Consider the following 115,343-nt stretch of genomic DNA (forward strand, 5'->3'; position numbering starts at 1 on the left):
CAAGGCCATCGATAAGTGACAGCAAAGCCGTCTTTCCAAACACCACCATGAGGTGGTGTTTCCTATGCGGTATTAGCACCCGTTTCCGGATGTTGTCCCCCGCTTATCGGTAGGTTCCTTACGTGTTACTCACCCGTCCGCCGCTAACGTCAGAAGTGCAAGCACTTCGTCGGTTCGCTCGACTTGCATGTATTAGGCACGCCGCCAGCGTTCGTCCTGAGCCAGGATCAAACTCTCATGAAAGAATCATGAGCGTTGATAGCTCATTTGTTTGCTGACTAGTTATAGTCTGGTCTAGACTTATTGTTTGAATTGTTGGTTCATCAACAAAATGTTGATGCCCTACACATTTGGTTCGTCTTCTTTGTTCAGTTTTCAAAGGTCTATAATTTATAACCGCTGTCCTTTTGACAACTATTATATATTATCACATGATGATGTTGATGTCAACATGTTTTTTTAAAAATATTTTTTGAAGCGCTTGGCTTACAAATAATATTCGCGCTGCCTCTTAAAAGAAACAACTCAATTAGTATATCTTGTTTCCATCGGGATGTCAACAAGTTTTTTTATCTTTTTTGCCTTCGCCCTAGAAGTTGTATTCCCTGGAAGAAAGGCACGAGTAAAATATTATCACAGCTTATGAGCTTTGACAAGAGCTTTTTTAATCTTTTATATAATGATTTCGCATGCCCTGGTATTCTCCTTGGATCCGCTGCTTTTGATTGGCTTGGTACCAGAGGCGCATCTGCTCCCCATAAAGGTGAATTTGTTGGGCAACTGGAGAACTTTTGCGGTCGCTTAGAAATTGTAAGACGACCTGCTTGCCCTTTTCTAAAGGATATGAAAAGCGAGTAAAGAGGGCATTGGCGATCACATTATTGACATTATCCTGCCAATGGTCAACAGGTCTCGCTTCATCACTAATATGTAAGAAACCCAAGGCCAGGCCAGCAAGTAAATAGTAGTCCAAGTCATTATCTAAAGTATCTGTTTGGCCCAGACAGAGATTAAAGAAAGTAACAAGTTCACCATTTAAGTGGTTGAGCTGGGCCAGTTCTTCCTGAGATAACTGATAGGACCAGCTTAAGCCAGTCTTATCTCCCTGATAGGACTGGACAAAGGAAGGAAAGTGACGTTTGAAGACCGGGTCCTCGATCGGATAATCTGCGTTAGCTGGAATAGGACGTACCCTCTCATAGCTATCATTGTAGACAAAATGAGGCGGGGTGGTCTTGGTAGAGAACTGCATGTCGGCTCCCAGAGGATAACGGTAAATAAAAGCAATGGCAGGCTCAAGGGCTAGGACTTGTTCATAGCTGACTAGTTTGGCCTGGGAATGCTTAAGAGAAGTGGTGGTATCTGCCTGGCTTAAAAAACGCCAGCCGCTATCATTTGTTAATGCGGGGGCTTCTCGCCAGGCCCACAACAGCGGGGCCTTTCTTTGAAAGAAATTGGTGGACACCAGCGATAGCTTGCCTTCTGGTAGCCATTCATTCATATCACATTCGCTCCTTGTACTCTTTATGCCTAAGCTCATTCCTGCATCCATTAAAAAACATTTTCCCTAGCCCGTCAATAGGCAGTCCGCAACGAAGTCTCCCTCTATATAGTAAGAACCGGCCAAAAAGCCGGTTTCCCCCTCAATTCATTCGCAAATAACTAGGACAGGTACATCGGGATCGTCGCAATAAAGTTATTGATAAAGTGAACCGTCATTGCAGCTTCGATCCGCCCGGTCCGGTAATAAGTCCAGGCCAGCGCCATCCCCATGGCATAGTAACCCAGCCAATGAATCCAAAGATTTGACGCATGGAGGGTAGCAAAGAAAGCGGCCGCTAAAACCATCCCCAAGAAGGGGTGCTTAGGCACAAAGTAGCGCATGATTAGGCCCCGGGTCAGAATCTCTTCACTAATCGCCGGTAGGATGCAGAAACAAAGGAAGATCTTCCAATTGGGCATCTGGTTAGCCGAGTTCATCAGAATGGTCTGGTTCACTGAATCAACCTGTTCAGGATAGAGCCATTGAGTTAAGCCTCCAATCAACCATTGAAAGGCAAAGATTAAGACCACTCCAATTAAGACGTCAAAGAAAAACTTACTGGTCACTTTCTGCCGGCTAAAGAACTTGAGCCCACAAGCACTCAATCCCCATATAAAGAGAGCAATCCAGATGATATCTAAGATAATATAGATTGTGGGATAGGAATTTAACAAGAGCAGGACATCCATAGCTGAGTCAATATTTTGCTCGGAGCCTAGAAAGAATAAGGTTAGGCCCTGGATGATGGTTTCACCAACAAAATAAGCGATAATACTAAAAATAACCAACCATTTACGGGACTTTCCTGGGTAGGGGTCTTGATACCAAGTCTCATTCATCATAACCATCCTTTACTTGGCCACGGGGCCGTTTTTTGATTGTTTTTTTTACTACATGCTTATTTTATCAAGGTCTAAGAGGCTTGGCTATCTGGGACCCTTATAACCAAACTTATTTGTCTTTATTTAACAAAGCACCTATAATAAGTTTATCTTAACATAAGATAACAAATTACCAAGGAGGAAAAAATATGAGTCAATTGTTAGATACACTCTATGAAAAACTAGAGGAAAAGAATGACCGTATGATTGAAATTCGTCGTGAACTTCACGAACATGCGGAAAAATCTTTTGAAGAGGAATGGACTTCAGATTATATTGCTGACTTCTATAAAGATCTAGATTGTCAGGTTGAACGTAATGTCGGTAATGGTTATGGAATCGTGGTAACAATTGATTCAGGCAAGGAAGGCAAGACCGTGGCCCTACGCGCCGACTTCGACGCCCTACCTATTAAAGAAGATACTGGCCTTGACTTCGCTTCAAAAACCGATGCCATGCATGCCTGTGGACATGACGGTCATACGGCTTACTTATTGATCCTCGCTGAGACCTTTATCGAATTAAAAGACCTCTGGCAAGGTAAGATTGTCATCCTACACCAAAACGCTGAAGAAGAAGGCCCTGGTGGTGCGAAATCCATGGTGGAAGCTGGCTGTTTAGACGGGGTAGATAATGTCTTCGGTATGCACGTGATGAGTAACATGCCAGTAGGTGGTATCTACTATAAAGAAGGTAATGCCCAAACTGGTCGCGATAACTTCTTCCTTACCATTAAAGGGGAAGGTGGACACGCTTCCTCACCACATACTTCTAACGATGCTATCGTTGCCGGTGCTTATTTCGTTACCCAAGTACAAAGTATCGTCTCCCGCCGTCTCAATCCTTTCGATGTGGGGTCCATTACCATCGGAAACTTCGACGCTGCCGGTGCCGCTAATGCCATCAACGGCCAAGTCAAAATCTCTGGCGACGTCCGTTCCATGTCACCAGAAGTCGGCGAAACCATTGAAAAAGAAATCAAGGCTAAGGTTAAAGGCTTAGAAGCTAGCTTTGGTGTCACTGTCGAACTCGAATACCTCAAAGGTTATCCAGTACTCTACAATGACCCTGAAGTGACTGAATTTGCTGTGAAAGCCCTAGAAGATAACAAGTATCCTGAATTGAAGAAAGTGGAATCTACCCAACCACAACCACCTTCCGAAGACTTTGCCTTCTATGCGAAAGAGGTCCCAAGTGCCTTCTTATGGGTTGGCTGTGCCAGTGATGACCAAGACGCTCACCCCGCTTACCCTCACCACCATCCAAAATTCTTTATGGATGAAGGCGCGCTTATCGTTGCTGCCAAAGGGATGGCCACCATTGTTTCCAGCTATATTGAAAACGACGGCATAAAAGCCTAACCAAAATCAATCCATAATAAAAAGGTCAGCTAAGGCCCTGAAGAGGTCTCGAGCTGGCCTTTTTTGTGTTTGAATCATTTACTTAAATTTCATCCGGCGGTTACGGCGAATAAATTTAGGTAGGCGTTGGTTAAAGATGATAGATACCAGGGTATCAGTAGTAAAAACCGCTAAGGCAATGGCAAGGGCGATAAAGAGAGTGGTCGATAATTCCGACAGCCCCCGAGACATATCCCCTTGGAAGAGGAAGAAGGCGGTCCGGTACATGCCACCCCCAGGCACCAAGGTAAAGAAACCCGGGATAAAGAAGACCGTCACCGGTTCACGGAAGAGCCGGGCAAACCAGTGAGACATCCCAGCAATCAAAAGGCCGGCAATATAGGTAGCTAAAACCGTCCCTACATTGAAGAAGTCCAGGCACAATAAATACAAGGCCCAGCCAGCGGTATCAATAATTGAGGTTTTTAAAATCATCTTACGGGGCTCTTCGACAGAAATGGAGCAAGAAATACCAACAAAATAAGCAGCAATCAGTTGGATAAGATAATTAGACATGTGATAAACCCCCTAAAATCGCTAAGCCGACCACGGAACCAATAGCAATCATCAAGGCTTCAAAGAAAGCCTCCATGGCCCGGGCCGACCCCGCAATATAGTCTTCCCGGAAAATATCCCGCAAGGAGTTCGTAATCGCCGTCCCCGGCACCATGGGCATAAGGGTAGCCACAATAACGGTGGCCACATTCATTTCTGGGAAAAGATGGAAGAGCATTAAATAAGCCGCCAAAGTGACTACCAAGGACTGGATCACATTGGAGAGGGCGTGGTTGATGTAATACTTATCAGTTAGGATGGTCATCAAGGAGAGGATCACTCCATTTATTCCGGAAGCAATAAATTCTACCAGCCCACCTTCAAATAAAATCGAAAAACTTAAAGCTAAGCCAATAATTCCCAAGGAAGATACCCAGGTTGAATATTGATTGGAGGCTTGGCGGATGATCGTGAGCTCTTGGTAGGCTTCATCCATGCTGATCTTGCCACCAAGCAAGGCCCGGGAAACGGTATTCACCTTGGAGATCTTATTGAGGTTATTGGACCGGGAAGTAATCCGCTTGATTCCAGCAAAGCCCCCGCTGGCATAATTAGGGTCATCTAGAATGGCATAAATACTGGTAGAGAATGAGACCGCCACGGCATAGGAGGCCTTGGAATAGGTCAAGATCCGGTTCATGGTATCCTCCACCCGGTAAGACTCTGCATTACTCTCGCACATGATCTGTCCGGCTAAGAGAGCAGTTTCTAGAATCTTCTTTTGCATCGTTGGCGTTTGCTTAGTGGTTCTTTCTTGCAATTCAGCACCCCTTTTCTAACTTTTCCCATCGATTGTAACATATCTAGGAAAAGATAGGAGAAATTAGCCCCCGAAATCTCCACCCACTCGCCAAACTAGCGGCTAGTGAAGACCAATGCAGTAAAAAGAGGCCATGACCCCCAGTCATAGCCTCGGTAATACTTCTGATATTATACTTTTTTATTAGGACACTTTTTCTAAAGCTAGAGAATAAATTTTTTAACTGTAACAAGGTATGTTTGATTAATTATTTTCATAATACTATGTAACGCCTAGTAGCGAGATACGGCCTTAATTGGCATTTGGATCACCTTAACCTTTCTGTTGAGAAATGATTGGGCTTAATTCCAAATCCTTCACTCCCTTCCGAGAACAAAGAAAAAACGAGCTCAATCAGATCAAGCTCGTTAAAATCTCTTTATTCATTGGTGTTAAAAAAGGCAATAGCTCTCCTAGCAATCCTGGCGCGCATTTGAAAGTATTATGCTTAAAGACCACCATGATCGTCACCTCTTCATCGGCTACACTTTGGAGAGTTACTGTAATTTCATTATAGCCAGACTCCCAAGATTTGTAAAAGAATAAGCTGACTAAATCAATTCATCCTCACCCGAGCGCTTGCCATCAATAAGTACCTTGGCAATCCGCCAGCTATCCCGGAAAGGATGGTAGTGGGTGGTCCGGTTCTCTTCATAGACCGTTTCAATGGTCTCTTCTAAGTAGGGAAGTTCCCGCTTCGCCATCACGATCAACATATTCATTTCATACTCGAACTTAGACCCAGGTAAATCGATCAACCAAAGCAATTCTTTGGCGTTAATTCCCCGTAAACCGGTTTGAGTATCGGTAATCCAGTAACCAAAGAGCCAGTCAAAGAAGCGGGTTGTGGTTTTATTGCCCAAGCGGCTCAAAAAAGGGACCTGGTCTTGGTCAAAATCCCGCTTGCCCAAGACAAAGGACACATCCGGGTGGTCTACTAGCGTTTTTCCAATGTTTAAGACATCTTTGACAGTGTGTTGGCCATCCGCATCCGCAGTGACAAAGCCCTTATAGTCTTGGCCATGTTTCAATTCAAAATCAAAGGCGGTCTTTAAGGCAGTTCCCTTCCCACGATTAATAAGATGGGTCAAAACGTCTACCCGGTCCCGTTCAGCGAGTTGGTCGAAGATGGCTTGGCAGTCTTCTGGGCTCCCATCATTAACGACCACTACTTGCGGGACGCCGGCTTGGAGCAATTGGTCGACATAGGGGACCAAGTCTTGGGTAGGTTTATAGGCTGGAATGATAACCGCAAATTCTTGCATACTTTAGACTCCTTATGGCAAAATTCTTAACTTCTATTATGGCACAGTTCCCCCTAAAAGTGAATTTTCAAAGCGGATCTTAAGGAAAATTCAGCATTTATTGCATTATTTTAGTTCTAAAGCTTATAATGCTAAGTGGAAAAACAACGAAAGGATGCGATCCCATGAAAAAGACACAAAAACTCGCTGAAAAGCTGTTCTTTTCCTGTTTACTGACCATGTCCAGCGGGGGACAAACAGCTTATTCTTATCTCAACCATAAGGGGGTTTTTGCTGGTTTTCAAAGTGGGAACCTCATCCGCATGGCAGTCAACTTGGGACAGGGACATTTTGCTGACCTACCACCCTATTTCGTCTCGATTATTTTCTTTATGATCGGCACTGTCCTGACCCGCATCCTTCATTTTCACTATGATGATCCCTCTCACGAGATCAGGCGCAATGCCCTGGTCTTGATTATTTCCTTTTTAGCCATGGCTGTCGTGGCTTGGATTAGTCAAACTGGCCATCACCTGCTCGCTACAGCTTTCTTGACTATTTCAACTGCCGCCCAATTTGAGGAATTTCGCTCTCTGGAAGGGACTAACTACACCCCGACCATGATGTCGGGTAACTTTAAACGGCTCACCGAAAACCTCTTTGACTACTTCCTCTACCCTAACGCTACCGTCAAAGCTAGCGCCAAAAGTAATATTTTTTATTTCATCGCTATTATTCTCTCCTACTTTACCGGCGTCTTAGCCATCAGTCTGGGACAAAATTGGCTAGGCATCTGGACCATATTCATTCCCATGACACTCACAGCTCTAGGCATCGGCCTTCTCTTCCTCCAGGCCTACGCCAACCACAGCCAGGCCTAAGCAGTTTTATAGGAGAAAAGCGATTCACTTAGGAGCTTAAGTCTCCACTTGTTTGCGGTCCAGCAGGGCCTTGGCTCTCACCAGTTAGGTAATCAATGGTAATTCCGGGTTGGCGATTTGGAATAAAGATATGGAAGTGGACTTGCCCCTGGTCTTCAATGGAGTAGCCTTCCATATAAACCCCAGAAGCTAATTGGTTAAACTGGTTAAAGACTGGCGTCACCCGGTATCTGACATGGTGGTTGGTCTCTTCAATATAGGCCGCCACATAGTTTTCAATCGGCAGCATGCCTTCAGTATTAAACCAACGCGTTCCTGTCATCAAATTCTTAGAATTGGCGTTCTCACCGGTTAACTGGTAGCCGATCAAATGGCAGCGGTTATAGAGCCAGCCACCCGGGACATTGACGTAGGACTTTTGCCGCCAACCGGTAGGCGTCACACTGGTCAGGGGCTCGCGAGCATCATCGGGCATGAGTTCCACCCCCAAGAGACCTTCAGCTCCAGTCACCCGCTGCAAGAAATCCAAATCCCCGTAGTTAGCATAGGCAGTCGTCAACTCCAATTCACTGCTAGTGAAGAGAGGGACATTATTATTGACCACCAGAAAAGCCTGTCCCTCTGGCACCTGGGGAATGCTGTGGTGGATTTCTTCGCGTAGGGCTTGGACTTCTTCATCACTGGGTCGGGCGTTAGGATTAGCCTGACTTTCTTTGGGAAAAGGGTTATCCGCTTGGCCCGGCGCTTTATCTTCCTGACTTGAAGAAGAGGTCTGAGACTGGCTCACTTCTCCGCCCGGGTCATTAGTCTGACTAGGCTCCACATACAGGGCCAGAGCCACTAATCCCAAAACAAAGAGTCCAGAAATAATTTTTTGTTCTTTTTTGGATAGTTTTTTCTTGAATAAGTTTTTAGGTAGCACAAAGGCGGACAATACTAGTAAAACGACCACCATAATGGCTAGCAACCAAGACATCTTATCACTCTCCCTTAAAAAAGCATAAGCGATGATTACTTAAAAGGCAATTATTCTTCTTTTCGGGCGAAAACTGTCCCAATCTATTACTTTCTGGTTACAAAAATGACTTGCTAGCCTCACAATACAAAGGCATGCTTTATAATAAGGAAAAGCATTTGCAAAAAGTACCTTTTAGGGAGGATTACAATGAAGAGAGCCTTAATTAACGTCGACTATACCAATGATTTTGTGGCGAGTGATGGTAGTCTCACTTGCGGAGAACCTGCCCAAGCTATTGAGGGAGCAATCAGTCAGCTCAGTGAAGAATTTATCCAAGCGGGAGACTTCCTAGTCTTCGCCATAGACGCCCACCATAAGGGTGATCCATACCATCCAGAGACCAAACTTTTCCCACCCCATAATATTGTGGGAAGCCACGGCCAAGCCCTCTATGGGCAATTAGCTCAGGTTTATGAGGACAACAAGGACAATAGCCAGGTCTATTTCATGCCTAAGACCCGCTATTCAGCCTTTGCGGGAACTGATTTATTGATCAAATTACGAGAACGCCATATTGAAGAGTTGCATATTGTGGGAGTCTGCACCGATATTTGTGTCCTCCATACCGCCATTGATGCATATAATTTAGGCTTCAAGATCGTTATTCATAAGGACTGTGTGGCCAGCTTCAACCCCCAAGGGCATGAGTGGGCCTTGAACCATTTTCAAAGCTGCTTAAATGCCGAAGTGATTTAAAATATTGAAATATAAAAACTGAGCATTTTCCTTAAGTGAGAAGGGAAAAGTGCTCAGTTTTTTTGAATGAGCTTTAAAAAGGAATTATTTCAAATACTCTGATAAATTAGCCCAATAATTAAGAAAGTAAAATTATTTGTAAATATATTTGACAATTATTTTAATTGTCCCTATAATAATCTCAAATTAATCATAGAATCGATGAAGCAAAGAGTACCGCTAGAGGATTTGTGCAGTGAGGAACGTTAGTGGAAAGTTCCCAAATACCTAGCGGGAAACGCATTGCTGAGATGACTTAGTGAATCCTTAGCTAAGTCCGCCACCCAGGCGTTACCATGTCAAGCATTGCAAGTATTTTGCGATATTAGAGTGGTACCGTGGATAAGTCCGCCTCTTATTAGAGGCGGGCTTTTTTCATTTTATCCCTCAATAAAGATTCGATGAGAGTTTTGGTCCTAGCCGGCTAAAGGGCTCCATAACAAGAGAAATTTTAGAAATTTAAGGAGGATTTTCCATGAAAGCAAACGTTAAAAAAGTGTTACTCGCCTATTCCGGAGGCTTAGATACCTCAGTCACCATCACTTGGTTAAAAGAAAATTATGATAACTGTGAAGTCATCGCCATGACTGCCAATGTCGGCCAAGAGGATGATTTTGACTTTATCCATGACAAGGCCCTCCAATGTGGGGCTTCCAAGATTTATATTGAAGACCTCCGCCAAGAACTCATTACCGACTACATCTACCCGGCAGTCCGTGCGGGGGGCAAGTACGAAAACAAATATCTCTTAGGGACTGCCCTCGCCCGTCCTTTGATTGCTAAACGGATGGTAGAAATCGCCCACCAAGAGGGTTGCGATGCTATCGCCCACGGTTGCACCGGTAAAGGCAATGACCAAGTCCGTTTTGAATTAGGGATCCGGGAATTCGACCCAGATATGACCATCATTGCTCCATGGCGGGAATGGGAAATTTCTTCTCGAGAAGAAGCCTTTGACTACGCTGAAGCCCACAATATTCCCCTCCCCATCACCCGGGAAACCAACTATTCCAAGGATGAAAACCTCTGGCATCTCTCCCATGAAGGCCTAGACTTGGAAGACCCTAGCCAAAAACCTGACTATGAAGCCATTTTAGAGTTGGGTGTAAGTCCCAAACAAGCGCCCGACCAAGCTACTCCGATTACCATCGACTTTGAAGCAGGTAACCCGGTGGCGGTTAACGGGAAGAAGTTAGATCCGATTGCCTTAATCCAAACCCTCAACCAATTAGGCGGGGCTAATGGGATCGGTATCCTCGACCTGGTGGAAAACCGTTTGGTAGGGATGAAATCCAGAGGCGTTTATGAAACCCCAGGAGGCGCCATCCTCTTCCATGCCCATGAGAAGCTCGAAGAACTGACTCTGGACCGGGATACCCTACACTTTAAGCAAATCTTGGCCTTAAAGTACAGCGAACTCATCTATAACGGGCTTTGGTTCTCCCCACTCCGTCAAGCCATGCAAGCCTTCGTTGACCATACCCAAAGTCATGTCAACGGCCAAGTCAAACTGGAACTCTACAAGGGCAATATCATTGATGCTGGGGTAACTAGTCCTGATAGCCTCTACCGGGAAGAACTGGCTACCTTTAATGAAGATTCCATTTATAACCAAAATGATGCAGAAGGCTTTATCAAGCTCTTCGGTCTGCCTCAAAGTGCCCGGGTGAAGAAGTAAAACTGGGTCTTGTAGGAATTTCGCTTTAATTCAGTAAAAATATAATTTATAAATTTTAAATTTTAGCTTGACTCCGTTAGCTAAACTGGCTATGATATTAGCAAGATTTAACAAGGAGGTCACATCATGAAGAACGCATTCCAAAGCTGGCAAAAATGGCATAGGAAGTGAGCGAACTTTTATCGGTTTAGACTCACTTTATTTACCTTGAATGTAAAGGAGTCTATGCCGAGTGTGACCCAATCATTCACGACCGCATAGAAAGTCTATGCGGTTTTTTTGTCGTCTCATAGGGCCTTAGACTCCAAGTAAGCACAGTTTAAAAATAAGATTTGGAGGAAATCGAGATGACAGAAATTAATAACGGTTTTTATGGTGAATTTGGTGGCTGCTATGTCCCTGAAGTGGTGAAGGAAGAATTGGATCGAATTGCTGACTTCTATGAAGACATCAAAGACGACCCCGACTTCAAACAAGAACTCGCCCTCTACCTACGGGACTATGTCGGTCGGGAGAACCCACTCTACTATGCTGAAAACTTCAGTAAACATTTAGGGGGACCTAAGATTTACCTAAAGCGTGAAGACCTCAACCACTTAGGCGCCCACAAGGTCAATAACACCATCGGCCAAGTCCTGATCGCTAAACGCATGGGCAAGAAACGGCTCATTGCTGAAACCGGCGCTGGCCAACACGGGGTCGCCACCGCAGCCGTAGCGGCTAAATTTGGCATGGAGTGTACGGTTTACATGGGGCAAAAGGACGTGGAACGGCAGAAATTAAATGTCTTCCGAATGGAACTGATGGGAACCAAGGTCGTTGGTGTCAAACGTGGGGCCCAATCTCTGAAAGAAGCCGTGGACGCCGCCTTTGAAGACCTGATTGATAATTACCAAGACACCTATTACTTAGTCGGATCAGCGGTGGGTCCTCATCCCTACCCCAGCATGGTCAAACACTTCCAAAGTGTGATTAGCCAGGAAAGTAAGGCTCAAATCCTGGAACGTGAAGGTCGCTTACCTGACGCGGTAGTTGCCTGCATCGGAGGCGGGTCTAACGCCATCGGATCCTTCGCCCATTACTTAGACGAACCTAGCGTTAAACTTTATGGAGCTGAAGGGGGCGGTAAGGGCCTAGACAGCGATCAGACGGCAGCTACCTTGAATCTAGGCTCCATCAAGATCGAGCACGGGATGAATACCTACTGCCTAGTCGATGAAGAAGGCAATACCAAGCCAAGCTATTCCATCTCAGCCGGACTCGACTATGTGGCTGTAGGACCGGAACACGCCTATCTCAAAGACAGTCACCGGGCTGAATATATCGCCATCACTGACGATGAAGCCCTGGCTGCCTTCCAACTCCTTTCCCGCACAGAAGGGATCATCCCGGCCCTAGAGTCTTCCCATGCCCTAGCCCTAGCCGCTAAACTAGCACCCCAATACACAGCCGATCAAATCCTCCTCGTCACCCTATCCGGACGCGGCGATAAGGATGTCGACCAAGTTCTCAGAATACTCGAAAGCTAGGAAAGAGAGCGCTCCAAGCTCACCTCGCGCTTGGAGCACGTTTAGAAAGGATGTGAGAACGCCGTCAGAGACTTGAATCGCTGGAAGAAAATACCATAAGCACAGATAAAAGGATGTGAGGAAGGATCAGGGAGGGAGATTCCTTGGAAGAAAAGATGATAAGATCAGCTTGCTGATCGTTCAACTTTTCTGAAAGGACATCCCCTCACCCTTCCGAACTCAACTAGAACTGTGCGTTGGAATTTTCTGAAGCGACTTCAAGGCTGGCGTCCGAACTCAACTAGAGAGTGCGACACTCACAACAAAGACGAAACAATTTATAACTAATTATTCTTAAATCAATAAGACATTTTCTTCCTCATTAAAAACGAAGCCAAGAAAAATACCCTAGCCCCATAGGAGAGTGAGAGCAGGGTAAGCAGGGCTTCGTTTTTTTATTATCAAAGAAATTATATAATAGCCTTAGTGACCTGGTCACTTACTTTTAGCTAGGTTGGGTCTGATTGACTATCTTCAACTTATCACCTATCTTTGATATAAGGAGGATTTCAATGGCAAAATTAAAAAGAAAAACCTATGAAGAAAATTCAGAAGCAGAAGACATCGTGGTCAAGATCGGTCCCCTGCGTTTATATTTTCAGAATGTCTATACCATTATTTCATTAATTAATGATATTTTTACCGGTAGTCTATATTTTATTGGCTCGATTTGTAACTTCTTTGGCGCACCCGCTATTTATGGCAATACCCTCTTTCTAATTGGAGGCTTCTCTTTTGTCATGCGGCCGATTATTAAACTCATCCATAATATTCATATCTATAAGCAGGATAAGGTTAAACGTCAACGTGATGAAGCACGAATGAACCCTGAAAAGGTCTTCCAAGTTCACCACAGCCAAGCTAGTCCTGATCAAGAAGGCGACTATTTGGGCGATGCCTACAACCATGAATACTATGAGGACGATGATTATCAATCCCATTAAAAAAGCCCCTGTCGCATGGGGAGGGTTGCAACAGAAGCGGTATAAGATAACCTTTTCTCAAACATTAAATAATTTGCCAATCATTTAAAGAAGGACACTTGAGAAAATAGAGGTCGAATAATCTTACACTCTTACTTTAGCATTCGATTGTAAATTTATAGTAAATATTAGATGTTGTTTATGTAAATAAATAGACAAAAATACATTTTTTATTAGAAAAGGTCCATTAGCAACTCAAATTTTCTAGACCCGCTACAGGCAGGGTCTTTTTTAGATAGAAAGAGCTAGCCAAAAAGAGTAATGATAGCGAATCACTATCCAAGCCTTACTCTAATGGGCTAGCTGTATTCGAATGACCTCGATTATATAAACGATTTAGTAAAAAGTCCTACATCAGACTTTGATAGAGTTCAATCACTTCATCTAATTGGGCTGGGCGTGGGTTACCTGGGGTGCAGACATCAGCCATAGCATCCTTAGCCACTAAAGGAATGTCCTCAGCCTTGACGCCCAAGTCACTTAACTTAGCAATCATACCGACATCTTTGGCAATGGATAAGGTGGCTTGACAAGCAGCATCACGAGCTTCTTCAATACTCATTGTATCTGTTTCCTCTACACCTAGAGCTTTGGCAATGTCGCGGAATTTTTCTCCGGTATAGTCTTTGTTATAGCGCATCACGACCGGCAGAAGGATCGCATTGGCTTGACCATGAGGAATGCCGTACCAAGCACTTAGTGGGTGGGACATCCCGTGAACCAGGCCTAAACCGACATTAGAATAACCCATGGCTGCAATGTATTGAGCGCTTGCCATGTCTTCTTTGGCTTTCGGATCTCCTTCAACTGCCTTGCGGATGGACCGGCCGATCATTTCAATGGCCTTGATATGGACCATGTCACTCATTTCCCAGGCCCCCGGGGTAATGTAACCTTCAATAGCGTGGGTCAAAGCATCCATCCCGGTAGCAGCCGTTAACTTCTTAGGCATGGACATCATCATTTCACTGTCCACAAAAGCGATATCAGGAATATCGTTAGGGTCAACACAGACGAATTTCCGTTTCTTATCGGTGTCGGTAATTACGTAGTTGATAGTGACTTCCGCCCCAGTTCCTGCTGTGGTTGGTACCGCAAAGGTCATCATGGCCTTATTCTTAGTCGGTGCGGTCCCTTCTAATGAAACCACATCAGCAAATTCTGGGTTTTCAATAATGATACCGACCGCCTTAGAAGTATCCATGGAGGAGCCCCCACCAATAGCAATAATGCAGTCCGCCCCACTTTCTTTGACAAAGTCGACGCCAGCCTTCACCGTATTGACACTTGGGTTGGCTTCCACTTGGTCAAAAACATCATAGGGAATATCATTTTCATCTAATAAGTCAGTAACTTTTCTTACCACACCTGCATCCACCAGACCCCGGTCAGTAATGACAGCCGCCTTGGTCAAATCCTTGCCGCGAAACTCTTCGGGAATATGTTGAATAGCTCCGGGCCCAAAATAAGAACGTTCATTAAGAATCATACGATAAGTCATGATAAAACTCCTCTCACATTTTCCTTTATGTATCCGTTTTCATTTACTATGTTATAACTTTCACATGTAAAAGTAAAGCAATCTTTTAAAGGACTTAAAGAGCCAAAGCGGGTGAGTTAAGACTATTTCATTCAACTTAAAAGTCGCGTCAAAAACCTATAAATACGAAAAGAGGTAGCCCATTGAAATATCCAAGAAAAAATTTCATCAGATACCAACAAGCTACCCTTATTCGAATGACCACAATGAATATGGTATAGTGACAGCGAACTGTCACCTCTATATGTTACAACTTTCACATATAAAAGTAAAGAAAAATTTTACTTAATATAAGAAAAACTCTTACATTTAAAGATATCTCCATGCTTATTCACCGGTAGGAAAGTGATCTTGCCCCATATTTTGCGCCATGAGATGCAAGCTTAAGCGTTATTATCATCTACCCTTATAAACAAAAACAGCGCGCTAACAAGCTTTTTTATTACTTGTTAACGCGCTCTGTCTTATAAATGGATCCTGAGAGGCTCGAACTCTCGACCCACGGATTAAGAGTCCGTTGCTCTACCAACTGAGCTAAGGATCCGTCGACTACCTTTATAATGTTACTCCTGTTTGACCTAAAATGCAAGACTTTTTTTCATTTTAGGAGGAAAAAGTAGCCATAATTCGCAATTTCCTTATAGGATAGCGGAATTTCAATAAAATTACTTCCCATCAAAGCTCAGTGATTAGACCATTTCTTCATCCCTAAAGCTGACTGAAGAGAATTTATTGAACTCTTTGGTAAAGATCAACTTGACGGTTCCCCGAGCCCCGGCCCGGTTCTTCTCGATGATAACTTCGATAATATTATTCTCATCCTGGTCTTCGCCCTCTTCCCCATCTTCGCGCTCGTAATAGTCTTCGCGGTAGAGGAAGGCCACGATATCGGCATCTTGTTCAATGGATCCCGATTCCCGGATATCACTGAGGACCGGACGCTTATCCTGTCTTTGTTCTACGGACCGCGATAATTGGGATAAGGCAACCACGGGACAAGACAGTTCTTTGGCTAATTTCTTTAATTGCCGGGAAATTTCAGAAACCTCTTGTTGGCGGTTCTCGCTCCGCCGGCTTCCTTCAATCAACTGCAAGTAGTCAATCACAATCAAGTCCAACCTGCCCTTGTCTTGGTAGAGACGGCGGGACTTGGCCCGAATTTCCGCCATCCGGTTCCCAGGTGTATCATCGATATAGATCTCAGAAGACCCCAAGGCCCCCATGGCCACAATTAAATCAGACCACTCTTGTTCCAGCAATTGCCCCGTCCGCAAGCGACCCGCATCAATACTGCCCTCGGCACATAACATCCGGTTAACCAAGGATTCTGCCCCCATTTCCAGGGAGAAGAGGGCTACCACTGCGCCTTGTTTAGTGGCAACATTTTGAGCGATATTTAAGGCGAAAGCGGTCTTCCCTACCCCAGGACGGGCGGCGATAATAATCAATTCGTCTTCATGGAGTCCCGCCGTCATGCGGTCTAAATCAGGATAACCTGTGGCTAACCCCGTAATTGACTTCTTATTCTTGGATAATTCTTCAATAGTATCCAAGGACTGGTTCAAGACCTTACCAATATGGACAAAACCACTGCGGTTTCGACTCTGAGAAACATCTAAAATCGAGCGTTCGGCATGGTCCAAGATGTCCATGACATCCGATTGTTCTTCGTAGCTCTCCCTGGAGATTTCATTGGAGGCATGGATTAATTTCCGTAAGATCGATTTTTGTTCCACGATCTGGGCATAGTATTCAGCGTGGGCGGCGGTTGGGGTATTGGACGCCAGTTCGAAGAGGTAGTCTGCCCCACCGACATTGTCCAGCATAGCTTGACTTAAGAGGCTATCCTGAACCGTAATCACGTCAATTCCCTCTTGGTCTTCGTTCAGCTGCCGCATGCTTTCAAAGATGAGTTGGTGGGCCCGTTTATAGAAGTCTTGGGGTTCGATATATTCGTTGACAGCAGGAAAAACCTCAGGATCCAAGAACACCGACCCTAAGACTGCCTGTTCCGCTTCAATACTTTGAGGCGGAATGCGCTCGATTAAATTATCATCTGCCATCGCTTCAGACCATCCTTTCTCATCCGATCCCTACTATTATACATGAACTTTTGCGAATACCATATACTAATCCTTCTTTGTAAAAAAGACAAGAAAAAGAGCCAGTGGGGTGAAATCCCCCGGTCCTGGCTCTCAAAGACGGCGACTAATTATTCTTCAACAATGTGGACACGGATAGTCGCTTCCACATCCGTATGCAATTTAACCGGCACATTCCGGTAACCGAAAGCCCGGATCGGTTCAGGCAGGTCAATTTTACGCTTATCGACCTTGATATCATATTGTTTCTTCAAGGCCTGGGCGATTTGCTTAGAGGTCACCGAACCGAAGAGACGGCCATCTTCGCCACCCTTGGCTTTGACTTCCACGACGGTGTCTTCATCTTCCAATTTTTTCTTCAATTCCTTAGCTTCTGCGAGTTCTTCAGCAGCTTCCTTAGCTTGGGCTTTCTTCTTCCCTTCTAAGGCAGAAACGGCTGACTTGGTGGCTTCCTTGGCTAAACCTTTCTTGAAGAGAAAGTTTTGCGCATAGCCGGTATTTACCTCTTTGATTTCGCCTTTTTTACCTTGGCCTTTTACATCTTGTAGAAAAATGACTTTCATTGTTAAGCCTCCTTGTATAATTTTCTTTGTCTCATAGCTAACAGGCTTTGGGTATTGGGCCTGTTCACGAATAAACATAATCTTATTCTAATAAAGAATTGACCAGAGCTCAAGCTTTGGCCTTGTCTTCCGCTTACTTATCGGAGGAATGCCGGCGAATCAGAAGGTCGCGGTCGGTAAAGAACTTGCGATAAGTTAATAAGGAAGACACAAAAGTGGTAATCGCCGCTGTCGATAGGGTCATGAACATGACAATACTTTGGTAGAGGACCGCTGTCATAGGGTCAACGCCCGCAAAGAGCAGCCCCATCATCATGCCGGGCAAAGTAACAATCCCTGTAGTCTTGGCTCCATCAATGGTCGGAATCATCCCATCAGCAATGGTTTGCCGGATCAATCCCTGCGAAGCTTGCCGAGGACTTGCGCCCAATGCCAAACGTTCTAGGATGGCCTGCGACTGGTCACTAAAATAGGTCAACAGGTCCGAATAGACCAGACCTACCGCATTCATGGCATTCCCAATAATCATCCCGGAAATGGGAATCACTTGAGAGGGAGTCCATTGCACCGCTCCTGAGCCCACGAAGACAAAGAGCGTCACCCCTTCTGTCACCATCAAGGTCACCAGAGCAATCCAAAAGCGCCCCTTGATCTGCCCACCGCGCTTAGAGGCGTTCCAAGCCGCAATCACTAACATCACCAGTAGTAAAAGGGCAGATAAATAAAAATTATCCTTAGTAAAAATAAACTGAAAAATCAATGCTGCAATCGACAATTGGATAACAATTCTAATCCCCGCCGTCAAGATCGCCTTCTCTAACTTCAATTGGTTAAAATAAGAAATCGCTAGACTAATCAATACTAAAGAAAAAGAAAAGGCTAGGGCTATTGGGGTCATACTTACATTTTCCATGCTATTCCTCCTCCTAATCGCGACTATGGGCGCTTAATTTTAAGCGTTGCCGGCCATCAAAGAAACTCTGATAGGCAAAGTGGGTGGCCACGTAAGAAGCGATGGTTGCCGTTGAGATATGGGTGAACATAATCATCATCTGGTACATAATGGCGGTCTTAGGCTCCACCCCAGCAAAGAGCAAACCATTCATGGTTCCTGGGAAAGTCACAATCCCCACCGCATAGGCCTTGTCCAAGGTCGGCCGCATCCCCTTTTGCATGGCTTGGCGGATAATTCCCATGGAAGCCTGCTTGGGATTGGCTCCTAAGGCTAAGCGCTCTTGGATTTTTTGGCTATCTTGGTCGAAAGTAGTCAGTAAATGCCCATAGGCTAGACCCAGAGCGGTCATGGAATTCCCGGCAATGGTTCCGCCTAAGGCAATCACTTGAGAAGGCGTAAAAGCCAGGGCCCCAGCTAAAACCAATAGAGAAAGCGTCCCGACTACCGTAAAGCTAATGGCTAAGAGCGAGATCCAAAAAACATGGTCAATCCCCTGGCCCCGTTTGGCCGCGTGAAAGGCCGCATTAATAATAATCAGACCAATTAAAGTGGCGGTCAGGAGGGGGTGGTTGATATCAAAAATAAAGGAAAGAACCAGACCTACCAGGTAGAGTTGGACGACCACTCGAAAAGCTGAAGTGACCAGTTCGCCCTCTAAGCCTAAGCGTTGGCGGTAGGAAATGTAGAGGCTAATCACCACCAGACCCGCACTGAGAACTAGGGAAAGGGGGTTAGCTTGGAGCATACTATTCACTCACTTCACCCCCTGCCTTTGCTTGGCTGGCTGATTCTTCTTCATCAGCTGGCGCTTTTTCCGTAGCTGATAAGGTCAAGGTGCGGTCGGTCATCTCGTGCTCGGAATCAATGTGAGAAACCATCAAGTAGGTTACCTGGTGTTTAGCGCGGTAATCTTTTAGCCAGGACCAGACCAGGTCACGGGACTTAGCATCCAGGGCACTGGTAATCTCATCTAATAAGAGCACCTTGGGTTCAAAAAAGAGGTTCCGAATTAAAGCCACCCGCTGCTTCTCCCCGCCAGATAAGGTATCAATTTCCTTATCGATAAAATGCGTATCCAGGGCCATGGCTTCTAAGCCACGCTTGGCCAAGTCTTCATCAAAGTCTTCCCCGCGAATTTCAAAGGGAAAAGCCAGGTTTTCCCTGACGGTATGGCCAAATAATTGTGGCGATTGGAAACAGTAGGAAACTTGTTTACGAATAGTGGTTGGTGGGTAATCCTCGATCGCTTGGCCATTTAATTGGTAGGTGCCAGAAACCTGTAAAGCTGGGTCATATAATTGGGCCAAGTATTTCAATAAGGTACTCTTCCCTGACCCAGAAGGCCCTTTGATCCCGACAAATTCACCCGCTTCAATGGAAAAAGATAAATCCTTGATAATAGCCCCCTGGTCACTAGCAATATTTAAATGGTCAACTTGGATAATATTCTCTTTCATAAATACCTACTTTCCTGATAAAGAAAATAATCAACAAGAGCCTGACTTTCCCAAGTTGATTATCTCCCTTCCTATATAATAAAAGTTAAAAGTCTTCTTTTTTGACAGTCTGCCTGCCTAGTCTTCCTCACTTTGTTTCTTAATCGCATCAACTAAAAGCTCGCGGGCTTGGCTGACACTAACATCAGAAATTTGGGTAGCGGCATTAGACAAGTGACCACCACCACCAAGTTCTTCCATAACGGTTTGAACATTGACATTCCCCATACTACGAGCAGAGATTCCTACCCGCTTGTCTTCCCTTAAGAAGACCACGAAGGAAGCCACAATGCCATTCATGGATAGTAAGGAGTCAGCCGCCTGAGCCGCAGTCACTGTGGAATAGACCGTGTCATCGTCCCCCGCAGCGATCCCATAGTAAGGCGGCATAATGTCGACGCTTTCGATCAATTCATTCCGTTTAATGTATTCGGACAAGTCCTCCTTGAGGAACTCTTGAATCAGGATTGAATCGGCTCCACAGGATTTTAAGTAAGAAGCCGCGTCAAAAGTCCGTGACCCCGTCCTCAAAGTAAAGTTTCTGGAGTCAATAATAATCCCAGCTAACATAGTCGTTGCTTCAATCCGGTTAATGGATTTAGAGGAAGCATTTTGATATTCAAAGAACTCGGTGATCAGCTCACAGGTTGATGAGGCATAGGGTTCAATATACTCTAGGAGGACATTCTCAGGATATTCTTCCCCTTTACGATGGTGGTCGATAACCACTACCCCATTCACCATATCAATCAACTTCGGTGCGGTAGTAATCGAAGGCCGGTGAACATCAACGATAAAGAGTAAGGAATTGTGTTCGATCAGTTCTTCAGCCTCTTGAGGACTAATGATCGCTTCATTAATGACCTCGTCCTTACGCAATTCTACCAGTAACTTCTCAATATCAGAATTGATCCGCGATTCATCAATAATAATATGACACTTGCGATCATTCATCTCGGCAATACGGCGGATCCCAATGCAGGCCCCGATGGCATCCATATCCGGATAATCATGTCCCATGACAAAGATGGATTCGTTTTGTTGCATCATTTGAGCGATGGTGGTGGCTATTTGACGAGAACGAACATGTGTTCTTTTCACCATTGGGTTGGTTTTCCCACCATAGTAACGAGCTTTTTCGCTTTCAATCTTAATCACCACCTGGTCTCCCCCACGACTGAGGGCTAAATCCAAGTTAGATTGGGCAATTTCGTTAATTTTCCCAATATCTGGCGCTTCGTCATCCTCCTCTTGGTAAGAAATCCCCATGGAAATCGTCAAGGGGAAGTTGCCCTTAGAGGTCGTCTCACGAATGGTATCGATGACTGAAAAGCGATCTTCTTCCATTTCCATCAATTCCCCATAAGTCGTGACTAAGAGGAAACGGTCATCATCCAAACGCTTGATAAAAGAACCAAACTTTTTAGCCCAAGCGAATAATTGCTTAGTCATAAAGTTATCCACTGTGGATTTCCGCCGGTCGGAATAGGAAGCGATGGTTTCGTCATAGTTGTCAATTAAGATGTTGGCAATGACTAGACGGTTCTTGTCAGCCACATCTGCAATACGACCATACTCAGTGATATCTAGCATATACATGGCATTTTGGTCTTCCAAAAGTCCCACAGAGAGATAGTGGTCATCCCATGAAATCGGGTGACCAGTGACATCATCTTCATCCGTTTCTTTTAATTGGTGGTAGATATCGGATAAAACGCTATCCACGTCATCAATCTTATTGCCTAAAGTATCACTACTATTAAAGTAATTTTGCATATAGGGATTCATCCAACGTATGGTGTCATCCTCTTCAAACAAAATAATTCCTAGGGGAATCTGTAAAAGAATTTCATTTTCAATGGTTTGAATATCATCAGTGAGGTCATAGACCTGCTTATTCAGTTCCTGTTCAATCAGCCTGAACGCCACATAAACTAGAATAATAGCAAAAATAACCAAAAGAAATGAAATCATGGCAATTAAGGGATTGTTATGCATTAACATCCCTACCGCTAGGAAAACTAAGATGGCAGCAATAACCAAAGGCACAAAAATATTGGATCGATTTAAGATATTGGACAGACGTCCACTATGTTTATTATCTTTCATATTTTTCTCCTTTGTAGTTAACGATAAAGGTATACATACATCCTCTATTTTACCATATTTTTAATAAATTCTAAAGATTTCCTATTCTTGGGCTATATTGCTCGGAAGGTATCGGTACAGGGAAAGCATTAGTGTCATTTAAAGAGCTGTCATCGGAGTATGGTAAGTTTTAAGAGTTCATTCCTAGATTTCATAATCAATACAAGTTATTAAACCTGAACGGTAGAAATATCTTCTATTTTATATAAGAAGATATAAAAGGAAGTCCTGGCTATAAAGGAATGTCTTGATGTTTTCACAGAAATGTTTCACGTGAAACATACTTTCTTATTTCTGAATTTGCAAATAAATGAAAAACGGTATCTAAATAAGGAAATCCAGTCAGTCCTATTTTCTATATAAGCCTAGCTGAAACTTATCAACCAGTTGTATAAAGTTAGGAAGACTTTAACCTTAAGTCTTAAAGGCCTATCAATAATCTAATCTCCTTACATAGGTCTTATCCATAAGCAAATTAGTAGGTACTATAAAGTTATTTACCTTAATCAAGAAACGAGACTAAACAATTATCCTTATCAGAAGTACAGACTAGTTATAAATACAAAAAGGCCCAAGCTACTAATCATACAATTAATTTATAAAGTCTTATACGAATAACCTAGTGCTAAGAGAAATCAATGTAAATATGCAGAAATCTTTTTGCTTTCTATTCTTTATATAGGTTAGTGTTAGTTAATAGATAGTAATAGTAATTTATCAGTTATAGCGACTCTCCTTTAGAATGGATTAGATTAGTTAGCTATTAATATTCGAGTGTAGGGGGAAAATTGCTACATAATGGAATGTTTCACGTGAAACATTCTGAAAATAGACGATTACTTAGCTTTAACTAACAAATGGATCGAGCGTACCTTATATAAGTATATGAGCTTTATAAACTACTTTTTCTAAAAAATCTTGTAAAACTTTGCTCATATTATAATTTATTGAAAATATATTCATTATTTATTCATTGTTTCACGTGAAACAATAGCACTTTAAACGGGTTTATTTTAATTTACAATCTATTTCATTATTCATGCCCTTGTTTCACACTTTTTTATCTGTTCCATAACTTATTTTCTCAACACTAAGGACATACAAGCCTGTATAACAAGAACTATAATGCAAAAAAAGCACCACCAAATGGTTAAACTTAACACTAAAAATATGCCTCTTTATTATAAAGTTATTAGCTCGTTTAAGATCAAGCCACTATATAAAGTAAACAAGCTCTCAAATAACTGATGTTCCACGTGAAACATTTATTTATGAGAATTATCAAACTGTTAAACAAAGAAATTACATGATTCACGTGGAACAATTCTGTAAAACAAATAGATATTGAATTATATTGGAGTATTTATATAGGCCTATTCAATCCTTATAGCAGTCTGATATACCTTTCTAGTAAGAATAGAGGTTGTTGGGCATAAGGTTTCTTACAAAATGCATCCAAATGGTTAAAGTCGTAAGGCAGAAATAAATTAAAAACAAATTAACCAACCCCAAAAAGGACAAAAACAAGCAAGTCAAAGCCAGTTTAATCATTTTATGAAGTAAATAAAGTTTTAAGAACATAATGATAATAACCTTAGGATAGGAAAGAATTTATATAATTAAACAAGAGCAAGGCAAGGAAGACTATACTCTAAATTACAAAGAAGCATTCAAAGTAGAGATGTTTCACGTGAAACATAAGTCAGTTAGTAGTTAGGCAAAGGTACCCTTATTAAACTAAACTACGACTTATTCTTGAAATTATTTTCAATTAACTGCTTTCCTTATAATGTACTAGCTTAATCAAAATATTAATAAAGTCATTAACTCAAGAACAAAAGAAGAAGGTATTCCATAGCCAATAGCAGCTATATTTATTTAATTTAGTAATTACAGATTCATCTTAAATGAAAAAAGAGTAAGTAGTATATAAAGCTAATAAGCATATCCCTAGGCTAATATTATTAATAAAACACACCTTGTACTCAATTAATCATCTCTTATTTACTAAGTGATAAAGAAAGTACTCTACAAATAAGCAAAACAAGTGCTAAAAAGATTATAGCCCAAGTATAAAGAAGTCCCTATCCAGAAAAATAACCATTACATCCATCTAGCCATAGACTAGACGATGAATAGGTTTCGACTTAGACGGATTTCTTTTGAGTCAATCTTATAGCTTATCCACAAGCTTAATAATGAAAATACTATGCACTTTATCCACTGTGAGTAAATGATATCCACTTGTGGATAAGATCATCTAAAAGAGAGTTTCTTCCTAGTAGAACACTTATAAGCCGAACACTTATCCACAATGACAAAGGGCTTAGGAGCAAGGTTTCAAGCTAGAACATTCGTTTTATTAACAGATTTATCCACAAGTGAAACTTTACTGTGTTTCTTTGTTTCACGTGAAACACTTATCCACAAAAAAGCCTAGCGCTGCTCAGGCTAGGCTTCTTCTAATTCTTATTCAATTATTTATCCACAGGTCCTTTTCAAATTAAGAATCCTCATATTTCTTTAATAAATGCATATTCATATAATACATGAAGAGATAAAAAGTAACTGTCGCTACCAAGAGAAAAACAACTTCTCTCAGGCCAAATTGTACAGCGCCTTCCTTAACCTTTTGCCCTAAGCTCTGAAATAGGAAAAGGATAATCCCATAAATAAGGGAATTTTTGACGGATTTCTTTCGAATTCGTTTTTTATTGGCTGGGTAATCAGAGGCATCGATTTCCTTAACTAGAATACCTAATTTCATCGAAAAGATCAGGATATAGACCATAGTCAGAACGATGCCCACTAAGGATCCCCATAAAATGAAATTAAAGGCCATCACTGACTGGTCTACTGGGAAGAAGAGGGCAATTAAGAATAGAATGGCTTCCCAGAACCATAGAAAAATGAAACACTTGTTCCCCATACGCTCACATTGAACAAGCCGATATTCATCCATTTCTTCAACGCCATAAAAGAATTTTAAGAAACGAATATAGAGACTATTCTTCTTTCTCATCATCATCTTCCTCCCAAAATAAAGCATTTAAATCAGTATCTAAGGCTTTGGCTAAGGCAATGCAGAGCTCTAGACTTGGATTATAACGGTCATTTTCAATCATATTCACGGTTTGACGAGCAACGCCAATCTCTTCAGCTAGAGCTTTTTGCGATAATCCCGACCGTGTGCGGTAATATTTTAAGCGATTCATCGTTCACCTCACCCATTTCACAACGATGTCAGTAATATACGACAGTATAATCGAATTTTTTTATTTTGTCAATTATAGTAGACAAATTATCTTTAGTTTTTTGTCCACATGTTGATAAGTTATTTCTGCATTAGAGTCATGCTTGGGCAACTTTCGTCCGCTCAGCAGAAAAGGGCCAAATAAAAAAGACTGCGATAGTAGTTATCACAGCCTCCTTTAACATTTTATTATTCAGCAACGGTAAATGGCAAGAGGGCCATAATCCGTGCGCGTTTGATTGCTGAAGTTAAGGTACGTTGGTGTTTAGCACAGGTACCAGTTACGCGACGTGGTAAGATCTTACCCTTGTCAGAAACGTAACGACTTAGCAAATCGGTATCTTTATAATCAATAAAGTCCATATGGTTAGCGCAGAAGAAACATACTTTTCTACGTCTGCGTCCACCACGGCGACGATTTTGTGCCATGTTCATTATCCTCCTTTGTCCATTCCACTAGAATGGAAGATCATCATCAGCGATATTGATCGATCCGTCATTATCATTTGATGGGAAAGGATTATTGTTTCCACCAGCAAATGGGTCGTTGGATCCACCAAAGCTGTTATCATTCATTGAAGGGGAATCTTGTTGATTATTATAGCCGCCAAAGCTTTGATTAGAGCCAAAAGAGTCATTAGCAAAATTATTGCCATTGTCACTGGCTTGTGGGCGTTGTTCAGTGACACTCTTAGGTTCCAGTAAGCTAAAGTTATTCGCTAAGACTTCAGTCACATAAACACGTTGGCCTTGTTGGTTTTCGTAGTTACGGGTTTGAATATTGCCTTCAATCCCTACCAAAGAACCTTTCCGTGTAAATTTAGCAAAGTTTTCAGCAGCTTTACGCCACATCACACAATTGATGAAATCCGTTTGGGTTTCACCTTGGGCATTGCGGTAGTTACGGTCACAAGCTACAGTAAAGTTGGCTACTGCAGTTCCACTTTGGGTATAACGTAGATCAACTTCCCGAGTTAATCGGCCGACTAAGACGACATTATTAATCATACAATGACCCCTCTCTTAAGACTTACTTCTTATCACTAAGCTTCAACTTTTGTAATCATATGACGTAAAATGTCGTCATTAATCTTGGCAAGACGGTTGAATTCATCAATTCCGGCTGCGTCTTCAGCTTCGCATTCGATCAAGTGGTAAACACCTTCACGGAAATCATTGATTTCATATGCGAAACGCAATTTTTGCCAATCTTCTGATTTAGTGATTGTTGTGCCGTTTGAAGTTAGGATATCGTCAAAACGTTTCACTAAAGCCTCTTTAGCTTCACTGTCAATGTTTGGACGGATAATGTATAACACTTCATATTTTGTTACATTTTCACTCATCAGTTCGCACCTCCTTTTGGTCTATAAGGTTCTTAATTCAATTAAGAACAAGGAGAGTAATTTTCATACTCACAGTTTTTAATCATAGCAAAAACCACTAGGAATAACAAGGATAAAATCTGTAATTCAGTAAATTTTTGCTAAAGTACTTGAATGAGAAGCAGGGACAAAAGTCCTATCCACTTTTCAAAATACGCCCTATCTAATCAAAACCTGTTCCAAAAGTCAGCCCCGACATCCACTTCATACAGGGTGCGAGACTGGGCGCTTAGGCTTGGATGATTGGAACAAATCAGAATAAAAGCAAAGCATTCGCTTGTTTCTGACTTATGAAATCACTCCAAGTCTGCCCAGTCGAGCCCAACTTCGAACGATGTGCGATAGGCTTGCGCCTATCTTCCATAGTTTGTTCCAGTTGCTATAGCTGTTCGAAGCGTCAGCGAGTTACAGATATAGTATGCGTAGCTCTTCAGGGCTCTTTCTGACTTTTGTTACACGCTCTAGGTCTATTCTAGCAGTTATTTCCAAAATCTGCTGGAAGAAAGGTCAGGTCTTAAAAGCACCTGACTAGTCATAAGCTTCCTGCTATTAGAGGAAATTAGTGAATGGGCTGTGCTATAATAAATAGATAAAAAAAGAAAGACGAGGGAGGAATCACTATGTCAGAAATGACATTGGCCCAAGAGCTATCGGCCATGCGCCGGCATTACCACCGTTTTCCTGAGCCGGCTTGGATGGAATACCAAACCAGCATCAGTATCATCAGCCACTTAAAAGCGCTGGGCTATGAGGTCAAGTACGGCAAGTCCATCCACAATCCGGATTGTATGATGGGACAACCCAAAAAAGACCTGGCCCAGGCCTACGCTGCCACGATTAAGGAAGACGTTGATTTTGACGTTCAAGAGATCCTAGCCGGTTATACCGGGGCTGTCTGCGAATTAGATACAAAGCGACCCGGACCAAGTATTGCCATGCGCTTTGATATTGACGGTTTAGCCATTAAGGAGAGTAAGAGTAAGAACCACCTGCCTAATCGCTACGGCTTTGCTTCTAAACGTAAGGGCTACATGCATGCTTGCGGCCATGATGGTCATATTACCGTCGGACTTTATTTGGCAAAATGGCTAAAAGACCACCAAGACCAGTTGACCGGAAAGTACTTATTGATCTTTCAGCCGGCTGAAGAAGGGGTCAAGGGTGGCAAGTCCATGGTCAATACTGGCCTGGTAGATGGTTATGATTACTTCCTTTCCGGGCATATCGGCATGGGAGCTCCCGCTGATAGTGTGACTATTGGTACAGATGGTTTTCTCGCTACTACGAAGACAGACATCCAGTTTTCTGGTTTATCTGCCCATGCGGGTGCCAGCCCAGAAAAGGGCCATAATGCCATTCTGGCTGCCGCTTCCGCCTTATTAAACCTGGAAACCCTGCCCCAATATTCCACTGGGGCGGCCAGAGTCAATGTCGGCAAGATTCAAGGCGGGGCCGGGCGAAATATCATTGCCAATGCCTGCCGCTTAGAAATGGAAACTCGAGGCTCCTCATCAGCCATCAATGACCATTTAAACAAGCGGGTAAAAGAGGTGGTCGCGGGGGCAGCCATGCAATACCAATGCAAGTACCAACTCCAACAAGTAGGGGAGGCGCCGGCCTTAAATTACCGCGACCAAGCCTTCTACCAAGAACTCCATGAAGTCCTGGACCAGGCGGATGTTAATAATTCCATTGGCTTTCATTTTGGAGCCTCAGAAGATGTGGTCTTCTTTATGAACCGGGTGGCTGAACTGGGAGGGAAGGCCTGCTTCTTCCTCTTTGGTAGCCAATTAGCCAAGGAAAACGGCCACCACAATTCTCAATTTGACTTTGAAGAATCCGTCTTAGTGACCATGGTGGAGACCTATACCCACTTATTAATGCATTTTGGACAGCAAGAGAAGGAGGAATCCCATGACTAAATCAGGTTTACGCCGCTTTAAAATGCCCAATTCCCTAGTGGTTTTATTTATCTTATTAGTTGTTATTGCTGGACTGACCTATATCATTCCCTCCGGAGAGTTTGCTACCATGACCCTACCATCAGGACAAGAAGTGGCTAATCCCGAGCAATTTAACTATGTTCCTAGCAACCCGACCAGCTTTACTGACTTTTGGAATGCCATTCCTAAGGGCTTCACTAAGAGTGCCAGCGTGATTGCCTTTACCTTGATTATTGCTGGTACCGTGGAAGTCTTAAAGAAAACTGGACTCATTGATGGCATGGTCACCAATCTTTCAGCCCGCTTTTCCCATAACGGGGTCCTGGTGATTCCGATTTTGATGTTTTTCTTTGCCTTGATTGCAGCTTTTATCGGGACAGCGGAGTTAAGTTTAGTTTACCTACCCATTATCATGCCCCTGATTTTAAGCCTAGGCTTTGATAAATTAACGGCAGCGGGCGTGGTCCTCATTTCCACTACCTGCGTGGGCTTCTCCTCCGGTTTTACCAATCCCTTTACCGTGGGGATTTCCCACCAAATTGCCGGTCTCCCTATGTTCTCTGGAATGGGCTACCGGGTGATGGTCTTTATTGTTTTCTATTTGATTTCTAGTCTCTATCTCATGAGATATGCCAAGAAAATCCAACGTGATCCTGAAATCGTCCTCAAAGAAGCCTACCAAGAGGGCTTAATCGAGTCCCAAGAGCAAAAGATTGGCCAAAATAACCAAGCTGTCCGCCTCACTGGCCAGCAAAAAGTGATCGGTATCGTTTTGATCCTCCTCTTTGCTTATATGATTTACAATGTCCTGGTTAATGGTTGGGGCATGATTGAAATGGCCGGACTCTTTGTCATGATTGCCGTTATCAGCGCCCTGATTGACCGCATGCCAACCAATGACATGATCCAGGCCTTTATGGAAGGCTGTTCCAGTGTCCTATCGGGTGCCATCTTAATTGCGGTAGCCAATGGGGTCTCGGTCTTGATGAATGAGGCTAAAATTCTGGATACCGTAGTCCACCAATTTGGTAACCTGCTCCAAGGACTCCCGGTTTATCTGTCTGCCTTAGCTATTTTTCTCTTTATCACTTTATTCAACTTCTTCGTCACCTCAGGGTCAGGTAAAGCTATTGTTGCGATGCCGATCATCTCACCCCTAGCGCGGATGGTGGGACTCAACCAACAAGTGGCCGTCTTAGCCTACACCCTAGGAGATGGCTTAACCAATGTTTTCTATCCGACTTCGGGTTACTTTATGGCCACCATTGCTAATGCCAAGATTGAGTGGGGCGACTGGGTCAAGTTCTTCCTGCCGCTCTTAGGGATTCTTTTCCTTGCCAGCATGGCCTTAATTACTATTGCCCAAATGATTGGCTATGGGCCTTTCTAGACCATGGTGACGACTAATAGCAAGTAAAAAAGGAGGCAGCAGATGTCAAATAAACGTATTGTGTTAATTAATTTAGGCGGGACCATTACCAGTGTCCATACCCAAGCTGGGGGCTTACAGTCAGGTTCCTTAACCGGGGCTGAATTGCTGAAAGATATGGACCTGTCAAACTTAGCCGTTTACCTCAGGATTAAAGAAGTCAAAAGTATCCCTTCTAACGAAATGAGCTTAGCCGATATGGCAGATATTGCCCAAGCCGTTGAAGGGGAAATCGACCAAGGCGCCCAAGGAATTGTCCTCACCCACGGGACCGATACCATGGAGGAGACCTCTTATTTTGTCGACCTGCTCCTGGATACCCCCGTTCCTGTCGTCTTTACCGGTAGTCAGTTATCCAGCCAAGACTTGGGTTATGATGGCTTTTCCAATATCCGGGATGCCGTCTTGACCGCTGCCAGTGACGATAGCGCCGGCAAGGGGACCCTCCTGGTCTTTAACCAATGTATCTTTACCGTGAATGATGTGGTGAAGAACAACAGTATCGGCCTCCATGCCTTTGAATCAGTCAATGCTGGACCTTTAGGCGTGACCTATGGGGGCCGGGTCCACTATTTCCGCGACTATCATCCAGTTGACAAATTCCCGGTCCACTTAGAGCAAAGCTTCAGCCCCAACGTCTACTTGGTTAAGGCCAGCTTGGACTTCAATCCTAAAATGATTACTGCCTTAGTTGAAGCGGGGGCCGAGGGCTTTGTTTTAGAAGGCTTTGGGGTAGGGTCCTTACCACCAGCCCTCCAAGACATCCTCGCCCAAGTCATCCAAGCAGGGATTCCCGTGGTTTTAGTCGCTAAAGCCAACCGCGGCGGCGTCCATAAGGTCTATGCCAGCAAGGGCGCCGCGATTCAATTAGAGCAGGTTGGCGTCATCTTAGACCATGGCTACCTCAACGGCCAACACGCCCGCTTAAAACTCATCGCCATGCTCAATAGCCCCTTAAAGGACGATATCGCCGGCAATTGGAACAAGTACTAATAGTTAGCTCAACCGCTTGAGAAGGCCTTTAAAAAGCTTCTCAAGCGGTTTTTGATGGGGGACTGAGGGTTAAAAAGCCGCCTAAGATTATCTTTTAGCATCAGGCTTGATTTTTTCCTTTACATTTACCCAAGTTTAGGCATACAATAGTAACATCGCGCAGGCGTGGCGGAACGGCAGACGCGCTGTCTTCAGGCGGCAGTTTCTTTGAAGTGTGGGTTCAAATCCCATCGCCTGCATAAGAGAGTGCGACAAGCGCAAAAAGAGGGGAGACCATTGGAAGAAGTGCGCAGCAAATCCTCACAGAGGATTTGCTGCGCACTTCTGAAATGGAGCTCACCTCGCGCTTGGAGCACGTTTGAATAGAGTGTGACAGTCACAACAAAGGACGAAACCACTGGAGAAAACTGGGATAAGCTCAGCAAAGCTGAGCGTTGCCAGTTTTTGAAGTGGACGTTCGTCCTGTGACTGGAACACGTTTGAATAGAGTGTGACAAGCGCAAGAAAGAGCAAGACCACTGGAAGAAAAAGACGTAAAAATTCTCAGAGAGAATTTGTCGTCATTTTCTGAAGTGGACGCTTGCTCTGCGCTTGGAGCACGTTTGAAAAGAGTGTGAAAAAAAGAGAGGCTTTTAGTTATTTCTAAGAAATCACGTAAATTTCACGTAAATTAAAAAATACATCTATATGCTCTCAAGCTTTATGAAAGAAATAAGCACCTTAGTTAGTCACTAGGTGCTTTTTATTTGCTCTTTATATCGTTTTAAAAAGTATGTACGTCTGTATTTCTGAAGTGACTTCACGTCTGGCGTCCGAACTCAACTTAAGACTAAGACAAAAAGGAGAGACTCTGACGCTTCTCCTTTTTGCCTACCTTAAATATGTTTTTCCAAATAGACGGTATCTAGCCACTGATCAAATTTATAGCCCACCTGGTGCAAGTGACCCACTAATTGGTAACCATTTTTTTGGTGGAAGTTGATACTGACCTGGTTATCCGCAGTTACCAGGGCTAGAATGGTTTTAATCCCTTTGACCTTCAAATCCCGCTCCACCGTCTGATAGAGGGCAGTGCCGAGTCCTTTCTCACTCTTATTGACTTGGCTGTAGATGGAGATCTCAGCGCTATAGCGGTAGGCAGAACGCTCATGGAAGGGATGGGCATAGGCGTAGGCCAAGACCTGCCCTTGGTCATTACAAGCAACATAGTAGGGAAAATCTTGGGCGATTGAATGAATTCGTTCAGCCATTTCCTCACTAGTTGGCGGAACTTCTTCAAAGGTAAAAGTAGTCTCCTCCACATAATAGCGATAAATATCCGCCAAAGCCTGACTATCCTCTCTTCTCACCGGTCTGATTTGCATTGTGGTCCCTCCCTCATTGTTTTTAATCTCTTATAGTGTAACCCTTATAAAATAGAAAAACCATGTAAGTTTTTACCTACATGGTTTTTAGTTTAAGGTTGAGAATTTTTAAACTCTTGTATCTTTAAGAGCTAAGTTCATTTTATAGCGTTCATTTTTTGTTAAACCTAATCAATAAATAATAATGTCTTTGTTAATTAACTATGAGCAGGAGTGACGCTTTGAAATTGGTCGTTAGCCATGAATAGGCAAGCGAAGGGAATTACGTTTAGTAGGCTATGGCCGTACTAAACGTTTGAATCTCGCTAGGTGAGGGACCTTGGCCCGAACCGGTGCCATGGCTTGTCAACGACCAAATTTCAAAAGCAGAACGAATGCTCTGACTTATTAATTAGTTAAGGCCCTGATTATTTAGTATTGACTTGGCGTTCGCTCTTCCAGAGAGAAATGGATTGCTTGAAGGTATCCCAAGGTCCCTTATCACTATAGGCCAAGACATTGCTCTTGTAGAGACTAGTAGCAAAGATAAAGATCAGTACCATGGTTATTAGAGAAACCACAATGGCCATAATGACTCCCGGCCATTCCACTGAATGATCAGCTAAACGGAAAGGCATCACGAAAGGCGTAAAGAAAGGAATCTGTGAGGAGATCCGGTAGAAGGCGGTATCAGTTCCAGCCTGTTGGCCAAAGATCCCAATATAGAAACCGATCAAACCTAACCAGATCACAGGTTGAGACACCTTTTGGGCATCTTCGGTCTTGGTCACCAAGGAGCCTAGGAAAGCAGCCAAGGCGATATAGGTCACAATCCCCATCAAAGCGAGGAGCCCGCTGATCAGTAACATGGTCAAGTTATTGGAGAGGAAGGCTTTGATATCAAAGGCCTGGGTGATTTCCTCCGGTAGGCTAAGAATGCCGAATTGGGTGGATAGGATCCGCCACAGGATAAAGAGGAGGACATAGATCCCAACTTGGGTCAGGATCATTAGTACCACTCCCAAGAGTTTGCCGTAGAAATGAGTCTTAGCAGGAATACTGGAAAGGATGATTTCCATAATCCGTGAGCCTTTTTCGGCAGCTACTTCTTGGATGATGATATTAATAAAGAACATCAGGAAGTAGAAGATGATAAAGGCAGCAATAGAAGCGACTCCATTTCGTCCCATCTCATTCATAGCATCCTTGTTTTCTTCAGCAACGCTGCCGTCCTCTTTGACATTGATGGAGACTTCTTCAATCGGTACTTGGGCAGTCATCAGACTTTGGAGTTGGTCAGGACTAATCCCAGCTTCCTGGGCATTGACCATCATTTGGTACTGGCTCAAGGTTTGTTGCAGGTTCACCTTGGCATTTTGGGCTAGATTGCTCTTCCCGTAATAAGTGGCTTTGAGCTGGCCATCTTCCTGGTTCAATTTCAGCATACCATCGACTTCGCCGTCAGCTAGGGCTTGACGGGCTTGGTCTTGATTTTGGTCAAAGTTGAAGTCCACGTTATGATTATCCATGGTCTTGAGGACTTCGACCATCCCAGGGTCGGCATCAACAACCGCAATTTGGTCTGGTGAACTCGTTTCACTCTGGGAAACAAAGTAGGCTACTGCAGCGATAATCCCGATAAAGATTAGGGGAGAGAGAACCATAAAGATAAAGGATCCTGATTTGACATTCTTACGATAAACTTGGCGAATAACGACCCATAATTTACTCATTGTGTCCACCTGCTTTCATTTTGAAGATTTCTTCCAGTGTTGGTGGTTGTTGGCTGAAGTGGCGGATGTAATTGCCATGGGTCAGCGTTTGGAAAATAGCTGGTCCGTAAGACTCATCAGTCAAGTAGAGGCGGTAGTAGTTATCTTCCTTAACCCCCACATGGTCGACCCCTTCCAAGGCTTGTAATTGTTCCTTGGTCCAATCCGGCGCTTCCACTTCAATCCGGGTCCGGCCGAAGCTTTCCCGGATTTCCCGAATCTTCCCATAGAGGACTTGCTCGCCGTCATGGATCATTAGCATATCATCGCAAATGGCCTCGACATTATTCATATTGTGACTGGAGAAAATAATTGATGACCCCTTATCACGTAGGTAGAGGATCCCTTGTTTCAAGAGGTCGGCGTTGACTGGGTCCAAACCGGAAAAGGGTTCGTCCAGGATAATAAAAGCGGGTTCGTGGATCAAAGTCGCAATTAATTGAACCTTTTGTTGGTTCCCCTTAGACAGGCTATTAATCTTATCGGTCCGCTTACCTTTGACCTCAAAGCGGTCCATCCACTCATCAATACGGTCAAGGACTTCCTGCTTCTCCATACCCCGCAACTGGGCAAAGTACAGGATTTGTTGCTCAATGGTCATCTTCTCATAGAGACCCCGTTCCTCGGGTAGGTAACCAATGGTCTCATAGACCTGGTCACTCATGGGTTTGTCGTTCCATAAGACTTCCCCACCATTCTCTGGGGTTAAAAAGTTTAAAATCAATCGGAAAATAGTAGTCTTTCCTGACCCGTTTCGACCGATCATGCCCAAGATTTTACCTGGTTCAAGATCGAAAGAAACATCGTCAACCGCCACTAAATCGCCAAAAGTCTTACGTAAATGACGTGCTTTTAACATGGGCAATGTTCCCTCCTTAATAATCATTCGATAAAACCGCTTACTTATCCATCACTATTTTATTACAATCGAAAACTAAATACTATTCTTAGCCAAGGCATGGATAAATAGTTAGTATTACGGAACAAATATACTTTATTAGTTAATATTTGTCGTATATATCTGACTAAATTTAGTGTAAAGCACTTAAGAAACAAAGTCAACAAATAATCGGTTATTATTTGTTAAAAGCCACAATCCCCTTGAGATTCATTATCATTGAGCCTTTATCTTCCAACAAGTTGCGACAAAAAAAGAGTGCTCCTAAAGTTGATAAAAAGACAACTTTTAGGAACACCCCAGATTTTATCATCACTCAGCCAAGTGATTGTTATTTAATTAATCTTCATCGGATCTTATTCTGAGTCAGAGTCTAGGTCCGAGTCTTCATTTTCATCGACGAGTTCTTGGGAGAAGTCTTGCATTTTGCTTTGGATGTGGTCTTGGCTGAGACGGGCTGTATCTTGGTCGTCACCTGAATCAATGTCAGGGTCACTTAACCCGGTTTCAGTGGCGTATTGACCTTGTTGGTCTGGATCAGCTTCCACAGTCTCTACCTCTTCCAATGATCTCTCATCATCTTCTGGATCGACAACGGCCATGGTGGACACATGAGCGGATTTATCTAAGCGCATCAGTCGAACTCCTTGGGTTGCCCGACCGGTTTGAGAGATATCAACGGAATGGAAGCGAATCACCACGCCTTCATCAGTCATCAGCATGATATCTTCATCCAAGTCAACGGTAGCTAGGCCAACTAGGGGACCGTTCTTTTCAGTAATGTTGACGGTCTTAACCCCCTTACCGCCCCGGTGTTTGATGCTGTACTCATCGGCAGGGGTCCGTTTACCGTAGCCTTTTTCTGTCACGATCAAGACATCTTGGTCAGGGCCTAAAATCGACGCCCCAACCACATAGTCGTCCTTATCGAGGCGGATACCACGAACACCCGTCGCCGTCCGGCCCATAGAGCGGACATCGTCTTCAGCAAAGGAGACCGCATAGCCTTGTCGGGAGCCGAGAATGATATTATCTTGGCCACTGGTTTGTAAGACAGCGACTAATTCATCGTCATCACGGAGGTTAATAGCGATCAGGCCGTTATTTCGGATATTGAAATATTCCTCAATCGGCGTCCGTTTGACCCGTCCTTGTTTGGTGACAAAGAAGAAGTAATCTTCATTATTAGCCGCCTTGTCACTTGGGTTTACATTAATGACCCCGCGGACTTGTTCATCTTCTTGGAGATTGAGAAGATTGACAATGGGGAGACCCTTGGCTGCTCGGCCGTATTCAGGGATTTCATAGCCCTTAATTTGGAAGACGCGGCCGCGGTCAGTAAAGCAGAGGATGACATCGTGGGTCGAGGTCGACAGCATGGCATCAATATAGTCGCCATCCTGTAAGGCCATGCCCTTCACGCCACGTCCGCCCCGGTTTTGGGTCCGGTATTCAGAGTCTTCTACCCGCTTGATATAGCCCTTACGTGAGAGGGTAATGAGGACATTGCTTTCTTCAATTAAGTCTTCATCTTCTAAATTAGTAATTTCACCCACGCGAATTTCGGTTCGACGTTCGTCACCGAAGCGTTTTTCAATTTCTAAGAGTTCTTGGTAGATAATTTCATAACGTTTTTCTTCGCTGGCTAAGACTTCATTCAAGTAGGCAATTTCTTCCATCAAGTCTTGATGTTCATTATCGATCTTTTCCCGTTCCAAACCAGTCAAGCGAACTAAACGCATGTCGAGGATAGCTTGGGCTTGCTTATCGGAGAGACCATATTGGTCCATAAAGATGGTCTTAGCCTGGTCACCGGTCTTGGATGACCGTAAGATGTTAACGATCTCATCAATGTGGTCTAGGGCGATCTGTAAGCCTTCTAAGATATGGGCTCTAGCTTCAGCCTTTTCCTTTTCAAAGATGGACCGGCGCCGGATAATTTCTTCTTGGTGGTCCAAGTAACGGTTGAGGATTTGTTTGAGACTAAGAGTCCGAGGCACGCCTTGGTCAATGGCCACCATATTAAAGTTAAAGTTGGTTTGCATTTGCGTTTGCTTGAAGAGGTTGTTCAAGATCACACTGGCGCTGGCGTCTTTGCGGCATTCAATCACAATCCGCATGCCTTGACGGCCGGTCTCATCGCGGACCGCGGTAATCCCGTCAATCCGTTTGTCACGAGCCAAGTCGGCAATCCGTTCCACTAACTTGGCCTTGTTGACCATGTAAGGAATTTCGCTGACGATAATGCGTTCCTTACCGCTGGCCATGGTATCAATTTCGGCCCGGGCGCGGACGATAATCCGGCCTTTCCCGGTTTCATAGGCCTTCTTAATCCCAGCCTTACCAATCACAATCCCCGCAGTAGGAAAATCAGGACCAGGAATGGCTTCCATCAGGTCTTGGGTACTTGCCTTGGGGTTCTTCATCAGAATATGGAGGGCCTGGATCACTTCACTTAAATTATGAGGGGGAATATTGGTGGTCATCCCCACCGCAATCCCAGTGGCTCCATTAACTAAGAGGTTAGGAAAACGGGAGGGGAGAACTTCCGGTTCACGTTCTTCCCCGTCATAGTTAGGGATAAAGTCCACGGTTTTCTTATTGATATCGCGGACCATTTCCAAGGCGATCTTACTGAGCCGGGCCTCGGTATAACGCATGGCCGCGGCTTGGTCACCGTCCACTGAACCAAAGTTCCCGTGCCCATCAACTAACATGTAGCGGTAGGAGAAGTCTTGGGCCATCCGCACCATGGATTCATAAATCGCTGAGTCCCCATGGGGGTGGTACTTACCCATAACGTCCCCGACAATCCGGGCTGACTTCTTATAGGGTTTGTCCGGGGTGACCCCAAGTTCATTCATCCCGTAGAGAATCCGGCGGTGGACGGGTTTGAGACCGTCACGCACATCGGGGAGGGCCCGAGCGACGATAACACTCATGGCATAATCCAGGAAGGAGTTACGCATTTCATGTGATATTTCACGTGGCGCGGGTTGTTTATGTTCTTCAACCATTGATTATCAGCCTTCCTTTCTATAAGTCGATGGTGGCATAAGTCGCATTATTCTCGATAAAATCACGCCGTGGTGCGACTAAGTCCCCCATCAGCATGGAGATATTCCGGTCCGCTTCCTGAGCATCATCAACCGTCACTTGCAGCATTTGCCGTTGGGTGGGGTCCATGGTGGTTTCCCATAATTGTTCAGCGTCCATTTCCCCCAGCCCTTTATAGCGTTGGACACTAGGACGAGGACGTTCCGCTAGGGTCTTCATATAATCATTGAGTTCTTGGTCACTGTTGACATAGTGGATGTTCTTGCCTTGGCGGACTTGGTAAAGCGGTGGTACGGCAATGTAGATATAGCCCGCATCGAGTAGGGGACGCATGTAGCGATAAATCAGGGTTAATAAGAGGGTCCGGATATGGGCCCCGTCGACGTCGGCATCGGTCATAATCACCAGTTTATGGTAACGGGCCTTGGTCACATCAAAGTCATTGCCCCAACCGGTTCCCATAGCAGTAAAGAGGGAGCGAATTTCCTCATTGGCCAGGATCCGGTCCATGGAGGCCTTCTCCACATTTAAGATCTTCCCACGAATGGGTAAGATGGCTTGGAAGTGACGGTCCCGGCCTAATTTGGCTGAGCCGCCCGCAGAATTCCCTTCGACGATGAAGAGTTCGCATTCTTCAGGTACCCGGCTAGAACAGTCAGCTAATTTACCCGGCAGGTTAGAGATCTCTAAGCCCGACTTCTTCCGAGTCATTTCCCGGGCCCGTTTAGCCGCTTGCCGAGCCTTAGAAGCCAAAATCCCCTTATCGACAATTTGCCGGGCAATGTTTGGGGTCTCATATAGGAATTGTTCTAAATGGGCTCCAAAGAGACGGTCAGTAATGGTCCGAACTTCCGAGTTCCCCAGTTTCATCTTGGTTTGCCCTTCAAATTGAGGATTAGGGTGGCGGATAGAAACAATCAGGGTTAAGCCTTCACGGACATCCTCCCCGGACAAGTTATCATCTTTTTCCTTGAGCAGGTTCTGACTGCGGGCATAGTCGTTGATGGTCCGAGTGAGGGCGGTCTTAATCCCCGACTCATGAGTCCCACCTTCAAAGGTATGGATATTGTTGGCAAAGGACATGAAATTGCTATGGTAGCCAGCCGTATATTGGAAGGCGACCTCCACTTCAATATCATCCATTTGTCCTTCCAGGTAAACCGGTTCTTCAAAGAGGATTTCCTTATTTTCATTCAGGTATTGGACGTATTCCTTAATCCCACCTTCATATTGGTAGGCGACTTCCTGGGAATCTTCCTCGCGGCGGTCTTCCAGGGTAATATGCAAGCCCTTATTCAGAAAGGCCAGTTCCCGGACCCGTTTATTGAGGGTTTGGAAGTCATAGTCAGTGGTATCGGTAAAGATCTCAGGATCGGCCACAAAATTAACCACGGTACCGGTTTTATCGCTTTCACCAACGACTTTCAAGTCGGAAACGATATGTCCGCGACTGTATTCTTGCTGGTAAATCTTACCATCCCGGTAGACTTCGACCCGGAGCTTGGTTGAGAGCGCGTTAACAACGGACGCCCCCACACCGTGTAAGCCCCCGGAGACCTTATAACCGCCACCACCGAATTTACCCCCGGCATGGAGGACAGTAAAGACAGTTTCCACCGCGGGACGGCCGGTTTTTTCCTGGATATCGACCGGAATTCCCCGCCCATTATCGATCACGGTAATGGAACCATCACTTTCAATCTTGATATCAATCTTGTCCGCATAACCAGCCAAGGCTTCGTCAATGGAATTATCGACGATTTCCCAGACCAGGTGGTGGAGACCAGGAGCCCCGGTCGAGCCGATATACATCCCGGGCCGCTTGCGCACCGCTTCTAAGCCCTCAAGGACTTGGATTTGACTGGCGTTATATTCTCCGGCCTGGTTGGGCTGATTTTTATCTTTGGGATTATGGTTTTGAGGTTGTTCGTGTTCGGAATTATTTGCTTGATTTTCTGCCATCTTGCTTGATTCACTCCTTCAATTCCACCTGACCCGCCTTAATGGTAAAGAGGTCAGGATCATCAATCTTATCTGCCTGGATGCCTTCCATACTGGTTGTAGTCAGGAAGGTTTGGACTTTTTTCTCGATAGTTTTTAGCAGATGGGTTTGACGCTGGTCGTCCAATTCACTTAAGACATCATCTAATAATAATATGGGGTATTCCCCCAGGGTTTCGTGCATGCATTCAATTTCTGCCAACTTCAAACTCAAAACCGTGGTCCGCTGTTGGCCTTGGGACCCGTATTGTTGAACGACTTTATCATTAATCATTAATTTTAAATCATCACGCTGGGGACCAATTTGAGTAGAGCCTACTTCAATTTCACGTTCTTGGATGGACTGAAACTTGTCCATGAGCTCGCTTTTTAGTTGATCCACCGTGGAGGTCTCATCGACAGTCAGGCTGGCTTGGTAGGCCAGGGTCAAGGTCTCCTTATCCATGGATAATTGGGCATGGATAGGCTGGGCATAGGCTTCCAATTTCTGAATGAATTGAAAACGCTGGACCATCATCCGACTAGCAAAGTCCACCAACTGTTCGGTTAAGACATTCAAATACAACTTATCATGGGCTTCCCGCCGCTGCAGCTGCTTCAAATAGGTGTTGCGCTGTTTGAGCAGGTGCTGGTAATTACTGGAGTCATAGAGATAAGTGGGGTTCATTTGACTGAGTTCCCGGTCAATAAAGGTACGGCGCAGTTGCGGAGCGCCCTTGACCAGTTCCAAGTCTTCCGGGGCAAAGAGCACCACATTGAAGGCCCCAATATAGTCACTCAGCCGATCTTGTTGCAGGCGGTTGAGCTTAGCGATCTTACCTTTTTTGGTCATGGTGAGGGATAAAGGAATCTCCCCATTCTTCTTGGCAACCCGGCCTTCAATCCGGGCAAAGTCAGCCCCAAAGCGGATCACTTCCCGCTCTTTAGCCGTCCGATGACTCCGGGCCAAGGACAGCATATAAATAGCTTCGATTAGATTGGTCTTGCCTTGGGCGTTGTCGCCGATAAAGACATTGATTCCCGGATCAAAGTCCATGGTAACCTGGTCGTAATTACGGAAGTCCTTTAAGTAAAGTGACTTAAGGTGCATGGTGATCTGCTAGTGGATCGCTTTCGCTAGCCCCTCGAATGGCGTAAATGGCTCCTTCATGCGGAAATTCAACCACAGAGCCGGGATAAAGTTTCTTGCCCCGTCTTTCTTCCTCCTGACCGTCTAAGAACACTGGGTAATTGGCCAGGTAAATTTTCGCCTGGCCTCCAGTTTGGATATAACCCAGTGCCTTCAATAACTGCCCGAGCGTAATATACTCGGTATCGATGGCGACAATATCTACGTCTGACATCACACACCGCCTCCCTTTACTTTAAACTAAAAAAGCGTACTCCAATTCGGTCTCTTAGAGTACGATTTGTCTCCCTTATTCAAGTAATATTATACCCCAAATCCTCTATATAAGCAAAAAAAGGCCCTAGGTTCCACTAGAGCCTCTTTTAGCCACTTCCTACTAATGCTTTTTAGAAGTCCATTAAAGCCTAAAAATGAAAGTTTAGCATATGAAATGGACTTTAAGTGCGGATAAGTAAAAAAATAAATTGAAACTAGGGCGAGCAGTCTCTCTACTTATGACCTTAGCCGCAAAAAAAAGCCGGGATGTCGTCCCAGCTTCATTTGCTTTCAATTGTCGTTTTTACTCGTCTACTTCAATGACCCGGCCTGGGTTGAGGAGGTTATTGGGGTCCAGGGCTTTTTTAATAGCTTTCATGGTATTTAATTCCGTTTCAGAGAAGAAGATGGGCAAGAATTTCACCCGTTCGAGACCAATTCCATGTTCTCCAGAAGGGAGGCCGCCATTTTCAGCTAAGAAGTCATAAAGGCGGAGGTCATATTGGTGGAGTCGGTCTTCCCATTCTTGGTCACTGAGTTCCTTCTTCATGAGGCAGATATGAATATTACCATCGCCGGCATGACCAAAGAAAGTGGAGGCAATACCTAAGTCATCGGCAATCTCTTTGGATTTATTGATGGCTTGGGTGATCTTATTGACCGGAACGACAGGGTCATCTAAGCGCATGGGGCCTGCCTTATAAATTCCTGAAAGAATATGGTCACGGATGTCCCAGACTCCTTTTTCCACTTCACCACTTAAGAGCTCAGTCGCTAAAGCCCCCGCATTTTGAGCGATTTCTTCCAAGTTTTCCAGATCTTTTTGGATGGCCGCTTCCTGGTTACCGCTGAGGGTGACTAAGAGGAAGGCTTGCCCCGTTTTACTTGGCATTTCCTTACCGAGCAGTTCCTCAGCGTAGGTGATGGCATCGTGTTCAAACATTTCCAGGGCAGTAGGCGCCACAGAGGAATGCAAGATTTCATAAATGACTGGTCCCAGTTCTTCTAAGCGTTCGAAACCGATTAAAAGGGAGTTCTCATATTTAGGTTCTACCCGCAATTTCAATTGTAATTGACTGATAATGCCCAAGGTCCCTTCTGAACCGATGAAGAGGTCCTTCAAGTCGTAGCCTGAGGAATCCTTATTATTCAAGCTCCCCACATTAATCACTTCACCATTGGCTAAAACCACCCGCATGGAACGGATATTGTCCCGGGTCACTCCATATTTAATGGCCCGCATCCCACCAGCATTAGTGGCCGCATTTCCCGCTACGGTAGCCCGTTTTTCACCTGGGTCAGAGGCATAGAAGTAGCCACTACCCGCTAAATAATCACGGACTTGGCTCAAAGTCACGCCCGCTTCCACGGTCAAGGTCAAGGTTTCCTTATCGAGATCGAGGATTTGATTCATTTTTTCTAGGTTTAAGAGGATTTCACCTTGAGGATAGGTGCCACCAGCCAGAGCCGTATGCCCACCAATGGTCACGAGTTTCTTCCCTTCAGCCTGGGCTTTCTTTACGGCTTCAACGATTTCTTCTTCATTTTCAGGATAGATCATCCCTTCCGCATGGCCGGCTTCTGATTCATGGATAAAGGTAGTGAGATATTTGTCGTCAACTTGTCTTTCAATTGTCATTGTTATGCCTCCTTTTGTTAACTTTATAGTAAAGTAATCGGTTTCAGCATGCAATGAAAACGCTTGTCTAAAACTGAGCAAGATAAGCTTTTGAAAGAAAAAAATTCCAGTAAAAAAGACGAGAGTGTGACAAAAGTCAAAAGAGCCCTGAACCACTGGAACAAACTATGGAAGATAGGCGCAAGCCTATCGCACATAGTTCGTGAAGTGGACGTCAGGGCTGACTTTTGGAACACGTTTTGATTAGATAGTTCGTATTTTGAAAAGAGTCTGAGACTTTTGTCCCAGACTCGTCTTTTTATTAATGATTCACTTAATTACCAGGTGTCCGGATTGGGGTGATGAGTTGAACCATGTTAAATTCATCTTCATCTTCACTTGGGGTCAAGATAAAGGAGTGGGTCGGGTTAACGAAACGAATGACCACATCTTGGCCGCCAAAACTCCGCAAAGCTTCCCGTAAGTAGTCAGGGTTAAAGGAAATTTCCAAGTCATCGCCTTCAAAGCTTAAAAGACTGAGTCTTTCCTTAACATAACCAATCTCAGAAGAGTGACCGGAAAGAATGGCTTCTTCTTGGGAGAGGGAAAGTTTAACCACATTATTCTTGCCTTGGTGGCTTAAGATTAAGGCCCGTTCTACCGCATGAACCAGTTCTTGGGCATCGACTTTAATTTTAGTGTTGTAGTCCAAGCTTAACAAGCGGTCGGTATCGGGATAGTTCCCTTCCAATAATCTGGAATAGAGGTAGACGTTATCAATCTTAAAGAGGACTTGGTTATCGGTGACCATCATTTCAATATCTTCATTATCATCCACTAGGCGGGTGAGTTCGGTCAGGGTTTGTCCTGGAATATTGATCTCTAAAGCTTTACCTTGGCTTTCTTCTGGCATGGTCAATGGCACAATCCGTTGACTGAGCCGGTGGGAGTCGGTTGATACCGCTTTCAGTTGCTCATCGGCCAGGATAAAGTGAACCCCGGTAAAGAGTGGGCGGATTTGTTGGTTAGATACCGAAATAATGGTGTGGTTAACCACCCGTTTAAAGAGATGGCCCGGTAAGACATAGGTCGAATCGGCATCAATCTCAGGTAAGGTAGGGTATTCACTACCGGCTGTCCCATTAAGGTTAAAGACGGATTCTCCTGAACGGATAACAGTTTGTAAATTCTCTTGAACTTCCAAGGTCAGTTGGTCTTCAGGTAATTTTTTGACAATGTCACCGAGGAAACGGGAGGGGAGAACAATAGACCCTGTCTCAGCAATCGATAACTGGTTACTTTCATCTTCTTTAGAAATATAAATTTCAATCGAAATGGTTGAATCACTACCAGTAAGGATGATTCCTGAATCCAGAACAGCGATTTTAATTCCGGTTAGTATCGGAATAGTTGTCCGTGAGGAAATCGCTCGTTGGACATTGTTTAAATGATCAACAAAGATGGAACGTTTAATTGTAAATTTCATAAAAAGCTCCTTTGCTGGATGCGTGCTTATTTATATATATTAATAGTATAGTAATAGTAGTAGGCCATGTGGAAGCTGTTGAAAACTTCCTCAAAGAAGTGACCTTAAAACTTTTCCACTTGTGGATAAGTTGTGGGTAGGCTTGTGCCCAACTTAGCTATTTATCCACAGGCCTTATTCTCTTATTAGTTTAGCATAAAAAGCCTACTTTGCCTGCCTTGATGATAGAAGAGTCGGCTTGGAAGCTAACGTTTGAGTAAATTTTGAATACTTTCGACATTTTCCTTAATCTCAGTGGCTGATTTCATGGCTTCTGAGATTTTTTCATGGGCATGGAGGACTGTGGTATGGTCTTTGCCGCCGAATTCTTGGCCAATCTTAGGCAGGGAGGCGTCGGTAATTTCCCGCGAGAGGAACATGGCAATTTGCCGAGGAACGACAATGTCCCGTTTCCGTTTCTTCCCTTTTAAATCGGCCACAGTCAGGTCAAAGTAATCGGCTACGGTTTCTTGAATTTCAGCAATACTTGGCACCTTTTTGGTGTTGGCGTCGCGATAATTGGATAAGGCCCGCGCGGCGACATCCGGACTGAGTTCTTCTTGGTTCATGACCGCATAGGCTTGGACACTGGTGAGGGCTCCCTCTAGCTCGCGAATATTGGTATCAATTTGACCAGCGATATAGGAGAGGGTCTCATCTGGAATATCAATGCCGTTCACCTTGGCTTTGTTGCGCAAAATGGCAATCCGGGTTTCCAAGTCGGGTGGGGTGATATCCGTCGATAAACCTTGTTTAAAGCGGGAAACCAGCCGGTCTTCTAACTCAGGAATTTGACTGGCATCGCGGTCACTGGTGAGGACGATATGCTTATTATTATTGTAGAGAGCGTTAAAGGTATGGAAGAACTCTTCCTGGGTCGACTGCTTGTTACCGATAAATTGAATATCATCGACTAAGAGCATGTCCACATGACGGTAGGCTTGGTGGAAGTCCGGCATGGTATTGGTCCGAATCGCTTCAATAAAGTCGTTGGTAAAGGTCTCACTGGTGACGTATTTGACAATAGCGTCAGGATGAGTCCGTAAGACTTCGTGGCCAATCGCTTGCATGAGATGGGTTTTTCCTAGTCCTACACCCCCATAGAAGAAGAGGGGGTTGTAGTCCCGTCCCGGCCCTTCTGCCACCGCTAAGGCAGCGGCGTGGGCCATTTTATTCCCTTCACCTACCACAAAGTTTTCGAAGGTGTATTTAGGGTTTAAGTCGCTGTGGCGGTTAGCGGTTCGATTGTCTACTTGGGCTTGGCCAGGATTGGCTGCTGGTCCGAAGTCTAAATGATTGCTCCCCGTTTGTTGGTTGTCGAGTGTAATTTCGATCCGAATTTCCCGGCCCAGATAGTCATAAATCACCTGTTGCAACTGCATCATATAATTGGATTCAATGTGTTTTTTGTGCAGTTGGGAAACAGCTTCGATGTATAAGACATCATGATCCATCCGGAGGGGCTTGAGGCCCAGAATCCAGGTATCGAAACTTCCCTTGGTCAAGTGTTCACGAAAATATTCGCTCACCACTTGCCAAAGTTCCTGTAAAGGATCCATCGAAACGACTCCTTTCTATAGAAATAGTCTCTTTTAGTTTACCATGAAGCGGAAAAGTTATCCACATTTATTCGACCTGGGGATAAAAGTTTTCCCAAGTTGTTCATAGACTTATCCACAATCTGTGTATAGTTAGCGGGTTACAGGGGAAAACTTGTTCGACTGTGGATAATACCCTGAGGCAAAAACTTGACTACACACAGATTTAGCAAAAGAATTCACAGCTGTGGATAACTTCTCCCCTTGCTGTGGATTGTGTAGAAGTCTGTTAAAAGCCCTTGGGATAAGTTATAGACAGTAAGCTCTGTCCACTCCCCCTGGGAAAACTTATCCACTTTTGGGGATTTTAAAGAGTGTGACTGGTGCATCAAAAGGCAAGACCGCTGGAGAAAACTGGGATAAGCTCAGCTAGTCTGAGCGTTACCAGTTTTAGTTGGGTTCGACTTGGCAGACTTGGAGTGATTTCACAAGTCAGAAACAAGCGAATGTTTCGCTTTTATTCTGACTTGTTCCAATCATCCAAGCCTAGGCGCCAAGTCTCACACCCTGTGTGAAGCGGACGTTCGTCCTGTGACTGGTGCATCAAAAGGCAAGACCGCTACGCATACTATACCTGTAACTCGCTACGCTTCGAACAGCTATAGCAACTGGAGCTAAAGGTCGAAAAAATTCGTGAAAAGAATTTGTCGACCTTTAGTGAAGTGGACGCTTGCCTTGCACCAGGAACAGGTTTGAAGAGAGTGTGACAAGTGCGTAAAAGAGCAAGACCGCGGGAAGAAATATGCGGAAATCCTTGAAAAGGATTGACAAATATTTCTGAAGCGGACGCTTGCTCTGCACTTGGAACAGGTTTGAAAAGGATGTGAGGAAGGATCAGGGAGGGAGATTCCTTGGAGGAAAAGATGATAAGACCAGAAATAAGGATGTGAGGACGCCGTCAGAGACTTGAATTGCTGGAGGAAAATACCAAAAGCCCAGCACGACTGTGCGTTGGAATTTTCTGAAGCAACTTCAAGGCTGGCGTTCGAACTCAACTTGCTGGTCGTTCAACTTTTTTGAAAGGACATCCCCTCCCCCTTCCGAACTCAACTATAGAGTGTGACAGTCACATAAAAGGACGAAATCGGAGGGTTAGTACTTAAAAATAAGCATAAAAAAAGCCGAGCTTGCGCTCGACTTTGTTAGAAATCTTAGTCTTGACCTTGGTAAGCAAAGACCACGTTACCGTCATATAATTTCAATACTTTTTCAAAGAGAACTTTGCTGAGTAAGGCAACGACTACAGGGATGATTAACCAAGAGAGAATGACTAAAGGAATACTTAGGCCGGCATCGAAGGATGCTAGCGGTCCGACAATACCCACTAAACCGAAACCTGCGGATTGTGGGGTACCGGAAATATTAAAGAGGGCTACTGGAATAGCAGTAATCACTGCGGTAAATAGGGTAGGTACCAAGATGATTGGGTACTTGAATAAGTTGGCCATCATCATCTTCATAGCCCCTAAGGCAATGGCTAGGGTAACCCCGGATTCATTGACTTTCCAAGAATGAACCACTAAAACGACTGTGGTTGCCGCAACCCCCATGGAAGCTGCCCCAGCAGCAATCCCATCGAGTTGGATAGCTAGACCGATCGCCACGGTTGAAATGGGTGAGATAATCAACATCGCGAATGAACAGGAGATCAAGATAGTCATTAGGATCGGTTGTAGATTGGTAAAGCTGTTAATGACACTACCGATGGCGCCAGTGAATTTAGCAATAATAGGTAGTAAGAGGACCCCGATCAAGGCTACTCCACACCCCACTAAGATCGGCATAGCAATCACAGCGGTGGAGCCAAATTTATCTTTGACCCAAAGTAAGACCAGAACCGCGATCGCGGCGGTGATCATGGTATTGATCAAGTCCCCGGTTCCTGCACCGATATAGGCCTTGGCTTCAGGGTTATATTGAATAACTCCCGATCCCACGAAACTGGCTCCAGCGGTCACCATGACTTGCATGGGCTTGAAGCCAAATTGCATGGCGATTAAGGCCCCAATCAAAAGCGGGGTAGCTAATTGGAAAATTACGGCAATTTGAGAAATGGTAACGGCTAGGGGAATGTGGGTAAAATATTTTAAAATCCCGGATAAAACGGCATTAGGAATTAAACCAATAACCACTCCTGTCGCTGTCCCATTCAATACTTTATTAAGAAAGACCTTAGGGGTCATTTGTGTTTCTTCACTCATATTGTCACTCCTTCTTCTCTAGAAATAATTGGTTGACTCTCAGTTAAAGACTGTCGCTAGAGTCTAAGAAGCGCATTAATATATCTCTGTTTCTTGGCTGAATTGAGCTAAATTGTGGACCACATCTTGTAAGAAGCGACCGGCCTCTAAACCGTCGAGGAGACGATGGTCAATGGAGAGACAGAGGTTAACCATGTCGGCCATTTTGAAATTACCGTCATCACTGACAAGAAGGCGCTTCTTAATCGATTCGACTTGAAGAATCGCAGCTTGTGGTGGATTAATGATTCCCATGGATTGGACCGAACCGAAGACCCCCGTATTATTTACGGTAAAGGTCCCGCCTTGCATGTCTTGGCTGGTTGCCTCACCGTTTTTAACGGCTTGGGCGAGGCGGTCAATTTCATGGGCGATTCCATTGATGGATAGACGGTCCGCCTGCTTAATCACTGGTACATAAAGATGGTCTTCGGTAGCTACTGCTATCGATAAGTTAATGTCTTTATGGTAGTGAATCCCATCTTCTTGCCAACTGGCGTTAAGCAGTGGGTGTTGTTTTAGGGCTTGGGTCACTGCTTTCACAAAGAATGGGAAGTAAGAGAGGTGGATCCCTTCATTATCCTGGTAGGAATCTTTCAAATGATTGCGTAAATTAACGATATTGGTCACGTCAGCTTCTACCATCATCCAAGCATGGGGAATCTCTTGGTAGGACTTGGTCATTTGTTTAGCAATGGCCTTACGGATACCATCGGCTGGTGTGACTTGGTCTTGAGATTGACTTGGTTGACTCACAGGAGTTTTGGCTGACTGATCAATTGGGCTGCTGCTTTCAGACTGGCTGGCAGTTTGGTCTGGGCTTGATCCCGACTCAAGTGCCGCTAGGACATCTTTTCGCGTGATGCGCCCTTTAGCACCAGTTCCCACCAACTGAGACAAATCAATATTATGCGTCTGTGCTAATTTTAGCACAGCTGGTGAGTATCGGCTATCAAATTTTGATTTTTCTGAATCATTTGACAATTTAGCTTCATTTACTTTTGTGCTTTGACCGCTACTTTCGCTTTGATCAGCGGCCTTGAGGACATCTTTTTTGGTAATCCGACCATTTTTGCCAGTCCCGGTGACTTGCTTGAGATCGATTCCTTTCTCCTGGGCCAAACGAACGACAGCAGGGGAATAGTTGAGATTTTGAGTTGGCTTGGCTTCCTCTTTTGCCTCATCCGCCCGCTCTTGGTCACTAGTTTCTGTAGAATGGGCTTCGGCTTGGTCGTCTGGGCCATCCCCATCGACAATAATTGACAGGATGGCTTGGCCAATAGGGATTTCTTCATCTTCATCAACCAACAATTCGTCGACCACCCCACTATATTCGGAGGGGACCTCGGTGGTGACCTTGTCAGAGATCACTTCCGCAAGTGGGTCGTATTTTTTAACGGTATCGCCGGCTTTGACTAGCCAGGCGTTAATGGTCGCTTCGTGAACACTTTCGCCTAGGGCCGGCATCTTGATGATTTTTTTAGTCATTAGTTTAAGCTCCCTTCTGCTTGATGACAAGTCTTAGCTATGGTTAGAATTCAGCGAGCTCTTTCATGGCTTGGTAGACCTTGTCCTCATCGACTAAGAATTCACGTTCTAAGTTTAGGGCATAGCCCACAGTAGGCACATCTGGGCCAGCTAAACGGCGGATGGGCGCATCCAAGTCGAAGAGGGCTTCTTCAGCAATAATGGCAGCAATTTCACTCATTATCGCGCCTTCCTTATTGTCTTCAGTAACCAAGAGGACCTTACCGGTTTTCTTAGCCGCTTCCACCAGGGTGTCTTTATCTAGTGGGTAGAGACTTCTCACATCAACGACTTCACATTCAATGCCTTCTTCTTCACTTAAGCGTTCAGCCGCTTTGAGGGCGTATTGGAGGACAATCCCGTAGGCAATCACAGTAATATCGTCCCCTTGGCGGAGGACATTAGCCTTGTCTAAAGGAACGGTATAGTCTTCGCTAGGAATTTCATCTTTTAAGAGCCGGTAGAGGCGTTTGTGTTCATAGAAGAGGACAGGGTCATCGGAGCGGATAGCGGCCTTGATCATGCCCTTAGCGTCATAGACAGTGGAAGGGGTCACAATCCTTAGTCCCGGTTGACCAGCAAAGACCTTGTCGGTGGTTTGGGAATGGTAGAAACCACCGCGGACACCAGCTCCATAAGGGGCGCGAAAGACAATCGGTGTGGTCCAGTCGCCCTTGGTCCGGTAACGCATCCTAGCGGCTTCAGAGTTAATTTGGTTAACAGCTGGAAGGATATAGTCCGCAAATTGGAATTCACCAATGGCCCGGTAGCCTTTAATCCCTAAGCCCACCGTTAAACCAGCGATAGCAATTTCGGTGAGGGGGCTGGAGAAGACCCGGTCATCCCCGTATTTAGCGGCTAGGCCTTTGGAGACCCCGAAAACCCCACCTTTTTCCCCACCAACGTCTTCACCAAAGATGAGGACCTTATCGTCGCGGGCCATTTCTTCATCAATACCTTGGTTTAAGGCCTCTAAGTAAGTTATTTCTGTCATCTTGAGTCATTCCTTTCCTATTATATAAAGAAATTAGTCGGCATAGACTTGTTCATAGAGTGATTCTGGCGTCGGATCAGGGCTGGCTTCCGCTTCATCAGTGGCTTGGTCGACTTCCGCTTGGAGTTCTTGGTAGATTTTTTCGTTTTCTGCTTCAGTCAGATAGCCTTCCTCGATAAGTTGTGCTTTAAATTTCTTAATCGGGTCGTTGGCTTTAACCTCTTCCAGTTCTTCAGGAGACCGGTAGACAGTTTGGTCGTCATCGGAGGAGTGACTGGTTAACCGGGTGACCATGAGTTCAATTAAGTGTGGGCCCCCGCCTTGGCGGACCTTTTCTACAACTTTTTTGAAGGCCTTGTAGGTTTGGGCAAAGTCAAAGCCGTCCACGCGTTCGCCTTCAAAACCATAGCCAGGGCCTCTTAGGGCTAAGGATTCGGCATGATATTGGTGTTTGGCAGGAACGGAGATGGCATAGCCATTATTTTCCACCACAAAAATGACAGGGAGTTGCATAACCCCGCTAATGTTCATGGCTTCAGCACATTCCCCTTGGTTAAAGGAACCTTCACCCGTTGTTGTCAGGGCAATGCTGTCAGACCCATCCAGTTTGTTGGCTAGGGCGACACCCGCAGCCACAGGGTATTGGGTGGACACTGGGGAGGAGTGGCTAACAATATTATGTTCTTTGGAGCCGAAGTGGTTAGGCATCTGCCGGCCGTGAGAGTTGGGATCAGCGTCTTTACCAAAGGTGGCTAGGAGAACATCGGTACAGGACATGCCCCACACCATGCAGGCAGTCATGTCCCGATAATAAGGTAGGAAGAAATCCTTGTCATGGTCAAAGGCTAAAGCCATAGCCACTAGACCGACTTCATGACCTTGACCAGAAATATTAAAGGAAGTCTTACCAATCCGGGTTAATTGCCAGATCCGTTCGTCGAGTAAACGGCTCCGGACCACATGCTTATAAGCCTCGATAATGGCTTCTTTACTTAGACCAGTACTTGCTAATTTTTCCATGATAGTCAACTCACTTTCTACTTACTAATCATGACAAATTAATTTTTATTGGCTACTATATCCTTTGTGACTGTAATTTACTTGTGAATGGCCATTTCCATAGCGTCTAAAGCGGCTTCTTGGAGGGCTTCTGAGAAGCTCGGGTGAGGGTGGACGGTGGTGGCGACTTCCTCATTGGCGGCATTGAGGTAGAGTCCCAGGCTGCCTTCACTGATCATTTCGGAAGCATGGGGACCAAAAATCGTGATGCCCAGTAAGTCGTCGGTGGCTTGGTCGCGGATGACTTCAATAAAACCATCACTGGCTTTCTCGATCAAGGCCTTGCCGTTACCTGCTAGGGGGAAGTGGCCGACCTTGGCTTCAACGTCTTCGGGGAGGTTGTCTTGGTTATAACCTACGCTGGCAATTTCTGGGGAACTATAGACACACCGCGGCAGCATGGTGTAGTTAAGCGGATCACTGCTTTTCTTGACGATGTGATCGACGGCGCACTTGGCTTCAGCCATGGCCACATGGGCCAGTTGCAGGGTATTAATAGCGTCGCCAATGGCATAAATATGGCCTTCCTTGGTTTGGTAGTGCTGGTTGACCTCAATCCCATTCTTATCGTATTTAATGGAGGTATTATGAAGACCAATGTTATCTATGTTAGGTTCGCGACCAACAGCCACCAAAACCTTGTCAAAGACTTCCTGTTCTTGCCCCTGGTTCATGGAGACTAGAACCTGGCCATCTTTGACCTGGGCTTGGTCGACCTGACAACTGAGCTTCAGTGTGATGCCTTGATCTTTAAAGGCCTTGGCCAGGGCTTGGGAGATGTTTTTGCCTTCATTGGCTAAGAGCCGGTCCAGGTATTCGGTAATGGTGACCTGGCTTCCCATCCGGGCCAGGAAAGAGGCAAATTCTACCCCAATGACCCCGCCCCCAATAATGGCAATGGACTTAGGGATTTCTGCAATCTCTAAGAGCCCGGTGGAAGAGAGGATATATTCCTCATCAATCGTAATATTGGGCAGGTTTTTGTTCCGTGACCCAGTAGCTATGATGACATTTTTGGGAACGATAATACTTTCTTCTTCCTCAGGATCATTCGGGCTTACTGCAATGGCGCCAGAATTGGGAGAGAAGATCGAAGGTCCTAGAACGGCTCCGTGACCCTTTAGGAGGTGGACCTTGTTTTTCTTGACCAAGCCTGCCACCCCGGTCACTAATTGTTTAACCACGGCATTTTTATAGGACTGGACTTTTTCCATTTTGACCTGGGACTGGCCCCCACTTTCAATGCCAAAGGCTTGGGCCTGGTCGACCGTGTCTTTCACATGGGCGGCCTGTAAGAGGGCTTTGGTAGGGATACACCCTCGATTCAAACAGGTTCCTCCCACTTTATCCTCTTCGATTAAGTAAACTTCTAAGCCGAGTTTGGCTGCTTGGATAGCGGCCACATAGCCGGCGGGTCCACCGCCGAGTACGACTAAATCTGTATTGATCATCAACCGTCACCTTTCTTTCTATACACCTGACTTGAATAATTAGCTTTATTTACGGTTTATCTACTTGAAGTTAAAAAGAGGCGAAAAGATATGGATTTGTAACAAGTAAGCGCTTTCTTTTTTCACTTTTATTATACTAAGCCTTAGGTCATTTCGCAAAGGTTGGACTTAATTAATAAGAAGAAACTATTAATTGTTTGCCGACTAGAAAGCCTGTTTATAAGACTGCTGAGAAGGCTATATTTTTTAGAAAAAGATGAGTCAGTTGGTGAATTTTTTTTTAGATTTCTATTGATCTTATTTCAGTTGTTCGGTATAATGTGAAAGATTGTTATTAGATATAACCATTCCCATATCATAGGAGGTGTCATTCATGAAGAGAACTTATCAACCAAATAAACGTCGTCGTCAAAAGAAACATGGCTTCCGCAACCGTATGAGTACAAAAAATGGTCGTCACGTTTTAGCGCGTCGTCGTCAAAAAGGCAGAAAACGACTTTCAGCATAAGACCACAAAGCGCTGTGGTCTTTTTTTATTTAGTGTCGAGGAGGGAATACAATGCGCAAGAGCTACCGAGTCAAGTCAGAAAAAGATTTTAGCTTGGTTTTCCACCAAGGAGATAGCAAGGCGAATCGGCAATTTGTAGTCTACTCCATCGAAAAAGAGCAAAAACATTTTCGGGTTGGACTCTCTGTGGGAAAAAAGATCGGCAATGCGGTGACCCGCAACCGGGTGAAACGGTTAATCCGCCAGGCACTGACCGAGTTAAAACCCTATATTAAAAGCAATGTCGATTTTATCATCATTGCCCGTAAGCCAACCAAGGCGATGAGCCAAGACCAGGTCAAGTCCAGTTTGATCCACGTCATGCGCTTACAGGGCCTCTTCCACACTGACCCGTCTAGGCCAGTAGAAAGAAACGAGAGGGCAGAAAGTGAAAATTAAACAAAATAAAAAACACCTGCTAGTTCTGGGGATGCTCTTAGTCGGAGTCCTGGTTCTGAGTGGGTGCGCCAGAGCCGGTGGTATGGAGCCAATTACAGCCGATTCCACGGGCTTTTGGGACCGTTATGTGCTCTACAACCTATCACAAATCATTATTTGGTTATCAGGAGTCTTTGGAAATAGTTACGGGATGGGGATTATTGTCTTCACCATCTTGGCCCGCCTCCTCTTAACCCCGCTCTATAGCTTACAAATGAAGAACACGGAGAAGATGCAAAAGATGCAGCCTGAACTTCGGGCCCTGCAAGAAAAGTATGCTTCCCGTGATGCGGAAACCCAACAAAAACTCCAAGAAGAGACCGCCAAACTGCAAGAGAAGTATGATACCAACCAATTTGCTGGCTGTCTCCCCTTATTAATCCAACTTCCGATTCTGACGGCCCTCTACCAAGCCATTAGTCGGACAGAGGCCTTAACCAATGGGCATTTCTTATGGATGGAATTAGGGAAGCCAGACCCTTACTTCATATTGCCAATTATTGCAGCGGTATCGATTTGGTATTCGACCCACCTCAGTCAGATTGCTTCAGGAATTAAATCAGGGTCGATGACAGCCATGCAATACGTTATGCCTGTCTTTATTTTCTTTGTTATGATGAACTTACCGAGTGCTTTGGCCTTATACATGGCAACTGCCAATGTCTTTACCATTGGCCAAACCCTATTGATCAACAATCCTTATCAAAAACAAAGGGCCCGCCACGAAGAAGAGGCCAAGGAAAGAGATTTGGAACGGCGCTTAGAGAAAGCCCGTCGCAATCCACGAGGTAAAAAGCGTAAGTAATAAGGAGCATCAAATATGAAATTAGAAACTTATCAAGGCGCCAGCGTTGAAGAGGCGATCGCAGCAGCTAAAGAAGGGCTCCAAGTCAGTGACATCCCGATGGAAGATGTCAAAGTCCTCCAAGAGCCTAAAAAAGGTTTCTTTGGTTTTGGTAGCCAACCAGCCATTATTCAAGTCAGCCTAGCTGATGGTGAACCCAGTGTTGATGAGATTGTGGCTGAAGTCGCTGTTGAAGCAGAAACAGTTACTGACCCGGCAGCTGATACAGTGCCGGCCACTACTGAAGTGGTCGAAGAAGCGACTGTGGTTGAAGCGCTCGATGATAGCCAAAGTGCTGCCAGCCAAGCGACTAGTGAATCAAGCAGTGACAGCCAAGTAGCGTATACACTCGATAGTCAAAGCGCTAGCCCAGCTGATGCAAGTGACGGCGCTGAATTAGAGCCAGTGGCAAGTCAAAGTGAGCCAGCTAGCGAATCACTAGCAGCTGACTACTCAACAACTGACAGTCAGTCCCAAGACGCAGACTATGAAGAAGATGAGGAAGAAGAAGCAGAAGAGGCTTCTTATCCTTTCGACTGGGGCGTTGAAGATGTGGCCCACTATCTCATCGATGTCATGGAAGCCTACCTGGTGGATGTGACTATTGATGTTGAAGATATGGATGACTTAATTATCTTCCATATTAATACCGATAAACCGGGCTTAGTGATTGGTAAGCATGGTAAGATTATCAATTCCTTAGAAACCCTGGCTCAGATTCTCACCCATTCCCATGTGCGCAAACGCGTAGCTGTTGAAGTGAATGTGGGCGACTACCGGGAACGTCGTGAGCAAACCTTGGAAAAATTGGCGGAAAGAACCGCTGACCAAGTGACCGTGGAACGTGAAGACGTCACCTTGAGTCCCTTGCCAGCGCGTGAACGGAAGATTATTCACCGCTGCCTATCCAAATACAGTCATATTAAAACCCAGTCCCAAGGCCGCGACCCTCATCGTTATATGGTCGTATCCTATAAGGACTAGTGATATGGTAAGAAGAACTCCAGTGTCTGATGGCGCTGGAGTTTTTTGATTCTTTAATAAATAATGTTAGTGAGCATTCGTTCTGCTTTTGAAATTTAGTCGTTAAAGAGCCGTGGCAACGGCTCGAGCTGAGATCTCTCGCCTAGCGAGCTTCAAACGTTTAGTACGGCTAAAGCCTACTAAACGTAATTCACATCGCTTGCTTATTCACGGCTAACGACTAATTTCAAAGCGCCACTCATGCTCATAGCTTCTTATCAAGAGAAATCTTGCTTAATTAATGCTCACCAACAGCAATAATAAGCTAGAACTTTTATACTAAGTCAGTTAATAATACAAAAATTGTATAAATACGCCTTTTAGAGGAGCGATGAGTCAAAAAATAAGATATTTATTTTTTGGCTTTTTTCTTTATGTTTATTTTTTATCAAGGCTAAGAGAGGGCTTGTGAAATCACTTTACCTGATGATCTTGGCTTAGTGATAGTGCTTTTAATGGCTAGATAAAGAATAACAGCACAAGCATATAACTAATAAAGCGCTTACATTTTAGCTACAATACTTGTGAAGATAATAAATCCAAAGAAAGGAAGTGCTTTTTTATGTCAGAGATCAAAACAATTGGAGTGATTGGAGCCGGCTCAATGGGGGCAGGGATTGCCAACGTGTTTGCTTCCAATGGTTACCAGGTGATCTTAAGAGATATTGAAGACAAGTTTGTCCAAGGGGGGATAGATCGGATTAGTAAATTCCTCGACGGCAGTGTGAAACGGGGGAAATTAGATGAAGCGGACAAGGAAGAAGTTCTTAGCCGCATCACCGGGACTACTGACTTAAAAGATTTCAAAGATGTAGACTTCGTAGTTGAAGCGGTTCTAGAAAAAATGGAGCTCAAACAAGAAGTCTTTAAAGAAGTGGAAGGCATTGTCCGTGATGACATTGTCCTAGCGACCAATACCTCTTCCCTATCCATTACCGAAATTGCTAGTGCCTTAGAAGATCCTAGTCGTTTTGCGGGGATGCACTTCTTCAACCCACCACAAGTGATGAAGTTAGTAGAAATTATCTATGGCTATGAAAGCAGTGATGAGACGGTGGCCGTGGTTAGGGAAGTTGCTGAAAGTATCGGTAAAGAAACCGTGACCGTTCATAAAGACTCCCCAGGTTTCATCGTTAACCGGATCATGATTCCTCAAATGATCGAGGCTATCAAGGTGCTCGAAGAAGGCATTGCTACTCCAGAAGACATTGACAAGGCCATGCGCTATGGCTTAAACCACCCCATGGGGTCATTTGAACTCCAAGACTATGCTGGGGTAGATATTGGTTACTATGTCATGGAATACTTCGAACAAGAGTATGGTGACCCACGCTGGACTCCACCAGTTACCATGAAGAATATGATGCGGGCTGGTCGCTTCGGTAAGAAAGCAGGCAAGGGCTTCTACGACTACGATGAAGATGGCAAGCAGTTACCTTCTGAACAAGCCAAAAACCAAGAAAAGTTACAAGGAAAATAGTGAGATGACCAAACGGCCCAAAAAGCGCTAGTCTTGGGGAGAAATTAATATCCCCAGCGGCTTGGAGGGCATGTGAGCGAATTAAAGGACAAGGAGAACGATTATGGTTAAAGAATCTAGAGCAGACATTGATGCAGTTGAAAAAATGTTTTATTCCGACCTTTATAATTATGCCGAAGACTTAACCGATGGGGAAAGAGAAGTTCTACAAGAGGTTGAAAAGGTTCTCAAAGAAGACATCTACCCCGTCCTCGATGAACACTGGGACAAGGCAACTTTCCCACTGGAAGAAATGCAAAAAATTATTGATATTGACCTTATTCAAAACCCTAAATTATTAGAAGGGCGTGAAGATGGGACCATCAGCCAACTCTTCCGGGGCTTCCGGGCTTATACTCTCGCCAAAACGGACCCGGTGATTGGGACCTTCTATACTTCTAATGGGGGCCTCTTCCACGAATGTGTCAAAATTGGGGGCAGCAAGGAACAGCAAGAAAAACTCATGCCTGGCGTCCTCAGCTGGGAAGGTAAGGGTGTCTTAGCCATGACCGAACCTGAACACGGGTCTGATATTGCCGGTGGGATGGAAGCCACCGCTAAACGGGAAGGCGACACCTGGATCCTGAATGGTCATAAGAAATGGATCGGTGGCGGAACCCTAGCTAAGTGGCACGCTTTCTTTGCTCGTGATGTGGACGATGGCCAAGTGAAGATGTTCTTTGTGGAACGGGAAAGTGAAGGGGTCGAAACCTTCAACACTGAACCTAAAGCCTTCTTCCGGATGATGCCTAATGCGGAAATTATTTATACCGATGTTAAAGTGCCTGAGTCTCAACGGGCGCAAAATGTGAACTCTTGGAAGGACGCAGCGAACATCCTTCGCAACACCCGGTCTGACGTGGCTTGGTTACTGGCAGGTGCGACAGCTGGTGCCTTTGAAGCAGCCTTGAAGTACACCCGGGAACGGGAAGCCTTCGGTAAGACTGTGGCTAGCTTTCAATTGATCCAAGAAAAATTGTCCTGCATGGCAATGAACGCTCAAGCTACCCTAGCGATTGCAGTGAGATTAGCCCAACAACAAGAACGTGGTATCTACAAAGAAGAGAACTCTTCTATGGCCAAGATGCATAACGGCTACCGGGCTCGTGAAAATGCTGCTTTAGCTCGGGAAGTCTGTGGGGGTAACGGCATTCTCTTGGAATACGATGTGCCACGCTTTATGGCGGATATTGAAGGGATGTACACCTATGAAGGGACCCACGAGGTTAACTCCCTCATTATTGGTCGTTACTACACTGGCCAACAAGCCTTTATCTAAAGTTTTCGATAATTAAGCGCTGGGCTAAAACTCAGCCGAATAATATAACAAGACGAAAAAAGTGTCTCTTTCACTGATGAGTGATGGAGGCACTTTTTATTTGTCGATAAATTCCCTTAATAAGCTTGTTATGTCTGATTTTTATTTTCCAGGGCGAGCTTTTGTCGTTTTCTCCTTCGTGCCCCGGGAATCCCCATGGCTTGGCGGTACTTGGCAACAGTCCGGCGGGATAGGTAATAGTTGTGGAGGGCTAAGTGATCACTAATGGCTTGGTCGCTTAGGGGATGGTGGGGGTATTCCTGATCAATGATTTGGCGAATAAATTTTTCTGCTTGTTGTCGGGTTAGGGCTTCGCCATTGACGGAAACTTTATTAGCTAGGAGGTCGTGGAAACTCAATATCCGCTGATTATATTGCAAGTACTTGTCCGTAATGGCCCGGGAAATGGTCGATTCGTCGTAATTCAGTGCCTGGGCCAGTTCTTTTTGTGACAGGGGGCGGAGTTGGTTCTCTTGCTGATTTAAATAGGCGGCTTGGTACTGGACCAAGTATTGGCTAATTTTTAGGAGCAGTTGGTCTCTTTTCTTGAGTGAGAAGACCAGCCAGTCGAATTCTCGCTTTTTGTCTTTGAGATAGGTAAGAGTTTCCTCATCAGGGCTTTTTGCTGTCATGGCTTGGTAGTAATCTTGCTTAAAGCTTATTTGGGGGAGGTAGTCCTTAGAAACTTGAAAGCTTACTTCCCCATTTTTTGCCTTCACAATAATATCGGGCAGGGTGTAGGCAGGGATATCATGAGAAAAATGACGAGCTGGCCGGGGTTCCAGACTTTGAATCTGTATAAAGCCTGCTTCTACCTGGTCTAGAGGGATGCTTTCTTGCTGAGCGATTTTGTCAAAGTTTCCCTGGGCCAGGTCTTCTAAGTGATCATTGATTAATGTCTCCACTAATTGCCCGTCAGGGAGGGCCTTGGCCTGTAAAGCTAGACACTCTTGTAAATTACGGGCGCCGATGCCTTTGGGTTCTAGGCTTTGCAGGATACTTAAATAGGTCTCTAATTCAGCTTGACTCCAAGCAAAGAGTTGGCGGGTGGCCAGGTCTTCCTTGCGGTAGTAGCCGTCTTGGTCCAGTTGACCAATTAAATAAGTCATTTGCCGTTTTTCATGGGCAGATAAAGACATCCCACTGACTTGCTGAATCAGGTAGTCATCCAAGGATACAGCATGGGAATCAGCCAAAGTATCTGTTAAGGAATAGTCACTCGCCTCATGAGTAAAGGTGGATTGGACTTCTTGATTTTCGCTGATCTCGATAAAGGGATTGCTTTCATAGTAGTTGTTCAATTCGCTGATTAAGTCGACTTGGTTCTTTTGTAAGAGTCGGCTGGCATGGACCAATTGAGTTTTGACATAGGGGGATAATTTTTCTTTGATCTTTTGCTGGGTGCGATAATTGATAGCCATAAAAGAACTCCTTAAACACTAATCAGTGATTATAAACACTATAACAATCTTTGTTTATTATTATAACAGGAAAGTTTTGGCATATAAATTGCTATATATAAAGTAAGAGATTGAGAAAGGAGGTCAGTTGATGACCAAGAAAATATTAATTGCTTCTCACGGACACTTGGCATCGGGTGTTAAATCGTCGATTAAGATCCTCACGGGTCTAGAAGACCAAGTCCAAGTGATTGATGCTTATGTCACGGATGAAGATTATAGCAGTCAAATTGACCAATTCTTAGCCGATATTGAGGCCGAAGACCAAGGCATTATCTTTACCGATATTTTTGGAGGTTCGGTTAACCAACGGGTCGTTTCCAAGTGTTTACATAGTGATAAGGCCAAGCAGGTCTATGTGATCAGTAATGCTAACCTAGGCGTTATCCTGAGTGTCTTACTTTCACCTGAAGCCGTGAGTGAAGCCAGCTTACGCACCGCAATCGAAGAAAGTGCTGTTAAATTAGTTCAGTTAGAAGCCGAGGAGTCCGATGATGACTTCTTTGCTTAAGCCAATAGAATGGAGATTTTTACAATGATTACCCAAATTCGTGTTGATGACCGCTTAATCCATGGCCAAGTTGCTGTGGTGTGGACCAAGGAATTGAATACCCCCTTAATTATCGTAGCCAATGATGCGGCAGCTAGTGATGAAATTACCCAAATGACCTTGAAGATGGCGGTGCCAGAAGGCTCTAAATTGTTGATTCGTTCAGTGGCTGACGCCATTAAGGTTTGCCAAGACCCTAGAGCCACTGATCGGAAATTATTCGTGATTGTCAATAAGGTTTCTGACGCTTATCAAATTGCTGAGGCAGTTGAGGATATTGAAGCTGTGAATGTGGCCAATGTCGGCCGTTTTGACCAAACGGATCCTGCTGAAAAGGTTGCTCCTTTTTCCAGTGTGCAATTGAACCCAACTGAATTACAAGCAGCTAAAGATCTTTCTCAACTGAAAGTCGATAGTTTTCACCAAGTCTTACCAAGTAATACCAAGAAAGATCTCGCTGAAGCCTTAGCAAGTCTATAAAAATTTAGAAAGGAATTTAATTATGCTTACTTATGTAATAATTGCCTTTTTCATTGTCTTCTTCTGTTCATCAGTCACTTACTTGACGGGTCAATCCATGATCGAACGGCCCTTAGTGGTTGGTTTGGTGACGGGCTTATGTATGGGAGACATGACGACAGGTATTTTAATCGGGGCTGCCTTAGAAGCCGTCTTTATGGGTAACGTCAATATCGGTGGGGTGATTTCCGCTGAACCGGTTACCGCGACTGCTCTGGCCGTAACCTTTGCTATTATTTCTAATGTTGAACAACAAGCAGCCATTACCTTAGCGATCCCTATTGGTATGTTAGCCGCTTTCGTAGTGATGTTTTTGAAGAACGTCTTTATGAACATCTTTGCTCCCGCCCTGGATAAATTTGCTAGAGAAAATAATCAAAAAGGCATTGTCTTCTTGCATTACTTTAGTTTCGTGGTCTACTTCTTTATCCTAGCTTCCATCACCTTTATCGGGGTTCTTGCCGGAAGTGGTCCGATTGAACAATTAGTGAATAATATCCCTGAAGCCTTAATGAATGGTTTGAAGGCTGCTGGTGGGCTCTTACCTGCTGTTGGTTTTGCCCTCTTAATGAAGCTCTTATGGAATAATAAATTAGCTGTCTTCTACCTACTTGGTTTTATTCTAACTGCCTACTTGAAATTACCAGCTGTTGCTGTTGCGGCTCTTGGTTTTGTGATCTGTCTAGTCAGCGCTCAACGTGACCTAGAACTGAACGAATTAAGAAGTTTACGACAAGCAACGTCACCAAGCAATCATTTTGAAAGCAGCGATCAAGCAGAGGAGGATGACTTTTTCTCATGAAATTATTAGGTCAAAAAAAGGCACAAAGCCCTGAAGAAATTGAAGATAAAAAGATGTTGCGGTCGATGTTTTGGCGGTCTTGGACCATTAATATGAGTCGGACCGGGGCCTACCAATACCACGCCATTGGTTTGATTTATACCCTCTTACCTGCCATTAACCGTTTCTATAAAACCGATAAAGAAAAGGCGGATGCCTTGGTGCGTCATACCACTTGGTACAATGCCACCATGCACTTAAATAACCTGATTACTGGGATTGTTGCCGCTATGGAAAGATCCAATGCTGAGTCCGATGACTTTGACCCTAACTCCATTACCGCGGTAAAAACCTCCTTGATGGGACCAATCTCAGGGATTGGGGATTCCTTCTTCTGGGGGATTTTACGGGTGATTGCCGCAGGGATTGGGATATCCATTGCTTCGACTGGGTCGCCTTTAGGAGCGATTATTTTCCTACTACTGTACAATATTCCAGCCTTCCTAATTCATTACTATATGCTAGATATTGGTTACTCGCTCGGGACCAACTTTATCCGCAAGGTCTATGAATCTGGAGCCATGAAAGTCATTACCAAAGCTTCTTCCATGCTGGGATTGATGATGGTTGGGTCGATGACAGCTTCCCATGTTAAATTTAAAACCACGCTATCAGTTGCCGTTAACGGTGGTGGCGATCCAATTTTAATTCAAGAATACTTGGACCAACTCTTTAAAGGCTTAGTGCCAATGGCCGTGACCCTATTAGCCTTCTACTTAATTCGGAATAAACGCGTGAATGTTAACTGGATTATGCTAGGAATTATTCTCCTTTCAGTCGTTCTGGGTCTTTTAGGGGTTGTATAATAGTAAAATTTATCCTTTAATAGATAGTGTGACAAAAATCACAAAGTAAAAAGCTACGGTTTAAGCGTAGCTTTTTTCTAGAAACGGGGTAGTTATCGTGAAGAAAGACATTCAAAAAGAATTAATGAATATCCTTTTACAGCAGTCCCAGCCCTTAAGTACTAAAGCTTTGAGTGAGGCGATTGGTCGCAGCCGGTCCTTAACCAGTAATTATCTCAATAATTTAGCCAAACTCGGCAAGGTAGACAAGTCCGATTCACGCCCTGTTTATTGGTCTTTAGCTGTTCAAGGTCATCATCTAGAAGAAAGCCAAGAACAGACTGATTATTTTGCTCAATTTATTGGTAGTCAAGGCTCGGTTAAGGAAGAAATTAAACAAATCAAAGCAGCCGTCAATTACCCACCCATTGGTTTGCCGATTTTATTAAATGGAAATTCTGGGGTAGGCAAGTCGTTTTTGGCTCAATTGATTTATAAGCAACTTCATGCCTTGAATAAGTCTTGTTCAGAACGTTTTACCGTCTTTAATTGTGCGGACTATGCCAATAACCCTGAGTTAATGTCGTCGCTTCTATTTGGACATGTCAAGGGGGCCTTTACCGGGGCCGATAGTAAACGGGATGGCCTCTTAAAAACTGCTGACCAGGGACTCTTGTTTTTAGACGAAGTTCACCGCCTCTCTTATGAAAACCAAGAGAAGCTCTTTCAGTTTCTCGATAAGGGTTATTTCCGACCTCTGGGCGAGGAAAATGAGGAAGTTTATTCCAAGGTGCGGTTGGTCCTAGCCACTTCGGAGGACCCTGAAAAGGTCCTTTTGCCCACATTTTATCGGCGGATTCCCTTAACCATTAAGCTTCCCGACTTCCATCAAAGGCCCTATGATGAGCGGATTAAGCTAGTGGAAACCCTCTTTCGCAAGGAGTCCAAGCGCTTGGACTTACCCATTAAAATTGACATTGGCGACTTTGAATTTCTCGTCAATCAAAAATATCCTGGAAATATCGGCTCGCTCTACAATAATATTCAATTATTATGTGCCCAAGCCTTTGAATACCAGGAAAATGCGGATTTTCTCTTGATTTCAAACCAAGATCATATTAACCATGTCTTAACTATAGATGTTAAAGAAGGAACGTCTAAACGCCAAGAAGATATTGAGCAATTGATTATTAAGCCCTTACAGAAGGTCTTTGATCAAGAGTCGATTTATAGTGTCCGCTCGGATTTTATAGGTTTTACCCAAGACCACTTAAATAATATCGAACAGTCTAATTTGGAACCGGTGATTCTCTATCAGACCTTGGTGAAGTCCTGCCAAGACATCTTAGGGAAAAATATTATCGCTGGCCATGTCGAAACTTTTATTCGTTTTTATAGTTCCTACCAATCTTACCTGCAAGAAATTACTTTTCCTAGTCATATAAAAAAGCAAATCCTTGCCGGTTATTCGAGAACCTATTCCTTGGCCAGGGAACTCTGTAAAGGGCTTGATCCCAAGGCTTATAAGAACTTGGTCTGGTATTTAAGCCTCTTGCTCTTGGATGCAGTCAATGAAAATCTTGCCTACCATGCCTTATTAGTGGCTCATGGGGATTCGACGGCTTCCAGCATCCAAAAGGTGGCCAACCAATTAAATGACAATTATATTTTTGATGCCATTAATATGCCTTTTTCCGCTTCAGTTCATGATGTGATCGCTCGGGTCAAGGAGTGGATGGATGACCATCAGACTTTGTCGGGGATCATTATGTTGGTGGATATGGGGTCACTGACCACCCTCTATAAGGGGCTGAAACCGGAAATTCGCGGGGAACTCTTTGTGATTAACCAGCTAAGTACTGCCTTGGCGCTAGAAATTGGTAATTACCTGATCCAAAAACGTTCAATGACCGATTTTATTGAAGAAACCGAGGGTAAGTTTTCACCAAAGGTTCAGTTCTTTGAAGGTTTTGATATTCAAAAGAATATTATTATTTCCAGTATTTCTGGAGAAGAACTGGCTGAGGGAATGGCTGATATTTTGAAAAAGTATTTGAAGCCTAATATTAAAACCATCGTGATGAACTATAATGAGCTCCTTCATTTAATTCACCAGCAGGATATCAATGAAAATTACTTTGATGCCACTTATTTTGTCCTAACCACCACGCCCTTGGATTGCCAGGGTCGGGTCAAAAATGTGAATTTACTGGAACTCTTAGAGAATGATTTTGAAAACTTGAGTATCTATTTTAAAGATATTGTGGCTCTAACCGACCTCCAAGTTTTGTTTAAGGACTTTCTCAAGTTCTTTTCTGTGGAGGGCTTGTCATCCCGTTTGGAATTCTTAAACCCAGAAGTCATTATTACCCAAGTGACCGGCGTCATTGAAAAGATTGAAGACCGTTTTCAAATTGAGCTTCCACCCAAGATTAATTTTACCTTGACCATGCACTTAGCCTTGATGATTGAACGGATTATTTTAGACCCGGTGGATTATGAACTGGCGGTTGATATTCACCAATTGCGTTTAAATAATAAACCTTTTTATAACTACTTAAATACGATTCTCTATCCCTTGAAGCAGTTTTATCGTATAGAAGTTAATGATTGGGAAATTTATAGCATCTATGCCATGCTAAGCAGTTACCAGGAAAGTCAAAAAGAAAGAGGTTATTCTAAGTAAGTCTTGGCAGTATTCTTAAAAGTAAAGAACTAAAAAAGGATCTAGCAGATTTATTCTACTAGATCCTTATTTTTTATTTATTGATTACTTGTTAATAATTTCTCCGCTGCTTGCGTTAACGTCCACGTCATCGACGTTAGTGAGGTCGACTTCATAGTGGATGACGCCGTTGTCATCGACAGAGAGTTCCCAGTTCTTGACTTTTTCGCCTGGGTGTTCAGCGAGGGCCTTTTCCATGGCTTCTTTTGGTGTGATTAAGCTGGTGACTTCGAGTTGTTTGGTTTCGTCATTGGCTTCTTTTTCAGCTTCTACCTTCAAGACTTCACCAGTATCTGGGTCAATGTGCATGTCCCATTCATTTTCCGCGTTGTAACCTTGGATTTGATAGGTATGTTTGCTGAATTCTTCTTCGTAGTCAAATTCAATTTCTTCGATCTTCACGTCTTGGGCGCCGGTTTCTTCGTTAAATTTATTCACGGCATCCTCGATAGAGACGGCATATTCTTTGTTTTCAATGCCTTCTTGGTCCTGACTGGATTGGTTAGATTCAGCTTGATCCTTATTGCCTTCTTTAGACTCTTGCTGGTCTTGGTTTTCTTCTTGAGAAGCCGTTTCTCCCTTGGTTTCTTGAGAAACTTCTTGGCTGCTTTCATTTTGGTCAGTGTTGGCCTTATCTCCCCCATCATTGGCTTGGCCACAGGCAGCTAGGGTAAAGATGCTGGCTAGACTAACTAATGAGATTTTCAATTTCTTATTCATATAATCGTCCTCCTCAAAATGCTTTTATATGATTGACATACTCTAAGCTTAGGAGAAATATTGATAAACCACAAATGGAAACGCTTCATTTTCTAGATTCTTAAAGTCTCCTTAATAAAAAACAGAGAAAAACTTAGAGTTTCTCTCTGTTTCGAAGGGAATGGTTTATCGATTGTCTGCTACAGTCGACTGACTTAATCACTTAAGTTTACTGCGGTGCCGCTGCAGGTGACCATGAGAATGCCATTATTAGCGCCTAGGGTTTCATAGTCCATCTTGACGCCCACCACAGCATCAGCGCCCAGGTCTTTAGCCCGGTCAGCCATTTCTTGGAGGGCTTCTTCGCGCGCTTGGGTCAGTTCGCCTTCGTAACCCTTGGACCGACCGCCAAAGACATTACGGAAACCGGCGCCCATATCTTTGAGCAGGTTGACCCCGGTCACCACTTCGCCAAAGACAATGCCCTGGTAGCTAGTGATGGTCTTGCCTTGGATGTTTGGTGTTGTTGTAATAATCATGATAAGCCTCCTTAATAAATAATGAAAGCGTTTTATCTCTATCACTATTTTATCACTTTGCTTGTCGACATAGTATAGGAAACCGCAAAAAAACCGTCCCCATTTTTATGCTGAGGGAACGGTTTCTTATCAAAGTTGAACTAAATTTCTCTGATCAGTTAGTTTAAGCCTTCTTCATTGGCTAAGGCTTGGATACTGAAGTCATGCTGGCGGGCCAGTTGACTAGGGGCTTTGATTTCTTGGTCGTCAGGAGCTTGGGCTTTGGCCTCTCGGTAGTTGACATCAAATTTAAGGAGACGGTAGCCGGCAGAAGCAATTGGCACCCCGATTAGCATGCCAGCCACGCCCATTAAACCGCCACCGACCGTGACTGCGATCAAGACCCACATGCCAGGCAGTCCCAGGGAATTGCCGACCACTTTGGGATAGATCAAGTTCCCCTCAATTTGTTGGACCACCACAATAAAGACGACAAAGAGCAGGGCTTGGATCGGTGAATGCATGAGGATCAACAGAAAACCTAGCCCTCCAGAGATATAGGCTCCCAAGAGCGGGATAATAGCCGTCACGCCGGTGAGAACTCCGATCATGCTGGCGTAAGGGAAGCCAAAGATCCACATGCCAAAGCCAACCATACAGCCCAGGATAGCAGCTTCGACGACTTCGCCAGCGATAAAGTTATAGAAGGCATCATTGACCATGGCGAGGACATAGTGGAATTGGTTATAACGCTTGTCCTTTAAATAAGCCTTGGTAAGTCGGTGGAATTGTTGACCCAGTCTTTCTTTGGACATCAAAATATAGAAAGTAATGATGATAGCAATAAAGATGGTAACGATCCAGCTGGCGACTGAAGTGACAGCGCCAATGGTTGACCCGATTAAACTCGAGGTGAGTCCCTGGGCAAAGCTGACGGTGCGCCGGACCATGTTTTGCCAGTTGAGGTCCAAGTTCCCCATATAGGAGACAATTTCCGGATAGAGGTCCTCGTAACGCTCTAGGAGTCGATCGAGACTTTGGAAGAGTCGGGGGAGGATCTCCATGAAGTTGGTCACTACAGCCACCAATTGGGGAATAATCAAGCCCAAGGTGAGAGCGATAATGGCTAGAATCGTTAAGAGGGCTAAGATAATGGCGATGGGGCGGCGGATTTTGGCCAGCCAGTCCTTATCGGCATGGGGCCAGAGATACTTCTCATAAAGTGACATTAAAATATTGACCACATAGGCCATCATGGCCCCTAAAGTGATCGGATAGGCAATCGACCAGACTTGGCCCAGCCAGGAGACGATGGTTGACCAGTTGAGGACAATTAGGCAGAGGGCAATGATGCCTAGCCCCAATGATAACCATTGTTTGCGATTAAAATGCACAAAGTTAACCTCCTTTATTGGTTAAAGATTGAATATTTTTTTGGCATAAGTTTACTTTAACAAATTATTGGCTAGAAGTCTTAAGAAAAAAGCAAAGTCAGCGGTCTTTTTGGTCCTTTGGAAATAGTTTGTAAAAATAAGTTTTACCACTTTAGAAAAATTCTAAACTAGTGTATACTAAGCATACGAAAGCAAGATGATTAACAAGGAGGAAGAAAAATGACTGATTTTCAACAGTTCATCGTGACCTTGGTCACTGGAGCAATCGCCCTCTGCCTACAATTTCTCATGGGGCAGGAGACCATGGCCTTTTGGCTGATTGCGATTTGGGGGATTATCATGGCCCTCATTTTGGCTAAGGACATGATTGAAACCCTAAAGGATGGCTACTATGGGGTCGATATCCTGGCCATTACCGCTATCCTAGCCACTCTAGCTGTGGGGGAACACTGGGCCAGTTTAATGATCTTAGTGATGATGACTGGGGGAGAATCCCTGGAAGCCTATGCTACCCAACAAGCCAGTCGAGAACTGGAAGCCTTACTAGAACACTCCCCCCAATTTGCCCACCGGATTAATGCCGACGGTTCGGTAGATTCCGTCCCGGTGGAAGAGATTCAAGTCGGCGACCAAGTCAGGGTCCGTCCTAATGAGTTGGTGCCCGTGGACGGAGTCATTGTCCAAGGCGAGACCTTTGTCGATGAATCGTCCTTGACTGGGGAATCCAAGCCGGTAGAGAAAGGCGTGGGCGACGAACTGATGTCAGGGTCTATTAATGGGGAGGCCAGTCTGACTTTTGAAGTGAAGAAGGCTGCTAAGGATAGCCAGTACCAACGTTTAGTGGCCCTGGTGGAGAATTCTAAGGAAGAGCCCGCTCCCTTTGTCCGCTTAGCTGACCGTTATGCAGTGCCTTTTACCATTATTGCCTATGCCATTGCCTTTATTGCTTGGTTTGTTTCTAAGGACCCCGTTCGTTTTGCCGAAGTCCTGGTGGTGGCTTCCCCTTGTCCTTTGATTATTGCTGCTCCGGTGGCTATTGTGGGTGGGATGAGTAATTCTAGCCGTAATGGGATTGTCATGAAATCAGGAACCAGCTTGGAAAAACTCGATCAGGTCAAAACCGCGGCCTTTGATAAGACTGGGACTATTACCCAGGGGTCTTTAGCTGTTGATGATATCGAAGTCCAAGCGGGCTTTGAGGCGGATCATATTCTCCATTATGCAGCCAGTGCCGAACAATCTTCTACCCACGTTTTGGCCCGGTCCTTAGTGGATGCCGCCCAAAAGCAGGATTTAAAACTCAGTCCCGTTAACCACCTAGAAGAAGTGACCGCTGCTGGGGTCCAAGGTCAAGTGGATGGCAAGGAAGTCAAGGTGGGTAAGGCAGACTTTGTCGGGGCTGAAAAGATCACTGACGGCAAGACCAATGTCTATGTGGCTATTGACGGCGCTTATGCGGGTCGGATTACCTTTAACGACCAAATCCGTTCCGAAGCCCCAGAAACTATCCAGGAATTAGAAAGCTTGGACCTGGACCGGATTATCATGCTGACCGGTGATGATGAAAACATTGCCCAAAGAATTGCCCACAGTGCCGGCATTGAAGAAGTCCATGCTAACTTACTCCCTGAAGATAAGATTAATTTACTTAAAGACCTTGAAGAAGACTCCCGTCCAGTTATGATGGTGGGGGACGGGGTTAATGATGCTCCAGCCCTAACTGTTGCCGATATCGGGATTGCCATGGGCGCTCACGGGTCAACCGCTGCTAGTGAATCGGCCGATGCAGTAATCTTGAAGGATGACCTCTCCAAGGTGGCCCAAGCGGTGAAGATTGCCAAGCACACCTTGAAAGTGGCCAAGCAAGCAGTGGTCTTTGGGATTGTAACCTCAATTATTTTGATGTTAATTGCTTCTACTGGAGTCATCCCAGCCTTACTCGGAGCCATTCTCCAAGAAGTCATGGACCTCATGGCCATCTTCTACGCCCTCCGCGCAAGAATGCAAGTGAAATAGAGTGCGACAGTCACACCAAAGGACGAAATCACTGGAGCTAAAGAGCAAAATTCTTGAAAAGAATTTCTTGCACTTTAGTGAAGTGGACGTTCGTCCTGTGACTGGAGCACGTTTGAATAGAGTGCGACAGTCACAATAAAGAACGAAATCGCTGTAAAAAAGATAAGAAAAAGAGCTAGTCGTTTAGCCTGGCCTCAACTTGGGCCTTGGCAACGAACTAGCTCTTTTTGATTTTAGGTAATAAAAAAGACGCGCTCAGGCGTCTTTTCTTCTAGTCTTTCTATAATGGGAGGAGAAAGATAGAAATAATGTATCTATTTACTACGCTTTTATAGTAAGCCATAATTGTGAAGAACTTGTGAACAAACTGGGAAGAAACTAACAAATCTCTTAATTATTCTTCTTTGTCGTGGTCACTTTCTTCATACTGAGCGGCTTGGCCCACGACCTCATCTTCGGGGAGGCGTTGGGCATCTAACTTGCCGACTCTTTGTTTGTCCTCTTCAACCACTTCAAAGACCCAGGCCCCGACCGCAAAGTGGTCGCCTAGTTCCGGCAGCTTACCTAAGTAGTGGGTGGCAAAACCGTTAATGGTGTGGTAGAGGTTGGCTTCTTTGAGGGGGAGTTGAAGGAGGGGTTGGCTTTTCTCAATGGCACAACCGCCGCTGAAGACATAGTGTTGACCGGCTTCGATGGTTTCAATATCTTGGGTGACCACATCGTCTTCATCCCAAATCTCACCGACTAATTCTTCTAAGACATCTTCCATAGTAACAATCCCAATCATGCCCCCGTGTTCATCGCGGACCACTGCCATATGGATTTGTTTGGCTTGCATTTGTCGTAAGAGGGTGGCAAGTTTCATATTTTGTGGGATGGAAAAGGTATCCAGTAGTAGACTGTTTAAGAGAATCTTCTTCTCGGGATGTTTGAATTTTTCCCGCAAGTAGCGGTTGAAGTCGCGTTCATGGAGGACACCGAGGACATTGTCGATGTCTTCTTCATAGACTAAGAGCCGGGAATAGGGTTGGTTTTCGAAAATGGCTTCAATTTCTTGGTCACTGTCCGAAACATCGATGGCTTCAACATCAATCCGCGGAGTAATGATAGCGGAGACTTCCCGGTCATCAAAACGGATGGCGGCCTTGACTAAGCGTTGTTCGTCATGTTCAATACTGCCACCGACCCGGGCTTCGTCCACCATAGATAGCAATTCTTCTTCACTAATGCCTTCTTGGGCCTCCAAGGGAAAGAAGTGTTGGACCATTTTTTGCCATTGGTTAACTAACCAGACGAGGGGTTTGAAGAGCCACATGATAGCCCGCAGGTAGGGGGTAGAGAACTTGGCAAAGGGTTCAGGGACAATCTTGGCGATCAGTTTGGGGGTGATTTCTGAGAAGAGCAAGAGGGTCACCGTGGTAAAAACCGTGGCAATAGTGGCGCCGTATTCAGGAATCAACTCCATAAAGATCACTGTCGCAATGGAAGAAGCAGCAATATTAACGAAGTTATTACCGATTAAAATCGTCGATAATAAGGAATCAAATTGATTTTGTAGGTCTAAGGCCTGTTTGGCGCGGTCGTCACCCAATTCCGCTTCATTCTGTAAACGAATCGAAGACGCTGAGGTGAAGGCCGTTTCTGATGATGAGAAGTAGGCCGATAAGATTACACAAACAAAAAAGATGATAATGCTGACAAGAAAACTGTCATCCATAGATGAAATTCCTCCTAAATTTTATTACTTCTATCATAGCACAAAGCCTGCCCTTGTCCTATCGATAGCCTAGAAGAATTCTAAAAATTGAACCGATTAGGGGGTCACTTTATTTTAGGGAAACATAAATTTTATTTGTCTTTAGAATCCTTCTAATCTTGTGAAAAATATTGCAAGCCGACTAGATCTGGGGTATAATTTTCGCGTAGCTACAAGATCTTGGGTAAGGCAGTGACTTCGCCGAGCCACATTGCGTAAAGAAAATAAGTTCAGGACTAGTTTCATGAGTGACCATTGCTGGGATGATGACCAGCATCTTTCACAAGGACTTGGGGGTCAAGCCTTTTGCGACTAGTCCGCTTATTTCTGACCTTTTTTCCCATGGGGGTTGTTATTGTTAGGCATTTTAGTGTATCAAAAAGGAGAAATTTTTAATGCATTTATCTAAAAGTCAAGCCCTAAAGTTATTTCTAGCGGCTTTCTTGTTTTTATTAGTGGCCTTTTCTGAACCTGCCCACGCCATGCACATTATGGAGGGTTACTTGCCACTGAAATGGGTAATCATTTGGTTTGCGATTTTCATTCCCTTCTTCTGCTATGGGGTTTACCAAATTAAGGAAAGCGTCAAAAAGGATAGTAAAAATAAGGTCTTATTAGCCCTCAGTGGTGCCTTTATCTTTATCCTATCTTCCTTGAAAATTCCATCCGTGACTGGGTCAATATCCCATCCTACGGGTGTCGGTGTGGGGACCTATTTATTTGGTCCTGGGGTGATTAGCGTGTTAGGGACTATCTGTCTCTTATTCCAAGCCCTCTTCCTAGCTCACGGTGGTTTAACCACACTGGGTGCCAATGCTTTCTCGATGGCGGTTGTGGGACCATTTGTTGGTTACGCCGTTTACCGTTTAGGCGAAAAAATCAACCTACCAAGTAGTGTCAATATTTTCCTCTGTGCAGCCTTAGCTGACTTGGCCACCTATATGACCACCTCCTTCCAATTGGCTCTGGCTCACCCTGACCCTGCCTTAGGGATCTTTGCAGCAGCTATGAAATTTATGGGCGTCTTTATGATTACCCAAATTCCTCTAGCTATTGTTGAAGGGCTACTTTCCGTGGTAATGGTGAATATGATTAACGACACCGTCTTGAAAGAGGTGAAGAAATAGATGAAAAAGAAAAATTTATTACTCATCTTATTAGCCCTATTAATTATGTTTATCCCCTTGTTTACCATTGATGGTGAATACGAAGGTTCCGATGGTGGGGCTGAAGAATTGATTGGGGAATTAGACGAATCCTATACCCCTTGGTTTGAACCCATCTTTGAACCTGCTTCCGGTGAAATTGAAAGTTTACTCTTTACCTTACAAGGAAGCATTGGGACCGGGATTATTTGCGGGATCGTTGGTTACTATCTAGGCAAGAATAAAGGCCTAGACCAAGGTAAGAAATAAATGAGAGTGTGACAAAAGTCAAAAAAGCCCTGAAGAGCTACGCATACTATATCTGTAACTCGCTCTTCGCTTCGAACAGCTATAGCAACTGGAACAAACTATGAAGATAGGCGAAAGCCTATCGCGCATAGTTTGTGAAGTGGACGTCAGGGCTGACTTTTGGAACACATTTTAAAAGAAGCTGAGACAAAGGTACTCAGCTTCTTTTTAACAAGTAATCAATTAGTGAAAAGGTGTGATGTTATGGGGATTGATCGTTATACTTATCAATCCAAGTGGGCGAAGAAGTCTGGCAAGTTTAAGTTTGCTTTCTGGCTCTTAGGGATTCTAGTAGCCTTTTCGGGGTGGAATAGCCTGGAAGTGGTCTATACCCTCCTGATCATGGCTCTTACCCTCTACCTGGTGCCGATTAGGCTAAGGACCTACCTGAATTTATATATTGGTCCGGTTCTGTTTTTGGCCTTTTCTAGCCTGGCCTTGTTGGTGTCTGTCAGCCAAGAGCCCGCCCTTTTCTCCTGGTCCTTGTCACTAGGAGATTATTACCTGGGACTTTTAAGTGGTCAGCTTTCCTATACCTTGACCCTAATTATTAGGGCTTTGACGGCGATCACGGTGACGTTTTTATTTACCCTGACTACGCCACTAAAGCAGATCTTACAATTGATGAAGCAAGCCCACATCCCTTATGTGGTGATTGAATTGGTCCTCTTGATGTACCGTTTTATCTTTGTCCTCTTAGATGATGTGGTGGTGGTCTACCAGGCCCAAAACTTGCGCTATGGCTACTCCCACCCTAGAGTGTCTATCCATTCCCTGGCCTTACTGGCTAAGGTAGTCTTCGAGCGGTCCTTGTATCGCTTTACGGAAATGACCGACACCTTAGATTTGAAACTCTACCAGGATGAATTTTACCTGGATTAGTTTGATTGGCTAAAAAGGGAATGGAAATGGCTAGGGTATAAGGATTTGTAGGCTTACAAATGAATGAGTGAGGATGAAATTATGTTAAGTGTCAACCACCTATCTTTTGCCTACCAAGGGCATACTGTATTTGAAGATATTTCCTATGATTTTTCCAAGGGCCAGGTGATTGGGCTGATGGGGGCCAATGGGACTGGCAAGACGACCTTGATGCGGATTTTAACTGGCCTTATTCCGGTGGAGAAGGGGATGGTGCTCTTCCAAGGCCAACCCCTCTCTTATAAGAAGAAGGACCTCTACCAACTTCGTCAAGCGGTCAATATGGTCTTTCAAGACCCCAACCAACAGCTCTTTTACCCCACGGTTCAAGATGATGTGGCCTTTGCTCTCCATAATTTGAAGCGCGACCCGGCTGAAATTAAAGACCGAGTGGCGAGTGCCCTCAAGGCTTTGGCGATCGATCACTTGGCTAGCCGCCCGATTCAAACTCTTTCCTATGGGCAAAAGAAACGGGTAGCCCTGGCGGGGATCTTAGTGATTCAACCGGCCATGATTCTCTTGGATGAACCTACTGTGGGGCTAGACCCAGCAGGGGTCAAGGACCTGACTAAAATCATTCAAGATTTGGTTAAGGAAGGCCACCGTTTCTTGATCTCAAGCCATGATATGGCCTTTCTCTACCAGCTCTGTGACCAATACTTGGCCATCGCTGACAAGGGTATCGTAGCTCAAGGGGACAGTGAGACGGTCTTTAAGTCCGAAGCCTTTATGGAAAGCATTGGCCTAGAACTCCCTTGGCAAGTCCGTCTGCTAGATGAGTAAGGGTGGCTATCGGAGGCAGAAATTGGACGCTAATAGTTTACTTTTAGGTCCAAAGCCCTTATAATGCTGGTGTAGTTATTAAGACAGTCAAAGTGTCATTTCTGCAAGCAATAACGAGGCAGAAAAGACACTTTTTTATTGAGTTTAAGGACTTTTGAAGAGGGGTAATGTGATGTTTACTGAAGGTTTTGATACGATTGCTGCGATTTCAACGGCACCGGGGGAAGGCGCGATTGGAATTGTGCGCTTGTCAGGGGATCAAGCCCTAGATATTGCCGATACCGTCTACCAAATGGGGACCAAGCAATTGGCCAACCAGGATTCCCATACCATCCACTACGGCCACATTGTTGACCCACAAAGCGAACAAGAATTGGATGAGGTCATGGTCACGGTTCTTCGTGCTCCTAAGACCTATACCCGCGAAGACATTGTCGAAATTAACTGCCACGGGGGTATGGTGGCCACTGACCGGATTTTGCAGTTGGTTCTTAGAGAAGGCGCGCGGATGGCGGAACCGGGCGAATTTACCAAGCGGGCCTTTCTCAATGGCCGGATTGACTTGACCCAAGCCGAAGCGGTCCAAGACATGATCCGTTCCAAGACGGACCGGTCCATGGACCAAGCCATGAAGCAATTAGACGGGAAATTGTCGACCAAGATCTCGACCTTACGGGACAAGATTTCCGATGCCATGGTCCAAGTGGAGGTCAATATTGACTATCCAGAATACGAAGAAGAGGAAATGACCCTGGAACTCTTAGACCAAACCGCTGATGCCATTCAAGCTGAATTACAAGGCTTACTGCAAACCGCTAAACAAGGGAAGATCCTCCGTGAGGGGATCGAAACTGCCATTATTGGCCGACCCAATGTAGGAAAATCCAGCCTCTTGAACCACCTCTTACGTGAAGACAAGGCCATTGTGACCGATATTGAAGGAACCACCCGGGACACCATTGAAGAATATGTCAACTTACGGGGCGTGCCTTTGAAGTTGGTGGACACGGCGGGGATTCGTGATACGGAAGATGTAGTCGAAAAAATTGGGGTAGAACGCAGTCGCAAGGCCATGGAAGAAGCTGACCTGGTGCTCCTAATCCTCAACCAAAGTGAACCCTTACAGGCGATGGACCGGGAACTCTTAACCATGACTAAGGACTCCAATCGGATTATTTTACTGAATAAGACTGACCTGGAACCAGCCTTAAGCTTTGCCGACTTGGCCGACTACGCTGATAAGGAAGAGGCCATCAAAACCTCTATTACTCAAGACCAAGGGGTGGATGACTTGGAAGAAAGAATTTCCCAACTCTTCTTCTCTGGTCAAACAGGCGACCGGGATGCCACTTATGTGTCCAATACCCGCCATATTGACCTCCTCCAAAAGGCCAGCCAAGCCATTGCTGAAGCCAAGGAAGCCATTGGTCTGGGAACCCCCGTTGATTTAATCCAAATCGACTTTAACCGGGCCTTTGAATTCCTCGGCGAAATTACCGGGGAGAATGCGCCTGATGAATTAATCACCAAACTCTTCAGCCAATTCTGCCTCGGGAAATAGTTAGGAGAGTGCGACAGTCACACCAAAGGACGAAACCACTGGAGCAAACTATGGGAAATAGGCGAGAGCCTATTGTACATAGTTTGTGAAGTGGACGTTCGTCCTGTGACTGGAACACGTTTTAAGAGAGTGTGACAAAAGACTAAAGAGGCCTGATTTGGTCCTTGACGACTCAATTTCTAGGAGAAGTTACTTTGATTAAGCCAATCTGATAAAGAAATTTTTATTTGATAATTTAATTAAACCCAGGTCCAAAAGCTTGATTTAACAGCCTTGCAATTCCTGGTTGCGTTAATGATCTGGACTGGTGCTAGCTGCTCCCAGGCAAATCACCTATAATTAAGACAAAGAAAGGGGTAGGCGTCGACCGCTTTCAATAATAAATAATGGATCTTTCATTGAAAGGAAGTGGTTGGCATGATTTTAGCTGACAAGATTTTATATTTGAGAAAACAGGCGGGCTGGTCCCAAGAAGAATTGGCCCAACAATTAAATGTTTCCCGGCAATCGATTTCTAAATGGGAGCGGGCCGAAGCCATTCCCGATTTAGAGAAGATATTAGACTTGGCTCGGATTTTTGGGGTAACTACTGATTACCTGATTAAAGACGAATTAGACCAGGTGGACTATAGTGATGGCGACGATTCCCCGGCGGACGCAGTCGCCCTTCCCAAATTATCGGTTGAGGAAGCCAATGCTTTTATTACGGCCCGTTTTAAAGGGGTCCATAAGTTGGCACTCGGGGTCCTTCTCTGTATCCTAGCCGGGATTCCTATCACCGTTCTGGGTATCTTGAGTGAGGGCCAGGGTTGGTTTCATGCTCAAGGGCAAATTTCCATTCTCGGGGTTTCTTTGACTTTGGCCATTGTCGCCATTGCCGTAGCCCTGTTTGTAAAGAATAGCCAAGTCTTAAAGGCCTACCAATTCATTTGTGAAGGTCAATTCACCCCGGCTTATGGGGTCAGTGGCCTGGCCAGCGAAGGACTTAAACGTTACCAAGCCGCCTACCAGCGGGGCTTAATATTAGGCATTATGTTCTGTATCTTGGCGGCCATCCCGCTCTTATGGGGATCGATTAGGGAAGAAAATACTGCCCTCGCCCTGGGTTTTGGTCTGACTATCCTCATCGTGGCTTTGGGTGTCTATCAGCTGGTCAAGGTGATTAGTCGCAGAAACACCTTCCGCTACCTCTTGCAAGATGAAGCATTGATCGAAAGTACTGGAGACCGGGAAGTGGACGCTAAAATTGACCGCTATATGGAAATTTATTGGCCCTTGGTCCTGGCCCTCTACCTAGGCTATAGTTTCTGGACTGAGGACTGGGGCCGGTCCTGGATCATCTTCCCAGTAGCTGGAATGCTCAGTGTAGTTCTAGAAAACCTATTGGAAATCGTCTTGAAAGATTAAATAAGCTTTAATTTCCCCCTTTGCCTATTTTACAAATCCCGCTTTTCCTGCTATAATCTGTCAGGAAATTAAATAATTAGACAGTCAAAGTGTCTATCCGTCCTGTTTTAGGGGCGGAGTGGACACTTTTTTAGTGCTTATAAAATGACTACTGTCTAGTTAAGGAAAATGGATACCACTAGCAGAAGATAAGAAGAACGACTTGAGTTAGGAAGGAAGAGGATGAATGCAAACTTTTGAAGCGGGAAGTTATGATGTCATTGTGGTCGGCGCGGGCCACGCAGGCTGTGAAGCGGCCTTAGCCAGTGCCCGGATGGGGATGGAAACCCTATTGATGACCATTGATGTGAATATGGTGGCCTTTATGCCATGTAATCCTTCGATCGGAGGGCCAGCCAAGGGGGTTGTGGTCAGAGAAATCGATGCCCTGGGTGGTGAAATGGGCAAGAATATTGATAAGACCTATATCCAAATGCGGATGCTTAATACTGGAAAGGGACCTGCTGTCCGGGCCTTGCGGGCGCAAGCGGATAAGGAAGCCTATGCCCGGGAAATGCGCCGGACCGTGGAAAGACAGGAAGGTTTGACCCTCCGCCAAGGCATTGTCGATGACCTGGTAGTGGAAGATGGGGTCTGCCGGGGTATCATTACCCAAACTGGCGCTCTCTACCGGTCCAAGGCGACGATTCTGACCATGGGAACCAGTGCCCGGGGAGAAATTATTATCGGCGAACTCAAATATTCTGCCGGCCCGAATAACTCTCAACCGGCCCTCCATTTAACCAAAAACCTGGCCGAAAAATACGGCTTCGACATTACCCGCTTTAAGACCGGGACCCCGCCTCGGGTGGATAAGAAGACCATCGACTTCTCTAAGATGGAAGTCCAACCCGGCAGTGAAGAAGCCAACCACTTTAGCTTTATGACTCCGGATGAAGATTATTTACCCGTAGATGAACAAGTGCCTTGCCATTTAACCTTCACTAACAGTAAGACCCATGACTTGATCCGAGCTAACTTGGACCGGGCCCCGATGTTTACCGGGATTGTTGAAGGAGTCGGAGCTCGTTATTGTCCTTCCATTGAAGACAAGATTGTTCGCTTTGCTGATAAGCCCAAACACCAACTTTTCTTGGAACCGGAAGGCCGCGATAATGAGGAAATCTACCTGCAAGGGCTTTCCACCTCCCTGCCTGAAGATGTCCAAATCGAAATGGTCCATTCCATTACTGGCATGGAAAAGGCCCAAATCATCCGCGATGGTTATGCCATTGAGTATGATGTGGTCCGTCCTAGCCAGTTAAAGGCTACCTTTGAAACCAAGAAAATTGAAAACCTCTACACCGCTGGGCAAACCAATGGGACTTCAGGTTATGAAGAAGCGGCCGGTCAAGGCCTCTATGCCGGGATTAACGCCGTTTTAAAAATCCAAGGCAAGGAAGCCTTTATCCTGGGTCGGGATGAAGCTTACATTGGTGTCTTAGTGGATGACCTGGTCACCAAGGGAACGACCGAACCTTACCGCCTCTTGACTTCTCGGGCTGAATACCGGCTCCTGCTCCGCCATGATAATGCTGACTGGCGCCTGACGGAGAAGGGCTATGAAATGGGCTTGGTGACTGAAGACCGCTACCAAGCCTTTAAAGCCCACCAAGCAGCAGTCAATGAAGAATTGGACCGCTTGGAACATACCCGCCTGAAACCGACTGATGAGCTCCAAGCTTATCTAGAATCTAAGGGGTCAGCCCGCTTGAAAGACGGTATCCTGGCTTCTGAACTCTTGCGCCGTCCGGAACTTTCTATTGAAGATATTCTAAAATTTGCGCCGGGGGATAAAGACTTGGGCCATAAGGTTTACGAAGAAGTGGCCATTGCCATTAAGTATGCCGGCTACATTGAAAAGGCTCAAAAACAAGTCAAACGCCTGCGGAAAATGGAAGGCAAGTTGATTCCAGAAGATATTGACTACAGTCAAATTGAAGGCCTGGCTACTGAAGCCAAGGACCGCTTGTCCACCATTGAACCCCGGACCCTAGCCCAAGCTAGCCGGGTATCTGGCGTTAACCCTGCGGATGTGTCAATTCTAGCTGTTTACTTGGAAAGTCATCCTAGCTAATTACAGTTGATGAGCATACGCTCTGCTTTTGAATTTTGGACGTTGAAAAGCCATGGCATCGGTTCGAGCCTTAGTCTCTCACCTAGCGAGCTTCAAATGGCTAGTACGGCTAAAGCCTACTATCCATAATTCACATCGCTTGCTTGTTCATGGCTAACGACCAAATTCAAAGCGCCACTACTGCTCAAATTTATCTACCAAATAAATTTTAAATAATAATTAACTGACCACAGTAAAATATCCCTCTTCCTTAGGCTGATCGGCTTAAGAAAGAGGGATATTTTTTTATTTATACTGCTCAAAACGATTTCATCAAGAAACTCTTATAGTTGACTGAGTTGGCCGGCTTCAATTTGATAGATGCGGGTGCAGAGGATTTTCACCATGGCTAGGTCATGGGAGATAAAGAGCATGGCGAAGTCTTGGTCTTTTTGCAGGTCCTTGAGCAGGTCAATCAGCTCGAGGGCAATCTCCCAGTCTAAGGCAGAGAGAATTTCATCAGCGATGATGACATCGGGTTGGGCCAAAAGAATCCGTAAAATCGCAAAACGTTGTCCTTGTCCGCCTGACAGCTGTTTGGGCGACTTTGCCATGAGGTTCTGGTCAAGTTTAAGCCTTTGGGCCAGTTCTTCGAGTTTGGTCTCAAAGGCTGCTTGCGAGGGGTACTTGGCTTGGATCGAAGGGATCTGATAGATTTCCTTTAAATTCTCCCCCATCCGGTAATGGGAGTCAAAGGCCTGGTAGGGGTTTTGAAAGATCATCTGGATGGCTTGGAAGTCGCTTAGGGACTGGGTCTCTAAGGTTCGACCCTTAAAAATAATCTGACCTTGACTTTGAGGATAGAGGCCGGTGAGTAATTTGGCCAGGCTGGACTTGCCTGATCCTGATTCTCCCACTAAGCCCACAAATTCCCCAGGATAGAGGTCCAAGTTGGCTTCTTGAAGGACCGGCTCCTGGCTTCCGGGATAGCGGAGGCTGAGGTCCTTAGTGGTCAAGATCGGTGCTTGGCCTTTTGGCTCTTGACTCACAAAGTCCTGGCTGGCCGCTTTCCGGTAGTCCACGCTCTCTACTAAACGCTGGGTAGTTGGGGCTTGAGGCTGATTAAAAATGGCCTGGGTGCTGTTGCTTTCAATATCTTGACCCTGGTCAATAATGACCAAACGGCTGCAGAGTTGGCTCACTAATTCTAAGTTATGACTGATAAAGAGCACCGCAATGTTTTCGGCTTGACTCACCGATTTGATCAAGTCGATAAAGCTTTCTTGGTTGACCTGGTCCAAGGCAGTAGTCGGTTCATCCGCTAGAATCAACCGAGGCTTTTGTAAGAGGGCCATAGCAATGACGATCCGCTGCTTCATCCCCCCTGACAGTTGGGCGGGTTTACTGGCTAAGACCTGGTCAGCATGCTTGAGGTTGACTTGCTTTAAGACCCGGTCAAAGACGGCTGGATAGTCGGCTTTTTGGACTTGGGGTTGGAATTGTTTCATCACCAGTTCCAATTGAAAGGTGATGTCGTAGTGGGGGTTAAGGCTGTCGAGGGCCTCTTGCTGGATCACGGCAATCTCCTTGGGCAGAGCTTTTTGCCGGCCTTTAAGGGAAAGATCGACTAGGTCGCCCAAGCCTTGGTAGAGGATTTGGCCCTTGACTTGAACCTGGTCTTGGAAGTTCATGATGGCCTTAACGGTAAGACTCTTACCAGCACCAGAAGGGCCTACCAAGCCCAACCGTTCACCGGGGTAGACGTCAAGGGAGAGGTCCTTGACATAGGTCTGCCCTTGGATGGCTACTTGAAGGTTTTTAATGCTTAATAGGGGTTTTGTATCCATTAGTCATCACCTTTCTAAGACGGCCTGGCGGTCAAACAGGGCTTGGAAGAGTAGGGCCAGGATAAAAATAGCCAGGGTGGGAGCGAGAACCAGGAGAGGGCGCTCAAAGACATAGAGTCGGTAGTCATAGAGCAAGGTCCCCCAGTCGGGTTGGACGATGTCAGTCCCCAGTCCGATAAAGGCCAGGCTGGCGTAGGATAAGACCATCCCACTCAAGCGGTTGGCCAAATTGGTTAAGATATAGGGCTGTAAATTTTTGGCCAGGTGGTTCTTGATCAGGGCATAGTTAGACAGGCCAAGTTTCTTGAGGGTAATAATAAATTCCTCTTCCTTGAGTTCTTCCGTTAAAGCAGAAACCTGGAAGATATAATTGCCCATGGCCCCGATCCCTAGGACAATCCCAGCGCTGATGGGGGTAAGACCGATGAGGGCGGTAATAATTAAGGCCATAATGAAACTAGGTAAAATCAAAAGGGCTTGGGCGGCGAGCAGGATGGTCTTCTTCCAGTAGCCGCCGTAGTAGCCGGCAATAATGCCCAAAGTCGTCCCTAAGATTAAGGAAAGACTCCCACCAACCGCTACTACCGTCAAGGTACGCAAAGCCCCTGCCTGCATCAAGGCCAAGACATCCCGTCCCAAGTGGTCGGTCCCGAGCCAGTGACTTGAGGAGACTGGGGCTAAGATATTAGCCATATCGGTTTGAAAATAGTCCGGCGAAGGAATCAGTAAAAAGACCAGCAAGAAGATCAGGAGGGACCCGGTTAAGATTTTTTGCTTAGCTGACATAGGTCGTCTCCTTTCTTAGATACTTCATGAGGAAGTGGAAGATCACTTGGACCACCAGCATCCATAAGCCCACAATCATAATATAGGACTGGATAATCAGGTAGTCGCGCCGTTGCATGCTGTGGACCAGGTAATTGGAGATCCCAGCCACTCCAAAGGAATATTCCACCACGGCCGTTCCTCCGATGACCCAACTCATTTGGGCCAGGGAAGCAGCCAGTAAGCCATACAAGGACTCCTGCCAGCCGTACTTAGCCAGGGCAGTCCTTAAGGGGTAACCCCGTAAGACTAAGGCCTTGATATAGGTTTCCTTCTGAGTCGTTTCAAAGTGGCGGCAAACGATCCGTGATAGGGGGCCGATTTGGTAGAGGGCCACCACGACTAAGGCAAAGACAATGGCCCAGGGACTTTCCTCGGTGTAGAACTTGAACCATTGGAGTCGGACACTGGTAATTTGGATAAAGACAATAATTAAAATAAAACTGGGGATGGCTTGGGAGAGCAGGGATAAGCCCCGGCTCAACTTGTCCCAGACCCCATTAGAACGAAGCGATGCTAGGAAGCCTAGATAAAAGCTTCCCAGCATCGCTAATAAGAGCCCGCCCAAACCGACTGTTAAAGAAGCCGGCAGGCGGTTGAGTATTTCTTGACGAATGGGTTGACTAGAATAGAAGGAAGTTCCCCAATCGCCAGTAATGAAATGGCTGATCCAATGGAAATATTGGACCAGTAAAGAACGATCTAAACCAAACTCTTCATTCACCAGGCGGATATTCTCGGGGCTAGGGGCGAGCTGCTTAGATTCTAAGTAGAGCGTCGCCGGATCGCCCGGGATTAAGCGCGTGATGAAAAAGGCAAAGAGACTCATTAAAAAGAGCAAGCCCAGAGCCTTGGCCAGCGTTTTTAATTTCATACTTACCTCCTTCAGATTTTGCTTACGTCTTTTTGGCGTGTCATTTTTCTTATTTATTAACGCCTAAGGAAGGGTTAACAATGTAGTAGTCGCCGCAGTAGAGTTGGTAGTCACCTAAGTCAGCGCCAATTCCGGCATGCCATTCGGGGTCGACCAGACGGATAATCGGACGGTCGTTAATGATTTTTTCTTGGATAGACTTAGCGATTTCATCTCTTTTTTCACTGTCAGCTTCTTGGCCTAATTGGTCAAGTTCCCGGTCCACTTCTGGGTTACTATAATCAAAGCGGTTGTCAGAACCGTTTGTTCTAAAGAATTGGTTGAGGAAGTAACTTGGTTCGCCGGTTGGGGCAGTGTGTTGGCTGTAGAGTAAGAGGTCGTAATCTGATCCGGTTCTCACATTTTCAGCACTGTCTAAGGCTTGGACATTGACCTTGATGCCTAAAGGATTAAGTTGGGAAGATAGGATTTGACCAATAGTTACCAGGTCTTGACGGAAGGACAAGGTTGCTACATTAAGCTCTAAGGCTTGGCCGTCCTTTTCCCGTTGACCTTGGTCATTTTTCTTCCAGCCCATTTCATCTAAGAGGGCTTCGGCCTTTTCAGTGTCGTGTTCTAGTGGCACATCGGCGTTAAAGGAGTAAATATCTGCAAAGAGACCACTTGGTAGCCGTCCACCTTTGAGGGCTTTGAGGTAGTCCTCTCGGTTCAAGGCCAAGTCGAGGGCTTCACGCATCTTATCCTCCTTAAACAGAGGTCTTTGGATGTTGACTAGGGCAAAATATTGATAACCCGCGTCATAGGATTGGGTCTTTTGCCCTTCTTTGTCCAGTTGTTCCTTTAAGTTGGGTGAAATCGGTGCAATGAGATCCAATTCTCCCGATTGGAAGGCAGACTTCATGGCTGCTTCATCGTTAAAGGCCGTGATGGTGACATTTTTTCTTTGGTCAGCGTCGGGGTAGTTGGGGTTAGGTTCCAAGTCTAATTTTTCTTCGGATTGTAAGTTCTTGGCTTGGTAAGGACCAGAGTAGATGACTTGGTCGCCGTCGCGTTTGTAGACCACATTGGTCCACTCGCCGAGAACGGAGTCCATGACTTGGGTAGGACGCTCGGTAGTGATGGTGAGTTGATTATCACTATCAGCGGTAAAGGTGATCTTACCAGCCGTGGCGTTGGCTAGCGGGTTCTTTTCTTGGATCTCGTTTAAGCAAGTCGCTAGAGCTGGAGCGTCAACCGTCGACCCATCCGCAAACTTGGCTTCGTTTTTGGTGGTCGCTTGCCAGGTGTTGGCATCGACATGGTTGAGTTCATCGATATAGCGGGAGTAGAGGTTGCCGTCTGGATCTTGTTGGTAAACGTATTCCGCTACCCCGTGACTAGCCAAGGACCAACTGGAACTTAAGGGATCCAGGTCGGAGGCGACCAGGCTTTGGCCGACTTGGTAGCGATCTTTATTGGCTTGGTCCTGATTCTTGCTGTCGCCGCCAGCTTGGCAACCAGCTAGGAAGAGGGTCAGGCTACTGGTACAAAGGATGATGAATTTTAAAAATTTTTTATTCATAGCTATACCTTTCTATATATTATTAAGGGAGGGTTTCCCTGTTTATTTTCCCTATAAATAAAGACGTAAGCAAACAACATATAGGGAATTCCCTTACCGATTTTACAATATGTAGGCAGAGAAAACAAGCTAAATTTGGAAGCGCTTTAAGAACAAATAAAAAGCCTATTTTAGTGTTAATAGGAGCTTTAGGCTCGGCTCAGTGCTACAATAGTGGGGCAATGATAGCTAAAAAAGTGAGGAAAGAAGTGAGACCATGGCAAAAGTGAAGGAATATGGACCAGTGGATGAACGTTTTACCTGGATTAATTTACCGGTGGATGATTTAGACGACCTCCTCGAGATTGGGAATACTTACGGGATCAGTGAAGAAATGTTGGCCTATGCCAGCGACAAGAATGAACGGGCCCGCTTGGAGTACGATGATGATACCGATACCTTGCTGATTATTTTTAATATTGCCAATAAGAAGAAGGTGAACTACCACTATGAAACCCTGCCAATGACCCTTATCATTCGGAACAATGTCCTCTTAACCTTTGCCCATGAGGATAATGATTATGTTATCCAGCTGATGAAGCATTATATCCACCGCCACTCGGATGAAGGGCTGTATAAGTTTCTCTTCTCTAGTCTCTTTTTAATTGTTAAGGAATACTTCCCTTTGGTGGAGGAGATGGACCGGGAGCGCAACCTCTTAACCAAGGAATTACGGACCCGAACCACTCGCAAGAACCTCTTCAACCTGTCAGATTTAGAAACGGGGATTGCCTATTTCCGTACCGGGGCCCGGCAAAATGAAATTCTTTTGGAACAATTCCGCTCACCCTCGCTCTTTAAACGCTTGGATGGGATTGATATTGAAGAGTTGGACGACGCCGTCATTGAAGCCAAGCAGCTCGTGGAAATGACGGAACTGTCCTGGCAAATCCTCGACCGCCTCTCCGACACCTATAACAACGTCTTGAACAATAACTTGAACGAGACCATGCGGATCTTGACCGTCCTCTCCATCCTGCTTACCGTGCCCACCATTGTGACCGGTTTTTATGGGATGAATATGGACCTCCCCTTTGTCCAAAGCCGCTTTTCCTGGGTCTTCGCCCTAATCATCTCCGCCCTCGGCTGGTGGATCCTAGCAAGAATATTAAAACGATTCTTTGATAAACACTAGAGTGCGACAGTCACACTAGAGGACGAAACCACTGGAGAAAACTGGGATAAGCTCAGCAAAGCTGAGCGTTACCAGTTTTTGAAGTGGACGTTCGTCCTGTGACTGGAGCACGTTTGAAAAGAGTGTGACAGTCACAACAAAGGACGAAATCGCTACGCATACTATATCTGTAACTCGCTCTTCGCTTCGAACAGCTATAGCAACTGGAAGAAAAGGACGTAAAAATTCTCAGAGAGAATTTGTCGTCATTTTCTGAAGTGGACGCTTGCTCTGCACTTGGAGCACGTTTTGAAAAGGATGTGAGGACGCCGTCAGAGACTTGAATTGCTGGAAGAAAATACCATAAGCACAGCTCGACTGTGCGTTGGGATTTTCTGAAGCAACTTCAAGGCTGGCATCCGAACTCAACTAGAGTATGACAGTCACAACAAAGGACGAAACCGCTACGCATACTATATCTGTAACTCGCTCCGCTTCGAACAGCTATAGCAACTGGAAAGAAAAGCACCGTAAATTTGAAGCCTTTTTACGGTAGAATAGGGAAAGCTCCTTAATTGAGTGCTTACTCATTAAAAAGTATAAAAGCAATGCTCAACTGACGCTTAGACATGAGAATTGCTGGCTTTTAGGGTATAATAAAGGTATCTAAAAGGCAGGAATAGCCAGTGAAAGGAGCTAGAAGGATGGATTTTAATGGAAAACGTTTATATCGTAAAAAGTATGACCGAACCTTTTTAGGGGTATGTGGTGGTTTGGGAGAGTATTTCAATGTGGATCCCGTTATCTTCCGCATCATCTTTGTTGCCCTTTTCTTAGGAGGGTCAGTCGGTTTTTGGCTGTACTTATTGATGGCCTTGATCATTCCTGAAGAACCTGACTCACAAGAATAAGCCTTACAGTTTTACTAAGTTATAATGGGGTGGTATGTATGAAAAAGAGACAAGTTTTCGGCCTGTTTTTCAGCATGCTGCTTTTTTTGTGGGGCTGTGACCATAACCAAGCCCTCAACTGGGTAGAAGACCAGCTGGTTGATCAAGAAGAAGTGACTAACCAAGTCATAGAAGAAAGTGAAACTAAGCCGGTCGAATCGGCTTCTCAAGAAGAGAGTCAGTCAGCTCCTAGTAAGGACCAGCCAGGGAAGACTTCTCAGCAGAAGGGCCGGCCTCAAGCGCCGTCTAAGCAGGAAGTCATCCAGCAATTTAAAGAGGCCCCCCTGGCTGGCCAGGTTAAGGAAGCCGATTATGCAGACCTCCTGCCAATTGTCCAAAGACAATTAGAGCAGGGGAGCTATCAATTTGTGGTTGACGTGACCGCTCCCCAAGCTAGTGGCTCAGCCCTCTTTGAGCGTTTGCGCCAAGACTTGTATGGGACTTATTACGGGATTGTCCTGGACTATGCTAATGCCTATTCCTACCAGGCCAGTCCCGGTAAGTTGAAGGTCTTATTGACCTTCCGCCTCCACCATGACGCCGCTGCTGACCAGGCCATCCGTGACTATGCCCGTCACTTTGCCAGTCAGATCCAGGGCAAGAGCGACCACGAAAAGGTTCGTCTCATCCATGATGCCATTATTGACAAGGCCCACTACCACCTAGGTAAGGGAAATGATGTCCAAGGTGTCTCGATTTATTCGCCGGCCTGCATCCTCTCCCAAGGCACTGGGGTTTGCCAGGCTTATGCTGGTCTCTTCCAGATTATGTGTGATGAGAGTGGGGTCAAGTCACTGGCCCGGACCGGCATTGCCTATCAACACGCTGACAAGAACCAGCCCATCGACCACGCCTGGAACTTGGTCCAAGTCAATGGTCAGTGGCTGGGGGTCGATACGACTTGGGATGATCCCGTGGACCTCAATAATCCCCAAGCTGAGTTTAAACGTTACGATTACTTCTTAGTGGACTTGTCTGACACCCACTTTGCTGACGATAAGATACGTTAGGCGCTTATTAGGGGCGAGAGAGGGCTTTTCTTGCACGCTCTTGCCCTACTTTTTTGTTAAGATCCTGCATGCGGGCGGCAGGATTTTTTATTGGAAAAGATTGAGAAAGGTTGTGAATTGATGAAAACAGATACAGAACAGCAAGGCTTGCCGTGGCTGCCCTTGATGGTGATGCTGGGCCTAGTTTTATTAGCTATTATTTCGGAATTATTACCTTCCGGCCTCTTAGTGCAAATGGGGGATGACCTGGGAGTTGATTATGGGACGGTGTCTTACTTGGTGGGAGGCTATGCCTTACCCGCTGGGCTCTTAGCGATTCCGATGACCCAGGTGGTGACCAAGTTTAACCGCCGGCCCCTCTTGCTCGTCTTAACCTGCGGCTTTGCCTTGTCGAACTTCCTGGTTTTCTTGGCCCCTAACTTTCCCTTGGCCTTTATGGGACGTTTGATCGGTGGCGCCAGTGCCGGGACATTTTGGTCCATGTTGGGCCCTTATGCTATGGACATGGTGTCCAGTGAAAACCGCGGTAAGGCCGGGACCATTGCTCTGGCGGGGTCACCGATTGGGATTTCTCTCGGTTTGCCCCTGTGGACGCGTTTAGGTCAAGTCGCTGGCTGGCGGATCGCCTTTTTAGCCACTGCACTAGCCTTTCTTGTCTTAGGCTTATTGGCTTGGCGACTTCTTCCCTCGATTCCGGGACAAGCAAGTGACAGCCGGGTCAAACCGACTGATGTCTTGAAGAAACCGGGTTTCCGGATAGCTATCTTAGTAGTCTTCTTGATGGTGATGGCTGAATATAGTGTCTATGTCTATATTCAATTGATTAGTGAGCGCTTGGGGCTAGCCCTGCAAAGTTCTCAAATCTTCTTTGGGGTCGGTGCCCTCCTAGCGGTTTGGATTGTGGCTCGCTTTATTGACAGTCACTTGAAGCATTTAATGCAAGGGGCTCTCTTAGCAGGAGCGCTTGCCATGTTTGTCTTCCTGGCCCTTTCTGGCCATCCGCTTTTAGGTTTAGGCGCCATGGTGCTTTGGGGGATGAGTTTTGGCCCGATTTCCTCACTTTTACAGAATTCGGTGATTCGCCAAGTGGACAAGGGCCATGACGTGGCTATGTCGATTCAAACCACGGTCTTTGACCTCTCTATTATGGGGGCCAGTGTTATGGGGGCTTCCTTCTACCAAGGTTTAGGTCTAGGCGCTAACCTGCTTGTGGCTATGATCCTCTTCCTGGGAGCAGCCCTGGTGGTGACGGTCTTTAGACAATATTATGAATAGTTACTAATTGTAAGCATGAAAAAATCACTCTAGAGCACATTCTAGAGTGATTTTTTTGAAGGGTGCGTATTTTAAAGTAGGGATTAGATACCAAAGAGTGGTGCGATCATGGGGACAACGAAGACGGTCAAGACGCTGACTACGACCATGGCAACGGAAGCCATCGCGCCTTCGGTTTCACCCATTTCTAAACCAACGGCTGCTCCAATGGTGTGTCCGGCTGTCCCTAAGGCAAGGCCACGGGCAACGGGATCTTCGATATGGAGCCATTCGAGTAGGCCTTTACCGACTGCGGAAACGATCACGGCGTTAAAGATCACGGCTGCTGCAGTGATGGAGGAGATCCCGCCTAAGGATTCTGCGATCGGTAGGGCGATAGCGGTGGTGGCTGGTTGAGGTAAGAGGGCGGCAATAATAGAGTTATCCATATGGATTAACTTAGCCATAATCCCTAGTGATACCAAGGAAAGGGCCATCCCGCCGACTAACATAATAGCGATTTGTTTCCAATATTTAACGAGTAGTTTTCTTTGCTTATAGAGTGGGATAGCAAAGGCGATGGTGGCTGGTTCAAGGAAGAACATGATCACCTTTCCACCGGGTTGATAGGCTTCATAAGGAATCCCGGTGACGACCAAGAAACCGATCCCTAAAATCATAGCGACAAAGAGTGGGGTAAAGAGGAAGAAATGGTTAAAGCGGTTGTATAACCAAGTCCCAATCCCAAAGGTAACAAATGAAATAACAATTCCTAAATAAGCTGACATGTGATGAACGCTCCTTCTTCTCTTGACTGCTTACTGATCGAACAACTGCGCCCTAGTGGCTGACATTGTTACTGTATGAGTAAGAACTTTCGCTGCTTTCTTGTGAGCTGGATACTTTCTTACGTACCCATTCAATGCCTTCACCGATGTAACCGATGAATACCATGGCCATGATGGTCCAGAAGATGACCAAGAAAACAATTTGTACCCCGGATGTGGCCATAATCCCGAGAGAATTAATTAAGGAAATTCCGGAGGGGACGAAGAGGAAGGAAAGAATCGAAATCAATTTTTGTGATAAGCTTTCCACTTGTTCCAGTTTGACAATGCCTAGGCAGAGACTGGCGAAAAGTAAGATTAAACCAATCACTGAAGCTGGCATGGGGATGGGGGATAGTTTAGAGAGATAGCCTGAAATCAGCATAATCACTGCGAAGATCCCCGCTTGAGTTAGAAAGTTCGCTTGTTTAACTTCTTGTTTTTCTGTTTGTTTCTTTTCCATTATGAATCGCTCCCTTTGTTTGTTATTTTTGACTCTCCATTTATCTGACAATCATAGTTTAGCCTAATAACAAGGATGGAAGCGGTTTTATTCATAAGATGCGAGGATTGGAACATAACTTACATGGCCCTGGACATTAAATACAGGGTCTCATTTATTCAATGGGCAGGCGGTCTTTGAAATCTTTGAGATAAGACCTAGAAACCGGCACCTTGCTCCCGTTTCTCAAGGTGACTTGGTAGGTCTGGTTGAACCAGGGTTGGATTTCTTGGATCTGGTCGATATTAATTAGGTAGGAGCGGTGGGTTCTTAAAAAGAGGTCCTTAGGTAATTTCTTCTCAATGGCACTCAAACTCCCCGCCATTTCATAGGTCTTGTCATAGCTTTCGATACTGAGGGTGTGACCTTGGACCGAAACCAGGAAAATTTCTTCAGGACGAAGGAGGTAGACCCGGTCATTACTTTGGATAGGGATAGCCTCGTGGCGCTTACTTTCTTGGTCTTGGTCGACTTGGCCACTAGCCCGCTCCAGGCTTTGGTAGTATTTGTCGATTGCCGCATGGATCTTAGACTCTTCAAAGGGTTTTAAGATATAGTCATTGGCATTGGCTTCAAAGGCCTCTAGGGCGTATTGGTCATAGGCTGTGGCAAAGATGAGATAGGGTGGGTTGTGGACGGACTTGAGTTTCTTTGCCAGGTCAAAGCCGGTTTCGCCCTCGAGGTGGATGTCTAGAAAGAGAATATCAGGTTTCTCATCCAGCATCATGGTGATGGCTTGGTCAATGCTGTCGGCGGTTTTCACCTGGCTAACCTGGTCGTGTTGTTTGACCAAGTAAGCCAGCTCTTGGCGCGCCATTTGTTCGTCATCAACAATCAAAACTTTCATCTTTAGTCCTCCTTGTTAGCTAATTCTAAGGGAAATGTCAGGGTAAAGCGAGCGCCACCAGTTGGGCGGTTGGCGGCTTGGAAGCTGCCCTTGTCGCCATAAAGGTTCTCAATCCGTCTTGCTAGGTTTTCTAAAGCTGTCCCAGTTCCTTCCTTGGATTCGACACTTTCTTTACCTAGGCGTTGAAGTTGGTCTTGCTCAATTCCTACACCATTATCTGCAACCACAATTTCCAGCTGGTCGTCCAGCTTCTTGATCTCAATCACCACAGTATTATTGTCCTTCTTATCGGGAAAGGCGTGGCGGATAGCATTTTCCACCAGGACTTGGATACAGAGGGGCGGCAGGAGGTATTGGTTAAGGGCCTCGGGCATGTCGAGTTCAATATGGTAACGGTCAGGGAAACGCGCGTCATTCAAGGACAGGTAGGCATAGAGGTGCTCCAATTCCTTTTCCACTGGGATCTTGGTTTGCCGGCTGGCTTGGAGATTATGGCGGAAGTAGGTGGTTAATTGGAGCAGGAGCTGACGAGCCCGGGCATGGTCAAAGCGCATAACCGCTAGGATTGTATTAATAGTATTAAAGAAAAAGTGGGGGTTGACTTGGGCTTGTAAGGACTTAATCTCAGCATCTTGGAGCAACTTACTTTGTAGTTGGGCTTCCCCAAGCTCCAGCTGCATGGAAAAAATTGCCCCTAGGCCCCGGGCGAGTTGTTCTTCCACATAGGAGAGCTGGCTGGGGTTAGTAAAGTAGAGCTTCATGGAACCGAGAACTTGCTGGTTGGACTTCAAGGGCACCACAATGGCGGCTTCTAGGGGACAATCAGGGTGGGTACAGCCAATTTCGCTCTTACTGTGGGCAATCCGCATCTGTCCCGACTCAATGACCTCCCGGGAGAGTTCAGTAATCACATCGTGGCTGGGAAAATGGTGGTCGATCCCGGCCCCGACATGGGCTAAGATTTTACTTTGGTTGGTCAAAGAGACGGCTGAAACCTTGGTGGAGGCCTTGATCATGGTCGCCAGTTCTTGGGCTTTTTCGCCTTTGAGTCCTTCCAGGCCCGACCGCAAGTAGGGGAGGGTCTGCATGGTCAGGGCGAGGACGTCGTGGGTTTGGACGGCTCGGGCTTGTTCTTCCTGGATCAGGGTATTAACAATCGTTGAGAGGAAGATAAAGGTTCCCACACTGTTTAAGAGAATCATGGGTAGGGCGATTAATTGGACTAGGGGCAAACCTTCTCGGGAGAAGATCCCGATAAAGACGAGTTGAATACATTCTAAGCCCACTGCCACCAGTGACCCCTTGATGGGCTTGATAAAGGGGGCGTAGGCATTACTGGAGGAAGATTTCTTGCCCGCGTAACCGGCCAGAAAACCAATCAGGGGCGAAGACAGCATATAAAAGGCGTTGGACCCATTCCCTTGGAAGAAACGGTGAACCCCAGCGATCAAACCGACCGCACTTCCCACCCAGGGGCCACCGACAAAACCGGACACGCCAATGGCTAGGGACCGGGTGTTGGCAATGGAGGTACTGGGTGAAATCTGGGTCAGTAAGCCCGAATACTTGAGGCCTTCTGAAGTAATCTGAATTCCGACTAGGTTGGAGAGAATGGCAAAAAAGCCAAATAAAATAATCAAAGACAACATCCGCTTGGGCGAATTTCTTTGTACCAGTAATTTTTTAAAATATGAGAAGTGAACTAAGAGGACGGCTAAGAGAACAATCAAACCGACCCTTTCCATCATTAGGATAAAAAGTTCACCGAGATAAGTCAGTCCCATTTTACGGGCTCCTTTCCACGTGCAATTTTACTTTACTATTATAGCTTAGCAGATGAGGAGAGGCTGAGCGCAAGTTTTTTCTTTTAGGAGGGCAAGTTATCTTAGTTTGAAGAAAAAAATGACTCCTTGGCGATGATTTCTAGACCGAGCTTGGCTATGCTATAATGAATGGGATTAAGTCAAAGGAGGATTTGACATGAACCCAGAAGAATTTAATGCAGCCCTGGCCTTGCAGGGGATTGATCTGACTGATTTACAAATGCAACAATTTGAAAGCTACTATCAACTCTTGGTGTCCTGGAATGAAAAGATTAACCTCACCGCCATTACTGACCGCGATGAAGTGTATTTGAAACACTTTTATGATTCCCTGACCCTGGCCTTTAGCTTGGAGACCGATTTGACGGACAAAAAGCTGGTTGACGTGGGATCGGGAGCGGGTTTTCCTAGCATTCCGCTCAAAATTGCCTTTCCTCAATTACAGGTCAGCATTGTTGACAGCTTGAACAAGCGGATTAAATTTATTGAAACTGTGACCGAAGAACTGGGACTAGCAGGCGTTTCGGCCTACCATGACCGGGCGGAAGATTTTGGTCAAAATAAGGCCTTCCGCGGGCAATTTGACCTGGCCACCGCCCGGGCCGTGGCGCGCTTGAGCGTTTTAAGTGAGTATTGCCTGCCCCTAGTGAAAAAAGGCGGCCTCTTTGTGGCCATGAAGGCAGCCAAGGCGGATGAAGAAATTGCTGACGCTAAGAAAGCCATTGCGACACTAGGGGGCAAGTTTAGCCAAGATATGGCCTTAGAACTCCCTGGCCAAGCCGGCGAACGCCACCTCCTAGTCATTGAAAAACGTAAAGAAACTCCTAATAAATACCCCCGCAAGGCCGGTTTGCCTAATAAGAAACCCATCCAATAGAAAAAAGAGTGCGAGGTGACGGAAAAAAGTGAAACGCTGGAAGAAATATGAGGAAATCCTCAAAGAGGATTTCCTCATATTTCTGAAGCGGAGTTCACTTTTGTCACCGAACAGGTTTGGATAGAGTGCGACAGTCACCCTAACAGATAATAATAGAAGCTTTCTTATCTACCTGCTAAGACTGAAGTCATTCAATAAGTCTTAGCAGGCTTTTTGCGTTTATGAACAAGAATTAATAATAAATAAACTTATTTAAAACGTTTTCAATTTTAAATAGTTTTTATGTGGGTAACGTGCTAAAATAAATGTGAAAAAACAGAAATGATTGGAATCATGATGCCTTTTCCTAAGTCAAAAGCGGGAAAGCTTGGGCAAGAATGGTTAGTAATATCCTGGTTTTATTAACCCTTATCTTTTTGCTTAAGACCTTTTGATTGCTTAAAAAATTGATTAAGGAGGGTTGAAAAATGAAGAAGGGATTTACTGCTTTATTATTGGCAATAGCAATGATAATTTTCAGTTTCATGCCGACCCGAGTAGAGGCTAAGGAGCTGGGACCTCCCATTGCTAATCAGGAAGTTATGGCAATAAATGAGGTAAATAGTCAGGACAAGGTCACTCCAAGTTCTGAAGCTCACAAAGAAGTAAATTCAATCGAGAAGAAGGACACAAGGAGTCAAGTTGCTGGTCAAAAGAAAGAAGGAGGCGACCAAGAGCCAGCGACATTAAAGGAAAATACCCAACCAGTCCAAACCAGTTCAGGAGCTAGTGATGACGCACATGCCATCAATAGTCGAGCAACTGAGGAAGAAAGACCTTCCACTAAAACGCTCCAAGCTCAGCTGGTTAAAGAAGAGGAAAGCCCCAAGCCTATCGAAAAGCCTGCGGAAGTCACACTTGCAACAGAAAGGGCTAGAGCAGACAAGCTGCCCGACCATGCTGTCGATGTGGGGCTAAGAAGTGCCCCCACCCACCATGACGATGTGATTAAAGGGGTAAGAGTGACCAAGTCAAATGGTCAGAAAGTCAATAGCGCCTACCAATGGATGACAATTAAGGTTAATATGGACTTTCAACTCCCGGATAATACCATTAAAGCGGGGGATACTACCACGATCCACCTGCCTAAGGAATTGGTCTTTAAAGAAACCCCTAATCGCTTTGGCGTCAGGGATTCTACCGGAGCAGTGGTTGCTAGAGGTTATGTTAATCCACAAAACAAGACCCTTACCCTCTCTTACACCGACTATGTCGAAAAGCATTCCGGGATCAAGGGGACCCTATTTTTCTCCACCCGAGTTGACCATAGCAAGGAGAAGAAAGCCAAGAATATTCCTTTGAACTTTCGCATCGGTAACCAGTTGATCTTTGCTGGGAATATACGCTGGCAAGGGGTAAAACGGGCCAAAGCTTATCCCCTCCAAAAAGATGCCTGGAAAAGCCGACTAGGGGATAATATCATCCAGTATCGGATCTCCATTAACCGCAAGGGACAAGACATTTATAACGGAGCCATTTCCGACAACCTTGTCAGCGAAAAAGTGGAGTACATCAAGAATAGCTTGCGCGTCTATATGGGCAAGTGGCAGTGGAACGATAAGAAAAGTGATTTTGATTTTAACCATGGGGTAAATGTCACTTCTCATGTGAAGATTATATGGGGAGAGAATAATAAAGCTTTCAAGATTCACTTTGGCCGCTTAAGACCTGACCAAGGCTTGATGATTACATATCGGGCCCAAATTGACTACCAAGCCCTTGACGGCGAAGTCATTAAAAATTACGTACGACTGACTGGCGATGGAATTAACAATGAAGAAGGGATTAGTCGTTATCGCTATCTTTCGGCTGGGGGTAAGGCCCAAGGTTATGTTTATCAACTGAAGTTGGTGAAGTTGGACCAGGCCGATCCCAATAAGACCTTAGCAGGCGCTAAATTTAAGCTGATTCGCAACCGCACTGGTGCCCTTATTGGTGAGTATGAAACGAATCGAGCGGGAGAAATCGTGATTAAAAACCTGCTGAGGGATGACTACACCTTGAAGGAAAGCCAAGCACCAGTCGGCTATCAATTGGACCCTAGTCCCATAGCTGTTGGGGCAAAAGACTTTGATAATCCAGAGAAGTTAGCCATTAAATCCATTACTAATAAAAGGGTAGAAGAAAAACTATCAATTCCAGTCACTAAGCTTTGGATAGGGAAGATGTTAAAGGAGGTCACCGTTTTCTTAAAAGCAGACGGTGAAAAGATTCAAGAAGGCAAAATTTCAGTTGATACCTTCTGGATGCATACTTTTGAAAATCTAGCCAAATTCAAGCCAGACGGAAGTTCCATTGAGTATACCGTTGAAGAAGCCCCTGTGGCAGGCTATCGGACGGATATTAGACAAAAAGTAGCTGGTGATGTCAGTCGAGGTTTCGTAATTACCAACACCGAAACCCCAACCTGGACACCGATGACGCCACCAAGTCGAGAAATCAAAGTGACGAAAACTTGGCTGAATCCCCAAGGCGAGTCACTAAGTGCACCAGTTGATAACATTCAAGTAGAACTTTACCGCGACGGGCAAGCGACTGGTAAAAAACTGACCTTGTCAGCGGAAAATCAATGGAGCGGCTCCTTCAGGAACCTGCCAGTTTATGAATCGATTGAAAATCCAACAGTTTATGACTACAGCGTAAAAGAAGTGGGTGAAGACAAGGGTTCAATTCAAGTCGCTGGAAAATGGTTCAAGGTGAGCTATCAAGGGACGATGAAGGATGGCTTTACCATCCTCAACCAAGAGACGCCAACCTGGACACCGATGACGCCACCGACTCGGGAGATTAAAGTGACGAAGACTTGGCTAACTGCCCAAGGCGAGTCATTAAGCGCACCAGTTGATAAGATAGAAGTGGAACTTTACCGCGACGGGCAAGCGACTGGTAAGAAGCTAGCGCTGTCGGCTGACAATCAATGGAGCGGCTCCTTCAAGAACCTACCAGTCTATGAATCGATTGAAAAACCCAAAGCCTCCGAATACAGTATTAAAGAAGTAGGCGAGGCCAAGGGTTCAATTCAAGTCGCTGGAAAATGGTTCAAGGTGAGCTATCAAGGGACGATGAAGGATGGCTTTACAGTAGTCAATCAAGAAAGCCCATCCTGGACGCCAATGAAGCCACCAAGTCGCGAAATTAAAGTGACGAAGACTTGGCTGAATGCCCAAGCTGAGGCACTGAAAGCTCCAATCGATAAAATTGAAGTAGAACTCTACCGCGACGGTCAAGCAACCAGTAAGAAACTGACTTTGTCAGCGGAAAATCACTGGACTGGAACTTTCAAGGACCTGCCAGTTTATGAATCGATTGAAAATCCAACAGCTTATGACTACAGCGTAAAAGAAGTAGGTGAAGATAAGGGTTCAATTCAAGTCGCTGGCAAGTGGTTCAAGGTAACCTACCAAGGAACGATGAAAGATGGTTTCAAAGTAGTTAACCAAGAGACGCCAACCTGGACACCGATGACGCCACCAAGTCGTGAAATCAAAGTGACGAAGACTTGGCTGAATGCCCAAGGCGAGTCACTAAGTGCACCAGTTGATAAGATAGAAGTGGAACTTTACCGTGATGGCAAAGCGACCGGTAAGAAGCTAGCGATGTCGGCTGACAATCAATGGAGCGGCTCCTTCAAGAACCTGCCAGTTTACGAATCGATTGAAAACCCTAAAGCATACGAATATAGCGTAAGAGAAGTAGGCGAATACAAGGGCTCGATACAAATCGCTGGACAGTGTTTCAAAGTGACCTACTTAGGAACGATGAAGGACGGCTTTAAAGTAGTTAACCAAGCCTATCCTCCAGAAAAACCACAAACTCCACCGGATAAACCGAAGAAACCGGAGACACCTCCTGTGACACCACCAGACAAACCGAAGAAACCGGAGACTCCACCTGTGACGCCGCCGGACAAACCAAAGAAACCGGAAACGCCACCTGTGACACCACCGGATAAACCAAAGAAACCAGAAACGCCCCCCGTGACACCACCGGACAAACCGAAGAAACCGGAAACGCCACCCGTGACACCACCGGATAAATCAAAGAAACCGGAAACGCCACCTGTGACGCCACCAGATAAACCAAAGAAGCCAGAGACCCCACCGATGACCTCAACCAAAGTGGCCCACCCTGCCACCAGTTCATCCCAAGCTACTGAAAAATCCCTTCCAGGTCAAAAACAAGTCCATAAAGAGGCGAGCTTACCCAAGACTGGAATGGATAGTGAGACTCAGGATTGGCTGGTTTTAGGATTGGGAGCAGTCTTTGTGGGTTGTCTCTTCGCTTGGTTGGGGAAGAATAACAAATCCAAGCGCTGAGATTTTATCCTGGTATAAGATAAACAAAGGACATATTGTAAGAAAAGAATCATTGTAATAACAAAGGATATGTCGAAGAATCACTCCAAAAGTGCTTAGACCTGTGTATTTAACATGGGTCAAGGCACTTTTTTTCTTTTGAGGTCAAAGCAGACCGATATCATGAGGCCTCATTTTTCTACAATCAAATATATCTATTGTCTGAGTGCGGATTTTTGTTGCACAAAAGGTTTGACAATTTGATATAAACAGTGAAAGATAGCTGTAAAAGCTTATGAGAAAGGAGCTAGACCATGCCTGAAAGTTTAAGCGAGCGTTTTATCCGCTATGCCAAGATTAATACTCGTTCAGATATGCATAGTGACAGTTTTCCCAGTAGTAAAAGCCAGCTGGACTTCTTAGCAACCATTGCTGGGGAACTGGAGGAGCTGGGGCTAAGTGAGGTGGACTTTGACCGCCAACGGGCCTGTGTGACGGCGACCTTAGAAGCCAATACTAACAAAGACTACCCCGTGATTGGCTTTATCGCCCATGTGGATACGGCTGATTTCAATGCAGATAATATCCAACCCCAGGTCCATGAAAATTATGACGGCGAGGATATTGTTTTAAATGAGGCTGAGGGAATTGTCATGGAAGTGGCCGAATTTCCCTTCCTCAAAGACTATGAGGGTCAGACCCTGATTACCAGTGACGGGACCACCCTGCTTGGTGCTGATGACAAGGCCGGTATGGTGGGGATTATTGGGGCTATGGAATACCTCCTGGACCACCCCGAGATTGAACACGGCAAGGTCAGAATTGCTTTTGTGGTCGATGAAGAAATTGGTCTTTTGGGGGCCTACCGCTTTGACGTGGAAGCTTTTGGCGCTGACTTTGCCTATACGCCAGACTCCGGTCGGGTGGGTAAGATTGAAGGAGAGACCTTTAACGCGGCCCAGGTAGAAGTCTGGATCGAGGGCAAGAGTGTCCATCCCGGTTCTTCCAAGGGCAATGCCATTAACCCCTTGCACTTAGGGGCTCAGATCGTCAACGATCTACCTAAAGGCCAAGTGCCTGAGGAGACCGATGGCTATGAGGGTTACTTCATGTTAACCGAACAAAGTGGGGACTTAGGCCAAGTCCACCAAGTCTTTATTATCCGTGACCACGACGCGGACAAGTTCCAGGAACGTAAGGAAATCTTTGCCCAAGTGGTGGATAAGATCAATAGCCAATACAAACGTCCGCGGATCCGCTATGAAATTTCTGACCAGTACAAGAACATTAAAGAAGTCCTCGACCACCATCCTTACGTTATGGAACGGGCGCTGAAGGCTTACCGGGACTGTGGCATTGAACCCGATGTCCAACCCTTCCGTGGCGGCATGGATGGCTGTGTCTTCAACTTTAAGGGCCTCCCTACCGCTAACATCTTTACTGGCGGGGAAAACCTCCACGGCCAATACGAATTCGTTAGCACAGAAGGCCTCCAAGCCCTGCAAGAGGTCATTGTCGCCATTATTAGGGGCTAAGACAATGACTGAGATCAAAATTATGTCGATAAACAATGTCATACCAGTCAAGGTATGGCATTTTTTCTTTGCCTTGAAGTTAAAGAAAGGATCTTCTCTGGGGCCATGGCGGTGGATCTATATACCGATAAGCGCAATCAGGCCTTGAGTTAATAAACATAATTAACCTTACAAAATTGTAAGCTTACCCCTTTGATTTGTAAGTTTAGGTAAAGGCTGGTCCACTTGCTTCAGCCTATAATTAGATATGATCTAAAAAGTATATTGCAAATGATTTTTACTGATAGGAAGAGGCATGACATGACCAATATCATTGAACTGAAAAATTTGAAGAAGAACTTTAATGGCCAGCATTCGGTTGACTTGGATCATCTTACCGTGAAGCAGGGGGAAATCTATGGTTTCTTAGGGCCTAATGGGGCCGGGAAAACCACCACCATGAAGATGATTCTCTCCTTAATCCCCCCCTCATCGGGTCAGATTGAAGTCGGAGGACAATCCATTCTAGCAAATAGGGCTTATTTAAATGACATCGGCTCAATGATTGAAGAGCCCTCCTACTATCCCAATTTAACTGGATATGAAAACCTCCTAGTCTTTCAACAAATGCTGGGTTTTGATAAGGAAAATATTTGGGAAACCCTTGAATTAGTTGGCTTAGCTGAAGAGAAGAATCAGAAAAAACTGGTCAAAGACTATTCTTTAGGGATGAAGCAGCGCTTAGCCCTTGCCTTTGCCTTAGTTAAGCAACCCAAAATCTTACTTCTTGACGAACCGACCAACGGCTTAGATCCTAGCGGTATCCACGAGGTCAGAGAATTGATTATTAATCTAGCCAAGAGTCAGGGTTTGACCGTCTTTATTTCCAGTCATATTTTATCGGAAATTGAACAGATGGCTGATCGGGTGGGCATCATTAACCAGGGGCGCCTGGTCTATGAAGGCGAAATTGACCAAATCAAGGCTAATCATTGGATTGAATTTCGTGGAGAATTTGAAAGCCAGTCCTTGGAAGGGCTGTTAAGTCGCTACTATGGGCCCGATGACTTTGAAGTGGCGGACCATCTCTTGAAAATCAAGACCACGACTGACGACAAAGTCGCCATGCTCGCTAAAGCTTTGGTTGAGATGGATTTTCCGCTTTTTAGGATCGAGTCCAAAAAGGAAAGTCTGGAAGATATTTTTCTACAGTTAACCAAGGAGGTATAGGATGGTGAAAGCTTTACAAATCGAACTTTTAAAGAGTCGCCGAACCCGATCGTTTTCACTTGCAGCCATCCTGATGCTGGTGGCCTTGCTATGGAATCTAGTTAGTTTAGGTAGTGAGTTTTCCAGCCGCCAACTGGATGCGGTAGGGGTCTTGTTTAACAATCAAACCGTTAATAGCCTCTTACTCCCCATAGCCATTAGTATTTTTACCAGTCGAATCGTTAATAATGAAAGAATGGGGCAGACCTTTAAACTGCAAAATGCCAATGGCAGAAGCACACTGAAGATTTTTGATAGTAAATTGCTCCTCACGGCCTTATTTTTCCTGCTCATTGCAATCGTCCAAACCGGGCTTGTGACCCTATATGCCTCTAGCCATGGGGTCCATGTTCCGCTGTCAATCAGTCTCCTGCAAGTGATTGGACAATTTCTGGCCAGTCTCAGCTTAATCTACTGCTATTTATTCCTGGCGTTGGTGATCGAAAAACAAGGGCTTTTGTTATCCTTAGGCTTTATGGGTGGCTTTTTTGGCCTGGTTTTAGCCTCAAAAACCTCGGCGCTTGGGAGTTTTATCCTGCCTTTTTTAGGGGCAGGCTACTTAGCCCCCTATAAATTTAACCTGATTGATGGTAGTTCTTACAACTATATTTTGGATGCTTGTCTGGGATTACGCTTACTGCTTTATTTGCTTTACCTAGCTATCATAGCGGTTGCCGTCCGGGCCATGATTGCCAGAAAGGGGACCTTAGCATGAGAGACTATCTAGCACAAGAATGGTATAAATTGAGAAAAGTCCAATTATTCTGTATCGGCCTGGTCTTTCTGGCCATAGCCAGCTTTATTGGCTTGGGGATCTATTTTGCCAACCAGTCCGTTTTTACTGAAGGGACCCAATACCAAGTCATGTGGGGCCAGCTGACCTTTTATTATAGCCAGGTGTTATCGGCGCCCATGCTGGCCATTTTTATCTCCATGAGCTTAAATCAAGAATTTGAAAGAAAGAATATCGAAATGCTTCGAGCCAATGCCGTGTCGATTAGGAAGCTGCTTTTTAGTAAAATGATAGCAGTTCTTGGAATCGTAGCTCTGGTCCAGGTCATGCTTTTCTTAGTCTATCTGGGGGGAGTATTGGCTGCAGACCTGGCTTTATCGCTGGATACCCTGGTCAATTTAAAATGGATTGTCCTGTCAGTCTTGGCCTCGGCAAGCATTCTTTCTATTCAAAGTTATCTCTTTTCTAAAAGCAGGAATTTTAGCCAGTCAGTGGGCCTTTCTGCCCTAGGTGCTATGGGTGGCTTTGTCCTGCTCTTCATCAATGAAAACTTGGTGCCATTCTATCCATACTCCCAAGTCATGGTGGCCTTACGCAGCCGAGCGCTTGAAGACTTTAGCTTGGCTGAACTGGTTTTATTCCTCTTGGTCAATGTGGGGGTTACGGGCCTATTCTATCAATTATCTTGTCAAGAATTAGCTAAAACAAAATAAGGGTAGGTCCTTTGATGGGCTTTAGATAGGTATAAGATGAAAGCTCAACAAGTATTAGACCGCTCTAAGGGAAGGTTTTGAGCGAGTAACGAGTAAAAAGAAGCTTTAGTCAATAATGGCCACAAGAAAAAGGCGCTGGTGGAGCATGTGTAGCTTCACCAGCGCCTTATTTTTACTATAGCTAGCGGTCAGTCCTACCAGGAAACAATTTTCCCTAGGGCATTTCGCAGTTCGTAGTTGGCCATGAACCATTCGATATTCCCCTTGAAGTTGCGTTTGAATTGGAGGACGCCGTAATCAGGTCCCTCTTCAGAAAAGTCGCTACTGGTCCCATAGAAATTAAAGTAGTTAAAGTCTTTGTCGATGGCCTCTAGGAGCATACGATAGAGGATGGCGTAGGGCCCTTCAAAGCGGGTAAACTTGCTGAAAGCGCCACTGGAGAAGTAAATAAAGTCCTCAGCCGATTGGATGAAACTGGCGCAGGCCAGGTTGACGATATTGCCTTCTTCTGCCTTCAACTTTTGGATCTTTTCAATTTTCTTTTCCCAAATGCCGATATTTTCATTAAGCTCGCGGATTTTATTCTTGGTCTTTTTAGGGTTGACCTTACCCAGGGCGAGTTTTTCTTCCAATTCTTGCCGTTCTTTTTTGAGCTTGGCGATGGTCTCTTTGGTTTGGCTCAGGAAGTAGTCACAATCAATATAGGCCAGGGCCAGGATGAGGTCGTCTTTGAGGATGTTTTTGAGATTTCGGAAGTATTTAGCGTCTCTGAGTTCAAAACCAATCCGCTCTGAGGTCTCTTGGTTGATCTCATCGAGAATTTTACAGTCCGCTTCATCGTAAATATCCAGTGACCGTACTTGCACGCCTTCCTTGATGGTGCGGTTGATGGTGTAGCGGGCAATTTGCGAGACATGCTTCAGGAGATTATCCTTAGTGAGTCCGGTCAAATCCTTGGAAAAGACGCAACGAGTGGCCAGGGTGGGATCATCGAAGAGGTCGTGGTCAGTTTTAATATAGCCTTCCGCCTGCAGGATCCTATCCACGCTGTAGGCTTGGGGATTATCCTCGATAAAGTCGACATCGGAGAAGTAGCGTTCGTTGAGGAAGGGGTTGACCCGGACACAGAGGACCCGCCAATTCTTCTTAAAGTAATTTTTTAAGTGGTGGAAGTAGAAATCGACCAGGTCTTGGTTAGCATAATCCATAATCGGTCCAAATTGGGTGGTCACCTTGTAGAAAAACTTCTTGTAGGGGTAGTAGATGAAGATGGCATAGGCCAGTAGGGACTCCCCTTCGACGACCGCCAGGATTTTGGAAGTGGTCTGGTTGCTTTCGGCCAGGCGTTGGTAGTCAGCTCCCTGGGTAAAGAAGTGACGGTCGGGCTGCTTTTGTTGAAAGTCTTCGAGTTCTTCGGCTGAAATTTCTTTAAAAATCATAATAGTCCTTTGCTAATTGTGTAATTGCTTTTATATTTATTTTACTAATAATAAGCAAAATCTCGTCTAACAGCTCCCATTATAGCAAAAAAACCGCCTAAAGCTCAGGCAATTTTTGCCCTAGAGCGATGGCGCTTAAGGGGCTGACTGAAAGAGCCTAGGGAAGTTGTATTGAATTGATGGCTAAATTTGAGTACAATAAGTAGGATTATGATGTATAAAAAACATGTCAAACAATTCTGGGAGAGTAAAGATGCCAAAAAATGAAAAAGACCTGGAAACCATCGACCAGGAAGCACGCGCAAAAGCCAAATTGAATGAAGGATCGGCCTGGATGTCCATATCCAGTATGGTCTCACGGATCATCGGGGTCCTCTATATTATTCCTTGGATGCGTTGGATTGGAGACCCCCATACGGGAACCCAGGCCAATGCCTTGTATAGTATTGGTTACAATTATTATTTGATTTTCTTATCGGTGGCGATTGCTGGCGTGCCGGCCGCCATTTCTAAGCAGATGACCAATTACATGGCCCGGGGAGAATACGGGACCAGTCGCCGGCTCTTTAAGAGTGGGGCCATTCTAATGACCATCACCGGTCTAGTCTGTGCCCTCCTCCTCTACCTGGCAGCGCCGGCCCTGTCGCAAAACTTACCAGCGGCTCGGGAGGAAGATGTGGTCTTAGTCATCCGCTCTTTGGTGCCGGCCTTGGCCGTGATTCCCCTCTTATCTATTCTTAGAGGGGGCTTTCAAGCCTATCTGGAGATGAAGCAGAGTGCCATCTCCCAGGTGACCGAGCAGATCGCCCGGGTAGCCTATATGCTAGTGGCGGTTTTTGTGATCCGTCAACTCTTGGACGGCTCGGTGGCAGCGGCGGTAGGGCACTCCACCTTTGCGGCCTTTATCGGTGCGGTGGTGGCCATTATTACCTTGGTTTTCTATTATATCCGTGATAAGGACCAGTACCAGCTGCCAGAAGGTTATGTGGATACCAATACGGTGTCTACCAAAAGCCTCTTATTCGAGATTGTCCGGGTGGCCATTCCCTTTGTCATCACCGGATCAATTGTTGAAGTCATCAACTTGATCGATATGAATACCTACATGCCGATGATGCAGCAGGTGAGTGACTTGCCCCATGATCAATTGGTCTACCAATATGGGGTCTTTAACGCTAATGCGCGGCGGGTGATTCAAATCATCCTCTCCTTTGCGACCGCCATTGCTTCGACTTCGGTTCCAGTGGTGACTGATACCTATATCCGGGAATTGACCCACTACCGCCGGGCCAAGTTGACACAAAAGGTCAAGGCCAGCTTCACCAAGACTCGGGAAGTGATCTTACATACCTTGAATCTTTTCAGTCTAATCATGTTACCGGCTTCCTTGGGGATGGCCCTGGTTGCGGGTCCGGTTTACCAACTCCTCTATGGGATTTATGACCCCCTAGGTGAATGGTACTTACAGATCTCTTCAGTGATGGCGATTCCCATGGGACTCTTCTCGGTTTTAGTGATGGTTCTCCAAGCCATGGACGAACAAAAACGGGCCATGGTGGGAATTGCCCTCGGAGTGGTTATGAAGTTGATCGTCCAATACCCACTCTTGGCTGTCTTTGGTAGTGAAGGTGCTATGTATGCCTCCATCCTGGCCTTTGTTTACATGTGTGCTTACTACTTGGTGATTATTCAGTCCCAGGTCCAACTGGGAGTGAAGGCAGTCCTCAACCGCTTATCCGGAGCCTTGAAGGCTAGTGGGCTCATGCTTCTGATTGACGGGTTACTCTTAGTCTTCTTTAAGGTCGTTATCGGCGCGCCAAATCGCTTAGGCGCCTTGGTAGAATTACTGGTCTTAGGTAGCGTGGGTGCCTTTGTCTATGTCTTGTCGATTAGTAAGAGCCGGCAACTGGATGTCATCATCGGCCAAAGACAAGCCGAACGCTTAAGAAACTTCTTTCATATTGGGTGAAAATAAATAAGAATGGCTCTTCAACGATCAAATTCAAAAGCAGAACGAAAGCTCATTAAGATCTTTTACTAAAGAACAAAAATGAAATACTTTAATCAGAGAGCGACTCCTTGTGGGTGGCTCTCTTTTTTGTGGGAGTAAAAAAAGTCTTTCAATTTATATATTTTAGAGTATAATTCTATCCAATTAAGGAGGCTTGCCTGAGGAAAGCTTATGAGAAGAACTAGCCAAGTCCTCTTAAAAACGCAGTTTACGCGGAGGTGAAGTAATTGATTAAAATCGATCATGTGACCAAGTCTTTTGACCACCATAAGGGAATTTTTGATATTAGCCTGGAGGTGGCGGACGGTCAGGTTATGGGCTTTATTGGTCCCAATGGGGCAGGGAAGTCGACGACCATTCGCCATTTGATGGGCTTTTTAAAGGCCGATAAGGGAACTTTGACCATCAATGGCTTGGATTGCTGGCGAGAAGCTGACCAGGTTAAGAAGGGCTTGGGTTATTTACCTGGGGAAATCGTCTTTCCTAGTGGACTATCCGCACATGATTTTCTAGCCATGCAAAGGGAAATCCACCGCCATCAGGATACCCGCCTAGCCGAAGATTTAATTGATCGCTTTCAATTGAATATGGCTATTCCTATTCATAAGATGTCCAAGGGGATGAAGCAGAAACTGGCCCTGGTGGCTTGTTTTATGTGTGATCCGGACATTATTATCCTGGATGAACCCAGCACTGGACTTGATCCGCTCATGCAAGAAGAATTGATCCAGCTTTTAAGGGAAGAAAAGGCCAAGGGCAAAACTATCTTCCTCTCTTCCCATGTCTTGGAAGAAATTGAACGGATCGCCGATGAAATCTGTATTATCAAAGAAGGTCGGATCGTGAAAAAGTTGGATATTGCCCAGCTCCATGCCGAAATGAAAGAATTCCTGCAGGTGACCTTAAAAGATGAGAAACCTCTCAGCTTGACTTTACCGGGGATTGAAGATTTAGGTCAGCAGACCTACCGAATTCCCCTCGAGGGTGATTATAATGCCCTCCTTAGGGAACTGGCCCAACACGATATTGCTGATTTACGTGGCCAAGCGGTGACCTTACGCGAGCTTTTCCAAAAATATTACCGGGAGGGGGATTAACATGCCTGTAAAAGTTATCTGTCAAACCGCCTTAAAAATGAATCGGGCCTTCTTGACCCTAGTGACGCTATCAGTCCTAATTGCGGAAGTGTCCTTGTTAGCAGTCTTTCCTTGGGTGAATAGTAATGCCGGCTATGCCGAGATGCTCCAGGGGCTGCCTGATAATATGCTGGCTGCCTTTGGGATGCAGGGAGATGTGACCAATGTCAATGATTATCTCTATATCAATTTCTATAATTCCCTTGCCATTTATATTTTGATCTTGGTAGTGATTGTCCTGGCCGTCCGCTTGACCGCTAAATTACTGGGCGATACCTCCCTGGTTTATTTTCTCAATGCCTCTGTTTCCAGGAAGCAGTTCTTACTTAGTCAAATCCTGGTCTTTAAATTGGCCCTCGCCTTTCTCGCCTTGGTGGCCTTCTTGGGAGCAGCTGTGGGTCAGGTCTTTCTACCAGACCAGGACTTTCATTTCTTTGACCTGATGAAGATAATTGCGAATTACTGGCCCTTTTTATCTTGATGGGGTCGCTGTGTATTCTGCTAAGTGTGATCTGTGACAATAGTAGCCAGGCCTTGGCCGCTTCGACTTCTCTAGTGATGTGCTTTTATCTGGCCGATGTCTTTCGGAAATTATCGGATCAGCTCGATTGGCTGGACTATTGTACCTTGTTCACTTTTTACGATCCAGATAAGATCTGTAACGATACCCATTACTTTCTCGTCTCTTCCCTAGCCATGGTTTTAGTCAGTCTCTTGATCGATTATGGCTCGGTCATGTATTTTTCCAGACGGGACCTTTACCTCTGAGGGGAGGTTAGAGGCAATCAGCTAATATTTCTTGAGCAAAGTCAAGCTTTTTTTGATACAATAAAAGAGACCGATGCAAATAAGTTTATACGCTCGTGACTGGGGTCTGGAGCGGTTGATTTTAGGCCAATTTCAAAGCTCAGCAATCGCTCAGGCAAACTTATTTGATACGCTAAGGACCGCTTTTCCTGATTGAGGGAAGAGCGCTTAACGGATACAGTAGAAAAGATAGCGAAGAGTTAATGATTAACTTGGAAGAAATGCGGGGATTAAGGAACGCATTCGTTCCTTTTTTCATTGCTAAGTTTTAGGAGGATTATCATGGGGAAGGTCATTGCCATTGCCAATCAAAAAGGCGGCGTCGGTAAAACGACAACAGCAGTCAATTTAGCTGCTGCACTGGCTTATTCAGACAAACAAGTGCTCTTAGTCGATAGTGATGCCCAGGGAAATGCCACCAGTGGTTTAGGCATCTCTAAGGCAGAAGTCGAACGGGATATTTATGATGTTTTAGTCAATGATGTGGACATGGCGACCACCATCCAGCAATCATCGCGGGAAAACCTGGTCCTGGTCCCAGCCACCATCCAATTAGCGGGAGCGGAAGTGGAACTCACCAACCTCCCCCACCGGGAAGCCCGGATGAAGCAGGCCATTGATGGGGTCAAGGAAAATTACGACTATGTCATTATTGACTGCCCCCCATCCCTAGGCCACTTGACCATTAATGCCTTTACTGCAGCGGATGCGATCTTGATCCCGGTACAGAGTGAATACTATGCTCTGGAAGGCTTGAGTCAATTGCTTAATACCATTCAATTGGTTCAAAAACACTTTAACCCCCACTTGAAGATTGAAGGGGTCTTGATGACCATGTTCGACTCGCGGACCAACCTAGCCAATGAAGTGGTGGAAGAAGTTCGCAAATACTTTGGCGACAAGGTCTATAACACCTTGATCCCGCGTAATGTGCGTTTGTCGGAAGCGCCCTCCTATGGCCAATCGATTATTGATTACGATATGAGTTCCAAAGGGGCGCAAGTCTACCTACAACTGGCAAAGGAAGTGCTCGCAAATGACCAGTAAGAAAAACCGGGGTCTGGGTAAGGGGATCGGGGCCCTCTTTCCCGGAGACTCCTTCGATAATGAAGCCACCGACCTGACCCAACAGGCCCAAGCCATCGACCAAGAAGCTGAGGAAGCAGAGGCGAGTGAGAGCGGCCCAGGAGAAAGTCGCAAAGACCAGGTCCAAGAGATTCCCCTTGATGAGATTCGTCCCAACCCCTACCAACCACGGACCGAATTTGACCCCACCGCCCTGCAAGAATTAGCTGATTCCATTGAAGAACAAGGGCTCTTACAACCCATTACCCTGAGAAAGTCAGCCATTAAGGGCTATGAAATTATTGCCGGGGAACGCCGCTTCCGGGCCATGAAACTAGCGGGCTATGATACTATTCCAGCCCTCGTCCGGGACATGACCGACGCTCAAATGATCGAGACCGCCATCATTGAAAACCTGCAACGTGAAGACCTGACTCCTCTGGAAGAGGCTCAGGCCTACCGCAACTTAATGGATGAACTCGACCTGACCCAGGCTGAAGCCGCTAAACGTCTGGGTAAGAGCCGATCCCACCTGGCCAATACCTTGAGACTCTTAGACTTAAATGAAGATGTCAAAGAGCTCCTCCAAAACAAAAAACTTTCCATGGGCCAAGCCCGAACCTTGTTAGGGTTGAAAAACAAGAAAGACCAAAGCCGCTTAGCTAAAAAAGTGGTGGATGAAGGCATAACCGTTCGTCACTTGGAAAAAATGGTCCAAAACCTTAATGAACCGGTCCAACCAGCTCCCAAAGTGGCTAATAATAAGGCCGAAAAGCCAACTTATTTACTCGAGGGGGAAGAGCACCTCATGGATAAGTTCGGTACCAATGTGCAGATTAAACCCAAGGGCCAAGCCGGCAAGATTGAAATTGAATACCTATCCCAAGAAGACCTCACCCGGATCTTGGATATTTTAGACATTCGTTTTGATGATTGAGGTGAAGAAGATGGCTGAAAAGAATTATGATTTAAATGATATCGTGGAAATGAAGAAGCCCCATCCGTGTAAGACCAATGCCTGGAAGTTGATCCGCATGGGGGCTGATATCCGCATGAAATGCCAAGGCTGCGGGCAATCTGTCATGATGCCGCGCCGTGAATTTGAAAAGAAAATGAAAAAAGTCATTGGCCATGATGACCAAGGCAAGTAACCGCCAGTAGTATAGGCGCCAGCTGCTGTAGACGAAAAGCTGGCCCGCAACTAAGAACTGGCTAAGTGAAGATTATGAATTTTAAAGAGAAAGAGTGACCGAAAAACCATGCCTTTAACAGCAGGAATCGTGGGTTTACCTAATGTGGGGAAATCTACCTTATTTAATGCCATTACCAAGTCCCAAGTGGAAGCCGCTAACTACCCATTTGCGACCATTGACCCTAATGTGGGGGTTGTGGAAGTGCCCGACCAACGTTTGTGGAAGTTGAGTGAAATCTACCAACCTAAAAAGACCATCCCAACCACCTTTGAATTTACCGATATTGCTGGGATTGTCAAGGGAGCCTCCAAGGGTGAAGGCTTAGGTAACAAGTTCTTAGCCAACATCCGGGAAGTGGACGCCATTTGTCACGTGGTTCGTTGCTTTGATGATGGGAACATTACCCACGTGTCTGGCGGTATCAACCCCCAAGATGACATCGAGACCATTAACTTGGAATTAGTTCTGGCTGACTTGGAAAGTGTCAATAAGCGCTATGAAAAAGCGGTAAAAATGGCTAAGTCTAAAGACCACGATGCCGTGACCGAGGCCAACACCCTGAAGAAATTAAAAGAAGCCTTAGAAGCCGGCAAACCAGCCCGGACCGTTGACTTCAACGAAGAAGAAGAGGCGGTAGCTAAGCAATTATTCCTCTTAACCATGAAACCAGTCCTCTATGTGGCTAACGTCAGCGAAGATGATGCTAGTGATGGGGACAATGACTATATCAAGCAAGTTCGCCAGTTAGCCCAAGCAGAAGGGTCCGAAGTGGTGGTGGTTTCAGCTAAGTTAGAAGAAGACCTAGCCACCATGGATGAGGAAGACCGCGACATGTTCCTAGAAGACTTGGGCATGGACCAATCCGGCTTAGATGTATTGATCCAACAAGCCTACAAGTTACTAGGCCTAGCCACCTACTTTACGGCCGGGGAACAAGAAGTCCGGGCCTGGACCTTTAAGAAGGGCATGCATGCCCCTCAAGCAGCGGGGATTATTCACTCCGACTTTGAACGTGGTTTTATTCGTGCAGAAACCGTCCACTACGATGATTTGGTCGAATATGGCAGCATCCAAGCCTGCAAGGAAGCTGGACGCTACCGTTCGGAAGGCAAGGACTATGAGGTCCAAGACGGCGACGTCATGCTCTTCCGCTTCAATGTTTAGGAGGTGGACGTCGTGTTCAATCAAGATAAAAAAAACGACCAAGCAGCCGAACGCCAGGCCCAACTCGACCAATACGAGGCCGAAAATAAGGCCCTCTATCCCCAATTAACCAAGCGCAATAAGGAATTTGTCTTCCAATTTGAAAAGGCGATAAAAGATAAGGACTTACGCGGTCGGAATAAGACCGAAGTCCTCCATGAGATCTTAACCACCTTGGTGGAGACCCAAGCGAGTGGTCAAACCGCCCAACAGCTCTACGGCCAACCCTACCAATACGCCGAAGAATTGGAAAAACAACCCACCGCTAAGGAATTAGCCCCTGCACCTTTTTGGATGCATTGGGTAGAAGGGGCCCTCTTTGTGGGCGGACTCTTCTCTATTATCGCTGGCTTGTCAGCCCTCTTATCCAATAACCAAGCCAACTCAGCCACCGCCTTTGGGCCGGCTGCTTTGGTGGTTAACTTTGTCATGGGGGGCTTAGCCATGGCAGTCTTAAACCAATACAGTCCCGATATGAGCCAAGAAAAGGGCAAGCGCGGCATTGGTCGCTATATCCTGCTCTCGGTTCTAGTGGTCGGCTTGTGGATGCTGATCTTGGTCGGCGCCCTAGCTATCTTACCTCCATCCTGGAACGGCGCCTTACCGCCATTCGCATATCTTGTCATCGGAGCCCTAGCCTTCCTTGCCCGCTGGTGGTTCCAAGGACAATTTATGGGGAAAAACTAAAATATCTTTTCTTTAATAGATAACACTTTTGAGCATGCGTTCTGCTTTTGAAATTTGGTCGTTATACAGCCATGGCACCGGCTCGAGCACGAGGTCTCTCACCTAGCGAGCTTCAAAGGGGGCGTACGGCTAAAGCCTACGCTCCCTAATTCACATCGCTTGCTCATTCATGGCTAACGACCTATTTCAAAGCGCCACTCTTGTTCAAAGTGATTTAACAAAAGGAAATTTTATTAATATCAATAATTAGTTCGCAAAAACTAAAATAATAGTGAATAAAAAAGTGTTTCTGGAAAGCTGAAATTGCTTTTCTAGAAACACTTTTTATTGTGCGGATTTTTAAAACAATAATTTTTTGATAAATAAAAATAGCTATGAGCAGAACGTATGCTCATAGCTAGAGATCAACCGGAGTTACGTAAACCGGTGGCGATTCCGTTAATGGTGGTGTGGATGAGTTTTTCGTAGTCTTCATCCAGTTCATTGTGACGGAGGCGTTTGATCAGTTCGATTTGAATGTAGTTTAAGACATTGAAGTAAGGCAGACGATAGTCCAGGCTGGCACGTAAGGAGGGGTTGGTAGCCAGGAATTCGTCATGGTTTTCAATGGCTAAGAGAATATCTTTGGTTAATTGCCATTCATCGCGAATGGTGGTAAAGACGGACCGCACTGCTTCGCTTTCTGCCAATTGGGCATATTGCTCGGCGATGTTCATGTTGGACTTGGATAAGACCATGTCTACATTGGACAATAAGGAATGGAAGAAGGGCCAGCTTTGGTACATGGCTTGGAGTTTTTCCAGGTTGCCTTCATCTTGGTCGATAAAGTGTTTGAAGGCGGAACCAACCCCATACCAACCTGGGAACATGATCCGAGTTTGCGACCAGGAGAAGACCCAAGGAATGGCACGAAGTCCGGAGATTTCCGTGATGGTCTTACGGGCAGCGGGACGAGACCCGATATTTAAGCTGGACACTTCCTTAATTGGTGTGGCTTCAAAGAAATAATCATAGAATTCCGGCGTATCAAAGACTAAGTGGCGGTAAATCCCATTGGAGTAGTGGACAATGTCATCCATGTCTTGGTAGAAGTCTTCCACCTCAGCCTTCTTATCAACGGAGCCCGGCACGATCCGACTAATGGCAGCGGACACCAGCATTTCCAGGTTGTAGTAGGCTACATCTTGGTTGCCGTATTTATTCTCAATAATTTCCCCTTGTTCGGTTAGACGGATGCGGTCCTTGATGGAGCCGAAAGGTTGGGAAGTGACCGCTTCATAGGAAGGGCCGCCCCCACGACCTACAGTCCCGCCCCGGCCATGGATAAAGGTGATCTTAATTCCGTGGGCTTCACCGAGTTGGGTCAGTTCTTGTTGAACCTTGTAAAGGGTCCAAACGGAGGAGAGGTAGCCACCGTCCTTGTTACTGTCAGAGTAACCCAGCATGACTTCTTGGTAGTCATGGTTGGCCTTGATCCAGTTTTGGACCAGGTCATAGCTGAGAAATTCTTCCATAATCCCTTGGGCGTTTTCCAAGTCTTCGATGGTTTCAAAGAGGGGAACGATTTGGACCCGGGCTTGTTCAGGATCCACTAGGCCGACTTCCTTGAGCATGATGGCCAGTTCGAACATATCGGAGACACTTTCGGTGTGGGAGATGATATGTTGCTTGATCACTTGGTCGCCCAGTTGGTCTTTTAGGAAACGCGCAGTTTTAAAGATCTTCAGTTCTTTTTCTAAGAGCTCGGATTTTTCACTATGGGCCGAAGATAGAGGTCTAGGGTCTTCTAGTAATTCCTTGAGGAGGACCTTGACTTTGTCTTTTTCTGAAAGGGCAGAATAGTCATCGACAATCTTAGCTGATTTCAATAATTCGGCCACGCAGGCTTCATTGACACTGGAATCTTGACGCATATCGATAGTAGCCAGGTAAAAACCGAAAATATCGATGGCTTCTACTAACTCATTGAAGTCCCCGGTTAAAAGAGCGTCTTCGCCATTGGCTAGGAGGGACTCCTTAATTACTAAGAGGTCAGCCTTAAAGGCTTCCGCATTTTGGTAGCTTGGGGTTGGGGCCTGGTCATCTCTTTTTAGGCCGTTTTTGACTTCGGCTAAGTTTTGTTCGAGTTTGGCCTTGATATAGTGGAAGGCCCGGCGG

General features: G+C 45.4%; 95 protein-coding genes, 2 tRNA genes, 1 rRNA gene, 1 pseudogene and 1 other annotated feature (1 of these 100 running past the window's edge). Of the genes and pseudogenes, 48 read left to right on the top strand and 51 right to left on the bottom strand.

Going from position 1 to position 115,343, the window contains the following annotated elements; genetic code table 11:
* From JFU01_RS04655 to JFU01_RS04665, 3 genes are all read right to left on the bottom strand, one after another.
* Positions 1-243: ribosomal RNA gene (locus JFU01_RS04655) — 16S ribosomal RNA — on the bottom strand; the annotation flags it as partial.
* Positions 244-664: 421 nt separating this feature from the next.
* On the bottom strand, positions 665-1,501 hold the full coding sequence (locus JFU01_RS04660; protein WP_195856009.1) for an immunity protein Imm33 domain-containing protein: 837 nt from the start codon (positions 1,499-1,501) through the stop codon (positions 665-667).
* Between the two features lie 161 nt (positions 1,502-1,662).
* A complete protein-coding gene (locus tag JFU01_RS04665; protein ID WP_181566130.1) occupies positions 1,663-2,382 on the bottom strand; it encodes a CPBP family intramembrane glutamic endopeptidase in 720 nt (239 codons plus the stop codon).
* 191 nt (positions 2,383-2,573) lie between these two features.
* On the opposite strand from JFU01_RS04665, the gene JFU01_RS04670 reads away from it, so the two are divergent.
* On the top strand, positions 2,574-3,785 hold the full coding sequence (locus JFU01_RS04670) for an amidohydrolase (RefSeq protein WP_111822026.1): 1,212 nt from the start codon (positions 2,574-2,576) through the stop codon (positions 3,783-3,785).
* Between the two features lie 78 nt (positions 3,786-3,863).
* On the opposite strand, the gene JFU01_RS04675 is transcribed toward JFU01_RS04670, so the two are convergent.
* The 3 genes from JFU01_RS04675 to JFU01_RS04685 all read right to left on the bottom strand — a co-directional run bounded on the left by JFU01_RS04675 (position 3,864) and on the right by JFU01_RS04685 (position 6,443).
* A complete protein-coding gene (locus JFU01_RS04675) occupies positions 3,864-4,340 on the bottom strand; it encodes a threonine/serine exporter family protein (protein WP_195856010.1) in 477 nt (158 codons plus the stop codon).
* Positions 4,333-5,139 carry a threonine/serine ThrE exporter family protein gene (locus JFU01_RS04680; RefSeq protein WP_111822028.1) on the bottom strand — a complete coding sequence of 269 codons (807 nt, stop codon included), beginning with the start codon at positions 5,137-5,139 and terminating at the stop codon, positions 4,333-4,335. Before JFU01_RS04680 ends, JFU01_RS04675 begins: the two co-directional genes overlap by 8 nt.
* 590 nt (positions 5,140-5,729) lie before the next feature.
* Positions 5,730-6,443: a glycosyltransferase family 2 protein gene (locus JFU01_RS04685; RefSeq protein ID WP_195856011.1), complete on the bottom strand. Its 714-nt coding sequence runs from the start codon at positions 6,441-6,443 to the stop codon at positions 5,730-5,732.
* Between the two features lie 164 nt (positions 6,444-6,607).
* On the opposite strand from JFU01_RS04685, the gene JFU01_RS04690 reads away from it, so the two are divergent.
* Entirely contained in the window at positions 6,608-7,303 is a 696-nt protein-coding gene (locus tag JFU01_RS04690) for a YoaK family protein (protein ID WP_195856012.1), read from the top strand.
* 28 nt (positions 7,304-7,331) lie between these two features.
* Here the strand turns inward: JFU01_RS04690 and JFU01_RS04695 are convergent, their stop codons facing one another.
* Positions 7,332-8,279, bottom strand: coding sequence for a DNA/RNA non-specific endonuclease (locus JFU01_RS04695; RefSeq protein WP_195856013.1), 948 nt, complete (start codon positions 8,277-8,279; stop codon positions 7,332-7,334).
* Positions 8,280-8,468: 189 nt separating this feature from the next.
* Here JFU01_RS04695 and JFU01_RS04700 point away from each other — a divergent pair, with 189 nt between their 5' ends.
* From JFU01_RS04700 to JFU01_RS04715, 4 genes are all read left to right on the top strand, one after another.
* Positions 8,469-9,017, top strand: coding sequence for a cysteine hydrolase family protein (locus JFU01_RS04700; protein ID WP_195856014.1), 549 nt, complete (start codon positions 8,469-8,471; stop codon positions 9,015-9,017).
* Positions 9,018-9,209: 192 nt separating this feature from the next.
* Positions 9,210-9,415: a binding site (T-box leader), on the top strand.
* A gap of 116 nt (positions 9,416-9,531) precedes the next feature.
* A complete protein-coding gene (locus JFU01_RS04705) occupies positions 9,532-10,734 on the top strand; it encodes an argininosuccinate synthase (protein ID WP_195856015.1) in 1,203 nt (400 codons plus the stop codon).
* 347 nt (positions 10,735-11,081) lie between these two features.
* Positions 11,082-12,263, top strand: a complete 1,182-nt coding sequence (gene trpB, locus JFU01_RS04710; protein WP_195856016.1) for a tryptophan synthase subunit beta — start codon at positions 11,082-11,084, stop codon at positions 12,261-12,263.
* A 551-nt stretch (positions 12,264-12,814) separates the two neighbouring features.
* Positions 12,815-13,246, top strand: coding sequence for a YrhK family protein (locus JFU01_RS04715; RefSeq protein WP_195856017.1), 432 nt, complete (start codon positions 12,815-12,817; stop codon positions 13,244-13,246).
* 388 nt (positions 13,247-13,634) lie between these two features.
* Here the strand turns inward: JFU01_RS04715 and fucO are convergent, their stop codons facing one another.
* The 13 genes from fucO to rpsF all read right to left on the bottom strand — a co-directional run bounded on the left by fucO (position 13,635) and on the right by rpsF (position 26,688).
* Complete coding sequence (gene fucO, locus JFU01_RS04720) at positions 13,635-14,786, bottom strand: lactaldehyde reductase (protein ID WP_195856018.1); 1,152 nt, start codon at positions 14,784-14,786, stop codon at positions 13,635-13,637.
* 510 nt (positions 14,787-15,296) lie between these two features.
* A tRNA-Lys gene (locus JFU01_RS04725) sits at positions 15,297-15,369 on the bottom strand.
* 145 nt (positions 15,370-15,514) lie between these two features.
* The gene (dnaB, locus tag JFU01_RS04730) at positions 15,515-16,888 is read right to left on the bottom strand and encodes a replicative DNA helicase (RefSeq protein WP_195856019.1); all 1,374 of its coding nucleotides are present in this window, start codon (positions 16,886-16,888) and stop codon (positions 15,515-15,517) included.
* 149 nt (positions 16,889-17,037) lie between these two features.
* Complete coding sequence (gene rplI, locus JFU01_RS04735; RefSeq protein WP_111862333.1) at positions 17,038-17,490, bottom strand: 50S ribosomal protein L9; 453 nt, start codon at positions 17,488-17,490, stop codon at positions 17,038-17,040.
* Positions 17,491-17,623: 133 nt separating this feature from the next.
* On the bottom strand, positions 17,624-18,403 hold the full coding sequence (locus tag JFU01_RS04740) for an ABC transporter permease (RefSeq protein ID WP_195856020.1): 780 nt from the start codon (positions 18,401-18,403) through the stop codon (positions 17,624-17,626).
* A 13-nt stretch (positions 18,404-18,416) separates the two neighbouring features.
* The gene (locus JFU01_RS04745; RefSeq protein ID WP_230086951.1) at positions 18,417-19,190 is read right to left on the bottom strand and encodes an ABC transporter permease; all 774 of its coding nucleotides are present in this window, start codon (positions 19,188-19,190) and stop codon (positions 18,417-18,419) included.
* A gap of 1 nt (position 19,191) precedes the next feature.
* The gene (locus JFU01_RS04750; protein ID WP_195856022.1) at positions 19,192-19,902 is read right to left on the bottom strand and encodes an ABC transporter ATP-binding protein; all 711 of its coding nucleotides are present in this window, start codon (positions 19,900-19,902) and stop codon (positions 19,192-19,194) included.
* Positions 19,903-20,019: 117 nt separating this feature from the next.
* Positions 20,020-22,050, bottom strand: coding sequence for a DHH family phosphoesterase (locus JFU01_RS04755; RefSeq protein ID WP_195856023.1), 2,031 nt, complete (start codon positions 22,048-22,050; stop codon positions 20,020-20,022).
* Between the two features lie 2,542 nt (positions 22,051-24,592).
* The gene (locus tag JFU01_RS04760; RefSeq protein ID WP_195856024.1) at positions 24,593-25,111 is read right to left on the bottom strand and encodes a DUF3278 domain-containing protein; all 519 of its coding nucleotides are present in this window, start codon (positions 25,109-25,111) and stop codon (positions 24,593-24,595) included.
* On the bottom strand, positions 25,095-25,304 hold the full coding sequence (locus JFU01_RS04765; RefSeq protein WP_013669762.1) for a helix-turn-helix transcriptional regulator: 210 nt from the start codon (positions 25,302-25,304) through the stop codon (positions 25,095-25,097). Before JFU01_RS04765 ends, JFU01_RS04760 begins: the two co-directional genes overlap by 17 nt.
* 227 nt (positions 25,305-25,531) lie before the next feature.
* Positions 25,532-25,771, bottom strand: a complete 240-nt coding sequence (rpsR, locus tag JFU01_RS04770) for a 30S ribosomal protein S18 (RefSeq protein WP_013669454.1) — start codon at positions 25,769-25,771, stop codon at positions 25,532-25,534.
* A gap of 27 nt (positions 25,772-25,798) precedes the next feature.
* Complete coding sequence (gene ssb / locus JFU01_RS04775) at positions 25,799-26,350, bottom strand: single-stranded DNA-binding protein (protein WP_195856025.1); 552 nt, start codon at positions 26,348-26,350, stop codon at positions 25,799-25,801.
* A gap of 35 nt (positions 26,351-26,385) precedes the next feature.
* Positions 26,386-26,688, bottom strand: coding sequence for a 30S ribosomal protein S6 (gene rpsF, locus JFU01_RS04780; RefSeq protein ID WP_013669618.1), 303 nt, complete (start codon positions 26,686-26,688; stop codon positions 26,386-26,388).
* A gap of 659 nt (positions 26,689-27,347) precedes the next feature.
* Between rpsF and JFU01_RS04785 the strand changes: the two genes are divergently transcribed.
* From JFU01_RS04785 to JFU01_RS04800, 4 genes are all read left to right on the top strand, one after another.
* On the top strand, positions 27,348-28,649 hold the full coding sequence (locus JFU01_RS04785; protein WP_195856026.1) for an amidohydrolase: 1,302 nt from the start codon (positions 27,348-27,350) through the stop codon (positions 28,647-28,649).
* Positions 28,642-30,060: a YfcC family protein gene (locus JFU01_RS04790; RefSeq protein WP_195856027.1), complete on the top strand. Its 1,419-nt coding sequence runs from the start codon at positions 28,642-28,644 to the stop codon at positions 30,058-30,060. The genes JFU01_RS04785 and JFU01_RS04790 overlap by 8 nt, the downstream gene beginning before the upstream one ends.
* 42 nt (positions 30,061-30,102) lie before the next feature.
* Positions 30,103-31,092, top strand: a complete 990-nt coding sequence (locus tag JFU01_RS04795) for an asparaginase (protein WP_195856028.1) — start codon at positions 30,103-30,105, stop codon at positions 31,090-31,092.
* Between the two features lie 159 nt (positions 31,093-31,251).
* Positions 31,252-31,331, top strand: a tRNA-Leu gene (locus JFU01_RS04800).
* A gap of 636 nt (positions 31,332-31,967) precedes the next feature.
* Here the strand turns inward: JFU01_RS04800 and JFU01_RS04805 are convergent.
* From JFU01_RS04805 to lpdA, 16 genes and pseudogenes are all read right to left on the bottom strand, one after another.
* Positions 31,968-32,456, bottom strand: coding sequence for a GNAT family N-acetyltransferase (locus JFU01_RS04805; protein ID WP_195856029.1), 489 nt, complete (start codon positions 32,454-32,456; stop codon positions 31,968-31,970).
* Positions 32,457-32,863: 407 nt separating this feature from the next.
* Positions 32,864-34,168 (bottom strand): ABC transporter permease, encoded by a 1,305-nt coding sequence (locus JFU01_RS04810; RefSeq protein ID WP_195856030.1) that lies wholly within the window; start codon positions 34,166-34,168, stop codon positions 32,864-32,866.
* The gene (locus tag JFU01_RS04815; RefSeq protein WP_195856031.1) at positions 34,161-35,066 is read right to left on the bottom strand and encodes an ABC transporter ATP-binding protein; all 906 of its coding nucleotides are present in this window, start codon (positions 35,064-35,066) and stop codon (positions 34,161-34,163) included. The genes JFU01_RS04810 and JFU01_RS04815 overlap by 8 nt, the downstream gene beginning before the upstream one ends.
* A 395-nt stretch (positions 35,067-35,461) precedes the next feature.
* A complete protein-coding gene (gyrA, locus tag JFU01_RS04820; RefSeq protein WP_195856032.1) occupies positions 35,462-38,122 on the bottom strand; it encodes a DNA gyrase subunit A in 2,661 nt (886 codons plus the stop codon).
* Positions 38,123-38,141: 19 nt separating this feature from the next.
* The gene (gyrB, locus tag JFU01_RS04825) at positions 38,142-40,124 is read right to left on the bottom strand and encodes a DNA topoisomerase (ATP-hydrolyzing) subunit B (RefSeq protein ID WP_195856033.1); all 1,983 of its coding nucleotides are present in this window, start codon (positions 40,122-40,124) and stop codon (positions 38,142-38,144) included.
* A gap of 10 nt (positions 40,125-40,134) precedes the next feature.
* The gene (recF, locus tag JFU01_RS04830; RefSeq protein ID WP_195856034.1) at positions 40,135-41,253 is read right to left on the bottom strand and encodes a DNA replication/repair protein RecF; all 1,119 of its coding nucleotides are present in this window, start codon (positions 41,251-41,253) and stop codon (positions 40,135-40,137) included.
* Complete coding sequence (yaaA, locus tag JFU01_RS04835) at positions 41,243-41,506, bottom strand: S4 domain-containing protein YaaA (protein ID WP_195856035.1); 264 nt, start codon at positions 41,504-41,506, stop codon at positions 41,243-41,245. The genes recF and yaaA overlap by 11 nt, the downstream gene beginning before the upstream one ends.
* Before the next feature lie 345 nt (positions 41,507-41,851).
* Positions 41,852-43,186, bottom strand: coding sequence for an FAD-binding oxidoreductase (locus JFU01_RS04840; protein ID WP_195856036.1), 1,335 nt, complete (start codon positions 43,184-43,186; stop codon positions 41,852-41,854).
* Positions 43,187-43,499: 313 nt separating this feature from the next.
* On the bottom strand, positions 43,500-44,651 hold the full coding sequence (gene dnaN / locus JFU01_RS04845) for a DNA polymerase III subunit beta (protein WP_195856037.1): 1,152 nt from the start codon (positions 44,649-44,651) through the stop codon (positions 43,500-43,502).
* A gap of 245 nt (positions 44,652-44,896) precedes the next feature.
* Positions 44,897-46,249 carry a chromosomal replication initiator protein DnaA gene (gene dnaA / locus JFU01_RS04850; protein ID WP_195856038.1) on the bottom strand — a complete coding sequence of 451 codons (1,353 nt, stop codon included), beginning with the start codon at positions 46,247-46,249 and terminating at the stop codon, positions 44,897-44,899.
* 1,190 nt (positions 46,250-47,439) lie between these two features.
* The gene (locus JFU01_RS04855; protein WP_195856039.1) at positions 47,440-48,489 is read right to left on the bottom strand and encodes a PTS sugar transporter subunit IIC; all 1,050 of its coding nucleotides are present in this window, start codon (positions 48,487-48,489) and stop codon (positions 47,440-47,442) included.
* A 75-nt stretch (positions 48,490-48,564) separates the two neighbouring features.
* Positions 48,565-49,284 (bottom strand): dihydrolipoamide acetyltransferase family protein, encoded by a 720-nt coding sequence (locus tag JFU01_RS09000; RefSeq protein WP_374990111.1) that lies wholly within the window; start codon positions 49,282-49,284, stop codon positions 48,565-48,567.
* 87 nt (positions 49,285-49,371) lie between these two features.
* Positions 49,372-50,016, bottom strand: a pseudogene (locus JFU01_RS09005) (E3 binding domain-containing protein); the annotation flags it as partial.
* Between the two features lie 43 nt (positions 50,017-50,059).
* A complete protein-coding gene (locus tag JFU01_RS04865; protein WP_195856041.1) occupies positions 50,060-51,049 on the bottom strand; it encodes an alpha-ketoacid dehydrogenase subunit beta in 990 nt (329 codons plus the stop codon).
* Positions 51,050-51,082: 33 nt separating this feature from the next.
* Entirely contained in the window at positions 51,083-52,069 is a 987-nt protein-coding gene (locus tag JFU01_RS04870; protein WP_195856042.1) for a thiamine pyrophosphate-dependent dehydrogenase E1 component subunit alpha, read from the bottom strand.
* 77 nt (positions 52,070-52,146) lie between these two features.
* Complete coding sequence (gene lpdA, locus JFU01_RS04875) at positions 52,147-53,562, bottom strand: dihydrolipoyl dehydrogenase (RefSeq protein WP_198434194.1); 1,416 nt, start codon at positions 53,560-53,562, stop codon at positions 52,147-52,149.
* A 370-nt stretch (positions 53,563-53,932) separates the two neighbouring features.
* On the opposite strand from lpdA, the gene rpmH reads away from it, so the two are divergent.
* The 6 genes from rpmH to JFU01_RS04905 all read left to right on the top strand — a co-directional run bounded on the left by rpmH (position 53,933) and on the right by JFU01_RS04905 (position 59,209).
* Positions 53,933-54,067, top strand: a complete 135-nt coding sequence (gene rpmH, locus JFU01_RS04880) for a 50S ribosomal protein L34 (protein WP_013669588.1) — start codon at positions 53,933-53,935, stop codon at positions 54,065-54,067.
* Positions 54,068-54,118: 51 nt separating this feature from the next.
* Positions 54,119-54,505: a ribonuclease P protein component gene (gene rnpA / locus JFU01_RS04885; RefSeq protein ID WP_064293045.1), complete on the top strand. Its 387-nt coding sequence runs from the start codon at positions 54,119-54,121 to the stop codon at positions 54,503-54,505.
* Positions 54,495-55,349: a membrane protein insertase YidC gene (gene yidC, locus JFU01_RS04890; protein ID WP_315861740.1), complete on the top strand. Its 855-nt coding sequence runs from the start codon at positions 54,495-54,497 to the stop codon at positions 55,347-55,349. Before rnpA ends, yidC begins: the two co-directional genes overlap by 11 nt.
* A gap of 15 nt (positions 55,350-55,364) precedes the next feature.
* On the top strand, positions 55,365-56,372 hold the full coding sequence (gene jag / locus JFU01_RS04895; RefSeq protein ID WP_195856044.1) for an RNA-binding cell elongation regulator Jag/EloR: 1,008 nt from the start codon (positions 55,365-55,367) through the stop codon (positions 56,370-56,372).
* Between the two features lie 601 nt (positions 56,373-56,973).
* Positions 56,974-57,891, top strand: coding sequence for a 3-hydroxyacyl-CoA dehydrogenase family protein (locus JFU01_RS04900; RefSeq protein WP_195856045.1), 918 nt, complete (start codon positions 56,974-56,976; stop codon positions 57,889-57,891).
* A 103-nt stretch (positions 57,892-57,994) separates the two neighbouring features.
* Entirely contained in the window at positions 57,995-59,209 is a 1,215-nt protein-coding gene (locus JFU01_RS04905; RefSeq protein WP_195856046.1) for an acyl-CoA dehydrogenase family protein, read from the top strand.
* A gap of 128 nt (positions 59,210-59,337) precedes the next feature.
* Here JFU01_RS04905 and rpoN read toward each other — a convergent pair whose 3' ends face one another.
* Positions 59,338-60,669 carry an RNA polymerase factor sigma-54 gene (gene rpoN, locus JFU01_RS04910; protein WP_195856047.1) on the bottom strand — a complete coding sequence of 444 codons (1,332 nt, stop codon included), beginning with the start codon at positions 60,667-60,669 and terminating at the stop codon, positions 59,338-59,340.
* A gap of 130 nt (positions 60,670-60,799) precedes the next feature.
* On the opposite strand from rpoN, the gene JFU01_RS04915 reads away from it, so the two are divergent.
* From JFU01_RS04915 to JFU01_RS04935, 5 genes are all read left to right on the top strand, one after another.
* Positions 60,800-61,219, top strand: coding sequence for a PTS sugar transporter subunit IIA (locus JFU01_RS04915; protein ID WP_195856048.1), 420 nt, complete (start codon positions 60,800-60,802; stop codon positions 61,217-61,219).
* Between the two features lie 24 nt (positions 61,220-61,243).
* The gene (locus JFU01_RS04920) at positions 61,244-61,738 is read left to right on the top strand and encodes a PTS system mannose/fructose/N-acetylgalactosamine-transporter subunit IIB (protein ID WP_195856049.1); all 495 of its coding nucleotides are present in this window, start codon (positions 61,244-61,246) and stop codon (positions 61,736-61,738) included.
* A 22-nt stretch (positions 61,739-61,760) separates the two neighbouring features.
* Entirely contained in the window at positions 61,761-62,579 is an 819-nt protein-coding gene (locus JFU01_RS04925) for a PTS mannose/fructose/sorbose/N-acetylgalactosamine transporter subunit IIC (RefSeq protein WP_195856050.1), read from the top strand.
* Complete coding sequence (locus tag JFU01_RS04930) at positions 62,576-63,424, top strand: PTS system mannose/fructose/sorbose family transporter subunit IID (protein ID WP_013669410.1); 849 nt, start codon at positions 62,576-62,578, stop codon at positions 63,422-63,424. The genes JFU01_RS04925 and JFU01_RS04930 overlap by 4 nt, the downstream gene beginning before the upstream one ends.
* A 97-nt stretch (positions 63,425-63,521) precedes the next feature.
* Positions 63,522-66,089 (top strand): sigma 54-interacting transcriptional regulator, encoded by a 2,568-nt coding sequence (locus JFU01_RS04935; RefSeq protein WP_195856051.1) that lies wholly within the window; start codon positions 63,522-63,524, stop codon positions 66,087-66,089.
* 84 nt (positions 66,090-66,173) lie between these two features.
* Here JFU01_RS04935 and JFU01_RS04940 read toward each other — a convergent pair whose 3' ends face one another.
* From JFU01_RS04940 to JFU01_RS04950, 3 genes are all read right to left on the bottom strand, one after another.
* Entirely contained in the window at positions 66,174-66,848 is a 675-nt protein-coding gene (locus tag JFU01_RS04940; RefSeq protein ID WP_195856052.1) for a PepSY domain-containing protein, read from the bottom strand.
* A 194-nt stretch (positions 66,849-67,042) separates the two neighbouring features.
* A complete protein-coding gene (locus JFU01_RS04945; protein ID WP_195856053.1) occupies positions 67,043-67,366 on the bottom strand; it encodes a putative heavy metal-binding protein in 324 nt (107 codons plus the stop codon).
* 158 nt (positions 67,367-67,524) lie between these two features.
* Positions 67,525-68,739 carry an AI-2E family transporter gene (locus JFU01_RS04950; RefSeq protein ID WP_195856054.1) on the bottom strand — a complete coding sequence of 405 codons (1,215 nt, stop codon included), beginning with the start codon at positions 68,737-68,739 and terminating at the stop codon, positions 67,525-67,527.
* A 219-nt stretch (positions 68,740-68,958) separates the two neighbouring features.
* On the opposite strand from JFU01_RS04950, the gene JFU01_RS04955 reads away from it, so the two are divergent.
* Complete coding sequence (locus tag JFU01_RS04955; protein ID WP_195856055.1) at positions 68,959-70,755, top strand: heavy metal translocating P-type ATPase; 1,797 nt, start codon at positions 68,959-68,961, stop codon at positions 70,753-70,755.
* Positions 70,756-71,149: 394 nt separating this feature from the next.
* On the opposite strand, the gene JFU01_RS04960 is transcribed toward JFU01_RS04955, so the two are convergent.
* The gene (locus tag JFU01_RS04960; RefSeq protein ID WP_195856056.1) at positions 71,150-72,472 is read right to left on the bottom strand and encodes an HlyC/CorC family transporter; all 1,323 of its coding nucleotides are present in this window, start codon (positions 72,470-72,472) and stop codon (positions 71,150-71,152) included.
* Positions 72,473-72,906: 434 nt separating this feature from the next.
* Here JFU01_RS04960 and JFU01_RS04965 point away from each other — a divergent pair, with 434 nt between their 5' ends.
* The 7 genes from JFU01_RS04965 to mnmG all read left to right on the top strand — a co-directional run bounded on the left by JFU01_RS04965 (position 72,907) and on the right by mnmG (position 80,753).
* A complete protein-coding gene (locus tag JFU01_RS04965; protein ID WP_195856057.1) occupies positions 72,907-73,638 on the top strand; it encodes an energy-coupling factor ABC transporter permease in 732 nt (243 codons plus the stop codon).
* Positions 73,639-73,926 (top strand): energy-coupling factor ABC transporter substrate-binding protein, encoded by a 288-nt coding sequence (locus JFU01_RS04970; protein ID WP_064293029.1) that lies wholly within the window; start codon positions 73,639-73,641, stop codon positions 73,924-73,926.
* A gap of 243 nt (positions 73,927-74,169) precedes the next feature.
* Positions 74,170-74,847, top strand: coding sequence for a cobalt ECF transporter T component CbiQ (cbiQ, locus tag JFU01_RS04975; protein ID WP_195856058.1), 678 nt, complete (start codon positions 74,170-74,172; stop codon positions 74,845-74,847).
* Positions 74,848-74,928: 81 nt separating this feature from the next.
* Positions 74,929-75,669 carry an energy-coupling factor ABC transporter ATP-binding protein gene (locus tag JFU01_RS04980; RefSeq protein WP_195856059.1) on the top strand — a complete coding sequence of 247 codons (741 nt, stop codon included), beginning with the start codon at positions 74,929-74,931 and terminating at the stop codon, positions 75,667-75,669.
* Positions 75,670-75,841: 172 nt separating this feature from the next.
* The gene (mnmE, locus tag JFU01_RS04985; protein ID WP_195856060.1) at positions 75,842-77,230 is read left to right on the top strand and encodes a tRNA uridine-5-carboxymethylaminomethyl(34) synthesis GTPase MnmE; all 1,389 of its coding nucleotides are present in this window, start codon (positions 75,842-75,844) and stop codon (positions 77,228-77,230) included.
* Between the two features lie 417 nt (positions 77,231-77,647).
* Positions 77,648-78,637, top strand: coding sequence for a helix-turn-helix domain-containing protein (locus JFU01_RS04990; RefSeq protein ID WP_198434195.1), 990 nt, complete (start codon positions 77,648-77,650; stop codon positions 78,635-78,637).
* Positions 78,638-78,863: 226 nt separating this feature from the next.
* On the top strand, positions 78,864-80,753 hold the full coding sequence (mnmG, locus tag JFU01_RS04995) for a tRNA uridine-5-carboxymethylaminomethyl(34) synthesis enzyme MnmG (RefSeq protein ID WP_195856062.1): 1,890 nt from the start codon (positions 78,864-78,866) through the stop codon (positions 80,751-80,753).
* Between the two features lie 323 nt (positions 80,754-81,076).
* On the opposite strand, the gene JFU01_RS05000 is transcribed toward mnmG, so the two are convergent.
* From JFU01_RS05000 to JFU01_RS05015, 4 genes are read right to left on the bottom strand one after another with little or no spacing between them, the layout of a single operon-like run.
* Positions 81,077-82,579, bottom strand: coding sequence for an ABC transporter ATP-binding protein (locus JFU01_RS05000; RefSeq protein WP_195856063.1), 1,503 nt, complete (start codon positions 82,577-82,579; stop codon positions 81,077-81,079).
* A 6-nt stretch (positions 82,580-82,585) separates the two neighbouring features.
* Complete coding sequence (locus JFU01_RS05005) at positions 82,586-83,365, bottom strand: ABC transporter permease (protein WP_195856064.1); 780 nt, start codon at positions 83,363-83,365, stop codon at positions 82,586-82,588.
* On the bottom strand, positions 83,355-84,278 hold the full coding sequence (locus tag JFU01_RS05010) for an ABC transporter permease (protein ID WP_195856065.1): 924 nt from the start codon (positions 84,276-84,278) through the stop codon (positions 83,355-83,357). The genes JFU01_RS05005 and JFU01_RS05010 overlap by 11 nt, the downstream gene beginning before the upstream one ends.
* Positions 84,279-84,327: 49 nt before the next feature.
* Positions 84,328-85,839, bottom strand: a complete 1,512-nt coding sequence (locus JFU01_RS05015; protein ID WP_198434196.1) for an ABC transporter substrate-binding protein — start codon at positions 85,837-85,839, stop codon at positions 84,328-84,330.
* Positions 85,840-86,095: 256 nt separating this feature from the next.
* On the opposite strand from JFU01_RS05015, the gene JFU01_RS05020 reads away from it, so the two are divergent.
* The 4 genes from JFU01_RS05020 (at position 86,096) to JFU01_RS05035 (ending at position 90,227) form a co-directional block, all read left to right on the top strand.
* Positions 86,096-87,013 carry a magnesium transporter CorA family protein gene (locus tag JFU01_RS05020; RefSeq protein ID WP_070558764.1) on the top strand — a complete coding sequence of 306 codons (918 nt, stop codon included), beginning with the start codon at positions 86,096-86,098 and terminating at the stop codon, positions 87,011-87,013.
* 683 nt (positions 87,014-87,696) lie between these two features.
* Complete coding sequence (locus tag JFU01_RS05025) at positions 87,697-87,903, top strand: PspC domain-containing protein (RefSeq protein WP_013669191.1); 207 nt, start codon at positions 87,697-87,699, stop codon at positions 87,901-87,903.
* A gap of 38 nt (positions 87,904-87,941) precedes the next feature.
* On the top strand, positions 87,942-88,952 hold the full coding sequence (locus tag JFU01_RS05030) for a transglutaminase domain-containing protein (RefSeq protein WP_195856067.1): 1,011 nt from the start codon (positions 87,942-87,944) through the stop codon (positions 88,950-88,952).
* A 120-nt stretch (positions 88,953-89,072) separates the two neighbouring features.
* Complete coding sequence (locus JFU01_RS05035; RefSeq protein ID WP_195856068.1) at positions 89,073-90,227, top strand: MFS transporter; 1,155 nt, start codon at positions 89,073-89,075, stop codon at positions 90,225-90,227.
* An 83-nt stretch (positions 90,228-90,310) separates the two neighbouring features.
* Here JFU01_RS05035 and lrgB read toward each other — a convergent pair whose 3' ends face one another.
* From lrgB to JFU01_RS05055, 4 genes are all read right to left on the bottom strand, one after another.
* Positions 90,311-90,994: an antiholin-like protein LrgB gene (gene lrgB / locus JFU01_RS05040; protein WP_195856069.1), complete on the bottom strand. Its 684-nt coding sequence runs from the start codon at positions 90,992-90,994 to the stop codon at positions 90,311-90,313.
* A gap of 52 nt (positions 90,995-91,046) precedes the next feature.
* Entirely contained in the window at positions 91,047-91,496 is a 450-nt protein-coding gene (gene lrgA, locus JFU01_RS05045; RefSeq protein WP_070559026.1) for an antiholin-like murein hydrolase modulator LrgA, read from the bottom strand.
* A gap of 154 nt (positions 91,497-91,650) precedes the next feature.
* The gene (locus tag JFU01_RS05050) at positions 91,651-92,382 is read right to left on the bottom strand and encodes a LytR/AlgR family response regulator transcription factor (RefSeq protein WP_195856070.1); all 732 of its coding nucleotides are present in this window, start codon (positions 92,380-92,382) and stop codon (positions 91,651-91,653) included.
* A gap of 2 nt (positions 92,383-92,384) precedes the next feature.
* Positions 92,385-94,166, bottom strand: a complete 1,782-nt coding sequence (locus tag JFU01_RS05055) for a sensor histidine kinase (RefSeq protein WP_232617431.1) — start codon at positions 94,164-94,166, stop codon at positions 92,385-92,387.
* Positions 94,167-94,362: 196 nt separating this feature from the next.
* Here JFU01_RS05055 and rsmG point away from each other — a divergent pair, with 196 nt between their 5' ends.
* The 6 genes from rsmG (at position 94,363) to JFU01_RS05085 (ending at position 103,645) form a co-directional block, all read left to right on the top strand.
* Complete coding sequence (rsmG, locus tag JFU01_RS05060; protein ID WP_195856071.1) at positions 94,363-95,082, top strand: 16S rRNA (guanine(527)-N(7))-methyltransferase RsmG; 720 nt, start codon at positions 94,363-94,365, stop codon at positions 95,080-95,082.
* A 467-nt stretch (positions 95,083-95,549) separates the two neighbouring features.
* A complete protein-coding gene (locus tag JFU01_RS05065; RefSeq protein WP_195856072.1) occupies positions 95,550-99,437 on the top strand; it encodes a Cna B-type domain-containing protein in 3,888 nt (1,295 codons plus the stop codon).
* A gap of 293 nt (positions 99,438-99,730) precedes the next feature.
* Complete coding sequence (gene pepT / locus JFU01_RS05070; protein ID WP_195856073.1) at positions 99,731-100,951, top strand: peptidase T; 1,221 nt, start codon at positions 99,731-99,733, stop codon at positions 100,949-100,951.
* 300 nt (positions 100,952-101,251) lie between these two features.
* A complete protein-coding gene (locus JFU01_RS05075) occupies positions 101,252-102,160 on the top strand; it encodes an ABC transporter ATP-binding protein (protein ID WP_195856074.1) in 909 nt (302 codons plus the stop codon).
* Position 102,161: 1 nt separating this feature from the next.
* Positions 102,162-102,914, top strand: coding sequence for an ABC transporter permease (locus JFU01_RS05080; RefSeq protein WP_195856075.1), 753 nt, complete (start codon positions 102,162-102,164; stop codon positions 102,912-102,914).
* Positions 102,911-103,645 carry an ABC transporter permease gene (locus JFU01_RS05085; RefSeq protein ID WP_195856076.1) on the top strand — a complete coding sequence of 245 codons (735 nt, stop codon included), beginning with the start codon at positions 102,911-102,913 and terminating at the stop codon, positions 103,643-103,645. Before JFU01_RS05080 ends, JFU01_RS05085 begins: the two co-directional genes overlap by 4 nt.
* 194 nt (positions 103,646-103,839) lie before the next feature.
* Here the strand turns inward: JFU01_RS05085 and JFU01_RS05090 are convergent, their stop codons facing one another.
* Positions 103,840-105,084 (bottom strand): peptidoglycan bridge formation glycyltransferase FemA/FemB family protein, encoded by a 1,245-nt coding sequence (locus tag JFU01_RS05090; RefSeq protein ID WP_195856077.1) that lies wholly within the window; start codon positions 105,082-105,084, stop codon positions 103,840-103,842.
* 253 nt (positions 105,085-105,337) lie between these two features.
* Between JFU01_RS05090 and JFU01_RS05095 the strand changes: the two genes are divergently transcribed.
* From JFU01_RS05095 to JFU01_RS05135, 9 genes are all read left to right on the top strand, one after another.
* On the top strand, positions 105,338-107,053 hold the full coding sequence (locus tag JFU01_RS05095) for a putative polysaccharide biosynthesis protein (protein ID WP_198434197.1): 1,716 nt from the start codon (positions 105,338-105,340) through the stop codon (positions 107,051-107,053).
* Positions 107,054-107,322: 269 nt separating this feature from the next.
* Positions 107,323-108,192 carry an ABC transporter ATP-binding protein gene (locus JFU01_RS05100; protein WP_195856079.1) on the top strand — a complete coding sequence of 290 codons (870 nt, stop codon included), beginning with the start codon at positions 107,323-107,325 and terminating at the stop codon, positions 108,190-108,192.
* A 1-nt stretch (position 108,193) separates the two neighbouring features.
* Positions 108,194-108,712, top strand: coding sequence for a hypothetical protein (locus JFU01_RS05105; protein ID WP_195856080.1), 519 nt, complete (start codon positions 108,194-108,196; stop codon positions 108,710-108,712).
* A gap of 26 nt (positions 108,713-108,738) precedes the next feature.
* On the top strand, positions 108,739-108,999 hold the full coding sequence (locus tag JFU01_RS05110) for a hypothetical protein (RefSeq protein WP_195856081.1): 261 nt from the start codon (positions 108,739-108,741) through the stop codon (positions 108,997-108,999).
* Between the two features lie 321 nt (positions 109,000-109,320).
* Positions 109,321-110,085 carry a ParA family protein gene (locus JFU01_RS05115; RefSeq protein WP_013669632.1) on the top strand — a complete coding sequence of 255 codons (765 nt, stop codon included), beginning with the start codon at positions 109,321-109,323 and terminating at the stop codon, positions 110,083-110,085.
* Positions 110,075-111,040, top strand: a complete 966-nt coding sequence (locus tag JFU01_RS05120) for a ParB/RepB/Spo0J family partition protein (RefSeq protein WP_230086942.1) — start codon at positions 110,075-110,077, stop codon at positions 111,038-111,040. Before JFU01_RS05115 ends, JFU01_RS05120 begins: the two co-directional genes overlap by 11 nt.
* A 10-nt stretch (positions 111,041-111,050) precedes the next feature.
* Positions 111,051-111,254 (top strand): DUF951 domain-containing protein, encoded by a 204-nt coding sequence (locus JFU01_RS05125; RefSeq protein WP_013668998.1) that lies wholly within the window; start codon positions 111,051-111,053, stop codon positions 111,252-111,254.
* A gap of 108 nt (positions 111,255-111,362) precedes the next feature.
* Entirely contained in the window at positions 111,363-112,460 is a 1,098-nt protein-coding gene (gene ychF, locus JFU01_RS05130; RefSeq protein ID WP_195856082.1) for a redox-regulated ATPase YchF, read from the top strand.
* Positions 112,461-112,472: 12 nt separating this feature from the next.
* Positions 112,473-113,186, top strand: coding sequence for a DUF1129 domain-containing protein (locus JFU01_RS05135; protein ID WP_195856083.1), 714 nt, complete (start codon positions 112,473-112,475; stop codon positions 113,184-113,186).
* Between the two features lie 404 nt (positions 113,187-113,590).
* Here the strand turns inward: JFU01_RS05135 and ppc are convergent, their stop codons facing one another.
* Positions 113,591-115,343, bottom strand: the 3' portion of a protein-coding gene (gene ppc / locus JFU01_RS05140) for a phosphoenolpyruvate carboxylase (protein ID WP_195856084.1). It continues 959 nt past the right edge of the window; only the last 1,753 of its 2,712 coding nucleotides appear in the window; the start codon falls outside the window, past its right edge; its stop codon occupies positions 113,591-113,593.

The sequence above is a fragment of the Aerococcus sp. Group 2 genome, assembly GCF_905125285.1.
Taxonomy (GTDB): domain Bacteria; phylum Bacillota; class Bacilli; order Lactobacillales; family Aerococcaceae; genus Aerococcus; species Aerococcus urinae_E.

What these genes read in the sequence shown, in the direction of transcription:
- JFU01_RS04900 (WP_195856045.1), top strand. Translation starts at nt 56,974, where the DNA reads ATGTCAGAGATCAAAACAATTGGAGTGATTGGAGCCGGCTCAATGGGG.
- JFU01_RS05105 (WP_195856080.1), top strand. Translation starts at nt 108,194, where the DNA reads ATGCCTGTAAAAGTTATCTGTCAAACCGCCTTAAAAATGAATCGGGCC.
- JFU01_RS04760 (WP_195856024.1), bottom strand. Translation starts at nt 25,111, where the DNA reads ATGAGAAAGAAGAATAGTCTCTATATTCGTTTCTTAAAATTCTTTTAT.
- gyrB (WP_195856033.1), bottom strand. Translation starts at nt 40,124, where the DNA reads ATGGCAGAAAATCAAGCAAATAATTCCGAACACGAACAACCTCAAAAC.
- JFU01_RS04955 (WP_195856055.1), top strand. Translation starts at nt 68,959, where the DNA reads ATGACTGATTTTCAACAGTTCATCGTGACCTTGGTCACTGGAGCAATC.
- JFU01_RS04945 (WP_195856053.1), bottom strand. Translation starts at nt 67,366, where the DNA reads ATGATTATTACAACAACACCAAACATCCAAGGCAAGACCATCACTAGC.
- JFU01_RS04660 (WP_195856009.1), bottom strand. Translation starts at nt 1,501, where the DNA reads ATGAATGAATGGCTACCAGAAGGCAAGCTATCGCTGGTGTCCACCAAT.
- JFU01_RS05050 (WP_195856070.1), bottom strand. Translation starts at nt 92,382, where the DNA reads ATGAAAGTTTTGATTGTTGATGACGAACAAATGGCGCGCCAAGAGCTG.
- JFU01_RS05000 (WP_195856063.1), bottom strand. Translation starts at nt 82,579, where the DNA reads ATGGATACAAAACCCCTATTAAGCATTAAAAACCTTCAAGTAGCCATC.
- JFU01_RS04840 (WP_195856036.1), bottom strand. Translation starts at nt 43,186, where the DNA reads ATGACAATTGAAAGACAAGTTGACGACAAATATCTCACTACCTTTATC.
- JFU01_RS04685 (WP_195856011.1), bottom strand. Translation starts at nt 6,443, where the DNA reads ATGCAAGAATTTGCGGTTATCATTCCAGCCTATAAACCTACCCAAGAC.
- dnaA (WP_195856038.1), bottom strand. Translation starts at nt 46,249, where the DNA reads ATGGATCCTTTACAGGAACTTTGGCAAGTGGTGAGCGAATATTTTCGT.
- JFU01_RS04740 (WP_195856020.1), bottom strand. Translation starts at nt 18,403, where the DNA reads ATGGAAAATGTAAGTATGACCCCAATAGCCCTAGCCTTTTCTTTTTCT.
- yaaA (WP_195856035.1), bottom strand. Translation starts at nt 41,506, where the DNA reads ATGTCAGACGTAGATATTGTCGCCATCGATACCGAGTATATTACGCTC.
- JFU01_RS04795 (WP_195856028.1), top strand. Translation starts at nt 30,103, where the DNA reads ATGTCAAATAAACGTATTGTGTTAATTAATTTAGGCGGGACCATTACC.
- JFU01_RS05120 (WP_230086942.1), top strand. Translation starts at nt 110,075, where the DNA reads ATGACCAGTAAGAAAAACCGGGGTCTGGGTAAGGGGATCGGGGCCCTC.
- rpmH (WP_013669588.1), top strand. Translation starts at nt 53,933, where the DNA reads ATGAAGAGAACTTATCAACCAAATAAACGTCGTCGTCAAAAGAAACAT.
- JFU01_RS04715 (WP_195856017.1), top strand. Translation starts at nt 12,815, where the DNA reads ATGGCAAAATTAAAAAGAAAAACCTATGAAGAAAATTCAGAAGCAGAA.
- JFU01_RS05015 (WP_198434196.1), bottom strand. Translation starts at nt 85,839, where the DNA reads ATGAATAAAAAATTTTTAAAATTCATCATCCTTTGTACCAGTAGCCTG.
- rsmG (WP_195856071.1), top strand. Translation starts at nt 94,363, where the DNA reads ATGAACCCAGAAGAATTTAATGCAGCCCTGGCCTTGCAGGGGATTGAT.
- cbiQ (WP_195856058.1), top strand. Translation starts at nt 74,170, where the DNA reads ATGGGGATTGATCGTTATACTTATCAATCCAAGTGGGCGAAGAAGTCT.
- JFU01_RS04965 (WP_195856057.1), top strand. Translation starts at nt 72,907, where the DNA reads ATGCATTTATCTAAAAGTCAAGCCCTAAAGTTATTTCTAGCGGCTTTC.
- JFU01_RS04915 (WP_195856048.1), top strand. Translation starts at nt 60,800, where the DNA reads ATGACCAAGAAAATATTAATTGCTTCTCACGGACACTTGGCATCGGGT.
- JFU01_RS05085 (WP_195856076.1), top strand. Translation starts at nt 102,911, where the DNA reads ATGAGAGACTATCTAGCACAAGAATGGTATAAATTGAGAAAAGTCCAA.
- JFU01_RS05025 (WP_013669191.1), top strand. Translation starts at nt 87,697, where the DNA reads ATGGATTTTAATGGAAAACGTTTATATCGTAAAAAGTATGACCGAACC.
- dnaN (WP_195856037.1), bottom strand. Translation starts at nt 44,651, where the DNA reads ATGAAATTTACAATTAAACGTTCCATCTTTGTTGATCATTTAAACAAT.
- JFU01_RS04705 (WP_195856015.1), top strand. Translation starts at nt 9,532, where the DNA reads ATGAAAGCAAACGTTAAAAAAGTGTTACTCGCCTATTCCGGAGGCTTA.
- JFU01_RS04690 (WP_195856012.1), top strand. Translation starts at nt 6,608, where the DNA reads ATGAAAAAGACACAAAAACTCGCTGAAAAGCTGTTCTTTTCCTGTTTA.
- JFU01_RS04665 (WP_181566130.1), bottom strand. Translation starts at nt 2,382, where the DNA reads ATGAATGAGACTTGGTATCAAGACCCCTACCCAGGAAAGTCCCGTAAA.
- jag (WP_195856044.1), top strand. Translation starts at nt 55,365, where the DNA reads ATGAAATTAGAAACTTATCAAGGCGCCAGCGTTGAAGAGGCGATCGCA.
- JFU01_RS05020 (WP_070558764.1), top strand. Translation starts at nt 86,096, where the DNA reads ATGGCAAAAGTGAAGGAATATGGACCAGTGGATGAACGTTTTACCTGG.
- JFU01_RS04805 (WP_195856029.1), bottom strand. Translation starts at nt 32,456, where the DNA reads ATGCAAATCAGACCGGTGAGAAGAGAGGATAGTCAGGCTTTGGCGGAT.
- JFU01_RS04905 (WP_195856046.1), top strand. Translation starts at nt 57,995, where the DNA reads ATGGTTAAAGAATCTAGAGCAGACATTGATGCAGTTGAAAAAATGTTT.
- JFU01_RS05080 (WP_195856075.1), top strand. Translation starts at nt 102,162, where the DNA reads ATGGTGAAAGCTTTACAAATCGAACTTTTAAAGAGTCGCCGAACCCGA.
- JFU01_RS05030 (WP_195856067.1), top strand. Translation starts at nt 87,942, where the DNA reads ATGAAAAAGAGACAAGTTTTCGGCCTGTTTTTCAGCATGCTGCTTTTT.
- JFU01_RS04970 (WP_064293029.1), top strand. Translation starts at nt 73,639, where the DNA reads ATGAAAAAGAAAAATTTATTACTCATCTTATTAGCCCTATTAATTATG.
- JFU01_RS04695 (WP_195856013.1), bottom strand. Translation starts at nt 8,279, where the DNA reads ATGTCTTGGTTGCTAGCCATTATGGTGGTCGTTTTACTAGTATTGTCC.
- JFU01_RS05055 (WP_232617431.1), bottom strand. Translation starts at nt 94,166, where the DNA reads ATGGGACTGACTTATCTCGGTGAACTTTTTATCCTAATGATGGAAAGG.
- JFU01_RS04990 (WP_198434195.1), top strand. Translation starts at nt 77,648, where the DNA reads ATGATTTTAGCTGACAAGATTTTATATTTGAGAAAACAGGCGGGCTGG.
- gyrA (WP_195856032.1), bottom strand. Translation starts at nt 38,122, where the DNA reads ATGGTTGAAGAACATAAACAACCCGCGCCACGTGAAATATCACATGAA.
- JFU01_RS05005 (WP_195856064.1), bottom strand. Translation starts at nt 83,365, where the DNA reads ATGTCAGCTAAGCAAAAAATCTTAACCGGGTCCCTCCTGATCTTCTTG.
- dnaB (WP_195856019.1), bottom strand. Translation starts at nt 16,888, where the DNA reads ATGGCAGATGATAATTTAATCGAGCGCATTCCGCCTCAAAGTATTGAA.
- JFU01_RS04700 (WP_195856014.1), top strand. Translation starts at nt 8,469, where the DNA reads ATGAAGAGAGCCTTAATTAACGTCGACTATACCAATGATTTTGTGGCG.
- trpB (WP_195856016.1), top strand. Translation starts at nt 11,082, where the DNA reads ATGACAGAAATTAATAACGGTTTTTATGGTGAATTTGGTGGCTGCTAT.
- JFU01_RS05065 (WP_195856072.1), top strand. Translation starts at nt 95,550, where the DNA reads ATGAAGAAGGGATTTACTGCTTTATTATTGGCAATAGCAATGATAATT.
- pepT (WP_195856073.1), top strand. Translation starts at nt 99,731, where the DNA reads ATGCCTGAAAGTTTAAGCGAGCGTTTTATCCGCTATGCCAAGATTAAT.
- JFU01_RS04755 (WP_195856023.1), bottom strand. Translation starts at nt 22,050, where the DNA reads ATGAAAGATAATAAACATAGTGGACGTCTGTCCAATATCTTAAATCGA.
- mnmE (WP_195856060.1), top strand. Translation starts at nt 75,842, where the DNA reads ATGTTTACTGAAGGTTTTGATACGATTGCTGCGATTTCAACGGCACCG.
- JFU01_RS05125 (WP_013668998.1), top strand. Translation starts at nt 111,051, where the DNA reads ATGGCTGAAAAGAATTATGATTTAAATGATATCGTGGAAATGAAGAAG.
- JFU01_RS04745 (WP_230086951.1), bottom strand. Translation starts at nt 19,190, where the DNA reads ATGCTCCAAGCTAACCCCCTTTCCCTAGTTCTCAGTGCGGGTCTGGTG.
- JFU01_RS04925 (WP_195856050.1), top strand. Translation starts at nt 61,761, where the DNA reads ATGCTTACTTATGTAATAATTGCCTTTTTCATTGTCTTCTTCTGTTCA.
- rpsR (WP_013669454.1), bottom strand. Translation starts at nt 25,771, where the DNA reads ATGGCACAAAATCGTCGCCGTGGTGGACGCAGACGTAGAAAAGTATGT.
- ssb (WP_195856025.1), bottom strand. Translation starts at nt 26,350, where the DNA reads ATGATTAATAATGTCGTCTTAGTCGGCCGATTAACTCGGGAAGTTGAT.
- JFU01_RS04870 (WP_195856042.1), bottom strand. Translation starts at nt 52,069, where the DNA reads ATGGAAAAATTAGCAAGTACTGGTCTAAGTAAAGAAGCCATTATCGAG.
- rnpA (WP_064293045.1), top strand. Translation starts at nt 54,119, where the DNA reads ATGCGCAAGAGCTACCGAGTCAAGTCAGAAAAAGATTTTAGCTTGGTT.
- JFU01_RS04930 (WP_013669410.1), top strand. Translation starts at nt 62,576, where the DNA reads ATGAAATTATTAGGTCAAAAAAAGGCACAAAGCCCTGAAGAAATTGAA.
- JFU01_RS05075 (WP_195856074.1), top strand. Translation starts at nt 101,252, where the DNA reads ATGACCAATATCATTGAACTGAAAAATTTGAAGAAGAACTTTAATGGC.
- JFU01_RS04940 (WP_195856052.1), bottom strand. Translation starts at nt 66,848, where the DNA reads ATGAATAAGAAATTGAAAATCTCATTAGTTAGTCTAGCCAGCATCTTT.
- rplI (WP_111862333.1), bottom strand. Translation starts at nt 17,490, where the DNA reads ATGAAAGTCATTTTTCTACAAGATGTAAAAGGCCAAGGTAAAAAAGGC.
- JFU01_RS04785 (WP_195856026.1), top strand. Translation starts at nt 27,348, where the DNA reads ATGTCAGAAATGACATTGGCCCAAGAGCTATCGGCCATGCGCCGGCAT.
- JFU01_RS05115 (WP_013669632.1), top strand. Translation starts at nt 109,321, where the DNA reads ATGGGGAAGGTCATTGCCATTGCCAATCAAAAAGGCGGCGTCGGTAAA.
- JFU01_RS04865 (WP_195856041.1), bottom strand. Translation starts at nt 51,049, where the DNA reads ATGACAGAAATAACTTACTTAGAGGCCTTAAACCAAGGTATTGATGAA.
- lrgA (WP_070559026.1), bottom strand. Translation starts at nt 91,496, where the DNA reads ATGGAAAAGAAACAAACAGAAAAACAAGAAGTTAAACAAGCGAACTTT.
- JFU01_RS04790 (WP_195856027.1), top strand. Translation starts at nt 28,642, where the DNA reads ATGACTAAATCAGGTTTACGCCGCTTTAAAATGCCCAATTCCCTAGTG.
- JFU01_RS04920 (WP_195856049.1), top strand. Translation starts at nt 61,244, where the DNA reads ATGATTACCCAAATTCGTGTTGATGACCGCTTAATCCATGGCCAAGTT.
- JFU01_RS04855 (WP_195856039.1), bottom strand. Translation starts at nt 48,489, where the DNA reads ATGAGTGAAGAAACACAAATGACCCCTAAGGTCTTTCTTAATAAAGTA.
- ychF (WP_195856082.1), top strand. Translation starts at nt 111,363, where the DNA reads ATGCCTTTAACAGCAGGAATCGTGGGTTTACCTAATGTGGGGAAATCT.
- JFU01_RS04675 (WP_195856010.1), bottom strand. Translation starts at nt 4,340, where the DNA reads ATGTCTAATTATCTTATCCAACTGATTGCTGCTTATTTTGTTGGTATT.
- JFU01_RS04750 (WP_195856022.1), bottom strand. Translation starts at nt 19,902, where the DNA reads ATGAAAGAGAATATTATCCAAGTTGACCATTTAAATATTGCTAGTGAC.
- lrgB (WP_195856069.1), bottom strand. Translation starts at nt 90,994, where the DNA reads ATGTCAGCTTATTTAGGAATTGTTATTTCATTTGTTACCTTTGGGATT.
- mnmG (WP_195856062.1), top strand. Translation starts at nt 78,864, where the DNA reads ATGCAAACTTTTGAAGCGGGAAGTTATGATGTCATTGTGGTCGGCGCG.
- rpoN (WP_195856047.1), bottom strand. Translation starts at nt 60,669, where the DNA reads ATGGCTATCAATTATCGCACCCAGCAAAAGATCAAAGAAAAATTATCC.
- JFU01_RS04765 (WP_013669762.1), bottom strand. Translation starts at nt 25,304, where the DNA reads ATGAATCGCTTAAAATATTACCGCACACGGTCGGGATTATCGCAAAAA.
- JFU01_RS05010 (WP_195856065.1), bottom strand. Translation starts at nt 84,278, where the DNA reads ATGAAATTAAAAACGCTGGCCAAGGCTCTGGGCTTGCTCTTTTTAATG.
- JFU01_RS04815 (WP_195856031.1), bottom strand. Translation starts at nt 35,066, where the DNA reads ATGTTAAAAGCACGTCATTTACGTAAGACTTTTGGCGATTTAGTGGCG.
- JFU01_RS04810 (WP_195856030.1), bottom strand. Translation starts at nt 34,168, where the DNA reads ATGAGTAAATTATGGGTCGTTATTCGCCAAGTTTATCGTAAGAATGTC.
- recF (WP_195856034.1), bottom strand. Translation starts at nt 41,253, where the DNA reads ATGCACCTTAAGTCACTTTACTTAAAGGACTTCCGTAATTACGACCAG.
- JFU01_RS05090 (WP_195856077.1), bottom strand. Translation starts at nt 105,084, where the DNA reads ATGATTTTTAAAGAAATTTCAGCCGAAGAACTCGAAGACTTTCAACAA.
- JFU01_RS04670 (WP_111822026.1), top strand. Translation starts at nt 2,574, where the DNA reads ATGAGTCAATTGTTAGATACACTCTATGAAAAACTAGAGGAAAAGAAT.
- JFU01_RS04960 (WP_195856056.1), bottom strand. Translation starts at nt 72,472, where the DNA reads ATGGATGACAGTTTTCTTGTCAGCATTATCATCTTTTTTGTTTGTGTA.
- JFU01_RS05095 (WP_198434197.1), top strand. Translation starts at nt 105,338, where the DNA reads ATGCCAAAAAATGAAAAAGACCTGGAAACCATCGACCAGGAAGCACGC.
- JFU01_RS04980 (WP_195856059.1), top strand. Translation starts at nt 74,929, where the DNA reads ATGTTAAGTGTCAACCACCTATCTTTTGCCTACCAAGGGCATACTGTA.
- JFU01_RS05035 (WP_195856068.1), top strand. Translation starts at nt 89,073, where the DNA reads ATGAAAACAGATACAGAACAGCAAGGCTTGCCGTGGCTGCCCTTGATG.
- fucO (WP_195856018.1), bottom strand. Translation starts at nt 14,786, where the DNA reads ATGACTTATCGTATGATTCTTAATGAACGTTCTTATTTTGGGCCCGGA.
- rpsF (WP_013669618.1), bottom strand. Translation starts at nt 26,688, where the DNA reads ATGAGTGAAAATGTAACAAAATATGAAGTGTTATACATTATCCGTCCA.